Annotated in this window: 104 protein-coding genes and 3 tRNA genes (2 of these 107 cut by a window edge); 51 read left to right on the top strand and 56 right to left on the bottom strand. The window is 73.0% G+C overall.

The window, feature by feature from the left end; genetic code table 11:
* From AC2TEW_RS10250 to AC2TEW_RS10285, 8 genes are all read right to left on the bottom strand, one after another.
* Positions 1-211 carry the 5' end (the start) of a polysaccharide biosynthesis protein gene (locus tag AC2TEW_RS10250; RefSeq protein ID WP_484623062.1) on the bottom strand. 1292 nt of this gene lie to the left of the window's left edge, so the window shows 211 of its 1503 coding nt (coding positions 1-211); it begins with the start codon at positions 209-211; the stop codon falls past the left edge of the window.
* 99 nt (positions 212-310) lie between these two features.
* Positions 311-1276 carry a LuxR C-terminal-related transcriptional regulator gene (locus AC2TEW_RS10255; protein WP_484623063.1) on the bottom strand — a complete coding sequence of 322 codons (966 nt, stop codon included), beginning with the start codon at positions 1274-1276 and terminating at the stop codon, positions 311-313.
* Between the two features lie 512 nt (positions 1277-1788).
* Positions 1789-2919 carry a galactokinase gene (gene galK / locus AC2TEW_RS10260; protein ID WP_484623064.1) on the bottom strand — a complete coding sequence of 377 codons (1131 nt, stop codon included), beginning with the start codon at positions 2917-2919 and terminating at the stop codon, positions 1789-1791.
* Positions 2916-3875: a UDP-glucose 4-epimerase GalE gene (galE, locus tag AC2TEW_RS10265; protein WP_484623065.1), complete on the bottom strand. Its 960-nt coding sequence runs from the start codon at positions 3873-3875 to the stop codon at positions 2916-2918. Before galE ends, galK begins: the two co-directional genes overlap by 4 nt.
* Positions 3872-4987, bottom strand: a complete 1116-nt coding sequence (gene galT / locus AC2TEW_RS10270; protein ID WP_484623066.1) for a galactose-1-phosphate uridylyltransferase — start codon at positions 4985-4987, stop codon at positions 3872-3874. Before galT ends, galE begins: the two co-directional genes overlap by 4 nt.
* A 155-nt stretch (positions 4988-5142) precedes the next feature.
* The gene (locus AC2TEW_RS10275) at positions 5143-5850 is read right to left on the bottom strand and encodes a LuxR C-terminal-related transcriptional regulator (protein WP_484623067.1); all 708 of its coding nucleotides are present in this window, start codon (positions 5848-5850) and stop codon (positions 5143-5145) included.
* Positions 5851-6067: 217 nt separating this feature from the next.
* Positions 6068-6140 (bottom strand) — tRNA-Thr (locus AC2TEW_RS10280).
* 86 nt (positions 6141-6226) lie between these two features.
* Positions 6227-7561: an MFS transporter gene (locus AC2TEW_RS10285; protein ID WP_484623068.1), complete on the bottom strand. Its 1335-nt coding sequence runs from the start codon at positions 7559-7561 to the stop codon at positions 6227-6229.
* 147 nt (positions 7562-7708) lie between these two features.
* Here AC2TEW_RS10285 and AC2TEW_RS10290 point away from each other — a divergent pair, with 147 nt between their 5' ends.
* Complete coding sequence (locus tag AC2TEW_RS10290; RefSeq protein ID WP_484623069.1) at positions 7709-7906, top strand: hypothetical protein; 198 nt, start codon at positions 7709-7711, stop codon at positions 7904-7906.
* A 63-nt stretch (positions 7907-7969) separates the two neighbouring features.
* On the opposite strand, the gene AC2TEW_RS10295 is transcribed toward AC2TEW_RS10290, so the two are convergent.
* The 10 genes from AC2TEW_RS10295 to rsmI form a co-directional block, all read right to left on the bottom strand.
* On the bottom strand, positions 7970-9763 hold the full coding sequence (locus AC2TEW_RS10295; RefSeq protein WP_484623070.1) for an ABC-F family ATP-binding cassette domain-containing protein: 1794 nt from the start codon (positions 9761-9763) through the stop codon (positions 7970-7972).
* An 83-nt stretch (positions 9764-9846) separates the two neighbouring features.
* The gene (locus AC2TEW_RS10300) at positions 9847-10203 is read right to left on the bottom strand and encodes a hypothetical protein (protein WP_484623071.1); all 357 of its coding nucleotides are present in this window, start codon (positions 10201-10203) and stop codon (positions 9847-9849) included.
* Complete coding sequence (locus AC2TEW_RS10305; RefSeq protein ID WP_484623072.1) at positions 10200-10679, bottom strand: hypothetical protein; 480 nt, start codon at positions 10677-10679, stop codon at positions 10200-10202. The genes AC2TEW_RS10300 and AC2TEW_RS10305 overlap by 4 nt, the downstream gene beginning before the upstream one ends.
* A 36-nt stretch (positions 10680-10715) precedes the next feature.
* Positions 10716-11636 carry a 4-(cytidine 5'-diphospho)-2-C-methyl-D-erythritol kinase gene (locus AC2TEW_RS10310; protein ID WP_484623073.1) on the bottom strand — a complete coding sequence of 307 codons (921 nt, stop codon included), beginning with the start codon at positions 11634-11636 and terminating at the stop codon, positions 10716-10718.
* Entirely contained in the window at positions 11633-12514 is an 882-nt protein-coding gene (gene rsmA / locus AC2TEW_RS10315) for a 16S rRNA (adenine(1518)-N(6)/adenine(1519)-N(6))-dimethyltransferase RsmA (RefSeq protein WP_484623074.1), read from the bottom strand. The genes AC2TEW_RS10310 and rsmA overlap by 4 nt, the downstream gene beginning before the upstream one ends.
* Before the next feature lie 28 nt (positions 12515-12542).
* Positions 12543-13142, bottom strand: coding sequence for a Uma2 family endonuclease (locus AC2TEW_RS10320; protein WP_484623075.1), 600 nt, complete (start codon positions 13140-13142; stop codon positions 12543-12545).
* A gap of 70 nt (positions 13143-13212) precedes the next feature.
* Positions 13213-14091: a TatD family hydrolase gene (locus tag AC2TEW_RS10325; RefSeq protein ID WP_484623076.1), complete on the bottom strand. Its 879-nt coding sequence runs from the start codon at positions 14089-14091 to the stop codon at positions 13213-13215.
* Between the two features lies 1 nt (position 14092).
* The gene (metG, locus tag AC2TEW_RS10330) at positions 14093-15712 is read right to left on the bottom strand and encodes a methionine--tRNA ligase (protein ID WP_484623077.1); all 1620 of its coding nucleotides are present in this window, start codon (positions 15710-15712) and stop codon (positions 14093-14095) included.
* Between the two features lie 79 nt (positions 15713-15791).
* Positions 15792-16229, bottom strand: a complete 438-nt coding sequence (locus tag AC2TEW_RS10335) for a hypothetical protein (protein WP_484623078.1) — start codon at positions 16227-16229, stop codon at positions 15792-15794.
* Positions 16230-16498: 269 nt separating this feature from the next.
* Entirely contained in the window at positions 16499-17344 is an 846-nt protein-coding gene (gene rsmI / locus AC2TEW_RS10340) for a 16S rRNA (cytidine(1402)-2'-O)-methyltransferase (RefSeq protein WP_484623079.1), read from the bottom strand.
* Positions 17345-17451: 107 nt separating this feature from the next.
* On the opposite strand from rsmI, the gene AC2TEW_RS10345 reads away from it, so the two are divergent.
* Complete coding sequence (locus AC2TEW_RS10345; RefSeq protein WP_484623080.1) at positions 17452-19263, top strand: dolichyl-phosphate-mannose--protein mannosyltransferase; 1812 nt, start codon at positions 17452-17454, stop codon at positions 19261-19263.
* Positions 19264-19390: 127 nt separating this feature from the next.
* Positions 19391-21082: a penicillin-binding transpeptidase domain-containing protein gene (locus tag AC2TEW_RS10350; protein WP_484623081.1), complete on the top strand. Its 1692-nt coding sequence runs from the start codon at positions 19391-19393 to the stop codon at positions 21080-21082.
* 66 nt (positions 21083-21148) lie between these two features.
* On the opposite strand, the gene AC2TEW_RS10355 is transcribed toward AC2TEW_RS10350, so the two are convergent.
* The 5 genes from AC2TEW_RS10355 to AC2TEW_RS10375 all read right to left on the bottom strand — a co-directional run bounded on the left by AC2TEW_RS10355 (position 21149) and on the right by AC2TEW_RS10375 (position 27802).
* Positions 21149-22474: a glycosyltransferase 87 family protein gene (locus tag AC2TEW_RS10355; RefSeq protein WP_484623082.1), complete on the bottom strand. Its 1326-nt coding sequence runs from the start codon at positions 22472-22474 to the stop codon at positions 21149-21151.
* A gap of 113 nt (positions 22475-22587) precedes the next feature.
* Positions 22588-24075 carry an APC family permease gene (locus tag AC2TEW_RS10360; protein ID WP_484623083.1) on the bottom strand — a complete coding sequence of 496 codons (1488 nt, stop codon included), beginning with the start codon at positions 24073-24075 and terminating at the stop codon, positions 22588-22590.
* A gap of 202 nt (positions 24076-24277) precedes the next feature.
* Positions 24278-25810, bottom strand: coding sequence for a penicillin-binding transpeptidase domain-containing protein (locus AC2TEW_RS10365; protein WP_484623084.1), 1533 nt, complete (start codon positions 25808-25810; stop codon positions 24278-24280).
* A complete protein-coding gene (locus tag AC2TEW_RS10370) occupies positions 25810-27162 on the bottom strand; it encodes an FtsW/RodA/SpoVE family cell cycle protein (protein ID WP_484623085.1) in 1353 nt (450 codons plus the stop codon). The genes AC2TEW_RS10365 and AC2TEW_RS10370 overlap by 1 nt, the downstream gene beginning before the upstream one ends.
* A 139-nt stretch (positions 27163-27301) precedes the next feature.
* Positions 27302-27802: a DUF1269 domain-containing protein gene (locus AC2TEW_RS10375; protein WP_484623086.1), complete on the bottom strand. Its 501-nt coding sequence runs from the start codon at positions 27800-27802 to the stop codon at positions 27302-27304.
* A 256-nt stretch (positions 27803-28058) separates the two neighbouring features.
* Here AC2TEW_RS10375 and AC2TEW_RS10380 point away from each other — a divergent pair, with 256 nt between their 5' ends.
* The gene (locus tag AC2TEW_RS10380) at positions 28059-29414 is read left to right on the top strand and encodes a VWA domain-containing protein (RefSeq protein ID WP_484623087.1); all 1356 of its coding nucleotides are present in this window, start codon (positions 28059-28061) and stop codon (positions 29412-29414) included.
* A 2-nt stretch (positions 29415-29416) separates the two neighbouring features.
* Entirely contained in the window at positions 29417-30358 is a 942-nt protein-coding gene (locus AC2TEW_RS10385; RefSeq protein WP_484623088.1) for a peptidase, read from the top strand.
* Positions 30359-30468: 110 nt separating this feature from the next.
* Here AC2TEW_RS10385 and AC2TEW_RS10390 read toward each other — a convergent pair whose 3' ends face one another.
* Positions 30469-30921 (bottom strand): MarR family winged helix-turn-helix transcriptional regulator, encoded by a 453-nt coding sequence (locus AC2TEW_RS10390; protein ID WP_484623089.1) that lies wholly within the window; start codon positions 30919-30921, stop codon positions 30469-30471.
* A 144-nt stretch (positions 30922-31065) separates the two neighbouring features.
* Here AC2TEW_RS10390 and AC2TEW_RS10395 point away from each other — a divergent pair, with 144 nt between their 5' ends.
* Positions 31066-32265, top strand: a complete 1200-nt coding sequence (locus AC2TEW_RS10395; RefSeq protein ID WP_484623090.1) for an MFS transporter — start codon at positions 31066-31068, stop codon at positions 32263-32265.
* A gap of 95 nt (positions 32266-32360) precedes the next feature.
* On the opposite strand, the gene AC2TEW_RS10400 is transcribed toward AC2TEW_RS10395, so the two are convergent.
* Both AC2TEW_RS10400 and AC2TEW_RS10405 read right to left on the bottom strand, forming a co-directional pair.
* Positions 32361-34631 (bottom strand): family 2 encapsulin nanocompartment cargo protein terpene cyclase, encoded by a 2271-nt coding sequence (locus AC2TEW_RS10400; RefSeq protein WP_484623091.1) that lies wholly within the window; start codon positions 34629-34631, stop codon positions 32361-32363.
* Positions 34632-34850: 219 nt separating this feature from the next.
* Complete coding sequence (locus AC2TEW_RS10405) at positions 34851-35543, bottom strand: RraA family protein (RefSeq protein WP_484623092.1); 693 nt, start codon at positions 35541-35543, stop codon at positions 34851-34853.
* 288 nt (positions 35544-35831) lie between these two features.
* Here AC2TEW_RS10405 and AC2TEW_RS10410 point away from each other — a divergent pair, with 288 nt between their 5' ends.
* Both AC2TEW_RS10410 and AC2TEW_RS10415 read left to right on the top strand, forming a co-directional pair.
* Positions 35832-37865 carry a hypothetical protein gene (locus AC2TEW_RS10410; protein ID WP_484623093.1) on the top strand — a complete coding sequence of 678 codons (2034 nt, stop codon included), beginning with the start codon at positions 35832-35834 and terminating at the stop codon, positions 37863-37865.
* Between the two features lie 164 nt (positions 37866-38029).
* Entirely contained in the window at positions 38030-39109 is a 1080-nt protein-coding gene (locus tag AC2TEW_RS10415; RefSeq protein WP_484623094.1) for a hypothetical protein, read from the top strand.
* 117 nt (positions 39110-39226) lie between these two features.
* Here the strand turns inward: AC2TEW_RS10415 and AC2TEW_RS10420 are convergent, their stop codons facing one another.
* The 4 genes from AC2TEW_RS10420 to AC2TEW_RS10435 form a co-directional block, all read right to left on the bottom strand.
* On the bottom strand, positions 39227-40654 hold the full coding sequence (locus tag AC2TEW_RS10420) for a transglycosylase family protein (protein ID WP_484623095.1): 1428 nt from the start codon (positions 40652-40654) through the stop codon (positions 39227-39229).
* A 103-nt stretch (positions 40655-40757) separates the two neighbouring features.
* The gene (locus tag AC2TEW_RS10425; RefSeq protein WP_484623096.1) at positions 40758-42377 is read right to left on the bottom strand and encodes an NlpC/P60 family protein; all 1620 of its coding nucleotides are present in this window, start codon (positions 42375-42377) and stop codon (positions 40758-40760) included.
* A gap of 102 nt (positions 42378-42479) precedes the next feature.
* Entirely contained in the window at positions 42480-42791 is a 312-nt protein-coding gene (locus AC2TEW_RS10430; RefSeq protein ID WP_484623097.1) for a hypothetical protein, read from the bottom strand.
* A gap of 6 nt (positions 42792-42797) precedes the next feature.
* Positions 42798-42929 (bottom strand): hypothetical protein, encoded by a 132-nt coding sequence (locus tag AC2TEW_RS10435; RefSeq protein WP_484623098.1) that lies wholly within the window; start codon positions 42927-42929, stop codon positions 42798-42800.
* A gap of 357 nt (positions 42930-43286) precedes the next feature.
* Here AC2TEW_RS10435 and AC2TEW_RS10440 point away from each other — a divergent pair, with 357 nt between their 5' ends.
* Complete coding sequence (locus AC2TEW_RS10440) at positions 43287-44258, top strand: LuxR C-terminal-related transcriptional regulator (protein WP_484623099.1); 972 nt, start codon at positions 43287-43289, stop codon at positions 44256-44258.
* A 676-nt stretch (positions 44259-44934) separates the two neighbouring features.
* Here AC2TEW_RS10440 and AC2TEW_RS10445 read toward each other — a convergent pair.
* The 8 genes from AC2TEW_RS10445 to AC2TEW_RS10480 form a co-directional block, all read right to left on the bottom strand.
* Positions 44935-45008 (bottom strand) — tRNA-Ala (locus AC2TEW_RS10445).
* A gap of 101 nt (positions 45009-45109) precedes the next feature.
* The gene (gene sepX / locus AC2TEW_RS10450) at positions 45110-46354 is read right to left on the bottom strand and encodes a divisome protein SepX/GlpR (RefSeq protein WP_484623100.1); all 1245 of its coding nucleotides are present in this window, start codon (positions 46352-46354) and stop codon (positions 45110-45112) included.
* A gap of 150 nt (positions 46355-46504) precedes the next feature.
* Positions 46505-47131, bottom strand: coding sequence for a GNAT family N-acetyltransferase (locus AC2TEW_RS10455; RefSeq protein ID WP_484623300.1), 627 nt, complete (start codon positions 47129-47131; stop codon positions 46505-46507).
* A complete protein-coding gene (locus AC2TEW_RS10460; protein WP_484623101.1) occupies positions 47128-47643 on the bottom strand; it encodes a MogA/MoaB family molybdenum cofactor biosynthesis protein in 516 nt (171 codons plus the stop codon). Before AC2TEW_RS10460 ends, AC2TEW_RS10455 begins: the two co-directional genes overlap by 4 nt.
* Positions 47640-48077, bottom strand: a complete 438-nt coding sequence (moaC, locus tag AC2TEW_RS10465; protein ID WP_484623301.1) for a cyclic pyranopterin monophosphate synthase MoaC — start codon at positions 48075-48077, stop codon at positions 47640-47642. The genes AC2TEW_RS10460 and moaC overlap by 4 nt, the downstream gene beginning before the upstream one ends.
* 123 nt (positions 48078-48200) lie before the next feature.
* A complete protein-coding gene (glp, locus tag AC2TEW_RS10470; protein WP_484623102.1) occupies positions 48201-49514 on the bottom strand; it encodes a molybdotransferase-like divisome protein Glp in 1314 nt (437 codons plus the stop codon).
* Between the two features lie 39 nt (positions 49515-49553).
* Positions 49554-50474, bottom strand: coding sequence for a UTP--glucose-1-phosphate uridylyltransferase GalU (gene galU, locus AC2TEW_RS10475; protein WP_484623103.1), 921 nt, complete (start codon positions 50472-50474; stop codon positions 49554-49556).
* A 53-nt stretch (positions 50475-50527) separates the two neighbouring features.
* Positions 50528-51583 carry a GGDEF domain-containing protein gene (locus tag AC2TEW_RS10480; RefSeq protein WP_484623104.1) on the bottom strand — a complete coding sequence of 352 codons (1056 nt, stop codon included), beginning with the start codon at positions 51581-51583 and terminating at the stop codon, positions 50528-50530.
* Positions 51584-51643: 60 nt separating this feature from the next.
* Between AC2TEW_RS10480 and AC2TEW_RS10485 the strand changes: the two genes are divergently transcribed.
* Positions 51644-52276 (top strand): 5-formyltetrahydrofolate cyclo-ligase, encoded by a 633-nt coding sequence (locus AC2TEW_RS10485; protein ID WP_484623105.1) that lies wholly within the window; start codon positions 51644-51646, stop codon positions 52274-52276.
* A gap of 96 nt (positions 52277-52372) precedes the next feature.
* Here the strand turns inward: AC2TEW_RS10485 and AC2TEW_RS10490 are convergent, their stop codons facing one another.
* Positions 52373-55105 (bottom strand): penicillin acylase family protein, encoded by a 2733-nt coding sequence (locus AC2TEW_RS10490; RefSeq protein WP_484623106.1) that lies wholly within the window; start codon positions 55103-55105, stop codon positions 52373-52375.
* 213 nt (positions 55106-55318) lie between these two features.
* Between AC2TEW_RS10490 and AC2TEW_RS10495 the strand changes: the two genes are divergently transcribed.
* The 5 genes from AC2TEW_RS10495 to mscL all read left to right on the top strand — a co-directional run bounded on the left by AC2TEW_RS10495 (position 55319) and on the right by mscL (position 60243).
* Positions 55319-56815 (top strand): potassium/proton antiporter, encoded by a 1497-nt coding sequence (locus AC2TEW_RS10495; protein ID WP_484623107.1) that lies wholly within the window; start codon positions 55319-55321, stop codon positions 56813-56815.
* Between the two features lie 482 nt (positions 56816-57297).
* Positions 57298-58599, top strand: coding sequence for an MFS transporter (locus AC2TEW_RS10500; protein WP_484623108.1), 1302 nt, complete (start codon positions 57298-57300; stop codon positions 58597-58599).
* A 126-nt stretch (positions 58600-58725) separates the two neighbouring features.
* Positions 58726-59052 (top strand): FmdB family zinc ribbon protein, encoded by a 327-nt coding sequence (locus AC2TEW_RS10505; RefSeq protein WP_484623109.1) that lies wholly within the window; start codon positions 58726-58728, stop codon positions 59050-59052.
* A gap of 388 nt (positions 59053-59440) precedes the next feature.
* On the top strand, positions 59441-59758 hold the full coding sequence (locus AC2TEW_RS10510; protein WP_484623110.1) for a hypothetical protein: 318 nt from the start codon (positions 59441-59443) through the stop codon (positions 59756-59758).
* Between the two features lie 68 nt (positions 59759-59826).
* Complete coding sequence (mscL, locus tag AC2TEW_RS10515; protein ID WP_484623111.1) at positions 59827-60243, top strand: large conductance mechanosensitive channel protein MscL; 417 nt, start codon at positions 59827-59829, stop codon at positions 60241-60243.
* A 130-nt stretch (positions 60244-60373) separates the two neighbouring features.
* Here the strand turns inward: mscL and AC2TEW_RS10520 are convergent, their stop codons facing one another.
* Together AC2TEW_RS10520 and AC2TEW_RS10525 are read right to left on the bottom strand one after the other, a co-directional pair.
* On the bottom strand, positions 60374-60598 hold the full coding sequence (locus AC2TEW_RS10520) for a hypothetical protein (RefSeq protein WP_484623112.1): 225 nt from the start codon (positions 60596-60598) through the stop codon (positions 60374-60376).
* Between the two features lie 185 nt (positions 60599-60783).
* Positions 60784-61755, bottom strand: a complete 972-nt coding sequence (locus AC2TEW_RS10525; RefSeq protein ID WP_484623113.1) for a sigma-70 family RNA polymerase sigma factor — start codon at positions 61753-61755, stop codon at positions 60784-60786.
* A gap of 391 nt (positions 61756-62146) precedes the next feature.
* On the opposite strand from AC2TEW_RS10525, the gene AC2TEW_RS10530 reads away from it, so the two are divergent.
* The gene (locus tag AC2TEW_RS10530) at positions 62147-62947 is read left to right on the top strand and encodes a phosphatase PAP2 family protein (protein ID WP_484623114.1); all 801 of its coding nucleotides are present in this window, start codon (positions 62147-62149) and stop codon (positions 62945-62947) included.
* 394 nt (positions 62948-63341) lie between these two features.
* Positions 63342-65255, top strand: coding sequence for a murein biosynthesis integral membrane protein MurJ (gene murJ, locus AC2TEW_RS10535; protein WP_484623115.1), 1914 nt, complete (start codon positions 63342-63344; stop codon positions 65253-65255).
* 118 nt (positions 65256-65373) lie between these two features.
* On the opposite strand, the gene AC2TEW_RS10540 is transcribed toward murJ, so the two are convergent.
* Entirely contained in the window at positions 65374-66057 is a 684-nt protein-coding gene (locus tag AC2TEW_RS10540; RefSeq protein WP_484623116.1) for an HAD family hydrolase, read from the bottom strand.
* A gap of 191 nt (positions 66058-66248) precedes the next feature.
* Here AC2TEW_RS10540 and AC2TEW_RS10545 point away from each other — a divergent pair, with 191 nt between their 5' ends.
* The 4 genes from AC2TEW_RS10545 (at position 66249) to AC2TEW_RS10560 (ending at position 70096) form a co-directional block, all read left to right on the top strand.
* A complete protein-coding gene (locus AC2TEW_RS10545; protein WP_484623117.1) occupies positions 66249-66620 on the top strand; it encodes a DUF1801 domain-containing protein in 372 nt (123 codons plus the stop codon).
* A gap of 513 nt (positions 66621-67133) precedes the next feature.
* A complete protein-coding gene (locus AC2TEW_RS10550) occupies positions 67134-68048 on the top strand; it encodes a hypothetical protein (protein WP_484623118.1) in 915 nt (304 codons plus the stop codon).
* A 26-nt stretch (positions 68049-68074) separates the two neighbouring features.
* The gene (locus AC2TEW_RS10555; protein WP_484623119.1) at positions 68075-68605 is read left to right on the top strand and encodes a hypothetical protein; all 531 of its coding nucleotides are present in this window, start codon (positions 68075-68077) and stop codon (positions 68603-68605) included.
* Positions 68606-69124: 519 nt separating this feature from the next.
* Positions 69125-70096: a nuclease-related domain-containing protein gene (locus AC2TEW_RS10560; RefSeq protein WP_484623120.1), complete on the top strand. Its 972-nt coding sequence runs from the start codon at positions 69125-69127 to the stop codon at positions 70094-70096.
* Position 70097: 1 nt separating this feature from the next.
* Here the strand turns inward: AC2TEW_RS10560 and AC2TEW_RS10565 are convergent, their stop codons facing one another.
* Positions 70098-70577 (bottom strand): NUDIX hydrolase, encoded by a 480-nt coding sequence (locus tag AC2TEW_RS10565; RefSeq protein ID WP_359886805.1) that lies wholly within the window; start codon positions 70575-70577, stop codon positions 70098-70100.
* A 17-nt stretch (positions 70578-70594) separates the two neighbouring features.
* On the opposite strand from AC2TEW_RS10565, the gene AC2TEW_RS10570 reads away from it, so the two are divergent.
* The 15 genes from AC2TEW_RS10570 to AC2TEW_RS10640 all read left to right on the top strand — a co-directional run bounded on the left by AC2TEW_RS10570 (position 70595) and on the right by AC2TEW_RS10640 (position 79826).
* Positions 70595-71374 carry a GntR family transcriptional regulator gene (locus AC2TEW_RS10570; protein WP_484623121.1) on the top strand — a complete coding sequence of 260 codons (780 nt, stop codon included), beginning with the start codon at positions 70595-70597 and terminating at the stop codon, positions 71372-71374.
* A gap of 136 nt (positions 71375-71510) precedes the next feature.
* Entirely contained in the window at positions 71511-71858 is a 348-nt protein-coding gene (locus AC2TEW_RS10575; protein WP_484623122.1) for an SCO3933 family regulatory protein, read from the top strand.
* Positions 71859-71878: 20 nt separating this feature from the next.
* A complete protein-coding gene (locus AC2TEW_RS10580) occupies positions 71879-73249 on the top strand; it encodes an FtsK/SpoIIIE domain-containing protein (RefSeq protein ID WP_484623302.1) in 1371 nt (456 codons plus the stop codon).
* Between the two features lie 83 nt (positions 73250-73332).
* A complete protein-coding gene (locus AC2TEW_RS10585) occupies positions 73333-73572 on the top strand; it encodes a hypothetical protein (RefSeq protein ID WP_484623123.1) in 240 nt (79 codons plus the stop codon).
* Positions 73573-73575: 3 nt separating this feature from the next.
* A complete protein-coding gene (locus tag AC2TEW_RS10590) occupies positions 73576-74256 on the top strand; it encodes a DUF2637 domain-containing protein (RefSeq protein ID WP_484623124.1) in 681 nt (226 codons plus the stop codon).
* A 14-nt stretch (positions 74257-74270) separates the two neighbouring features.
* A complete protein-coding gene (locus AC2TEW_RS10595) occupies positions 74271-74462 on the top strand; it encodes a mobile element transfer protein (protein WP_484623125.1) in 192 nt (63 codons plus the stop codon).
* 13 nt (positions 74463-74475) lie between these two features.
* Positions 74476-74679: a hypothetical protein gene (locus tag AC2TEW_RS10600; protein ID WP_359886752.1), complete on the top strand. Its 204-nt coding sequence runs from the start codon at positions 74476-74478 to the stop codon at positions 74677-74679.
* Entirely contained in the window at positions 74676-75212 is a 537-nt protein-coding gene (locus tag AC2TEW_RS10605; protein WP_484623126.1) for a DUF6197 family protein, read from the top strand. Before AC2TEW_RS10600 ends, AC2TEW_RS10605 begins: the two co-directional genes overlap by 4 nt.
* Positions 75213-75289: 77 nt before the next feature.
* On the top strand, positions 75290-75829 hold the full coding sequence (locus tag AC2TEW_RS10610; protein WP_484623127.1) for a GGDEF domain-containing protein: 540 nt from the start codon (positions 75290-75292) through the stop codon (positions 75827-75829).
* A 95-nt stretch (positions 75830-75924) separates the two neighbouring features.
* The gene (locus AC2TEW_RS10615) at positions 75925-76110 is read left to right on the top strand and encodes a hypothetical protein (protein WP_484623128.1); all 186 of its coding nucleotides are present in this window, start codon (positions 75925-75927) and stop codon (positions 76108-76110) included.
* 1 nt (position 76111) lies between these two features.
* A complete protein-coding gene (locus AC2TEW_RS10620) occupies positions 76112-76282 on the top strand; it encodes a hypothetical protein (protein WP_359886743.1) in 171 nt (56 codons plus the stop codon).
* A gap of 58 nt (positions 76283-76340) precedes the next feature.
* The gene (locus AC2TEW_RS10625) at positions 76341-77033 is read left to right on the top strand and encodes a DNA cytosine methyltransferase (RefSeq protein WP_484623129.1); all 693 of its coding nucleotides are present in this window, start codon (positions 76341-76343) and stop codon (positions 77031-77033) included.
* Positions 77030-78457, top strand: a complete 1428-nt coding sequence (repSA, locus tag AC2TEW_RS10630) for a replication initiator protein RepSA (RefSeq protein WP_484623130.1) — start codon at positions 77030-77032, stop codon at positions 78455-78457. The genes AC2TEW_RS10625 and repSA overlap by 4 nt, the downstream gene beginning before the upstream one ends.
* On the top strand, positions 78442-78660 hold the full coding sequence (locus tag AC2TEW_RS10635) for an excisionase family DNA-binding protein (RefSeq protein ID WP_484623131.1): 219 nt from the start codon (positions 78442-78444) through the stop codon (positions 78658-78660). Before repSA ends, AC2TEW_RS10635 begins: the two co-directional genes overlap by 16 nt.
* A complete protein-coding gene (locus AC2TEW_RS10640; RefSeq protein WP_484623132.1) occupies positions 78660-79826 on the top strand; it encodes a tyrosine-type recombinase/integrase in 1167 nt (388 codons plus the stop codon). The genes AC2TEW_RS10635 and AC2TEW_RS10640 overlap by 1 nt, the downstream gene beginning before the upstream one ends.
* 95 nt (positions 79827-79921) lie before the next feature.
* Here the strand turns inward: AC2TEW_RS10640 and AC2TEW_RS10645 are convergent.
* Positions 79922-79994, bottom strand: a tRNA-Arg gene (locus tag AC2TEW_RS10645).
* 507 nt (positions 79995-80501) lie between these two features.
* On the opposite strand from AC2TEW_RS10645, the gene AC2TEW_RS10650 reads away from it, so the two are divergent.
* The gene (locus AC2TEW_RS10650; RefSeq protein ID WP_484623133.1) at positions 80502-81266 is read left to right on the top strand and encodes a polyprenol monophosphomannose synthase; all 765 of its coding nucleotides are present in this window, start codon (positions 80502-80504) and stop codon (positions 81264-81266) included.
* A gap of 656 nt (positions 81267-81922) precedes the next feature.
* On the top strand, positions 81923-82852 hold the full coding sequence (locus tag AC2TEW_RS10655; protein WP_484623134.1) for a YhjD/YihY/BrkB family envelope integrity protein: 930 nt from the start codon (positions 81923-81925) through the stop codon (positions 82850-82852).
* Here AC2TEW_RS10655 and AC2TEW_RS10660 read toward each other — a convergent pair.
* Positions 82791-85028 (bottom strand): D-alanyl-D-alanine carboxypeptidase, encoded by a 2238-nt coding sequence (locus AC2TEW_RS10660; RefSeq protein ID WP_484623135.1) that lies wholly within the window; start codon positions 85026-85028, stop codon positions 82791-82793. The genes AC2TEW_RS10655 and AC2TEW_RS10660 overlap by 62 nt on opposite strands.
* Positions 85029-85348: 320 nt before the next feature.
* Here AC2TEW_RS10660 and AC2TEW_RS10665 point away from each other — a divergent pair, with 320 nt between their 5' ends.
* The 3 genes from AC2TEW_RS10665 to AC2TEW_RS10675 all read left to right on the top strand — a co-directional run bounded on the left by AC2TEW_RS10665 (position 85349) and on the right by AC2TEW_RS10675 (position 87716).
* The gene (locus tag AC2TEW_RS10665) at positions 85349-86056 is read left to right on the top strand and encodes a GOLPH3/VPS74 family protein (protein WP_033821261.1); all 708 of its coding nucleotides are present in this window, start codon (positions 85349-85351) and stop codon (positions 86054-86056) included.
* Positions 86057-86649: 593 nt separating this feature from the next.
* Positions 86650-87510 carry a helix-turn-helix domain-containing protein gene (locus AC2TEW_RS10670; protein WP_484623136.1) on the top strand — a complete coding sequence of 287 codons (861 nt, stop codon included), beginning with the start codon at positions 86650-86652 and terminating at the stop codon, positions 87508-87510.
* The gene (locus AC2TEW_RS10675) at positions 87507-87716 is read left to right on the top strand and encodes a DUF397 domain-containing protein (protein WP_033821260.1); all 210 of its coding nucleotides are present in this window, start codon (positions 87507-87509) and stop codon (positions 87714-87716) included. Before AC2TEW_RS10670 ends, AC2TEW_RS10675 begins: the two co-directional genes overlap by 4 nt.
* A gap of 166 nt (positions 87717-87882) precedes the next feature.
* On the opposite strand, the gene AC2TEW_RS10680 is transcribed toward AC2TEW_RS10675, so the two are convergent.
* Entirely contained in the window at positions 87883-88980 is a 1098-nt protein-coding gene (locus AC2TEW_RS10680) for an ADP-ribosylglycohydrolase family protein (protein WP_484623137.1), read from the bottom strand.
* A 199-nt stretch (positions 88981-89179) separates the two neighbouring features.
* Here AC2TEW_RS10680 and AC2TEW_RS10685 point away from each other — a divergent pair, with 199 nt between their 5' ends.
* Together AC2TEW_RS10685 and AC2TEW_RS10690 are read left to right on the top strand one after the other, a co-directional pair.
* Positions 89180-90280 carry a tyrosine-protein phosphatase gene (locus AC2TEW_RS10685; RefSeq protein ID WP_484623138.1) on the top strand — a complete coding sequence of 367 codons (1101 nt, stop codon included), beginning with the start codon at positions 89180-89182 and terminating at the stop codon, positions 90278-90280.
* A gap of 220 nt (positions 90281-90500) precedes the next feature.
* Positions 90501-91376, top strand: coding sequence for a hypothetical protein (locus AC2TEW_RS10690; protein WP_484623139.1), 876 nt, complete (start codon positions 90501-90503; stop codon positions 91374-91376).
* A 115-nt stretch (positions 91377-91491) separates the two neighbouring features.
* Here AC2TEW_RS10690 and AC2TEW_RS10695 read toward each other — a convergent pair whose 3' ends face one another.
* Entirely contained in the window at positions 91492-94086 is a 2595-nt protein-coding gene (locus tag AC2TEW_RS10695) for a bifunctional FO biosynthesis protein CofGH (RefSeq protein WP_484623140.1), read from the bottom strand.
* Positions 94087-94257: 171 nt separating this feature from the next.
* Here AC2TEW_RS10695 and AC2TEW_RS10700 point away from each other — a divergent pair, with 171 nt between their 5' ends.
* Genes AC2TEW_RS10700 through AC2TEW_RS10710 form a run of 3 tightly spaced genes read left to right on the top strand, consistent with a single transcriptional unit; the run spans position 94258 to position 97375 of the window.
* On the top strand, positions 94258-95454 hold the full coding sequence (locus AC2TEW_RS10700; RefSeq protein ID WP_484623141.1) for a LolA family protein: 1197 nt from the start codon (positions 94258-94260) through the stop codon (positions 95452-95454).
* A 12-nt stretch (positions 95455-95466) separates the two neighbouring features.
* A complete protein-coding gene (locus tag AC2TEW_RS10705; protein WP_484623142.1) occupies positions 95467-96459 on the top strand; it encodes an ABC transporter ATP-binding protein in 993 nt (330 codons plus the stop codon).
* Positions 96446-97375 carry an ABC transporter permease gene (locus AC2TEW_RS10710; protein WP_484623143.1) on the top strand — a complete coding sequence of 310 codons (930 nt, stop codon included), beginning with the start codon at positions 96446-96448 and terminating at the stop codon, positions 97373-97375. Before AC2TEW_RS10705 ends, AC2TEW_RS10710 begins: the two co-directional genes overlap by 14 nt.
* A gap of 38 nt (positions 97376-97413) precedes the next feature.
* Here the strand turns inward: AC2TEW_RS10710 and AC2TEW_RS10715 are convergent, their stop codons facing one another.
* Complete coding sequence (locus AC2TEW_RS10715) at positions 97414-97797, bottom strand: hypothetical protein (RefSeq protein ID WP_484623144.1); 384 nt, start codon at positions 97795-97797, stop codon at positions 97414-97416.
* Between the two features lie 305 nt (positions 97798-98102).
* Here AC2TEW_RS10715 and AC2TEW_RS10720 point away from each other — a divergent pair, with 305 nt between their 5' ends.
* A complete protein-coding gene (locus AC2TEW_RS10720; protein ID WP_484623145.1) occupies positions 98103-99389 on the top strand; it encodes an ABC transporter substrate-binding protein in 1287 nt (428 codons plus the stop codon).
* A gap of 48 nt (positions 99390-99437) precedes the next feature.
* On the opposite strand, the gene rarD is transcribed toward AC2TEW_RS10720, so the two are convergent.
* Positions 99438-100433, bottom strand: a complete 996-nt coding sequence (gene rarD / locus AC2TEW_RS10725; protein WP_484623146.1) for an EamA family transporter RarD — start codon at positions 100431-100433, stop codon at positions 99438-99440.
* A gap of 129 nt (positions 100434-100562) precedes the next feature.
* Positions 100563-101417 (bottom strand): SDR family oxidoreductase, encoded by an 855-nt coding sequence (locus tag AC2TEW_RS10730; RefSeq protein WP_484623147.1) that lies wholly within the window; start codon positions 101415-101417, stop codon positions 100563-100565.
* A 106-nt stretch (positions 101418-101523) separates the two neighbouring features.
* Here AC2TEW_RS10730 and AC2TEW_RS10735 point away from each other — a divergent pair, with 106 nt between their 5' ends.
* Positions 101524-101916 (top strand): winged helix-turn-helix transcriptional regulator, encoded by a 393-nt coding sequence (locus AC2TEW_RS10735; RefSeq protein WP_484623148.1) that lies wholly within the window; start codon positions 101524-101526, stop codon positions 101914-101916.
* A 20-nt stretch (positions 101917-101936) separates the two neighbouring features.
* On the opposite strand, the gene AC2TEW_RS10740 is transcribed toward AC2TEW_RS10735, so the two are convergent.
* On the bottom strand, positions 101937-104051 hold the full coding sequence (locus AC2TEW_RS10740) for a tetratricopeptide repeat protein (RefSeq protein WP_484623149.1): 2115 nt from the start codon (positions 104049-104051) through the stop codon (positions 101937-101939).
* A 271-nt stretch (positions 104052-104322) separates the two neighbouring features.
* On the opposite strand from AC2TEW_RS10740, the gene AC2TEW_RS10745 reads away from it, so the two are divergent.
* The 3 genes from AC2TEW_RS10745 (at position 104323) to AC2TEW_RS10755 (ending at position 106534) form a co-directional block, all read left to right on the top strand.
* A complete protein-coding gene (locus AC2TEW_RS10745) occupies positions 104323-105417 on the top strand; it encodes a radical SAM protein (protein WP_484623150.1) in 1095 nt (364 codons plus the stop codon).
* A complete protein-coding gene (locus AC2TEW_RS10750; protein ID WP_484623151.1) occupies positions 105405-105593 on the top strand; it encodes a hypothetical protein in 189 nt (62 codons plus the stop codon). Before AC2TEW_RS10745 ends, AC2TEW_RS10750 begins: the two co-directional genes overlap by 13 nt.
* 149 nt (positions 105594-105742) lie before the next feature.
* Positions 105743-106534 carry a GNAT family N-acetyltransferase gene (locus AC2TEW_RS10755; protein WP_484623152.1) on the top strand — a complete coding sequence of 264 codons (792 nt, stop codon included), beginning with the start codon at positions 105743-105745 and terminating at the stop codon, positions 106532-106534.
* A 30-nt stretch (positions 106535-106564) separates the two neighbouring features.
* On the opposite strand, the gene AC2TEW_RS10760 is transcribed toward AC2TEW_RS10755, so the two are convergent.
* The 5 genes from AC2TEW_RS10760 to AC2TEW_RS10780 form a co-directional block, all read right to left on the bottom strand.
* On the bottom strand, positions 106565-108139 hold the full coding sequence (locus AC2TEW_RS10760; RefSeq protein ID WP_484623153.1) for an MFS transporter: 1575 nt from the start codon (positions 108137-108139) through the stop codon (positions 106565-106567).
* Between the two features lie 227 nt (positions 108140-108366).
* Complete coding sequence (locus AC2TEW_RS10765; protein WP_484623154.1) at positions 108367-109413, bottom strand: 2-oxoacid:ferredoxin oxidoreductase subunit beta; 1047 nt, start codon at positions 109411-109413, stop codon at positions 108367-108369.
* A complete protein-coding gene (locus AC2TEW_RS10770; protein ID WP_484623155.1) occupies positions 109410-111362 on the bottom strand; it encodes a 2-oxoacid:acceptor oxidoreductase subunit alpha in 1953 nt (650 codons plus the stop codon). Before AC2TEW_RS10770 ends, AC2TEW_RS10765 begins: the two co-directional genes overlap by 4 nt.
* 264 nt (positions 111363-111626) lie before the next feature.
* Positions 111627-112289 (bottom strand): LuxR C-terminal-related transcriptional regulator, encoded by a 663-nt coding sequence (locus AC2TEW_RS10775; protein WP_484623156.1) that lies wholly within the window; start codon positions 112287-112289, stop codon positions 111627-111629.
* A gap of 144 nt (positions 112290-112433) precedes the next feature.
* A protein-coding gene (locus tag AC2TEW_RS10780) for a polyprenyl synthetase family protein (RefSeq protein ID WP_484623157.1) crosses the window boundary here: on the bottom strand, positions 112434-112527 show its 3' portion. 920 nt of this gene lie beyond the right edge of the window; 94 of the gene's 1014 nt are visible here — the last part of the coding sequence; its start codon lies beyond the right edge, outside the window — the gene reads right to left on this strand; the stop codon is at positions 112434-112436.

Below are 112527 nucleotides of genomic sequence, written 5' to 3' on the forward strand. Positions count from 1 at the left end.
GCTCGGTCAGCTCGGCGAGGGTGCCGAGCACCGGCACCCCGTCGATCTCGGAGCCCGCCTTGGCCGGGTCGTCGTCCAGGACGCCGACCGGGGTCAGCCCGAACTCCGGGGTCCGGTCCAGGTCGCGGACCAGCGCGGAGCCGGCCGCACCGGCACCGATCACCAGGGTCCGCAGACCTGTCGAGCTGTCGACTTGCCGAGGAACATGCACGGTGAATGGATCCAGGCGTGCGGCATTGCTGTGCGGCGACATCTGTCCTCCGGTTTCCCTGACCTGACGGAGTCGGTATCTGGGCGTGGCGGGGGCTGGTCAGCCGGCGCCGGGGCCTGTGGTCGAGGCGACGGTGTGAGCGGGTGCGGACGGCAGCGGCGGCTCGGCCGGCGAGATCCCCGCCCGCCGGGCCACCGCGACGGCCGCGAGGGTGGAGTGCACCCCCAACTTGCCGAGCACGTTCTGCATGTGGGTACGGACGGTGTGCGGGGAGAGGTACAGCCGCTCGGCGACCGCCTGCCGGCCGAGGCCGGCCACCATGCAGCGCAGCACCTCCTCCTCCCGCGGGGTGAGCGCCGCGACCAGCCGCTCGCTCTCCGAGCGGTCGCGCCGGGCCGAGGTCAACTCCCGTACCACGCCGGTGAGCAGCGCGGGCGGCAGGTGCGTCTCGTCCCGCAGGACGCCGCGCACCACGGTCATCAGGGTGCCGAGCGAACTCTCCTTCGCCACCCAGCCGCTGGCGCCCGCGTGCAGCGCGCGGACGGCCCGGTGCGGGTCGTCCGCGGCGGCCAGCACCACGGCGCGCAGCTCCGGGTGGCTGCGGCAGACCCGTGCCACCAGCGCGATCCCGTCGCCGCCGCCCCGGGCCGGGGCGGCCGGGGTCGGCTCGCGGTGGAACTGCGGCACCGGGCGGACCGCCGCGGCCGTACCGGGGTGTCCGGCGGCCTGCGCGGGGCCGCCCGCCGGGTGCGGGCGGGCGGTCGGCAGAAGACTGGGTCGCCGCGGCACCGGCACCGCGTAGGCGGGCCGGCGGAGCTCGGACGGCCCGTCCTCGGAAGGGTTCTGACGCTGCACCGGGGTGTGCGGGACGGGACCGAGGTCGGCGTCGATCAGCACCACGTCGTACGCGCGGTGCTCGGTGACGGCTCGTTCGAGTGCCCGCTCGGCCGCCGCGGCGGTGCCGGCCGCGCCGACGTCCACGTCCGGCTCGCCGGCGAGCGCCGCGGCCAGCGCCTCGGCGAAGATCCGGTGGCTGTCCACCACCAGGACGCGTATACGCCCCATCGTCCTTCCCCCCTGCTCCGGCTCCGGCCCCCACCGGTACCGGGACTCAGCGTACGGGGGACGGGGACGGGCGGGTGGGGGTTTGGTGAAGTTTCGCCGTGCTCTGGGGATTTGGTCCGCGCAAGTGGCGGACGGGACTCCGCACCCGGGGGCGCGGCGGGACAGGCCCGGCCGGGGCCGTTCGGACCCGAGCGGCGCGCCGCCGGGCGGAGCGGATTCCCGGCACCGCCGCCGGGGTCGCACCCTTCGCGCGCCCGGGCGGCAGCGGGCGGGGGCCGCCGGACCGGGCGCGGGCGGCCCGCCCGTCGGGCGGCGGGGCGTTCGCCGCCGCGCCGGGTGCTCGGTGCGGGGCCGGTGCCCCCCGGGGGGGCCCTCCCGCGCGTGTGCCGGGCCGCCGCCGGGCGAGGTGCCCGGGCACCCGGCCCGACCTCGCGCACCAGGCCGGTGCGCACCGGCCGGCCGCGGCCCGGGAGGCCGGGGCCGCCCGGGCGCTCCCGGGCGTGCCCGCGGGCTCAGGAGAGGCGGCGGGCGCCGGCCGAGGGGACCGCCGGGAAGATCCGCGGCGTGGTGTGACCGGCCTCGGCGAAGGCGTCCAGCACGGCGGTCGCGACCTGCTCCAGCTCGGCCGCGGCGACCAGCGCCAGCACCGAGCCGCCGAACCCGCCGCCGGTCATCCGGGCTCCGAGCGCGCCCACGGCCACGGCGGCGGCCACCGCCAGGTCGGTCTCCGGGCAGGAGACCCGGTAGTCGTCGCGCAGCGAGGCGTGCCCGGCGGTCAGGACCGGGCCGAGGCCGGCCAGGTCGCCCGCGTCCAGCAGGGCGACGGCCTGCCCGACCCGGGCGTTCTCGGTCACCACGTGCCGTACCAGCGGCCGCAGTTCGGCGGGCAGCTGGACCAGCGCGCCGTCCAGCGCGGCCGGCGGCAGGTCGCGCAGCGCGGGCAGGTCCAGCAGCGCGGCGGCCCGCTCGCAGCCGGCCCGCAGTCCGGCGTAGGCGCCGTCGCCCAGGTCGTGCTTGACCCGGGTGTCGACCACCAGCAGCCGCAGCCCCGCCCCGGCCAGGTCGAGCGGCACCTGGCGCTGCGCGAGGTCCCGGGTGTCCAGGAACAGCGCGCCGCCCTCCGCGCAGCACATCGACGCCATCTGGTCCATCACCCCGCAGGGCACCCCGACGAAGTCGTTCTCGGCCCGCTGGGCGGTCAGCGCCAGCTGCGCCGGGGTCAGCCCGAGTCCGTACAGCTCGTTGCAGGCCGCGGCGATCACGCACTCCAGCGCGGCCGAGGAGGACAGCCCGGCCCCGGTGGGGACGTCGCTGTCGATGTGCACGTCCAGTCCGCCGACCGGGTGCCCGGCCTCCCTCAGCGCCCACACCACGCCCGCCGGGTAGCGGGCCCAGCCGGTGACGGCGGCCGGGTCGAGCCCGGCCGTCTTCAGCTCGGTGACCAGGCCGTCGCCCTGGGCGCTGTACAGCCGCAGCAGACCGTCGTCGCGGCGCCGGACCGCGGCCACCGCGGAGTGCGGCAGGGCGACCGGGAGCACGAACCCGTCGTTGTAGTCGGTGTGCTCGCCGATCAGGTTGACCCGGCCCGGCGCCGCCCAGACCCCTTCCGGGGCGGCGCCGAAGACGGACTGGAAGTCGGTCATACGCGGTTCTCCAGGGTGAAGTTCCAGGCGTCGCGGACGATGTCGTCCAGCTCCGGGCGGCGGGGGGTCCAGCCGAGCGCCTGGTGCGCGCGGGCGGCGGAGGCGACCAGCACGGCCGGGTCGCCGGGGCGGCGGCCCGCGACCTGGACCGGGATGTCCCGGCCGGTGACGCGCTTCACCGACTCGATCACCTCGCGGACCGAGAAGCCCGCGCCGTTGCCGAGGTTGCAGATCAGGTGCTCGCCGGCCTTGGCCGCGTCCAGCGCCAGCAGGTGCGCGTCGGCCAGGTCGGCGACGTGGATGTAGTCGCGGATGCAGGTGCCGTCGGGGGTCGGGTAGTCCTCGCCGTAGACCGCGATGTGCGGGCGCTGCCCGAGCGCGGCCTGGAAGACCAGCGGGATCAGGTGCGACTCCGGCTCGTGCCGCTCGCCGTACGCCCCGTACGCCCCGGCCACGTTGAAGTAGCGCAGCGACACGGCGGCCAGGCCGTGCGCCGCGCACTCGCTGGTGATCAGGTGGTCGACGGCCAGCTTGGTGGCGCCGTAGGTGTTGGTCGGCGCGGTGCGGGCGGTCTCGGCGATCGGCACCGACTCCGGCTCGCCGTAGACGGCCGCGGTGGAGGAGAACACCAGCTTGCGCACGCCCGCCTTGCGCATCGCGGCCACCAGCTCCAGCGAGCCGGCCACGTTGTTGCGCCAGTACTTCTCCGGGTCCGCGACGGACTCGCCGACCTGCGAGGAGGCGGCGAAGTGCAGGACCGCGTCGAAGCTGTGGTCGAGCACGTCGGCCGCGTCCTGGATCCGGCCGCGGACGAACTCGGCGCCCGCGGGCACCCCGTCGAGGAAACCGGTGGAGAGGTCGTCGAGCACCGTCACCTGGTGTCCGGCCTCCAGCAGGTGCGCGGCCACGACCCCGCCCACATAACCGGCTCCACCCGTGACCAGGTACTTACTCATGATGCGACCTCCCGCAGGCGCTGCGCCGCCGCCTCGGGCGACACATCGTTGACGAACGCGTCCATGCCGGACTCGACGCCGGCGAGGAACTTGAGCTTGCCCACCGTACGCCGGATCGTGAACAGCTCCAGGTGCAGTGCGAGCTCCTCACCGCGGAGCCCGGGCGCCTGGTGCCATGCCGCGATGTACGGCGTCGGTGCAGCGCGCCCATTCTCCCCTGCCGCCGGGCCGGGTTCGGTGAACAGCCGGTCGAACCTGCGCAGCAGTTCCAGGTACACGCCGGGGAACTCGGCCCGTTCGGCCTCGTCGAGCGCGGTCAGGTCGGGCACCCGGCGGTTCGGGTACAGGTGCACCTCGTACGGCCAGCGGGCGGCGAACGGGACGAACGCCGTCCAGTGCCGGGCCGCCAGGACCACCCGGACGGGGTCGGCGCGTTCGGCCGCCAGCAGGTCCTCGAAGAGGTTGCCGCCGGTGGCGGCGCGGTGCCGCGCGGCGGCGGCGATCATGCGCTCGGTGCGGGGGGTGGTGAACGGGAAGCCGTAGATCTGGCCGTGCGGGTGAGCCAGCGTCACCCCGATCTCGGCGCCGCGGTTCTCGAAGCAGTAGACCTGCCGGACGCCGGGGGTGCGGGACAGCTCGGCGGTCCGGTCGGTCCACACGTCCAGCACCAGGCGGGCCTTGGCGGGCGACAGGTCGGCGAACGAGGCGTCGTGGTCGGCGGTGAAGCAGACCACCTCGCAGCGGCCCTCGCCGGGGCCGCCGGCGAACAGCGGCCCGGCGCGCTCGGGCACGTGGGCCGCGCTGTCCGCGGCCAGTGCGGGGAAGCGGTTCTCGAAGACCACCACGTCGTAGTCGGAGCCGGGGATCTCACCGGGGCGGCCCGGCCGGGACGGGCACAGCGGGCACCGGTCGGCGGGCGGGTGGTAGGTGCGGGCCTGCCGGTGGGCGGCGACGGTGACCCAGTCGCCGGTGGCCGGGTCGCGCCGGATCTCGGACAGGCTGGCCGGGGCCTCGAGCGGACGCTGGTCCACGGCGCCGCGCAGGGCGTCCGGATCCTCGTCGTAGTAGATGAGTTCGCGGCCGTCCGCGAGTTTGGTCGTGGTCTTCTTCACGGCCTCCGCCTTCCAGGAAAGCTAGCCCGAACATTTTCAAACACAAACACTCACCGGTCAACAGTTTGTCTCATGGCGGGGCATGCCGAAGGAGCGGGAACGAGCCGGACCACCACGGCCGTCGCCACCGCCCTCACACACTTCCCCCGGTGCGGCTACCCGCCGCGCAGACGCTCCAGCAGCCCCGACCGGGCCGCGACCGCGGCCGCCTCCAGCCGGGTCCGCGCGCCGAGCTTCATCAGCACCCGCTGCACATGGGTGCGCGCCGTACTGGACGCGATCCCCATCCCGGCCGCAATGGCGGCGGTGTCCTGCCCCTCGGCGATCCGCGCCAGCACCTGGGTCTCCCGGCGGGTCAGCTGCCGCAGCAGCCGCAGCGCCTCGTCGTCCGGCTCCGCGGCCGGCCACAGCAGCTGCTCGAACGCCCCCCGCAGCACCTCGACGGCGACCGCCGCCTCCCCGGCCCGCACCCGGGCGATGGCCCGCTCCACGACCTCGATCCGCTCGTCCCCGCGGACGTAGCCGGCCGCCCCGGCCGCGAACGCGGCCGCCACCCGGGCCGGTTCGCCGACCGGGCCGAGCACCACCACGCAGATCTCCGGACGCTCCCGCCGCAGCCGCCGCAGCGGCTCGAAGGCGTCCCGCCGCGGCCCGGGCTCCGCGGCCCCGCCCGCTGGACCCGCCGCACTCCCCGCGGTCAGCCCCAGCAGGCACACCTCGGGCCGGCACCCGGCGACCAGCTCACCGACCGAGGACGCCGGGGCGCCGACCGCCAGCACCCGGTGGCCGCGCTGGTGCAGCGCCGTCGCCAACGCCTCGGCGAGCAGCCGGTGGTCGTCCGCCACCACGAGCCGAACGCCCATGGGCGCCCTCCCAGTCCCCGTCCACCGGCGCGCGACCGGCCCACGTCTCCCGTACCCGTACCGCGGATCGCAGAGCAGGCCACCGTTGACGCACCATCACAGCGCATCCGCCACCCGCACCGCTAGGGCGCGTCAGGGCCGCGTACCGCGGGACCACCCGAACCGGGGAACGCCGAAGGCCCCCGCCTTGCGGCGAGGGCCTTGGTACTCCTTGCGGAGCCCCCATGCGGAATCGAACCGCAGACCTTCTCCTTACCATGGAGACGCTCTACCGACTGAGCTATAGGGGCCGGTGCAACGAGGAAGACATTACAGGGTCCGCGGCCCAAACGTGAAATCGGTTCCGCCCCCGCCGCCCGCCACCCGGCCCGCCCGCTCAGCCCCGCGCCGGCGGTGCCGCCACCGGCCCCCCGAGCAGCCCGTGCCCCCGGGTCTCCGGCAGCACGGACAGGCACACCAGCGACACCGCGCCGAGCCCGGCGAGGTACCGGCCGACCGGCTCCGCGCTGCCGTACACCGCGGTCAGCCGGGTCGCCACCAGCGGCGCCGTGGCACCGCCCAGCACCCCGCCCAGGTTGTACGTCAGCGCGGCGCCGGTGTACCTGATCCGGGTCGGGAACAGCTCCGGCAGGTACGCCGCGAGCGGGCCCAGCAGCGCACCGAGCACCGCCATCGACCCGACCAGGGCCAGCGCCACCGGCCCCGTCCGGCCGGTCTCCAGCAGCGGGAACAGTGCCGGCGACCAGAGCGAGCCGAGCACCGTCGCCACCACGAGCATCCGCCGCCGGCCGTACCGGTCCCCGGCGCACGCCGTCCACCACGCCGTGGCGGCCATCACCACCGCGCCCGCCATCAGCAGCGCCAGCACCAGGGTCCGGGCCAGCCCCAGGGCGCCGGTGGCGTACGCCAGCGCGTAGGTGGTGGTCAGGTAGAAGAGCCCGTAGCCGAGCATGATCGCCCCCGCCCCGAGCAGCACCACCCGGCCGTGCCCCCGCACCACCTCCACCGCCGGCACCCGGGAACGGCCGTGCTGCGCACGGAAGACCGGGGTCTCGCCGATCCGCAGCCGGACGAACAGCCCGACCACCACCAGCAGCACCGAGGCCAGGAACGGCAGCCGCCAGCCCCACGCCAGGAACGCCGGCTCGGGCAGCCACCAGGCGAGCACCAGGAACGCCCCGGTGGCCAGGAAGAAGCCGATGCACGGCCCCAGTTGCAGGAAGCCGCCGTACCGCCCCCGGCGGCCGGCCGGCGCGTACTCGGCCAGCAGCAGCGCCGCACCGCCCCACTCGCCGCCCAGCCCGACGCCCTGGCACAGCCTCAGCACGGTGAGCAGCACCGGCGCCCAGATCCCCCAACTCCGGTACCCGGGCAGCAGACCGACCGCCGCCGTCGACAGGCCCATCAGCAGCAGCGAGGCCACCAGTGTGGCCTTGCGGCCCGCGCGGTCGCCGAAGTGGCCGAACAGCACCGCACCGAGCGGGCGGGCCAGGAACGCGGCGGCGTACACCGAGAAGGCGGCCAGCAGCGCCCCGGCCGGTCCGAGCCCGGGGAAGAACACCCGGCCGAAGACCAGCGCGGCGGCGCTGCCGTAGATGAAGAAGTCGTAGAACTCGATCGCGGTGCCCGTCAGCGCGGCCGCGGCCACCCGGCGCAGCCCGCCGGACCCGGCCGCCGGGAGGGGCCCGGGCGCGGTGTCGATGGTCGTCATGACACTCACCCTGGTCGGCCGCTGACCTGCGCGGACAGCGGCCACCGGGGTGATTCGGGAGCGTACGGTCCGCCGCCCGCCGGGGGTGGTGCGCACCACCCCGGACGGCGGTATGGTGTGCGCTCCCGGAGCAGAAGGGGAGCGGACATGGGCGAGCTGTTCGACGACAACGGCGTGGTCCACCGCCTGATCGCGGTCACCGGCCTCGGGGTGAGCCTGCTGCTGCTCGACCTCGGCCTGACCCAGTACCGTCAGGGCGGCTCGATGGCCTGGGCGGTGATAGCCGGCGTCCTGGTCCTGGCCACCGGCTACGAGACGGTCCGCCGCTTCCGCCGCGACCGCTGACGGCGGCCGGGGGGCACCGGCCGGGACCAGGACGACCGCCGGGCCAGGGCGCCGGACGGGGCGTCAGACCTCCTCGGCCAGCTCCAGCCAGGCCAGTTCCAGCTCCTCCTTCTCCTCCTTGACCTTGCGCAGCTGGGCGTCCAGCTCCGCGACCTTGGAGAAGTCGGCGGCGTGCTCGGCGAGCTGGGAGTGCAGCTTGGACTCCTGCTGGTCCAGCTTGGCGATCTGCCGCTCCAGCTTCTGCATCTCCTTCTTCTGCGCCCGGGTGTCACCGGCGGGCTTCGCCGCGGCGGCCGGGGCGAGCGTGGGCGCCGCCTGCTCGGCCATCCGGGCCCGCCGCTCCAGGTACTCGTCGACGCCGTTCGGCAGCATCCGCAGCTTCTTGTCGCCGAGCAGCGCGTGCACGGTGTCGGTGGTGCGCTCGATGAAGAACCGGTCGTGGCTGATCACCACCATCGAACCGGGCCAGCCGTCGAGCAGGTCCTCCAGCTGGTTGAGGGTCTCGATGTCGAGGTCGTTGGTGGGCTCGTCGAGGAACAGCACGTTCGGCTCGTCCATCAGCAGCCGCAGCAGCTGGAGCCGGCGGCGCTCACCGCCGGACAGGTCGCCGACCGGCGTCCACTGCTTGTCCTTGCCGAAGCCGAACTGCTCGCACAGCTGACCGGCACTCATCTCCCGGCCCTTGCCCAGGTCCACCCGGCCGCGGACCTGCTCGACGGCCTGCAGCACCCGGGTCGCCGGGTCCAGTTCGGCGATCTCCTGCGAGAGGTACGCCAGCCGGACGGTCTTGCCGACCTTGATCACACCGGACGCGGGCTGCACGTCGCCGTCGGTGGCGTACGCCGCCTGCATCGCCCGCAGCAGCGAGGTCTTGCCGGCGCCGTTCACGCCGAGCAGGCCGATCCGGTCACCGGGGCCGAGGTTGAAGGTGAGGTTCTCCAGCAGCAGCTTCGGGCCCGCCTTGACGGTGACGTCCTCCAGCTCGAAGACGGTGCGGCCCAGACGCGCGTTGGCGAACTTCATCAGCTCGCTCTTGTCGCGCGGCTCCGGGACGTCCGCGATCAGCGCGTTGGCCGCCTCGATCCGGTACCGCGGCTTGGAGGTACGGGCGGGGGCGCCGCGGCGCAGCCAGGCCAGCTCCTTGCGGGCCAGGTTCTGCCGCTTCTGCTCCTCGGTGGCCTCGATCCGCGAGCGCTCGGCCCGGGCGAAGACGTAGTCGGAGTAGCCGCCCTCGTACTCGTGCACCTCGCCGCGCTGGACGTCCCACATCCGGGTGCAGACCTGGTCCAGGAACCACCGGTCGTGGGTCACGCAGACCAGCGCCGAGCGGCGGCCCTGCAGGTGCCGGGCGAGCCAGGCGATGCCCTCGACGTCGAGGTGGTTGGTGGGCTCGTCCAGCACCACCAGGTCGTGCTCGCCGAGCAGCAGCTTGGCCAGCGCGATCCGGCGGCGCTCGCCACCGGACAGCGGGGCGATCACGGTGTCCAGGCCCAGTTCGAAGCCGGGCAGGTCCAGGCCGCCGAACAGCCCCTGGATGATGTCGCGGATCCGGGCGTCGCCGAGCCACTCGTGGTCGGCGCGGCCGGCGATCACCTCCTGGCGGATGGTGGCCTTCGGGTCCAGCGAGTCGTGCTGGGTGAGCACCGCCATCTGCAGCCCGCCGGAGTGCGTGATCCGCCCGCCGTCCGGCTCCTCCAGCTTGGCCAGCATCCGGATCAGCGTGGTCTTGCCGTCGCCGTTGCGCCCGACGACACCGATCCGGTCTCCCTCGCTGACGCCCAGGCTGACCCCGTCCAGCAGGGCGCGGGTGCCGTAGACCTTGGTGACGGACTCGATGGTGGCGAGGTTGACGGCCACTGCTGCTGCGCTCCTGGGATCGACTGCACGCGGGGAGTGCCCCGACCTCCCCAGCCTAGTGGGCGGGCGGGGCGGCCCCGGTTTCAGCGGTCGGTCGCCCTGGGGTGGGCCGTACCCGCGTACGTGATCCAACAGGTCAGGCGCTCCTGATCGGCCAGGTACCAGCCCCTGCCCGCGCCGGTCACCTCGATCTGCCACTGCTCGCAGGTCACGCCCCGGTACTGGGCGTGTGCGAGTCCTCCCTTGAGCCGGTGGTGCCGGGGCACCTCGGTCGCCGGCCTGGCGTCCGTCCGCATCGCCAGCCAGGCCCGGTAGGTGTTCTCGGCGGCCTGCTGCGCCAGGCTGTCCCAGCCCTTCGCCGCCGTGGCGTCCGCGAACCGGACCTCCCACTCTCCGCCCGGGGCAGGGGGCGCGGCCCTATCGCCCCGCCCGGCGCTCACCCGAAGGTCCTCGGGTCCGGCACCGGGCCGTGATCGCCGTCGAGCGGCCGGGTGAGTGCGGCCAGCAGATCGGGGTCGGAGTGGACCTCGGCCGTGTGCTGCCAGGCCGTCAGCAGCTGGGCGACGGCAGCGGTGTTGTCCAGGGACTCCGCGGCCCGCATGGTCTCCACCAGTTCGAGCGCGAAGGCGTGCAGGTCGGGCTCGGGCAGGAACCGGACCCAGGGGAACGCCTCCGGAAGGAGGTCGAGCAGGAGCTCGGTGCTGCCCGGTTCCCGTCGCGCGAGGGCCGCCAGCATGCGGCTGGCGGCCGAGACCACCCGTCGGTCCTGCGCTGCCCGGGCCTCGGTGGTGAGGACCAGGTCCTCACCGTCCCGGCGGTGCAGGACCAGCCGGGGTGCGGCATCCAGCCTGGCCAGGGTCTGCTTGTTCTTGTTGACCAGCTCGGAGAAGTTGACGTGCACTGCCTCGGCACTCATGTCTTTCAAAGTAGTTCGAAAGACGTGGTGCGGCAATCACTCGGCCGAGTGAACTGCCGCTCCCGGGACCGGGCCGTACGTGGCGTGGGCGGCGCGGCAGGTGCCGGAGGCCAGCAGGGCCCGGGCGACGGCCTCGGCCGCCTCGGCGTCCTTGGCCAGGAAGGCGCAGGTCGGGCCGGAGCCGGAGACCAGGGCGGCCAGGGCGCCGGCCTCGGTGCCGGCCCGCAGGGTGTCGGCGAGCGAGGGGCGCAGCGAGAGGGCGGCGGCCTGGAGGTCGTTGGCCAGTGCCTCGGCGAGGGCGACCGGGTCGCCGTCGGCGAGGGCGGCGAGCAGCGCGGGGTCGGCGTCCGGGGTGGGGACCTCGGCCTCGGTGGAGCCGGTGCCGGCCTGCTCGCGCAGGCGGTCGCACTCGCGGAAGACGGCCGGGGTGGACAGGCCGCCGTCGGCGACCGCGAACACCCAGTGGAAGGTGCCGCTCACCGGCAGGGGTTCCAGCAGCTCGCCCCGGCCGCGGCCCAGCGCGACCCCGCCGACCAGCGCGAACGGCACGTCGGAGCCGAGCTCGGCGGCCAGCTCCAGCAGGGTCTCCAGCGGGGTGTCCAGCCCCCACAGCGCGTCGCAGGCGACCAGCGCGGCGGCCCCGTCCGCGCTGCCGCCGGCCATCCCGCCGGCCACCGGGATGGCCTTGTCGATGTGCAGCCGGACGTTCGGCTCGATGCCGTGGCGGGCGGCCAGCAGCCGGGCGGCGCGGGCGGCCAGGTTGGTGTCGTCGAGCGGGACGAGGTCGGCGTCCGGGCCCGCGCAGGTCAGCGTGGTGCCCTCGCCCGGGGCGGCGGTGACCTGGTCGCCGAGGGCGACCGCGAAGAAGACGTTGGCCAGGTCGTGGAAGCCGTCGGCGCGCAGGCCGCCGACGCCCAGCTGGACGTTGACCTTGGCGGGGACCCTGACCGTGATCACTGTGCGTCCGCCTTCGGCTTGTGCTCGGCGATGGCGGCGAACTGTTCGACCGTCAGCATCTCGCCGCGCAGCTTGTGGTCGATGCCGGCCCCGGCGAGCGCCTGCTCGGCCGCGGCCGGGGAGCCGGCCCAGCCGGCCAGTGCGGCGCGCAGCGTCTTACGGCGCTGGGCGAAGGCCGCGTCGACCACCGCGAAGACCTCCTGGCGGGAGGCGGTGGTGGCGGGCGGCTCGCGGCGCACCAGCGAGACCAGGCCGGAGTCGACGTTCGGGGCGGGCCAGAAGACGTTGCGGCCGATGGCGCCGGCGCGCTTGACGTCCGCGTACCAGTTGGCCTTGACCGAGGGCACCCCGTAGACCTTGTTGCCGGGCTTGGCGGCGAGCCGGTCGGCGACCTCGCTCTGCACCATCACCAGGGTGCGCTCGATGCTGGGGAAGGTGGCCAGCATGTGCAGCAGCACCGGGACGGCGACGTTGTACGGCAGGTTGGCGACCAGCGCGGTGGGCGCCGGGCCGGGCAGCTCGGTGACCTCCATGGCGTCGCTGAGGACCAGGTCGAAGTCCTTGGCGCGGGCCGGCATCCGGGCCCCGATGGTGGTCGGCAGGTGCTGGGCCAGCAGCGGGTCGATCTCCACCGCCGTGACGTGCGACGCGACCTCCAGCAGCGCCAGGGTGAGCGAGCCGAGCCCGGGCCCGACCTCCACCACCGCGTCCTCGGCGGTGACCCCGCCGGCCCGCACGATGCGGCGGACGGTGTTGCCGTCGATGACGAAGTTCTGCCCGCGCTGCTTGGTCGGCTTCACGCCCAGCGTGGCGGCCAGCTCCCGGATGTCGGAGGCGCCCAGGAGGTGGCTGTCAGGGGTGGGGTCGGTGGTGCTCACCCGCCAAGGATACGGGCGGGGCGGGTGCTCACAGTTCGACGACCTGCTTCAGGTCGATCTCGACCGGGTACGGCAGCTCGGTGCGGAGCACGCCCTCGTGCTGGGCGACGGGGAGGTAGACCCCCTTCTCCTCGTCGCGGTGGAACTCGTGGACGACCGGGAGGTTGGCGTCGCCCCGCTCCACCCGCCAGTAGCAGGGGATGCCCGCTTCGGCGTAGATCCCGGGCTTGCGGAACCGGTCGTCGCTGCGCGAGCCGACCGAGACGACCTCGACGGTGAGCACGATGGACTCGATCGGCAGGCATTCGAGCTCGAAGGGGTCGAGGCCGCTCTTGTCGAACACCGCGAGGTCCGGCTTCACCGGGTTGTACTCGTCCACCAGGACGCAGCGCTCGGCAAGCACCTCGTACGGCGCGACCATGGCGGCGAGCAAGGCCCGTTCCAGCCTGGCCCGCACGAGGTCGTGCCAGAAGTTCGCCTGTCCCCGGACCACGATGACTCCGTCCACCAGATCCCATTCGAACGGCAGGTCGAGGTCCTTGACCTGCTCGTACGTCCAGCCCTGGGACGGCGGATGCATCCAGTCGATCGGCTCGGCGGTCATCGCCACCTCCCTCACTGCACTCATGCTAACCAGCCTGGCAGTGCCGCAGGAGTGCCGAATCGATCCTGCGGATGGGGACTTTCGTTCGGTCGGCTCAGTAGCCGAAGGCCCGGGCCGTGTTCGCCGCGATCGCGGTGGCGAGCTCGTCCTCGTGCAGCGACAGCGTGTCGGCCATCGAGCGCAGGGTGACCGGGATCAGGTACGGCGCGTTGGGGCGGCCCCGGTAGGGGTGCGGGGTCAGGTACGGGGCGTCGGTCTCCACCAGGATCCGGTCGAGCGGGGTGGCGGCGAGGGCGTCCCGCAGTTCCTGGTTGGCCTTGAAGGTGACCGGGCCGGCGAAGGAGAGGTACCAGCCGTGCTCGGCGCAGACCTTGGTCATCGCGGCGTCGCCGGAGTAGCAGTGGAAGACGGTGCGCTCCGGCGCGCCCTCGGCCAGCAGCAGGTCGATGACGTCCTGGTGGGCGTCCCGGTCGTGGATCACCAGGGCCTTGCCGTGCCGCTTGGCGATCTCGATGTGCCGGCGGAAGGACTCCTTCTGGATGTCCACCCCCTCCGGCCCGGTGCGGAAGTAGTCGAGGCCGGTCTCGCCGACCGCCTTGACCTGCGGCAGGGCCGCCAGCCGGTCGATCTCGGCGAGCGCCTCCTGGAGGGCGTCGTCACCACCGGCGCCGCGGTGCTGCCGGGACCAGCCGTCGCCGTCGCCGAGCACCAGCCGGGGAGCCTCGTTGGGGTGCAGCGCCACGGCGGCGTGCACCTGCTCGAACTCCCCGGCCAGGTCCGCGGCCCAGCGCGAACCGGCCACGTCGCAGCCGACCTGGACGACCGCGGTCACCCCGACCGAGGCGGCCTTGGCCAGCCCCTCGGCCGGGGTGCCGGACTGCATGTCCAGGTGGGTGTGCGAGTCGGCCACCGCCACCGCCAGCGGGGCGGGCAGGGGCGGCGGGGTGGTCCGGTCCGCGTCCTTCTTCGGCATGTCAGGCAGCAGGCTTCTCTTCGAGGCGGGGGAAGAGGATGTCGCCCTTGGTGACCTGCGACCCGGCGGGCAGCCGGCCCCAGTCGGCGACGGTGCCGATGGTCTGCGCGGCCAGCTCGCCGAGCGAGGCCTCGGCGCCCAGCGACTCCCAGAGCTTGGCGGAGCTCTCCGGCATCACCGGGTTGAGCAGGACGGCGGTGGCCCGCAGTGCCTCGGCCGCCGTGTAGAGGATGGTGGCCAGCCGGGCCTGCCCCTCCTCGGAGGTGTCCTTGGCGACCTTCCACGGCTCCTGCTCGGTGAGGTAGCCGTTGACCAGCTTCACGAACTCGAAGACCGCGGCGATGCCGCCGGCGAAGTCCAGCTCCTCGCCGATCTTCCGGTCGGCGGTCGCCACCGCGGCGGCGAGGCCCTCGACCACGGCCTGCTCCGCGGCGCCCGCGGCGGTCGCGGCCGGCAGCACCCCGTCGAAGTACTTGCCGACCATGGCCGCCACCCGGGAGGCCAGGTTGCCGTAGTCGTTGGCCAGTTCGGAGGTGTACCGGGCGGTGAAGTCCTCCCAGGAGAACGAGCCGTCGGTGCCGAACGGGATGGCCCGCAGGAAGTAGTACCGGTAGGCGTCCACGCCGAAGTGCGAGGTGAGGTCCTGCGGCGCGATGCCGGTCAGGTTGGACTTGCTCATCTTCTCGCCGCCGACCATCAGCCAGCCGTTGGCCACCACCCGCTTGGGCAGCGGCAGGCCGGCCGCCATCAGCATGGCGGGCCAGATCACCGCGTGGAAGCGCAGGATGTCCTTGCCGACCAGGTGCACCGAGGCGGGCCACAGCTCGGCGAAGCGCTCGGGGTCGGAGCCGTAGCCGGCCGCGGTGATGTAGTTCTGCAGCGCGTCCACCCACACGTACAGCACGTGCTTCTCGTCCCAGGGCAGCGGGACGCCCCAGTTGAAGGTGGAGCGGGAGATCGAGAGGTCCTTGAGGTCCTGCTCGACGAAGCGCAGCACCTCGTTGCGGGCGGAGGCGGGCTGGATGAAGTCCGGGTTGGCGGCGTAGAACTCCAGCAGCTTCGGCCCGTAGGCGGAGAGCCGGAAGAAGTAGTTCTCCTCCTCCAGCCACTCGACCGGCTTCTTGTGGATCGGGCAGAGCTTCTCGTCCTCGGTCGCACCGGGCAGCAGCTCACCGGGGAGCTTGTACTCCTCGCAGCCGACGCAGTACGGGCCGGAGTAGCCGCCCTTGTAGATCTCGCCCTTGTCGTGCAGGTCCTGGACGAACTCCTGCACCCGCGCGGTGTGCCGCTCCTGGGTGGTCCGGATGAAGTCGTCGTTGGCGATGTTGAGGTGCTGCCAGAGCGGCTTCCAGGCCTCTTCCACCAGCTTGTCGCACCACTCCTGCGGGGAGACGCCGTTGGCCTCCGCGGTGCGCAGGATCTTCTGACCGTGCTCGTCGGTGCCGGTCAGGTACCAGGTCCGCTCGCCGCGCTGGCGGTGCCAGCGGGTCAGCACGTCGCCCGCCACCGTGGTGTACGCGTGGCCCAGGTGCGGGCGGTCGTTCACGTAGTAGATCGGGGTCGTGACGTAGTACGCCGAGCGCGGGGCGTCGGTGGTGGTGTCGTCTGCAGTGGCCGCCATGGTCAGAAATCTTAGCCGCGCGAAGGAACCACCCTCGACCGGTTATCCGGGGGGCTGCTCCCGCGCGCGGCCGTCGTGGTCAGGACCCCTGGTCGGTGTGCCGGGCCGCGCGCCGGAACCAGCGCCGCCGGGGCTCGGTGTGCGGCAGCAGGGCGGGCGCCGGGGTGGCCGGCCCGGCGTGCGAGGGGTAGCCCGGCGCGGTGTGCTCCTGGTGCTCGGCGCTGGCCACCCGGCCCTCGCGCATGATCCGCACGGTGTGTCCGCCGCAGCCCGGGCAGCTCGGCTGGCGCAGCGGGGACGGCACCCGCACGCCGTTGGCGTGGTACTCGAAGACGATGTGGCCGTCCTGGGCCACGTGGTGCTCGATGTCGTAGGCCTGCTCCCAGCCGTAGCCGCAGCTCAGGCAGGCGAAGGAGTAGGCCTCCCGGACGGTCTCGACCGGGGTGCGGGTCCGGGTGGTCAGTCCGGGGCCGCTCGGTGCGTTCCCACTCAGAGGGCTACCGATCGTGTCGCTCATAGCCGTCTCCCAGTGCCCGCCGGGCGGGGCGCCCGGCTCGGGTCTTTCCATCCCAGGAAATGCCCGGACGGCCCCGCCCGCTACCCGGCTTGTCAACTCTTGGGCCCGAATTGGCGAGCGTTGTACCAACTCGCGGCCAAAGCTTCGCGAGCCGGACGTTTGCGGGGTGCTTCCCTCCAAGGTACGCGTCGCCGTGCCCGCGGGCACCCGCGCCGAGCTGCGGTTTTCCGCCCGGCGCAGCGCGGGCGCAGCGCCGGTGCAGCGCGCGCTCAGGCGCTGTTCTTGGCAGCGACCACGGCGTCGAAGACCTCGCGCTTGGGCAGTCCGAGTTCGACGGCGACGGCCGCGATGGCCTCCTTGCGGCGTTCCCCGGCCTCTTCCCGGACGGCGACCCGGCGGGCCAGCTCTTCGGGCCCGAACTGATCCGGGGCGGCCGGCGGGGCGCCCGCCACCACGACGGTGATCTCCCCGCGGACACCGTCGGCGGCCCAGGCGGCCAGCTCGGCCAGCGGCCCGCGCTTGACCTCCTCGTAGGTCTTGGTGAGTTCGCGGCAGACGGCGGCCGGGCGTTCGGCGCCGAAGGCCTCGGCCATCGCGGCGAGGGTCTCGGCGATCCGGTGCGGGGCCTCGAAGAACACCATGGTGCGGGGCTCGGCGGCGACCTCGGCCAGCTGCCGGGAGCGGTCGCCCGCCTTGCGCGGCAGGAAGCCCTCGAAGGTGAAGCGGTCGACCGGCAGGCCGGACAGCGCGAGCGCGGTGAGCACCGCGGACGGGCCGGGCACGGCGGTGACCTTGATGTCCGCGGTGACCGCCGCGTCGACCAGCCGGTAGCCGGGGTCGGAGACCGAGGGCATGCCCGCGTCGGTGACCAGCAGCACCCGGGCGCCGCCGAGCAGCGCCTCGACCAGTTCGGGGGTGCGGGCCACCTCGTTGCCCTCGAAGTAGGAGACCACCCGCCCGGCCGGGGTCACCCCGAGCGCCTGGGTGAGGCGGCGCAGCCGCCGGGTGTCCTCGGCCGCGATCACGTCCGCCGAGGCGAGCTCGGTGAGCAGCCGGGGCGGCGCGTCCGCGACGTCGCCGATGGGGGTGCCCGCAAGTACCAGTACTCCTGTCACCCGGCCATCCTCGCAGGCGCGGGGGCCGGTGCGGACCTGTGGCCGATTCGGGGAGCAATCGGGCAGCTGCGGAGGTAGGGGTACCGCTCTCACCCCGCGCCCCTACGATGTGGCGCGTGAGCGGCGACATCGCACCCCCGACGCCCGTGGGCGTGGACCACCCCGAGCAGGCCGGCGTGGCCGTGCTCGACGCGGCCGGGGTCCCGGCCGCGCGCACGGCGCCCTCGGGCTGGGCCGGGCGGCTGGCCGGTTTCGGCTACCGGGCGCCCCGGCGCCCGGATCCGGCGGAGTTCCTGGTGCCGCCGATGCCGGACGGCCCGGGCGTGACGCCGCGGCGGGTGCCGCCCTCCCCCTTGCTGCTGCGGCTCGGTCTGCAGCTGCCGGATCCGCTGTGGTCCTGGCTGTGCCGCTGGTCGGGCTGGCTGGGCCCGCTGCTGGTGGCGGCGTTCGGCGGGGTGCTGCGGTTCGCCGGCCTGGGCAACCCGAACGCGCTGATCTTCGACGAGACGTACTACGCAAAGGACGCCTACTCGCTCTGGCACGGCGGCTACGAGACCAGCTGGGCGGACGACGCCAACTCCCAGATCATGGCGCCGCACCAGACCGTCCCGTACCGGGCGGACCCGGCGTACATCGTCCACCCGCCGGTCGGTAAGTGGATCATCGGGATCGGCGAGCAGCTGTTCGGCATGCATCCGTTCGGGTGGCGGTTCATGACCGCGGTGCTCGGGACGCTGTCGATCCTGATGCTGGCCAGGATCGCCCGCCGGCTGTTCCGCTCGACCCTGCTGGGCTGCGTGGCCGGGCTGCTGCTGTCGGTGGACGGGCTGCACTTCGTGCTGAGCCGCTCGGCGCTGCTGGACCTGGTGGTGATGTTCTGGGGTCTGGCCGCGTTCGGCTTCCTGCTGCTGGACCGGGACCGGACCAGGGGGCTGGTGGCCCGGCGGCTGGCCGAGCGCCCGGGCGGTGACTGGCTGTTCACCGGCTGGCGCCCGTACCGGCTGGCCGCGGCGGTCAGCCTCGGCCTGATGACCGCGACCAAGTGGAGCGGTCTGTACGTGCTGGTCGCGTTCTGCCTGCTGAGCGTCGCGTGGGACATGGGCACCCGGAAGGTGGCCGGCAGCCGCTACTGGGCCGTGTGGGGGCTGTGGGACGCGTTGGTGGCCGGCCCGCTGATGCTGGTGATCACCGTCGGGGTCTACCTGGCGTCGTGGACCGGCTGGTTCCTGAGCAGCACCGAGCCCGGCAAGGGCGGCTACGGCCGGGACTGGGCGGCCACCCAGCCGCACGTCCTGCCGGACCACCTGCTCGGCGTGCCGATGCCGCAGTTCGAGGCGCTGCGCAGCCTGTGGCACTACCACCAGACCATGTACGACTTCCACGTCGGCCTGGTCAGCCCGCACACCTACCAGTCGAACCCGTGGAGCTGGCTGGTGGTCGGCCGGCCGGTGTCCTTCTTCTACGAGTCGCCGAAGTTCGGCGAGTCCGGCTGCACCGCCAACGAGTGCGCCCGCGAGGTGCTGGGCATCGGCACGCCGATCCTGTGGTGGGCGGGTGTGGTGGCGCTGGCGTACTGCCTGTACCGGTGGCTGCTGCGGCGGGACTGGCGGGCCGGGGCGGTGCTGTGCGGGCTGGCCGCGAGCTACCTGCCGTGGATGTTCTTCCAGCAGCGGACGATCTTCCTGTTCTACGCGGTCGCCTTCGTGCCGTTCGTGGTGCTCGCGGTGACCATGATGATCGGTGCGATGATCGGCCCGGCCGGCGCCTCGCCGGACCGCCGGCTGGTCGGCGGCGCGGCGGCGGGTCTGCTGGTGCTCGCGGTGATGTGGAACTTCCTGTACTTCCACCCGCTGTACACCGGGCAGACGATCCCGATGGACGACTGGCGCGGCCGGATGTGGTTCACCAGCTGGATCTGACCCGGCCGGGGCCCGATCGTCTGTACCAGCTGTGTCACAGGTGACGTGTGTTGTCCGGGTGGACGCGAGGTGTGTGCATAGGGTGTCAGGGCCGTCCATCGGCCTGATCACACGGGGGACACACACCATGAACAAGGGCGCCAAGATCGGCATCAGCGCGGTCGCCACGGCCATGCTGGCGGTGGCCGGCTACGGGGCGTACAACATCGCCACGGCGGTCGGCGGCGGCAACAAGGCGGGCCCCCGCACGGTGGTCGCCGAGGCGCCCGGCGCGGACGCGGCGGCGGCCGGTGCCAAGGCCTTCCTCGAGGCGTGGGCCAAGGGCGACCTGGAGACGGCGGCGGCGCTGACCGACGCCCCCGGGGATGCGGTCACCACCCTGGGGGCCTTCCAGCAGAAGGTGGCGCCGACCGCGATCACGCTCACCCCCGGCGGCCCGGCCGCGGCCGCCCCGGCCGCCTCCCCGGCGGCCTCCTCGGCGCCGTCCGCCCCGGCGGGTACGGCGTCGGCCGCCCCGGTGCCGGACCACCAGGTGCCGCTCTCGTTCAAGGCCAAGGTCGAGTTCGCCCAGACCGGCACCGCCTGGAGCTACGACGGCGTGCTCGGCATGGTGAAGATGAGCGACGGCAAGGCGGCCGTGCACTGGATCCCGGGCGTGATCCACCCGAAGCTGGGCCCGGGCGAGTCGATCGCGGTCAAGCCGGTCACCGCGCCGACCACCTCGGTGGTCGACCGCCACAACAAGGCGCTGAACTTCCCCTCGATCACGGCGCAGCTGGGCCAGATCAAGGCGCCGGCGCCGGACGGCTCGGCCACCGCCGGCAGTGCCGTGGTGATCAGCGACGACACCGGCAAGGCGAAGCCGGAGACGGTGTTCACCATCGTCGAGCCCAAGCCCGCCCCGCCGCTGAAGCTCACCATCGACGCCGACCTGCAGAAGGCCGCCGAGGCGGCCGTCCAGGAGGCCTCCAAGGGCGGCACGCTGAAGTCCTCGATCGTGGCGGTCGAGCCGAGCACCGGGAACATCCTGGCGTTCGCCAACGCCCCGACCACCGGCCAGAACCGGGCCTTCGGCGCCTCCATCGCCCCCGGTTCCACCATGAAGATCATCACTTCGGCGGCCCTGATGGAGGCCGGGGTCACCCCGGACACCCCGGTGGCCTGCCCGGACGGCACCAACGTCGGCGGCCAGGACTTCAAGAACGACTTCCCCGACGCGCACCTGGACTACAAGTTCCGCCAGGACTTCGCCCAGTCGTGCAACACCGCCTTCATCAACGAGGGCAAGGCGCGGCTGAAGAACGACACGCTGCCCGCGATGGCCAAGGACGTGTTCGGGCTCGGCCTGGTGTGGCAGACCGGCCTGTCCAACTTCGACACCGCCGTCCCCGCCCCCAAGGGTGCCAACGAGATGGTGGCCGAGTTCATCGGCCAGGGCCGGATCCAGACCAACTCGCTGGCCATGGCCTCGGTCTCGGCCACCGTGCAGAGCGGAACGTTCCGCCAGCCGGTCCTGATCGCGGGCCTGCCGCAGACCCCGGCCAAGCGCCAGCTGTCCGCGGACGTGCTGACCGGCCTGCGGACGGTGATGAACGAGACCGTGCGCACCGGCACCGCGGCCAAGCTGATGTCCGGCATGGCGTCCGGCTCCGGCGCCAAGACCGGCACGGCGGAGGTCGGCAACCAGGCCGCCGCCAACAGCTGGTTCACCGCCTTCCGGGGCAACCTGGCCGTCGCCGCCGAGGTCGAGGCCGGCGGGCACGGCGCCGACGCGGCCGGTCCGGCCGCCGTGAAGCTGCTGCAGATCGGCAACGGCTGAGCCCGGCGGCCGAGCCGTCCGCCCGCCGTCACGCCCGGCCGTCAAACCCAGCCGTCACACCCGCCGTCACACCCCGGCCAGCACCGCCGGGGTGTGACGCCGTCCCCGTCCGCCGCGCCAGCCCCAGCTGTGGGTGGCCAGCCGCGGCCAGATCACCAGGACGGTCGGCAGCGCGAGATACCCGAAGCGGCCCGCCGGGGCGAGCATGAAGGCGACCGCCAGCCCGGCGGCCAGCAGGTCGCAGGCGGCGACCGCGGAGGTCGGCGGGTAGGCCAGCAGCCACAGCGCGACGGCCAGGCCCGCCAGGCAGAGCAGGGTGAGCGAGATGGTGTGCCCGGTCGGGCCGAGCCCGGCCAGGACCTTGCCGGGCAGCGGGCTGCCGGCCGGGGTGTGCACGGCGGTCAGCCCGAGCGGGAAGCGGACCACCTGTTCGCGCAGCTCGCGGCCGGCGCTCAGCGCGGTCGGCAGGATCACCGCGACGGTGACCGAGAGCGCCACCGCGGCGGCGCGGGCGGCGGGCCGGCGGCCGTACAGCCGCCACAGCAGCAGCACCGCGACCGGCAGGGCGGGCCAGGCCGTCCACTTGAGGGTGCAGGCCAGCGCCAGGACCAGCCCGGCGGAGACCGGGCGGCCGCGGGCGGCGAGCGCCATCGCCAGGCAGCAGACGCCGATCAGCGGCAGGTCGACCCCGCCGACGGCGAGGGCCAGCGCGATCAGCGGGGAGGCGGTCAGCGCGGCGAGCGGGAGCAGCGGGGCCCGGTCGGGGGTGGCCGGGCGCAGCAGCCGCCAGCAGGCCAGCAGGCAGACCAGCAGGGTGGCGGCGAACCAGATCCGGGCGTCGCCGAGCACCAGGGTGACCGGGTTGCCGGAGCCGAGGGCCGCCCGGGGCATCCCGAACAGGGCCATCGCCGGCAGGTACGGGTTGTAGTCGGTGACCTGGACCGGGTCGGCCAGGTACGGGCTGCCGGTGTGCAGCAGCAGGTGGGCGGAGCGTTCGACCACCATCACCTCGGACTGGTGCCGGCCCTGGACCGCGAGCAGGATCAGCGGGGCCAGCACCGCGCCGGCCAGCGCCACCAGGGCGGCGGCCCGGGGGCCCAGGCGCGGCGGCAGGGTGAGGCACAGGACGGCGGCCAGCGCGTAGGTCGGGGCGGCGACGGTGCCCCAGAAGACCTGGTTGGAGAGGTCGGAGACGAGCGGGAACGCCTCGGCCCAGCCGGCCGCGACCAGGCAGCCGAAGGCCTGGACGCCCCGGTGGCCGGCCCACCGGCCCGGGTCGCGGTCGCGTGGGGCGCGCTGCCGGGGGACCTTCCCGTCGCCGCCTGAGCCGCGGCTCCCGCGCACGGCGCAGTCGGCCTGCCCGGCGGGGGACTGCGGACGTGTGCTCACCATGGCAGGAAGATTAGGCGGTTGCGTGTGCGCTGTCCCCGCACTCGGCGCGCTTGTTCTGTGGAGCTTCGGCCCGGGTGGGGGCCGCCGGCCTTCGCCGGCGGCCCCGGACCGGCTCAGCGGTCCGCTGCCCGGTCCGTCCCGGAACGGGTTAGGGCGAGCTTCGAGTGCTTGACGCTGTACCCGAAGTACACGACGGCGGCGACCGCCAGCGCCACGCCGAAGGCGGCGAAGGTGGTGCCGTGCAGGCCCTTGATCAGGTAGATGCAGAAGCCCAGGCTGGCCAGCGGCACGACCGGGAAGAGCGGCACCTTGAAGCCGCGCGGCAGGTCGGGCTGGGTGCGGCGGAGCACCATCACGCCGACGGACACCACCGAGAAGGCGACCAGGGTGCCCAGGCTGGTGAGGTCGGTCAGCACGTCCAGCGGGACGAAGGCGGCCAGCAGGGCCACCGCGACGCCGACCACCAGGGTGTTCCACACCGGGGTGCCGGTCCGCGGGGAGACCTGGGCGAAGCGCGGGGGCAGCATGCCGTCGCGGCCCATCGAGTACAGGATCCGGGTCTGGCCGTAGATCACCACCAGGGTGATGCTGAAGATCGACACGATCGCACCGAGCGCGAACAGGGTGGCCGGCCAGCTCTGCCCGGTGACGTCCTGGAGGATCTGCGCGAGCCCGGCCTGCTGGCCCTCGAAGTCCTGCCAGGGCTGCGCGCCGACCGCGGTGACCGCGACCGCGACGTACAGGAGGGTGACCACCACCAGGGCGATGATGATCGCCAGCGGGAGGGTGCGGCGCGGGTTCCTGACCTCCTCACCGGCGGTGGACACGGCGTCCAGGCCGATGAAGGAGAAGAAGATGCTGGAGGCGGCCGCACTGATGCCGCTCCACCCGTGCGGGGCGAAGTTGCTGAGGTTGTCGGCCTGGAAGCCGGTCAGGCCGATCGCCACGAAGAGCACCAGGATCGCGATCTTGATCCCCACCATGACGGTGTTGACCTTGACCGACTCGCTCACCCCGCGGATCAGCAGCGTGACCACCATCGCGACCAGGATCACCGCGGGCAGGTTGAAGTACCCGCCGCCGCCCGGCGGGTCGGCCAGCGCGGCCGGGATCCGGAAGCCGAACACCAGGTCGAAGAACTTGTTCAGGTACTCGCCCCAGCTGACCGCGATGGCCGACGCCGACACGCCGTACTCCAGCAGCAGGCAGACGCCGACGCCGAAGGCGACCAGCTCGCCCATGGTGGCGTAGGCGTAGGAGTACGAGGAGCCGGAGACCGGGATCGCGGACGCCATCTCGGCGTAGCACAGCGCGGTCAGCCCGGCCGTGACCGCGGCGAGCAGGAAGGACACCACGACGGCCGGTCCGGCCTGCGGCACCGCGTCGCTGAGCACGAAGAAGATGCCGGTGCCGACGGTCGCGCCGATGCCGATCGCGGAGAGCTGCCAGAGTCCGATCGAGCGCCGCAGGTGGATGCCGGAGCGGCCGCCGCCCTCGGGGGCGCCGGCGGCCGGGGCCTCGCGCCCCTCGCTCTCGGCGATCAGGGTGGCGACGGGCTTGCGTCTGAGGACTTGCCGGCTGAGGGCGGTGTTGCTGGCCAAAGCACGGATCTTTCCGGTCGGGGGGAGGGTGGATCGCGCGGCCGGTCACCCGGCGGCCTGGGGGTGCCACAGACGGGACCAACCGAACAAAGATGGGACAGTACCCCGCGAAAGCACCAGTGGTGCAATCGGCACCCGGCAGGGTCCGGCTTGTACGGATCGTCGCATGTCGACGGACATTTACGGACACATCGCCGCGAAGTCAGCCCTCGTCCAGGACCGCCTGCATGACGGACCGGGCGATCGGGGCGGCCAGCCTGCCGCCCGTCACATCGGTGGCGTCGCTGTCGGCGACCACCACCGCCACCGCGACCGGCGGCGGGTCCGCCGACCCCGCCGGGCGGGCCCAGGAGATGAACCAGGCGTAGGGCACGCCGGAGTTGCCGACCCCGTGCTGGGCGGTGCCGGTCTTGCCGCCGACGGTGGCGCCGGGGATCCGGGCGGCCCGCCCGGTGCCCTGCTCGACCACGTCCGTCATCAGCCCCTGCACCTGCCCGGCCACCGCCGCGCCCATCGCCTCCTTGTAGAGCTCGGGCCGCATGATCTGGACGGCGGTCCCGTCGGACTTCGTCAGCCTGTCCACAAGCTGTGGATACATCACCCGGCCGCCGTTGGCGACGCCCGCCGCGACCATCGCCATCACCAGCGGGGTGGCCGCGGTGTCGAACTGGCCGATCGAGGAGAGCGCCAGCTGCGAGGGCTCCATCTCGGTGTCGAAGTTGCTGCGCGCGGCCCGTACCGGGACGTCCAGCGACGCGTCGTTGAAGCCGAAGTTCTCGGCCATCGACACCATCCCCTGCTGGCCCACCTGCACCCCGAGGTAGCCCAGCACGCTGTTGCAGGACAGCACCATCGCGGTGTCCAGCGGCAGACCGGGCCGGTCGCACGCCGCGGTGTCGTTGACCAGGGTGGTGGTGGTCCCGGGCAGCACGTACGGCGAGGGCGCCCCGGTGGGCGCGGCCGGGTCGCTCACCACGCCGTCCTGGAGCGCGGCGGCGGCGGTGACCACCTTGAAGGTCGAGCCGGGCGGGTAGATCTGACGCAGCGCCCGGTTGAGCATCGGCTGGTCCGGGTCGGCCTGCAGCCGGTCCCAGGCCTGCCGGTCGGCGGCGCCGGAGCCCGCGAAGCTGCCCGGGTCGTACGAGGGGGTGCTGGCCAGCGCGAGGATCCGGCCGGTGGCCGGCTCGATCGCGACGACCGCGCCCTGCTGACGGCCGAGCCCCTTGACCGCGGCGTCCTGCGCCGCCCGGTCGATGGTGGTGACCACGTCCCCGCCGGGGTTCTGCCGGCGGCTGACCGCGTCCCACAGCGCCCACCCGGCGAGGCGGCTGTCGGTGCCGGAGAGCAGGTCGTCGTAGACGCCCTCGAGCTGGGTGTTGCCGTAGGTCTGGGAGGAGAAGCCGGTGACCGCGGCGTAGCGCGGGCCGTCGGTGTAGGTGCGCTCGTAGTCGAACCGCCCGCCGGTCGGGGTGGAGCCGGTCACCGGCTGCCCGGCCACCAGGATGTTGCCGCGCGGCTGGTCGTAGCGCTGCACGGTGAGCCGCTGGTTGGCCGGGTTGTGGTCCAGCTCGTCCTTGCGGAACACCTGGACCCGGGTGGCCTGTGCGATCAGCGCGACGATCAGCAGCACGCAGAAGGTCCCGGCCCGCCGGCCGGTGGTGGAGATGCCCGGCAGTCCCTGCGGGCCGCCGCCCGGGGCGCCGGGTTCGCCCCGGGACCGGCCGCGGCGGCGCATCAGGCCGCCCCGGCGGGCGGCGGCCGGCGGGCCAGGTCGCTCATCCGCACCAGCAGCGCCACGATCACCCAGTTGGTGACCACCGAGGAGCCGCCCTGCGCGATGAACGGCAGCGTCATCCCGGTCAGCGGGATCAGCGCCAGCACCCCGCCCGCCACCACGAACACCTGCAGCCCGACGATGGCGGCCAGACCGATCGCCAGCAGCCGGCCGAACGGGTCCCGCAGCGCGATGCCGGTGCTGAAGCCCCGGGAGATCAGCAGCGCGTACAGCAGGAAGACCGCCGTCAGGCCGGCCAGGCCGAGTTCCTCGCCGATGGTGGCGAGGATGAAGTCCGACTTGGCCGCGAAGCCGATCAGGATCGACCGGCCGACCCCGAGTCCGGTGCCCAGCAGCCCGCCCCAGGCGAAGGCGAACAGCGACTGGGCGATCTGGTTGGGCCCCTGGCCGGCGGCGATCGAGCCGAGCGGGTCCAGCCAGTCGGTGACCCGGCTGTGCACGTGCGGCGAGAGCCAGCCGACCCCCGCCGCCCCGACCGCGGCCAGGAACAGGCCGATCGCGATCCAGCCGCTGCGGGCGGTGGCCACGTACAGCATCACCACGAACAGGCCGAAGAAGAGCAGCGAGGTGCCCAGGTCCGTCTCCAGCACCAGGACGGCCACGAAGGCCGCCCAGATCAGCAGCACCGGGCCGATCACCCGCCCGCGCGGCAGCTGGAACCACAGCACCGTGCGGCCGGTCAGGGCGAGCGCGTCCCGGTGCACGGCCAGGTAGGCGGCGAAGAACACCGCCAGCAGGATCTTGGCGAACTCGCCCGGCTGGAAGGAGAGCGGGCCGATGGTGATCCAGATCCGCGAGCCGTACACCGGCGGGAAGAAGATCGGCAGGACCAGCAGTACCAGGGCCGCCAGCGCGCCCACGTAGGCGTAGCGCTGCAGGATCCGGTGGTCGCGCAGCAGCAGGACGACCGCGATGAACAGCGCCACCCCGAGGGCGGACCACAGCAGCTGGGTCGGTGCGGCCGCGCTGCCCGGGGTGGCCCGGTCCAGCCGGTAGATGACGACCAGTCCGATCCCGTTCAGCAGGATCCCGATCGGCAGCAGCAGCGGGTCCGCGTACCGGGCCTTCCAGCGCACCACCGCGTGGGCGAGCAGCGCCAGGACGCCGAGCGCGGTGCCGTACCCGGCGGCGTCGGAGGGCACCCGGCCGTCCAGGTTGGCGCCCACCTCGGCGTAGCCGAAGACCGGGATCAGCACGGCCGCGACGAGCAGGGCGAGTTCGGTGTTGCGCCGGGTGCGGACCGGCCGTCCGGCGGGGGCGCCGGCCCGGGCGGTCGCCGAGGGTGTGGCCACGGGCCGTCCTGTCCTGCCTCTGATCCTGCTTCCGGTCCTGCTTCCGGTCCCTGCTGGTGGGCTGCTCCGGGGATGCGGACCAGGGGCGGACCGGGTCGCGACCCGGTCCGCCCCTGGTCCGGCCGGCGGGCCGGCCGGCTCAGACCGCGGTGCCCTGCGCGGCCTTGACGGCCTCGCGCAGGTGCTCCTCCTCCTCGGTGGTCAGCGAGGTCTGGATGATCTTGCCGCCGAACGGCGCCAGCGCCGGGACCACCTTGTCCGCGGTCGCCTTGCGGACCAGCATGAAGACGGCGGCGCTGCCCGGCTGGAGGTGCTGGCCGACCTGGCGCATGAAGGTGTCGTCCACCCCGACGTCGGCGGACGCCCCGACCGCGGCGCCGGTGGCCCCGCCGAGCGCCGCGCCCAGGAACGGCATGAAGAACAGCAGCCCGATCACCCCGCCCCACAGTGCGCCGGTGGCGGCGCCCGCGCCGGTGGTGGAGACCATCTGGTGCAGCTTGATCTTCCCGTCCTCGCGGCGCTCCACGACCACGATGTCCTCCAGCTCGATCAGCTTCTGCTTCTGCAGGCCGACCGTCTCGTCCCGGACCTTCTGGGCGGTGGCGAGGTCCGGGTAGGCGATGGCGAAGAGGTTGCTCACGGGCGGGGTCCTTCCGGCGGGTGCGGGGGCCGGGCCTTCGGTCGGGCGCCGGTCCGGCTCTTCGAGCACCCTAACGAGGATTAGCCATATTTATAGGGCTTCCTGTCGGTGTGTCCGATATTGCCGGACCACCGCATCCGCCCGCCGTGCCGTCCGGCTCCCCCCTCGGCGGCGCCCGATCCCCTCCCCGGCAAGGGAAGTTCGCGGATCCGGTGCACATTGGGTGTTCGCAGTTGATGATCCATAGGATCGGGCCGTGACGACCACCAGTTCCCGACGGCCGGCCCGGCCGGCAGGCCTGCTGGCCGCACTGGCGATAACCGCCGGTGCGGTGCTCAGCGGCCTCCCGGCCCACGCCGACGAACCCAGCGGCGGCGCACCCGCCGCCACCCGCGAGGCCCCCAAGGTCGACCTCGTCCTCGACGTCAGCGGCTCCATGCGGGCCGAGGACATCCAGGGCAAGAGCCGGATCTCGGTCGCCCAGAAGTCGCTGAGCGACGTCATCGACGCGCTCCCGCCGGAGGCCGACTTCGGCATCCGCACCCTGGGTGCCACCTACCCCGGCAACGACAAGACCGAGGGCTGCAAGGACACCAAGCAGCTCTTCCCGGTCGGCAAGACCGACAAGGTCGAGGCCAAGACCGCGGTGGCCACCCTGCGGCCCACCGGCTGGACCCCGATCGGCCTGGCCCTGCGCGGCGCCGCCCAGGACCTCGGCGACGGCCCGACCACCCGCCGGGTGGTGCTGATCACCGACGGCGAGGACTCCTGCGCCCCGCCGGACCCCTGCGACGTGGCCCGCGAGCTCGCCGCCCGGGGCATCCCGCTGGTGGTCGACACCCTGGGCCTCGCGCACGACGACAAGACCCGCCAGCAGCTGCTCTGCATCGCCAACGCGACCGGCGGCACCTACACCGACGTGCGCACCCAGGAGCAGCTGACCCAGAAGGTCAAGCAGCTGGTCGGCCGCGCCGCCGACACCCACAACGTGACGCCCGCCAAGGCCGCCGGCACCGACAAGTGCGAGACCGCGCCGGTGCTCACCCCCGGCGTCTACACCGACCGGGAGAAGTTCTCCGAGCACCGGGTCTACCGGGTGCCGGTCAAGCCCGGCCAGGAGCTGCGCGCCTCGGTCAGCGTCACCCCGGACCGGGCGGTCGCCCGGGACTACGGGGTGCTGCTGCAGGCCACCGACACCGCGGGCCAGGAACTGGTCCGCGGCAGCGACGCGGGCAGCGGCCGCACCGACGTCGCCTCGACCGGCGTGCGCTGGTCTGCCCCCGACGCGCCGGACGCCTCCGACAGCCCGTCCGCCCCCTCCGGCACGTCCTCGGCGGCGGCCTCGGCGACCGGCCGGCCCTCGGCCGACGGCACGGTCTGCCTGATCGTCAGCAACTCCTTCGCCGCGCAGCCCGGCGTGCAGGCCGACCCCGGCCTGCCGCTGGAGCTCACGGTGGACGTGGCGGCCGCCTCGCCCGCCCCCGACGGTCCGGCCATGGGCCTGGGCCGCGGCTGGATCCTGCTGCTCACCCTGACCCTGGCCGGTCTGCTCACCGGACTGGTCTTCGGCTGGGTGGCACGCTGGCGAATCGCCGTCTGGCGGGAGAACTGACGATGCGTACCACGATGCGTACCCCGCTGAAGGCCCTGCGGACCGGGCTGCTCGCGCTCGGCCTGACCGCGCTCGCGGCTCCGGTGGCCTCGGCCGCCTCACCCTCCGCCGCGCCGTCCCCGTCCCCGTCCGGGTCGGCCTCGGCCTCGGCCGGCCCGGTGACCACCGCGGGGACCACCTTCCTGACCGCCGCCACCCTGGCGCCCGGCCAGGACGCCACCGTGGCGGCCTCCACCGGTGACTACCTGTACTGGGCGTTCGCCGCGTCCGAGGGCCAGACCGACACCGTGCAGGTCACCGTCACACTGCCGCCCTCGGCGGACCGGACCGGCCCGCAGACCTGGTCGGTGGAGCTGTTCGACGGCCTGCGCCGCCGGCAGTCCTGCACGGCCGGCCCGCAGAACGCCACCGCCCAGCAGAGCGCCGCCTCGGTGAGCCTGAGCTGCACGCTCCGGCAGATCCGGTCCTGGGCCGAGCCGTGGTCGGGCGACCCGCTGCCGGGGACGTACTACGTCCGGCTGTCGGTCGGCGACGTGCCGCAGCCCGACCTGGGCCTGGCCGCCCAGGTGCAGGTGCACATCACCGCCAAGGGCGGGGCGGACGACGCCCAGCCGGAGGGCGGTTCGCTGAAGGCGCCGCTGGTGCCGCCGGTCAACGCCGGTTCCACCGCCGCCCCCGGCGCCGCGGCGACCGGCAGCGCCGCACCGAACGCGACGGCCTCCCGGGCGGCCGCCCCGGCGGAGCCCGAGTCGCACTGGTACTCGGACGTGTTCTCCGGCTGGAACACCCGCTGGTTCTGGACCATCGCCGGCGGGGCGCTCGCCGCGCTGGCCGGTGTCGCGGGCTACACGCTGACCCGCCACCCGCGCGGGCGCCGCCCGGCCGGGCCGGTCCCCGCCCAGCGCCAGCCGCACGCCCCGCAGCCGGACCCGTACCGCAGCTGACGGGAGCCGCCCGTACGACACCGAAGGCCCGGCCGGAGTCCGCTCCGGCCGGGCCTTCGGCGTTGCCGGGGCCGTTCTCCTCGCCCGTTCGCCGCGCCCGGGCCGCCCGCTCAGCCGCCGGCGGGGACGGTGGCCCGGACGGCCGCGACCAGCGGGGCGAACTCGGCGCGCTGCCCGGCGGCGTCCAGCGCTTCGCGCAGGGCGGTGTCGTTGACCGGGCGGGCCAGTTCCAGCAGGGCCAGGCCGGCCGGGGTGACATCGGTGTAGATGCCCCGGCGGTCGGTGGCGCACAGGTAGCGGGTGAGCAGGCCGCGCTCCTCCAGCCGGCTCACCAGCCGGGTGGTCGCGCTCTGGCTGAGCACCACGGCCTCCGAGAGCTCGTGCATCCGGAAGTGGCCGCCCTCGCCGTCGTGCTGCGCGCTGAGCACGTCGAGCACGGAGAACTCGCGGACGCTCAGCTCGTGCGCGGCCTGCAGGGCCCGTTCGACGTGCGTCTCGATCCGGCCGTGCAGCGCGGACAGCGCGCACCAGCCCTGGGCGAGCGCGGGTTCGGGTCGGCTCATCGGGACTCCCTCCGGGTCGTACCGCCAGGGTAGTCGACGCGCGCAACATCCGGCGTGGGCAATATCAAGCGTTTGCAAGTATCGGCGTGTGCAATTACTGTCGGAGCCTGTAACCCCCGTTCGCAACCACCGAGAGGCCTCCCCATGCCACTCGCCCTGCTCGCGCTCACCATCGGCGCCTTCGGCATCGGCACCACCGAATTCGTGATCATGGGACTGCTGCCGGACGTCGCCGCGTCCTACGGCGTCCCGATCCCCACCGCAGGCCTGCTCACCACCGGCTACGCGCTCGGTGTGGTGGTAGGCGCGCCGGTCCTCGCCGTGCTCGGCACCCGGATCAGCCGCAAGCGCATGCTGATGGCCCTGATGGGCCTGTTCATCGTCGGGAACCTGGTCTCCGCGGCCGCCCCCACCTTCGGCGTGATGCTCACCGGCCGGGTGATCGCCTCGCTGGCCCACGGCGCCTTCTTCGGGATCGGCTCGATCGTCGCCGCCCGCCTGGTCGCCCCGCAGAAGCAGGCCGGCGCCATCGCCATGATGTTCACCGGCCTGACCGTCGCCAACGTGGTCGGCGTCCCGCTCGGCACCCTGATCGGCCAGCAGCTCGGCTGGCGGATCACCTTCGTCCTGGTCGCCGCGCTCGGCGTGCTCGGCCTGCTCGGGGTCGCCGCCCTGATCCCCCAGGACGAACGCCCCCGCCGCGGCGAGGCCCGGATCCGCCGGGAGCTGGCGGCCTTCCGCAACGTCCAGGTGGTGCTCGCGATGGCGATGACCGTGCTCGGCTTCGGCGGCGTGTTCGCGGCGATCACCTACATCAGCCCGATGATGACCGAGGCCGCGGGCTACGCGGACGGCTCGGTGACCTGGCTGCTGGTGCTGTTCGGGCTGGGCATGGTCGCGGGCAACCTGGTCGGCGGCCGCTACGCCGACCGTCGGCTGATGCCGATGCTCTTCGTCGCCCTCGGCTCGCTCGCCGTGATCCTCGCCCTGTTCGCGTTCACCGCGCACAGCAAGCCGCTGGCCGCCCTCACCATCCCGCTGATCGGCGCCTTCGGCTTCGCCACCGTCCCGCCGCTGCAGAAGCGCGTCCTGGACCAGACCGCCGACGCCCCCACCCTCGCCTCCGCCGTCAACATCGGCGCCTTCAACCTCGGCAACGCGCTCGCCGCCTGGCTCGGCGGCCTGGCCCTCACCGCGGGACTCGGGGCGACCGCCCCCAACTGGGTCGGCGCCCTGCTGGCCGCCTCCGCCCTGGTCCTGGCCGTCGTCTCGGTCACCCTGGAGCGCCGCTCCCGCGACCGCTCCCCCGCGGCCACCCGCCCCGAGCCCGCACCGGTCGGCTGACCCACCCCGGTCGACCCACCCGGCCGGCCGGACCGGCCCCGGCCGCCGGGCCGCCACCCGTCCAGGGGGAACGGGCGGCGGTCCGGCGGCGCGGATCAGCCGCCCGCGTCGAGGAGTTCGAGGATCCGGGCCGCCGAGGTACCGAGCCCGCTCGGCCGGCCGAACCCGGCCCCGGCGCCGGATACCTCCGCCGCCGGCTGCGGCAGCCCGCCGCCGAAGTGCCGAACCAGGTCGGCCTCACCGTAACGACGGCAGTCCCGGTGCCATTTCAGGATCCCGGCGAGCCAGTCCTGCAACTCCGCCACATAGCCGTCGAGAACGTCCCGCGCCTCCGGTCCCAGGCCGAACCCCTCGTACAGCAGGGGCAGTTCGACCTCGGCGACGTGCTGGAACTGCCGCATCCGCGAGGTCATCAGATCGTGCACCACCGCCAGCGCGGCCGGCTGGTCGCAGTCGAAGAAGTTCTGCACCACCAGCACACCGTTGTGGATCTCGCCCTCGTACTCGATCTCCTTCTGGTACGAGAACACGTCGTTCACCAGGCAGGCGTAGTCGGCGGCCGCGTTCTCCAGCGAGCGCAGCGGGCCGCTCCGGTAGACCTCCGGCGGGACATCCTGGCCGTGCCCGAGCCGGCACAGGCTCATGGTCAGGTCCGAGCCGAAGGTCGCCCGCCGCATCTCCAGGTAGTCGACCGGGTCGGGGATACGGTTCTGCGCCTGGTTGGCCAGCTCCCAGAGCCAGCTGTCGGTCATGGACTCGACCGTCGTACGGAACCTGCGCCGCGCCTCCACCGTCATCGGCCCGGCGGTGCGCCGCCAGAGGTCGGCGAGCGCGCGCTCCAACGGCGTCGCCGGCACCGGCACGGCCTCGGTGTCCACCGGCATGAAGGCGGCCAGCCGCTCGGTGCAGGCCTTCGCGCCGGCCAGGTCGCGGGAGCGGCCGAACACCACCGGGTAGTAGTCGTCGGCGTAGGTCCCCCAGGTCAGCCAGGCCGAGCTCAGGTCCAGCTGCTCGGGCGAGGCGTCGGGGTGGATGCCGGCCGCGCAGAGCGGGAAGTCGTAGTCGACCAGCTTCTCCTCGCTCCAGATGTGCGAACCCGGGTCCCCCGGCTGCACGTCCAGCAGACCCGTCTCCCGCGCCCACCCGACCACGTTCCCGCGGGCGGCGTCCAGGTGCGGGCTCAGCCTGACCTCGAACGGCATGAAGAACTCCGGCAGCCGCGACGGCCCGACCGCCCGGTACGGCAGATGGCTGTGGCTGCGCCGCCGGCTGCCCGCGTCCAGCAGCCCGGCCGCCCGGCCCAGGTCGGCGGCCGAGGTGCCGATCCCGCCGATCCGGTACGGCTCCCAGTGGGTGGCCGCCGCGGCGCCGTCCGCACTGCCGTTCATGTACCGGCTGGACCGCAGGTGCCACTCGTGGCCGCCGGCCTGCCAGTCCTGCAGGCCCTTGACGTACGCCATCACCCGGGCCGTGCCCAGCAGGTCCAGGCCGGTCTCGGCGAAGAGCGGCGGCAGTTCGGTGAAGACGGTGTTCTCGAACTGCTGGAGCCGCGAGGTGAGCAGTTCGTTGACGGCGTCCGCGGCCTGCTGGGTGGTGCAGTCGAGGAAGGTCTCCAGGACCAGGACGCCGTTGCTGAGCTCGCCCTCGTCCAGGATCTCCCGCTCGTACGAGAACAGGTCGTTGCGCAGGTGCACGCCGTCCGAGAAGGCGTCCCTGAGCACCCGCAGCGGACGCGAGCCGGCCACCGAGGCGGGCACCTCGGCCTGCGCCGCGTACTCGATCAGACCGGCCGACCAGGGCGCGCCGCCGACCTTGCGGCGCATCTCGATGTACTCCACCGGGTTGGCGATCCGGTGGATGTCGATGTTGGCGAGCTCCCAGTCCGACTCGTCGAGCAGGTTGCGGGTGCTCTCCGCGAAGCGCTGCCGCCACTCCGCCGACATGCTCGGCACGGTCCGCGCCCACAGGTCGGCCAGCCCCGCCTCGACCGGGTTGGTCGGCTCCGGGAAGCCGTCCGCCAGGTCCATCGGCATGAACGCCGGCAGCCGGTCCAGGTACGCCTTGCCGCCCTTGCGGTCCCGGGTCCGCTTGAAGAACTCCAGGAAGTGGTCGTCGAAGAAGAAGACCCAGACGTACCAGTCCGTCACCAGCGAGAGCGCCGGGCCGTCGCAGTCGGGATGGGTGTACGCGCAGAGCAGGGCGTAGTCGTGCGAGTCGAGGTCGTGCTCGTCCCAGACGCCCGACCCCTCCAGCATCCCCATCTCACGGGCCCACCTCTTGGTGTGCTCGCGGGCCTCCTCCAGACGGGGATTGAGCCGGGCCGGATACGGCAGGTAGAAATCCGGCAGTTCAAACGGCTGCGACACGTGCGTCGGCCCTTCGTCGACGATGGCGGCACCATGACATCAACGAGGGCGGACAGCGCCGGGCCCGGAATTCCGGCACCGTCGCACAGGCCGGTCCCCCGATGATCCGTCACGAGGCTAGGCGCCCGGCGCGGCCGACCCCGGCGAGCGCCCCCAATCTCGCCCGATCGGGTGAAACTCCTTGCCAACCAAGGGATCCCGGTGCGTCGGTGGCGGGTTCTACTCCTCGATCGCCCCGCCGATCCGGCGCAGGTGCTGCCGGAAGCTGTACGAGGGGTCGGCGGCCCGGCGGGCCAGGAAGTCGTCGAAGGCGGTCTGCTGCCGCAGCGTCCGGCCGTCCCGGATGGCGCGGGCCTGCTCGCGCTCGGTCTCCCGGATCCGCCGCGCCGTGGCGAGCACCTCCGGCACCCGGTCGGCCGCGACGAACAGCACACCGTCCTCGTCCCCGAACACCAGGTCCTCGGAGCTGACCAGGTGCGGGCCGAACCGGGCGGTCAGCAGCGCCTCGGGCTCCCGCTCCGCCAGCCGCACCGGGCCCGGCGGGTGGCTGCCGTAGCTGAACACCGGCAGGCCGATCTCCACCAGCTCGGGCGTGTCCCGGTGCAGTCCCCACACCACCAGGCCGGCCACGCCCGCTGCCTCCGCCTCCAGTACGGCGAGGTCACCGACGCAGGCCTCGTCCGTACGGCCGCCGTTGTCGATCACCAGCACATCGCCCGGCCGGGCCGTCCCGTACGCCTCCAGGAACACGTCCACGCTGCCGTAGTGCCGCGCCGGCAGCACCCGCCCGGCGACCCGCTGCCCGGCCACCACCGCCCCGATCCCGGCCGGCGCCACCCGCAACGGCACCCCGGCCCGGACACACGCATCCGCCACCAGCGGCGTCGACAACTCGGCGAAGTCCTCCAGCACGGCACACTCCCCTGACTCTCCCGGACCTGAGCGGACCCGGACCCGACCCTCCCCCGGCCCGGGCGCCGGGCGGGCGTGCCGCGATCGTACGACCCACGGGCGCCTCCGGGTTGCCGGGCAGGCGGGCCCGTGTCGTGATGGCTTACGGAACGGTGCGGGCCCCTCGGGCTCGCACCGAAGGCCTGGGGCGAGCCCGAGGGGCCCGATCACCAGGCATAGGGACCCCGTTCGCTCGGACCCGCACGGACGTCCCGGGCACCCGCGACGACAGCCGACCGGAGGTCAGGGATGGCGGAGCAGACCGCTTCGGCCACGGGCGCACGTCGCGCCGCAGCGAAGGTCGCCCTCGCGCTCGGCCTGGTGCTGTTCGCACAGGCCCTGCTCGCGCTGTGCCTCGTCAGCGCCCAGCAGCTGCTCGTACCGCGGAACATGCCCTTCGGTGTGACCGGGCCGCCCTCCCCCGTGGTCGCCGAGGTCGCGTCGAGGACGGGACTGGCCCTGACCGCCTACCCGAGCCCGTCGGCGGTGACGGACGCGGCCGACCGGGGCGAGCTGTACGGCGCGTACCTCAGCGGCGATGCGGCCGACACGTTGATCGTCGTTCCGTCGAAGAGCTTCTTCGCCCAGACCGAGCTGGAGCCGGCGTTCGTGGCGGCGGCGCACAAGCTGGGCCGGCCGGTGACCGTGCAGACGGTCAGACCGCTCGCCCCCACCGACCCGGTCGGCGCCGTGACCTCGCTCCTGCTGCTGCCGCTGCTGATCGGCGGGTACCTGGCCGCCGTCCTGGTCTACAAAGCCGCCCACGGCACCGCCGCCGCGCCGTGGCGCGCGCTCATCCTGGCCGGGTACGCGCTGGTCGGCGCCGTGCTGACCGACCTGATCGCCGGCCTGGGGATCGGCGCGTACTCCAGCAGCCACTTCTGGCCGCTGCTGCCCTGCTTCTGGCTCGTCACCTCGGCGGTGGCCCTGGCGGCCGCGGCGCTGCAGGCCCTGGTGGGCCGGATGGGCACCCTGCTCGTGGCGGTGCTCTTCATCGTCATCGGCGGCCCGCCCGCGGGCGGGCTGGGCACCTACCTGCTGCCGGTCTACTGGCGCAACATCGGGGTGCTCTTCCCACCCCAGAGCGCGGTCACCCTGATCAACCACGTGCTCTACTTCGGCGGGAGCGACATCAGCACCCCGCTCGTCGTCCTGTTCCTCTACGCCTTCGCCGGAACGGCCGTCATCGCCTGGTACGGCCGCATCCGCCCGGCCAGGGCGGCGGCCCGGACAGCCGGCGCAGCAGCGCCCGCGTCCCCGGCGGCGAGCCCGTCCAACGGCCGGCGCGGCCTGACCGGAATCCTCGTGGCCCTGGGCATCTGCGCCGTCATGCAGTGCCTGTTCGCCACCACCTACATGAGCGCCTCGCACGCCCCCAAGGCCACCGACCTGCCGTTCGGCGCCGTCGGCAGCTCGCCCGTGCTGGCCGCGGCCGAGCAGCACATCTCCCTGAAGGTCACCCCGTACCCGGACGAAGCCGCCGTCAGGACCGCGATCGACGAAGCCCGGCTGTTCGGCGCGCTGATCTCCTCGGGCGGCTCGAACACCCTGATCGTGGTGCCGTCCATGAGCGACCTGGCGCCGCTCGACCTCGCCGCCAGGTTCGAGGACGCCGCCAAGGCCACCGGCCAGACCCTGCAGGTGCAGCAGTACGCCCCGACGCCGCTGGTGCCCAAGGACCCGTTCGGCCTGGTCCAAGCACTCATGCTGGTCCCGCTGCTCATCGGCGGATACATGAGCTCGACCCTGCTCATGGCCGCGACCGGGCGGGCGGCCGGCCGCTGGCGCGCCGCCCAGCTGGCCGGATTCGCCGTCGTGAGCGGACTCGTCATCGATGTGATCGTCTGCTACTGGCTGCGGGGGTTCCCCAGCAGCAGGTTCTGGATCACCTGGCCCATCTGCACGCTGATCGTCGCCGTGGTGGCGTTCGTCGCCGCGATCCTGCAGAAGCTGCTCGGGCCGGTGGGCACCCTGGTGACGGTCGTCGTGATGATCCTCTTCGGCAACCCGTCCTCCGGCGGCGCGACCGGCGTGCCCTACCTGCCCGCCTTCTGGCGCGACCTCGGCCCCTACCTGCCACCCCGCAACGGCTACCTCCTGCTGCACCACACGATCTACTTCGACGGCCACGGAACCGGCCGGGCGCTGACCACCCTGCTCATCTACCTGGGCGTCGCAGCGGCCGTCCTGATCGTGCTCGACCTGCGCCGCCCGGAGGCCGCGGTACCGGTCGACGCCACCGAGGCGGCGGCCGTGGCCGTCCCGATCGGAGCCACGCCGTGACGTCCCCGCCCGCAGCGGATCCGGCGTCAGCTCCTCGAGCCGCGCCCGGGTACCGCCGGAGGCGGCCCGTCGACGCGATGGTCGTTTCCCGTCCCGGCGACGCACCGGCTCTGCCCGCCGTCGGATCTTGACGGCGTCGGACGGCGGCCTGAGATCGTTGCCGCATGTTCACCACACCTGCCCGGCCGGTCGACATCCTCGCTGTCCTGCCCGAGCTCGCGGTCCACGCGAAGAGTGCGACCCGCCTGCACCCGCGGCGCGGGGTACCGGCGCCGGCTGCGAGTTCCGTGGCCGGGCCGATGCTGTGGCCTACGGGTGAGCCGTGGCCGACCTGCCGACTGCCCCACATGGTGCAGGTCGAGCGGGAGGCCACCGCGGAGGAACTGGAGAGGTTCCGGCACTCCGACGAGGTCGGCGACCAGCGGTTCGCACAGCTGATCTCCCAGTTCCCCGATCAGGTTGCCGACCCGGACTCGCCCCTGAGCAGGATGCTGGCCAAGCGGCAGGAATTCCTGCGCGAGGCCGGGGCCCGGCCCCCTCGTGGGGCGACCCTGAAGACCTGGGCACCGGCCACTCCCGCCGAACCGGTCGTCATGCTTCCCGTCGTTCAGCTGCACGCTGCCGACATCTCCGAGGTCCGGTTCCCGGCCGGGACGGACCTGCTCCAGATCCTGTGGTGCCCGTATCAGCATCCTGATGTCCCAGGGATGCACGAGCACTACCGCGGGCCGGCCCCGAAGGTCATCTGGCGGGCCGCCGGGCCGCTCGCGGACACGGTCTTCCCGGCCCGCGGCGCCCCGGCGGACAGCGGCTACGTCCTGGAGCCGTGCGTTCTGCATCCCGAGCGCATCACCGAGTACCCCGACCTCGAGGATCTCCCCGACCCGTTGCAGTCGCGTGTGCACGCCTGGCAGGAGAGCCTCGGCGAGGAGCCGGGCCACGACTATCGCAACGATCTTGCCGTGGCACCCGGGCTCAAGACCGGTGGATGGCCGTACTGGCCGCACTGTCCCAGGCCGGTCCGGTGCAGCTGCGGCTCGGAGATGAGCCTGCTCCTGACGATGCCCCACGGGGAACGCGGCGCACCGAGCTGGACCCCGTCGGAGGAGCGATTCCGGGCCTCCGAGCGCGGCTACGACGCGGAGTTCCACGATCCGACGGGCTTCAGCGGTGCCCGCGACGAACTGCTCTTCTTCGTCTGCAGGCAGGACCCTCGCCACGATGTGTGGATCTCCATCGAGTAGTCACCTGCCGGACCTTGTCGGGGCAGACGCGAAATGCCCGCGGCCTGCCGATCCGCGCGCCGGAGCCGCCCGTTCCGGGGGAAGCGGGCGGCTGCGGCGGGAGAGCGGTCGGCAGGGTCAGCCGGTCACGGTGGGGAGCTTGGTGGTGAGGGCGGTGGGAACGAGGACCACGTCGGCCGCGTTGTAGGACCCCGCGGCGGCGGCCTTCTTGCTGCCACCGCCGACGACCTGCCAGACCGTCGCGCTGTCGGGGGACTTCAGCAGGGTGCCGTCGCTCGGCGCGGCCTTGGCGGCAGCGCCGTTCAGCCAGGTGCCGGGAACACCCATCAGGGACTGCTTGTCATAGCCGAAGCCGGTGAAGTCCGCGTTGGTGAGCGGCACGGCCATGCCGCCGGCGGTCACATAGACGGTCGCGTTGGCACCCGAGACGTCCTTGACCACGGTGCCGTTCTGGATCTGCTTGGCGACCGCCCCGCTCAGCCAGGCCTCGGGCACGCCCATCAGCGACTGCTTGTCATAGCCGTTGGCGGTCCACTCGGTGCCGGAGATCGGCAGCGCCGTGCCGTTGATCATCACGTAGATCGACGGGTCGGTGCCCTTCTGGCCCTGCACCACGGTGCCCGCCGGCAGGGTGCCCTGCTTCGCCGCGGCCAGCCACGCACCGGGGACACCCATGTCCGACCGAAGGTTGTAACCGTCCGCGTTCCACTCCGAACCCGCGATCGGCAGCGCCACACCGGCCACCATCACGAAGCGGTCCGAACCGCCCGCCTCGTCGTGCACCACCGTGCCCGCGGCGGGCGAGGACTGCCTCGCCGAGGCCAGCCACGACGACGGAACCCCCATGTCCGACCGAAGGTTGTAACCGTCCGCGTTCCACTCCGAACCCGCGATCGGCAGCGCCGCACCGGCCACCATCACATACCGCGCCGCACCACCGGCCTGGTCGTGCACCACCGTCCCCGACGGCAGGGTGGCCGCCAGCGCGTTGAAGGCCGCGTCATCGACCGTCACGACCTTGGACAGGTCGTAGCCGTCCGGCGCCACGTCCGAACCGTTGACGTACAGGCCGGCGCCGTTGATCAGCACCTTCACCGACGGGCCGTTCGGCGACTTGACCAGCGAACCGGCGGGCAGCGAGGACGGCGCCGGGTAGGTCGGCGAGCTCGGGTACGGGTTGCTGTGGTCGCCGACCAGCGGGCCGCCGCAGCTGGGCCAGGCGCCGGCGCCCTGGGGACCGTTCAGCACCTTCTCGGCGATCAAAATCTGCTGCTGCTTGGTCGCCTGGTTGGCGTACGAGGCGTAGGCGTTGCCGCCGTACGCGTTCCAGGTGTGCGAGTCGAACTGCAGGCCGCCGTAGTAGGTGACGCCGCCGGTCGTGTGCACGATGTCCCATCGGCCGCTGCTCTCGCACTGGGCGACCTTGTCCCAGTTGGAGACCGAGGCTGCGGACGCCTGTCCGCCGAGCACCAGCGGGGCGGCGAGGGCGAGCAGGGCGGCGCCGGTGAGGGCGAGGACGGACTTCCGGTGGATGTTCGCGGTCATGGTGGGTTCCCCCCGTGGGTGTCGGTCGGCGGTGCGTCGGTTCGGTCGGCGATGGCCGGGCAGCCCGGGCGGTGGTCCCGGGCTGCCCTGGCTGGAGGCGCGGTTACTGGACGGTGGGGAGCTTGGTGGTGAGGGCGGTGGGGACGAGGACCACGTCGGCCGCGTTGTAGGAGCCCGCGGCGGCGGCCTTCTTGCTGCCGCCGTTGACGACCTGCCAGACCGTGCTGCTGTCGGGGGACTTCAGCAGGGTGCCGTCGCTCGGCGCGGCCTTGGCGGCAGCGCCGTTCAGCCAGGTGCCGGGAACACCCATCAGGGACTGCTTGTCGTAGCCGAAGCCGGTGAAGTCCGCGTTGGTGAGCGGCACGGCCATGCCGCCGGCGGTCACATAGACGGTCGCGTTGGCACCGGAGATGTCCTTGACCACGGTGCCGTTCTGGATCTGCTTGGCGACCGCCCCGCTCAGCCAGGCCTCGGGCACGCCCATCAGCGACTGCTTGTCGTAGCCGTTGGCGGTCCACTCGGTGCCGGAGATCGGCAGCGCCGTGCCGTTGATCATCACGTAGATCGACGGGTCGGTGCCCTTCTGGCCCTGCACCACGGTGCCCGCCGGCAGGGTGCCCTGCTTCGCCGCGGCGAGCCACGCACCGGGGACGCCCATGTCCGCCCGCAGGTTGTAGCCGTCCGCGTTCCACTCCGAACCCGCGATCGGCAGCGCCACACCGCTGACGACCACGTAGCGGTCCGCACCGCCCGCCTCGTCGTGCACCACCGTGCCCGCGGCGGGCGAGGTCTGCCGGGCCGAGGCCAGCCACGAGGACGGAACCCCCATGTCCGACCGGAGGTTGTAGCCGTCCGCGTTCCACTCCGAACCCGCGATCGGCAGCGCCGCACCGGCGACCATCACGAAGCGGTCCGCGCCGCCGCCCTGGTCGTGCACGACGGTGCCGGACGGCACCGAACTCGGCAGGGCCCAGAACTTCGCGTCGTCGACGGTGACGACCTTCGAGAGGTCGTAGCCGTCCGGCGCCACGTCCGAGGCGTTGACGTACAGGCCGGCGCCGCCGATCATCACCTTCACCGCAGCGCTGCTCGGCGACTTGACCAGCGTGCCGGCCGGCAGGGACTGCGGGTCCGGGAGGCCCTGCGAGTCGTTGATGATGTTGTTGTAGCGCAGGCCGAAGTAGCCGCTCGCCGGGTGGCCACCGATGTTGCCGCTGTTGGTGTACGCGGTCGACTTGACCATGTCGGCTTTGGTGCTCGCCTCGGCGGTGTACGCAAAGAGGTGGTTCGCCTTGTCGATCCAGTGGTCGAACAGGACGATGTGGCCCGAGCCCATGATGGAGCCGTCGTGGGGATCGTTGTCGAGCGCGTCACCGGGCTGGAGGTCGTCCAGTGACACCCGGGTCGTCAGCGACCGCACGTCGATGGAGTCGGTGTTCTCGCTGCCGCTCAGGTGCCAGGCCATCGAGACGAAGCCGGAGCAGTCGGTGCGGTAGTACTTGCCGCCGACGTCGGTGGCGGAGGCGCTCTGGTTGTAGGGGACGTCGCGGTTGTACCAGTCGTTGGCCCGGGCGATCACCTCGCTGCGGGTGATCTGTCCGCCCACCGACGAAGCGGCGTGGGCGGTGCCGGTGGTGAGGGCGGTGCCGGCGACCGCGGCGGAGGCGGCGATGGCGGTGGCGAGGGTGGTGCGGGTGATCTTGGAGATCTTGGAGGAGGGCATGGCAAGGCTTCCTTCTGGAGGAGTGGATGAGGTGCGCCTCGGGCATGGCGAGGCAGCGAAGACCGTGGGGTGGCGCAGCGCCCCGTCAGGGGCGGCGCGGGTTCAGCGAGTGGCGCAGGTGGCGCCCGGCGGCGGGGCCGGGGGCAGGTAGCGCCGGTGGAGCAGCGGCGAGGCCTGGTGGCTGCGGGTGATCAAGTCGTGGGCCCGTCGGGCGGCCGGCCGGGCGCCCGGATCGGGGACGGTGAGCAGGTAGATCAGGAGGTCGGTGCGGTCGCCCTCGTTGCGGGCGGTGACGTGCTGGAGTCCGTCGGCGGGCCGTGCGTGGGCCCACAGGGCGCCGAGGACTTCCTCAGCCTCACCGGCTGCCGCCTCCGCCGGGGACCTGCGGCGCAGGGTGGCGTAGACGATGTCCACGGGAGGTCAGTCGCCCCAGGTGAAGGACGCGGCGACCGGGGTGGTGGCCGTGGCGGCGGAGGCGGCGGGGGCGGCGGCGAGGGCGGCGACGGTGACGGCGAGGACCGCGGCGGCCTGGGCGATGCGGGTGCGGAACATGAGAGTGACCTTTTCTGACGAGGGGTTGACTGCTTCCGGTCACACGTCCCGCGGTAGACACCGGACCGGCGTTCCGCCCGGTTTCCCTGGCGGCGATGACCAGCTTTCCTCGCCGCTGACCTGGGCGGAAGGACTTGCCGGTGTCCCCAACCCGACAGTCCGCTTCCGGACATAGGGGCATGCACATGTCATGAAAGTGCCTTCACCCAGGCCCCTCATCGAACGAATTTCCGGCACATTTGTCCCCCGCCGCACAGAAAAGCCCTTTTGATCATCGTTGAAGAAGGGTTTCCGACCTGCGAGGATTCGCACGCCATCGATCATGGTGGCGCGACTGTCGAGTCCTGGGGGGACGCGATGCTGGAGGCACTCGGGTTGTCGGCCGAGGCTGCCGCCGTCTACCGGGCGATGCTCGACCACCCGCTGCACGGTGTGGACGGACTCGCGGACCGGAGCGGCCTGACGCCCGTCCAGGTGCACGGATGCCTGGACGAACTCGGCGCGCTGATGCTCGTCAGGGCTTCCGCGGAACACCCGGGACAGCTGCGGGCGGTGGACCCCGAGATCGGGCTGGCCGACATGCTCGCCCGCCACGAAGCCGAACTCGCCGCCCGCCAGGCCCAGTTGGCCGCCTCGCGGGCCGCCGTCACCCGGATGGTCGCCGACCGCGCCGAGCACCGCTCCTCGCACGGGGAACGCCTGCTCGGGATGGACGCCATCCACAGCCGCCTGGAGCGGATGGCCCGCCAGACCAGTACCGAGGTCCTCTGCACCCAGCCCCGCGCCCAGCGCGCCGAGGACCTGGACGCCGGCCGGCCCGCCGACGGCGAGGCGCTCGCCCGCGGTGTCACCATGCGGACGCTCTACCAGGACGCCACCCGCCGCCAGCCGCACGTCACCGCGTACGCGCACTGGCTGCTCAGCCGGGGCGGCGAGGTCCGGACCGCGCCCGCGGTTCCCCAGCGGGTGATCATCGTCGACCGGGCCCAGGCGCTGGTCCCGATCGACCCCGCCGACAGCCGCAAGGGCGCGCTCCACGTCACCGAGCCCGGCATCATCGGCGCCCTGCTCGACCTCTTCGAGCAGGCGTGGAGCACCGCCGTCCCGCTCGGCGCGGCCCAGCCGGACGACCCGGTGACCGGGCTCACCCCGACCGAGCGCGAGCTCCTGCGCCTGCTCGGAAACGGCCTCACCGACGACGCCGTCGGTCAGCGCCTCGGCATCTCCTCACGCACCGTCGGCCGCCACATGGCGTCGATCATGGAGCGGCTGGACGCCAGCAGCCGTTTCGAGGCCGGGATCAAGGCCGCCCACAAGGGCTGGCTCTGACCGCCCGCCCGCCCGCCGACGGTCGGACCCGGGCGTAACGCGCGCCGAAGCGGCGTCGTGGGCGCCCTTGCCGCGGGGCCGGCGGGAGCGGCCCGCACCGGAGTGTTCGGCGGCGCGGACCCGGGCGATCGGTCCGGCCGCGCCGGCCCGGACTCGGCGAGGACGTGGATCGCATCGGACGGGCCCGCCGAGGCCGAAGCGGTCGGGGAACGGGCGACCCCGCGGCTCGGCACGGGCCACCCCGAGCCGTTCGCCGAGCCGCACGAAGAGTGACCGTCGAGTGTGAGCGTCAGCGGCGGGCCCGGTGGCGGTGGGCGCCCGGGCGAGGCCTTCCCTCGGCCCGGTGGCGGCTCCATGACCGCGGGGCGGGGACGAGTCCGCCCCTCCCCCTTCGACGGCCAGGAGGCCCGGTGTCGGCCTCGGTCAGGACCACGACGGACTCACGCCCATCCAGCCCCCGCCAACGGATCTCCCCCACCGCCCGGCTGACGAGCCGTCCGCCCGCGCCCCGAAGAGTCCGACCACAGGAGTCCGACCCCGAATGCACCCGCCAGGGCCCGCCGGGCTCGGCCACCGCCTCGAACAGGCCCCCACAACGCAGAGATCCCGCCCGATCGCAAGGATCGGACGGGATCTCGTCAACCATTCACGAGCCAACTCGCGAACAGTTGTTGGGTGGAGCTGAGGGGATTCGAACCCCTGACCCCCTCGATGCGAACGAGGTGCGCTACCGGACTGCGCCACAGCCCCAACGAGAAGAAACTCTATCACCTCCGCGGGGCCACTCATGACCGCCCCGGGAGACGGACCGCCCCGCCGCGGTGGCGGTGGCCTGCGGCGGGGCGGTCGGGTCACTCGTTGGCCGCGCGCAGGCGCGGCCGGCAGTCGGCCTCGGCCGGGGGCGGGACGTGCTCGGCGTACTGGTCGAAGAGCGGGGTGTTGGCGCGGGGCGGGGCGCCGGCCGTGCGGCCGGAGTCCCAGGTGCCGGGTGCGTTCAGGTCGAGGCTGCGAGTGACCCGGGGGGCGACCGGCGCGGTGACGTAGGTGGGCAGCGGGACGGGGACCGGCTCCCAGGAGTCGGGGCCGGCTGCACCGCGCTCCCGCATGCCGTCCACCCACTCCTCGTGCTCGGTCGCCTCCGCGACGGCGGTGGTCGCGGCCTGCGGCCGGGCGCCGCGGCCCCGCCGATCGCCGTCGTCCTCGCCCTCGGGCTCGCCCGCGCGGCCTGCGTCATGTCCGCCGGGTTCGGCGGCCAGCCGCAGGTGGACGCGGTCCGGGTCGGTGGCGTGCGCCGCGTCGTGCGGTGCGGCGGCGCGGTCCCGGTCGGCCGCGGCGCGTTCCCGCTCGCGGGCCCGCAGGCGTTCGGCGGCCTGGGCGGCGCGCACCCGGTCGAACTTGACCTCGTACCGCTGGCGCTCCAGCCGGCGCAGGTGGCCGATGTAGAGGGTGAGCAGGAGGGCCGGGATCATCGGCAGCCAGATGAACGCCACGCCCGCGACCGCGGCCGCGACGGCGCCCAGTGCGAAGGCGAGGAAGAGCGCGGTGACCATCCGCCGCCGCCGGGCCAGCAGCCTGGCCCGCCGCTCGACGGAGGCCGCACCCTGCGGATGACCGGACGCGTGCGAGCCGTGACCGTGCCCGCCCTGGCCGTGCGGCGTCCCGTCGTGGCGCGTCTGCACCGCGACGGGATCGGCCTCGGACGCAGGCCCGGACGCGGACTCGGACCCGGACTCACGCGACGGCTCGGCCGCCGGCTCGTACGGGCGCGCCGGGTCGGGCCGCCGCGCGAGGTCCGGGGCCGCGTCGAAACCGGCTCCGGCGTCGGCGTCGGACCCCTCGTCGGGGCCGAGGCCGGAACCGGGGTCGAGGTCGGGGGCGACGCCGGCCGTGCCGTCGTCGCTGTCGGTCTGGTCACCCAGGGTCCTGGCCGCTCGCCGCTCCATGGCCGAACGTCCGGCCAGCAGGCGGATCGCGGTGCTGAAGCGTTCCGTCGGACGTGACTCGTTGAGCTCGTCCTGCCTGCGGAGCCACATCGGCACCAGATAGGCAGCCCAGGCCCCTACGATGACCGCGTAGATAAGGCCGCTACTGCTCACGTTTCACACGGTACGGGCGTGGGGGAAGGCCTGGCAGCAATTTGGCGCGGCGTGTCGTGTGATCAAGCTGATTCTCCGACTATTTTGCCGGTATTTGTGACGGCTCGACCCGGACGCGATGCCATATCGATATCTATTTCGAACATACATTCAATTACCGGGCCGGAGGCCACTTCTGACCGAGCGCCAGCGGGTCAGCATGCCCTCCGGAACCTCCTCCGCCGTCAGTGCGTACACGAGGTGGTCGCGCCAGTCGCCGTCGATGTGGAGGTACCGGGGCCGCAGGCCCTCCTCGCGGAACCCGAGCTTCTCGGCGACCCGCCGGCTGGGCCGGTTCTCCGGTCTGATGCAGACCTCGACCCGGTGCAGGCCCATGGTGCGGAAGCAGTGGTCGACGGCGAGCGCCACCGCGGTCGGCATGATGCCGCGGCCGGCCGCGGTCTCGTCCACCCAGTAGCCGACGTTGGCCGAGCACATCGAGCCCCAGGTGATGCCGCCCACGGTGAGCTGGCCGACCAGCTGGTCCCGGTACAGCACCACGAACGGCAGCATCCGCCCGGCGGCCGCCTCGCCGCGCAGGTAGCGCACCATCTGGCGGTAGGTCGGCCGCGACCCGGCGGTGCTGCCCGACGGGGCGGGCGGGACGGTGGCCTCCCAGCGCCGCAGCCAGTCCCGGTTGCGGCGGCTGATCTCCTGCCAGGGGCGCTGGTCGCGGACCCGGATCGGGCGCAGGGTGATGTCCCCCTCGCGCAGTTCGACCGGCCAGCCCGCGTTCAGCTCGTGCTCCCCTCGGACGGCCCGGACCCGGCGGCGTCGGGCCTCGGGTGGTCCCCGCCGGCCAGCTGGTCGACCGCGTGCGGGAGCAGCGGGGCGAGGACGGCGAGGCCGTCCCGGACACCGCCGGCCGAGCCCGGCAGGTTGACGATCAGCGTACGTCCGGCCAGGCCCGCCAGCCCCCGGGAGAGCGCGGAGGTCGGCACCTTCTCGCGGCCGTACGCCCGGATGGCCTCGGGGATGCCGGGGATCTCGCGGTCGATCACCCGGGCGGTCATCTCGGGGGTGAGGTCCATCGGGGAGATGCCGGTGCCGCCGGTGGTCAGGACGACGTCGTACCCGGCCGCGACGGCGGCGCGCAGGGCGGCCTCGACGGGTTCGCCGTCCGGGACCACCTGCGGGCCGTCGGCCTCGAAGCCCATCCGCTGCAGGCCGGCGACCAGCAGCGGGCCGCCCTTGTCCTGGTACACGCCGGCCGAGGCCCGGTTGGAGACGGTGAGCGCGAGGGCCTTCACCGGGCGTCCTCGCGGGTCCAGTCGCCGCTCTTGCCGCCGGTCTTGGTGAGCACCCGGACGTCCTCGATCGCGGCGGCCTTGTCGACGGCCTTGACCATGTCGATGACGGTGAGGCCGGCGACGGCGACGGCGGTCAGCGCCTCCATCTCGACCCCGGTGCGGTCGGCGGTCCGCACGGTGGCGGTGATCTCGACGGCGTCGTCGGCGACGGCGAGGTCGACCTTGACCCCGGAGATGGCGATCGGGTGGCAGAGCGGGATCAGGTCGGGGGTCTTCTTGGCCCCCATGATCCCGGCGATCCGGGCGACCGCGAGGGCGTCGCCCTTGGGGACGCCCTCGCCGCGGAGCAGTTCGACCACGCGGGCCGAGACCCGGACCCGTCCGGCGGCCACCGCAGTGCGCACGGTGGTGGCCTTCTCGGAGACGTCGACCATCCGGGCCGCGCCGGTGTCGTCGACGTGGGTGAGGCGGTCGGCGCTGGGGTTGTCGGTCACGGGGTCACTCCAGGAGCGCGGGTCGAATACCGCGCTACCGTACAACCAAGCCCGGCGCCGGGCTCACCCCGACTGCTCCGTGAGCAGCACGACGTCGACGGTGCTCCCGGCGGGCATCGCGGTGGTGTCCTCGGGGACGGTGATCAGGCAGTTGGCCCGGGCGAGCGCGCCGACCAGGTGCGAGCCCTCGCCGCCGACCGGGGCGACCCGTCCGTCGGCGTACCGTCCGCGCAGGAACTGCCGGCGGCCGGCCGGGGAGCGCAGGTCGGCGGTGCAGACGGCGGTGACCACCGGTCGGTGGACGTCGGGGGCGCCGAGCATGGTGCGGATGACCGGGCGGACGAACAGCTCGAAGGAGATGTAGGCGCTGACCGGGTTGCCGGGCAGGGCGAGCAGCGGCACGCCGGTGCCCTCGCCGATCCGGCCGAAGCCCTGCGGCTTGCCGGGCTGCATCCGCAGCCGGCGGAAGTCCATCCCGCCGTAGCTCTCGAAGACCTCCTTGACCACGTCGTACGCGCCGACGCTGACGCCGCCGCTGGTGACGATCAGGTCGGCCCGGCCGAGCTGGTCCTCGAGCACGGAGCGCAGCACGGCGGCGTCGTCGGGGACGCCGCCGACCCGGTAGGCGATGGCGCCGGCGTCCCGGGCGGCCGCGGTGAGGGTGAAGCTGTTGGAGTCCCAGATCCGGCCGGGGCCGGTGGGCTCGCCGGGCTGGACCAGCTCGCTGCCGGTGGAGAGCACCACCACGCGCGGGCGCGGGCGGACCCGGACGGTGCCGCGGCCGATCGCGGCCAGCAGGCCGAGCTGGGTGGGGCCGAGCACGGTCCCGGCGTCGAGCACCTGGTCGCCGCGGGCGAGGTCGCTGCCGCGGCGGCGGACGTGGTCGCCCTCGCCGACCGGGCGCAGCACCCGGACCTCCTCGTCGGCGGTGGCCGCGCCCATCGCGTCGGCGGCCCGCCCGGTGCCGGTGCCGCCGTCGGTCCACTCGACCGGGGCGACGGCCTCGGCGCCGGGCGGCAGCGGGGCACCGGTCATGATCCGGGCGGCCTGCCCGGGTCCGACCTTGGGCAGCTCGCCGGTGCCGGCGGCGATGTCCCCGACCACGGCGAGCACCGAGGGGTACTCGCCGGTGGCGCGGGCGGTGTCGGCGGTGCGGACGGCGTAGCCGTCCATCGAGCTGTTGTCGAAGGGCGGCAGGTCGACCTCGGACCGGATGTCCTCGGCCAGCCGGCAGCCCTGGGCGTCGAGCAGTTGCAGCTCGATCGACGGCAGCGGGGCGACCCCGGCGAGGACGTCGGCGAGGTGCTCGTCGACGCTCCACAGCCGGGGCGCCGGGCCCGAGGGCTCCTCGCAGCAAGGGTTGTCGGTCCCGGTCATCGCCTCACGCCCACTTCTCCACGGTTCGGCCCGCTAGGTTCAGCTCTGCATCTCGGTGGCGACGAACTCGGTGAGCCAGGACCGGAACTCCGGGCCGAGGTCCTCGCGTTCGCACGCCAGACGGACGATAGCGCGCAGGTAGTCGGCGCGGTCGCCGGTGTCGTAGCGGCGGCCCTTGAAGAGCACGCCGTGCACCGGGCCGCCCTCGGACTCGCCGCGGTCGGCCAGTTCGCGCAGCGCGTCGGTCAGCTGGATCTCGCCGCCGCGGCCGGGGGGCGTGTTGCGCAGCACGTCGAAGACGGCCGGGTCGAGCACGTACCGGCCGATCACCGCGTAGTTGGACGGCGCGTCGGCGGTGTCGGGCTTCTCGACCAGGTCGGTGATCCGGAAGACGTCGTCGCCGAGGCCGTTGGGCTTGACGGCGGCGCAGCCGTAGAGGTGGATCTGGGAGGGGTCGACCTCCATCAGCGCGACCACGGAGCCGCCGAGCTCCTGCTGGACCTCGATCATGCGGGAGAGCAGCGGGTCGCGCGGGTCGATCAGGTCGTCGCCGAGCAGGACCGCGAACGGCTGGCCGGCCACGTGCTGTTCGGCCACCAGCACGGCGTGGCCGAGGCCCTTGGGGTCGCCCTGGCGGACGTAGTGCATGTTGGCGAGCTGGACGGACTCCTGGACGCGGCGCAGGCGGTCGTGGTCGCCCTTGCGGGTGAGCAGCTCCTCCAGCTCGTACGCGCGGTCGAAGTGGTCCTCCAGGGCCCGCTTGTTACGCCCGGTGACCATCAGTATGTCGGAGAGCCCGGCGGCGGACGCCTCTTCGACGACGTACTGGATGGCCGGCTTGTCGACGACCGGCAGCATCTCCTTGGGAGTGGCCTTGGTCGCCGGCAGGAACCGCGTCCCCAGTCCGGCTGCGGGCACGACAGCCTTGGTGACGGGGGGGCGGGCGTTCGTCTGAGTCATGCGGTGACCTTACTAAGGCGTGCTGGCGCCCAACTGAGAGTGATATGAACCGACTATGAAACCGTATCCCGCGCGGCCCCCGTTGCGGTGGCCCGGGATGCTCCGGCGGACGTGAGGGAGACCTCGTCCGCGCAGGTGGCCACACTACCGGGCCCGTCGGGCCGGTCCGGAACGTTCGGGTGAGGGCTGCGGGGCGGTTGTGCGACCGTCGCGTCGACGGTCGGTGTACCGCCGGGTTCGGCGGGCAGTTCCCGTACCCGGGCGGCCCGTTCACCGGCAACCCCTTCGTGGACGATCGCCCCGTTGACGCCGGGCGCGGGAGCGCTCCGCTCGTGGGCGGCGTCCTCACCGGCGGCCACCGCCACCGCGCGGACGGCCGGCGGCGGGTCGTCCGGCCCGGCGCCGCCGCACCAGCGGTCGCCGCCGGCCGCCCGGGCCTCGGCCAGTGCCCGGTCGGCGGCGCGCAGCAGCAGCGCCGCGTGCCCGCCGTCCCGGGGCAGCACCGCGACGCCGACCGCGGCGGTCAGCCCGTTGCCGGTGGAACGGCGCGGGGCGGGGCCGGCCGGCGACCAGTCCAGCAACTGGTGGCGGCGCACGGCCCAGCAGAGCCGCTCGGCGACCTGGGCTGCGCCCTCGGCGCCGGTGTCCGGCAGCAGCACCAGGAACTCCTCGCCGCCGTAGCGGCCGAAGGTGTCCGAGCGGCGGATCTCGATGCTGAGCCGCTGCACCAGGTCCCGCAGGATCGCGTTGCCCCGGCCGCGGCCGTGCTCGGCGACGATCGCGTCGAAGCCGGCGATCTCCAGCATCAGCAGGGCGAGCTGGCGGGGGCGGCCCTCGGTCTGCTCGGCCCGCCGGGAGCGTTCGATCTCCCGGTCGAGGGTGAGCTGCAGGTGGCGGTAGTTCCACACGCCGGTGAGCGGGTCGCAGGCCGCCGTGCGCTGCAGCTCCTCGCACTCCTGTTCAAGTTCGGCGACCCGCTGGAGCAGTTCGGCCTCGCGCGCCGAGGTCCGGGCGACCGTCCGCCGCAGCCGCAGTCCGCACCAGCCGGCGGCGGCCAGCGCGGCGCCGCCGATCGGGGCCAGCGCGTGCACCAGGAGCGGGGTGGACATCGGCGCCCTTCCTCGTGTCAGGCTCTGCACACCGTGCCGGTGCCGAGCTGTGGAGATCCCTTGACTGCCAATCCGTTGTCCAACGACAAGGCCGCGCTGAGGTCACGGCTGCTGGCCGCGCGGCGGGCGCTGAGCAGCGCCGAACGGGTGGCGGCCGCCGAGGCGCTGGCCGGCCACGCCGGGGCGCTGGCACGGGCCGCGGCGGCCGGGGATCTCGGGGCGCCCGAGGGATCCGGGGAGGGCGCGCCGACGGTGGCCGCGTACGTCTCGGTCGGCGCCGAACCGGGCACCGGTCCGCTGCTGGACGCCCTGCTGGCCCGCGGGGTGCGGGTGCTGCTCCCGGTGCTGCTGCCCGACAACGACCTGGACTGGGCCGCCTACCAGGGCCCCGGCCGACTCGCCCCCGCCTCCCGCGGCCTGCTGGAGCCGACCGGCGACCGGCTCGGGCCGGCCGCGGTGTGCGCGGCCCGGCTGGTGCTGCTGCCGGGCCTGGCGGTCGACCGGCGGGGGGTGCGGCTCGGCCGCGGCGGCGGCTCGTACGACCGGGTGCTGGCCCGGCTGGCGGCGGCCGGTGCGCGCCCGTACCTGGCGACCCTGCTCTACGACGCGGAGCTGCTGGCCGAGGTGCCGGCCGAGCCGCACGACCTGCCGGTGGACGCGGCGGTCACGCCGTCCGGGGTGGTCCGGTTCTGAGCCGCCCGGCGGCGCTCCCGCAACGGCGCGCGGGCCGCCCGGGCCGCTCCCCGAGGGGCGGCCGGACGGCCCGCGCAGTGCGGCCGGACCGGCGGCTCAGCCGGCCAGCAGCGTCATGGTGTGCTTGGTGGACTTGTCCACCGCCTCCGGCGAGTAGGACCAGGACAGCAGCTTCCCGTCCGCCCAGAGCTGGGTCTGGTCGTTGTAGTTGTCGTGGAAGGCGTGGCCGGATTCGCCGCCGACGTTGATCCACCGGGAGGCGTCGAAGTCGCTCAGGTCGACCACCATTCGCATCGAGGGGATCCAGTCGACCTGGTACCCGGCCGCCGCGTTCCAGCCGGCCGCGTCGACCGCGGCGGTGCCGCCGGAGAGCTGGTACGGACCCCGGTTGAGCAGCCGGTGGACCAGGCCGGAGGCGATCGACGAGTCGTCGCTGCCGAGGGTCTGCTCCTTGAGGGTCAGCGTGTGCAGCCGGCCCCAGTTCCAGGTCTTTATGTCCTTGCCGAGCTGGGCGGTGAGGTCCTGCCGGGCGTCCTTCATGGCCTCCGCCAGCAGGGACTCCAGCCCGTGCTGCGAGCGGTGGTTGGAGTCGATGTAGTTCCACCACGTGCTGTCGGGCCGGGTGAGCTGCTGGCGGACCACCTCGGTCCAGCGGTCGCCGCCGTCCGGCTGGGCGGAGCCGGCCTTGCGGGTGCCGCACTCGGTGACGGCCTGGGTGGTGTTGCCGACCGCCCCCTCGGGCAGGGTGGCGTCGCGCTTCTGCCGCACCAGCAGGCAGTCGCCCTCGGCCCGCAGACCGGCCGGGAACTTCTGCCCGAAGGCCAGGGTGAGCAGCTGGCGCCAGACGCCGTTGTAGTACGCGGCGGCGGCGGAGTCGGCGTCCTGGTGGAAGTTCCAGGTGCGCAGCAGGTCCTGGGCCTCGCGCACGTACGGGTCGTCGACCTGCACCTTGAGCAGCAGCGGCACCAGGGTCTGGGCCATCACGCTGGTGTTGTCCAGCTGGATGGCCTGCATGTCGTCCGGGGAGATCTTGCCGCCGTTCTTGAGCCGGGACTCGATCTGGTCGGTGATCTCCTTGGCGCGGGTGCCGTACTCCCAGTCCTTGGTGAGCAGGTACTTGTAGCCGGGGTCGACCACGGCCTGGTTGGCGGTGACGAGGTAGCCGGCCGGGGGGTTGTAGCTGTAGGGCAGCGACTTGAAGGGGATCCAGTCCTTCTTCCAGCCGTAGGAGGAGTCCCAGCCGGGCGCCGGGTAGGTGCCGTCGCCCTTGGTGCGCTGCGGGATCGTGCCGGGGGCCTGGTAGCCGATGTTGCCCTTGGTGTCGGCGTAGATCAGGTTCTGCGCGGGGACCGCGAAGTCCTCGGCCGCGGAGCGGAAGTCGTCCCAGCCGGCCGCCCGGTCGAGCTTGAAGACGGCGTCCATGGTCCTGCCGGGGGTCAGCGCGGTCCACTGCAGGGCGACGCCGTAGCCGGCCGCGCGGTCCGGGGCGGCGTTGCCGACCGGCGCGTTCTGGCCGACGTGCTGCTGCTCGGTGCTCTGGTCGGAGATCAGCGGCAGCCCGTCCTGGGTGCTGCGGACGGTGATGGTCCGGTCCTCGCCGCCGGCGACCTTGATGGTCTCCTTGCGGGACTGGAACTTCATCTCCTTGCCGTCGACCAGGTAGGTGTCCGGTCCGGTGACCTTCTCCAGGTACAGGTCGGTGACGTCGGCGCCGAGGTTGGTGAAGCCCCAGGTGATGTCCTTGTTGTGGCCGATGACCACGCCGGGCATGCCGGAGAAGGTGAAGCCCGCCGTGTCGTAGTTGCAGGTCTTGCTCACCGCGCGGCAGTGCAGGCCCATCTGGTACCAGACGGACGGCAGGCCGGGGCCGAGGTGCGGGTCGTTGGCCAGCAGCGGCTTGCCGGTGGTGGTGTGCTTGCCGTCGACCACCCAGGAGTTGGAGCCGATGCCCTGGCCCTGCGGGCCGAGCAGCTGCGGCATCGCGGTGATCTTGTTCGAGACGTCCTGCAGCAGGGCGTCGGTGACGGCCCGGCTCTGCGTGGTGGCACCCGCGGCCGGGGCCGCCGGGCTCTGGCCGTCGGCGGGCTTGTAGCCGCCGTCGGCGGCGACCGTCCCGGTCTTCACGATCGTGCCGTTGCGGGCGTACGGGTACTCCGGGTAGAGCTGGGCGATCTGGTCCGGGTCGAAGTCCTGCGCGAGCAGGGCCCGGTCGATCTCGTCCTGCATGTTGCCGGAGAGGTTCCAGGCCATCGCCTTGAGCCAGGCCACCGAGTCGACCGGGTCCCACTTCTCCGGCTTGTAGTCGCCGTTGACGGCCCCGAGCAGGGTGTACTCCAGCGAGGCGCTCGACCCGCCCGGGTGCTCGTCCAGCCAGGCGTTCACGCCGTCCGCGTAGGCCTGCAGGTTCTTCTTGGTGTCGTCGGAGAGCCTGGTGTCGTACTCCTGCTGCGCGACCTGGCGCCAGCCCATGGTGCGCAGGAAGCCGTCGGTCTCGACCTGCCCGGAACCGAACATTTCGGACAGCCGGCCGGAGGTGATGTGCCGCCGGACGTCCATCTCCCAGAACCGGTCCTGGGCCTGCACGTAGCCCTGGGCCCGGAACAGGTCGGCGTCGGTGTCGGCGTACAGCTGCGGGATGCCGTTGGCGTCGCGCTTGACGTCGACCGGGGCGGACATGCCGGCCACCTTGACGGTGCCCTCGACCACGGGGAACGAGGCCTGGACGGTGCGCACCCCCCAGTAGGCGCCGCCGGCCACGCCGGCCACCAGCAGCACGGCCAGCACGATCACGATCAGGCGAGCGCGCCGGAACTTCTTCGAGCGGGACATCCGGATCCTTGGCTGGAGAGACTTTTTGCGGCCGTGACAGGTCACCACATTAGGGCGACTCAAGTGGCGGGCGAACACGGGGGACGCCCACGGTTGGATCAGGGGGACGATACCTGGGCAGGGCGACTGGCAGCGGACATCAAAGATCAGGTAAAATGTTAGACTGAGTAACGATTCATCAGCTGCCCCCTCACACCACCGAGGTGCTCCTGCGTGACCGTCGACCAGCTGAACCAGTTCCTGCTCGAGTTCTCCGTGATCCTGCTGGTCGCGGTGGTCGCCGTGCGCATCTCCACCCGGTCGGGCCTGCCCAGCCTCCTGATCTACCTCGGCATCGGCGTCGCCCTGGGCCAGAACGGCCTGGGGATCAGCTTCAACAACGCCGAGCTGACCCAGGTCCTCGGCTACGCGGCACTGGTGGTCATCCTCGCCGAGGGCGGCCTCAAGACCAGCTGGAAGGCGATACGGCCGGTGATGCCGGCCGCCACCGTGCTGGCCACCGTCGGCGTCGCGGTCAGCGTCTTCGTCACCGCCGCCGGCGCCCACCTGCTGGTCGGCCTGGACTGGCGCAGCTCGATGCTGCTCGGCGCGATCGTCTCCTCCACCGACGCCGCCGCGGTCTTCTCGGTGCTGCGGATGGTCCCGCTGCCCGAGCGCCTCACCGGCCTGCTGGAGGCCGAGTCCGGCTTCAACGACGCCCCCGTGGTGATCCTGGTGGTGGCCTTCGCCACCGCCGGACCGCTCGACCCCTGGTACATGCTGGTCGGCACGATCATCGCCGAACTGGCCATCGGCGCCGCGGTCGGCTACGCCGTCGGCCGGATCGGCGCGTACGGGGTCAAGCACGTCGCGCTGCCGTCCTCCGGCCTCTACCCGATCGCCGTGCTGGCCCTGGTCGTGCTCGCCTACGCGGGCGGCGCGCTGCTGCACGGCTCCGGCTTCCTCGCCGTCTACATCGCCTCGGTGGTGCTGGGCAACAGCAAACTGCCGCACGGCCCGGCCGTCCGCGGCTTCGCCGACGGACTCGCCTGGATCGGGCAGATCGGCATGTTCGTCGTGCTCGGCCTGCTGGTCACCCCCGAGACCATGCGCTCCGCGATAGTCCCCGCCCTGGTCGTCGGCGCGGTCCTGGTGTTCGTCGCCCGGCCCGCCTCGGTGCTGGCCACCATGACGCCGTTCCGGCTGCCCTGGCGCGAGCAGGCCCTACTCAGCTGGGCCGGCCTGCGCGGCGCGGTGCCCATCGTGCTGGCCACCATCCCGCTGGTGGCGGAGGTGCCGAGGGCCCAGGAGCTGTTCAACGTCGTCTTCATCCTGGTCGTGGTCTTCACCCTGCTCCAGGGGCCGACCCTGCCGCTGGTCGCCAAGCGCCTGCGGATCGGCGAGGGCTCGATCGGCCAGGACCTCGGCATCGAGTCCGCGCCGCTGGAGAAGCTCCACGGCCACCTGCTGTCGGTCTCGCTCGCGGCCGGCTCGCGGATCTCCGGCGTCGAGGTAGGCGAACTGCGGCTGCCCAAGGGCGCCGCCGTGACCCTGGTGGTGCGCGACGGCGCCAGCTTCGTACCGGAGCGGGCCACCGTGCTGCGCGCCGGGGACGAGCTGCTGGTGGTCACCACCGAGGAGGTCAGCGAGGCCGCGGAACGGCGGCTGCGGGCCGTGGACAAGGGCGGCAAACTGGCCGGCTGGCTGCGCGGGCGGCAGGCGGACGGGTAGCCCGGGGGCCGTGATGCGGCGGGCGGCCCAAGGGGCGCGGGGGCCGTGGTGCGGCGGGGGAGCCAAGGGGCGCGGGGGCCGTGGTGCGGCGGGGGACCCAAGGGGCGCGGGGGCCGTGGTGCGGCGGGGGACCCAACGGGCGCGGGGGCCGTACGGGTCGGAACGGCAGGGGTGTGCCGCTGTTCACCTTCCGTTACCAGCTGGGGCTTGCCATGACCCGCTAGGATGAAGGTATATAGGCGTTATCAGCGTTTTCGTTTTCAAGACTGAACCACCCGCAACATCTGCCTGAAGCAGAGTTGGCGCGACCGCTCGGCGGCCGCGGTCCGCAGTTGAACTGAGCTTCTCTGGCCCCCGCTTCCACGATCTGGCCAGCCGGACCCGGTATCTACCCCGGTCGACGCGCGAGAGGACGACTCTCGGCGCCGTCGGGGCTCTTCCCTGCCCTGTTCCGCGCTACCAGGCAGCAGGAAGGACCGACCGTGACGGCCCGCCGAACGGTCGAAAGCCCCGACACCCCCGCCCGGGCGGGCTACGGAGCGCTGCTCCGCACCCCCGGCGCCTGGACGTTCCTGACCCCGGCCTTCGCCGCCCGGCTGCCCTACGCGATGCTCAGCCTGGGCATCGTGCTGCTGGTCTTCCAGACCCACGGCTCGTACGGCACGGCCGGCGCCGTCGCGGCGGTCTCCGCCGTCGCGCAGGCCCTCGTCGGCCCGCAGACCGGCCGGCTGGCCGACCGCTACGGCCAGGCCGCGGTCCTGCTGCCCAGCATCGCCGTGCACGCGGTCTCGGTCGGCGCCCTGATCGCACTGGCCCTCGGGCACGCCCCGGTCTGGACGCTGTTCCTGGCCGCCGCGCCGGCCGGTGCCAGCGTGCCGCAGATCGGCGCGATGGTCCGGGCCCGCTGGGTCGGCCGCCTGTCCGACCGGCCGGCCATGCTCAACACAGCCTTCGCCTTCGAGTCGGTCACCGACGAGTTCACGTTCGTGATCGGCCCGGTCCTGGCCACCGCGATCGCCACCCAGGCGTCCCCCGCCGCCGGCCTGATCGCGGAGGCCGCGCTGACCGTGGCCGGCGGACTCGCCTTCGCCGCCCAGCGGCGCACCGCCCCGGCCCGGCACCCCCGGGTCGAGGGCGTCCAGCGGGTCTCCGCCCTGGCCTCCCCCGGCGTACGGCTGCTGGCCGCCTCGTTCCTGGGCGTCGGCACCGTCTTCGGCGCCATGCAGGTCTCGGTCACGGCCTTCGCCGAGTCGGCCGGACAGGCCGGCGCCAACGGCACCGTCTACGGGATCTTCGCCGGCGGCTCGATGATCGCGGGCGTGCTCTACGGCCTGGTCGGCTGGAAGCGCTCGGCCCGGCAGCGGATGCTGATCTGCTACGCGCTGCTGGTCCTCGGCTGCTCCACGCTGTGGGCGATGCCCAGCCTGACCGCGCTCGCGGTCGCCGGACTGTTCTGCGGCCTCGCCATCGCACCCACGCTGATCACCGGGTACACCCTGGTGGAGACGCTGGTCGCGGACGGCGCCAAGACCGAGGCGTTCACCTGGCTCACCGGCGCCATCGGCCTCGGCCTGGCGATCGGCTCGACCGCGGCCGGCCAGCTGATCGACCTGCACGGGCCGTCGGCCGGCTTCCTGGTCCCGGTCGCCGGGGCCGGACTCGGCCTGGTCGGCCTGGTCACCCTGCGGCAGCTGCTGGTCGCCCCCGGCACCCGGAGCCGGACCGTCGCACGCGGCGGCGGCCTCACCGCGAAGACCGCCAAGATCGCCACGGCGGAGAGCTGATCCGACCGGGATCACACCCGGATCACGCCCGGAGCGCTGGACTCAGTCAACGGAATACCGCATCATTGACCATCGTTAGCACTCATCAGGCCAGAGTGCCAGGGGGAAGTGCAGGAGGAAGAGCAAGTGCCCACGTACCAGTACCAGTGCACCGAGTGCGGGACCGGCCTGGAGGCGGTGCAGAAGTTCACCGACGAGGCCCTGACCACGTGCCCCGAGTGCCAGGGGAAGCTCCGCAAGGTCTTCTCGGCCGTGGGTGTGGTCTTCAAGGGCTCGGGTTTCTACCGGACCGACAGCCGCTCCTCGTCCAGCAGCTCGGTGACGTCCGGGGCCTCCGGCTCCTCGTCCACCAGCGGCTCCTCCACCTCCTCGGCACCGGCCGTCGGCGGCTCGTCCGCCTCGTCGTCGTCGAGCTCGTCCTCGTCGGCGGCGTCCGCGCCGGCCGCGAGCTGAGACTGCGGTAGCGCGGACTGCGGTAGCGCGCCGCGTCCGGATGAGGTGACGCAAGACGTAGGACGGCCCGGTGCCGCCGCGGCGATGCGGCGGCACCGGGCCGTCGCCGTTCGTACGGCGGGGCGGGGAGGGGCCGGGCGCCACGGGGCGCGAGGCGGGGCGCCGGAGCCGGGAGCCACAGCCGGAGCGGGAGCCGGATCCGGTGCCGCCAGGGGCGTCAACGCATCCCTTCGACTCACCCCTGCGGGGGATGGAAGTTATCCACAGGGCGGGGTTGTCCACAGGAATTCGCCCGGGCATTCCCAGGGGTCCGGCGTGGACGCAGGCTGAGTTCCGCAGGCCCGGCCCCGGGCCGGTGCCGATCCAGCCTCGAAGGCGGTGCCCGACCATGACCACGGCAGCCCACCTCACCACCGAGCTCCACACCCACCTCACCCCGCAGTCGGCCCGGCACTCCCCTCCCCCGCCGCCCTCGCCCGAGGTGCCGCCGCGGCAGGAGGTCCCCGACTTCCCGCCGATCCGGCGCGGCGTCGGCGGCCGTCACCGGCTCCGGCAGGCGGTACGGCTCCGGCCGGGCGTCCTGGCCGTCGGACTGCTCGCGGCGGCCACGGCTCTGACCGTCGGGCCACTGCGGCACGGCCCGCCCCCGGGGCCGGCAGCGGCGGGTCCGGCGATCTGCACCCGGGGTGACGCGCCGACGGGGTGACCCGTCCGTCAACCAGGCAGCAGGGCATTCACCCGTAACCGAGCACTCCGGTCGCCGTTCAGCGCAGCATGAAGGGCTTCAAGGAATTCCTGCTCCGCGGCAATGTCGTGGACCTCGCCGTCGCCGTGGTGATCGGCGCCGCATTCACCTCGGTGGTCAACGCCTTCGTGAAGGGCGTCATCAACCCCCTCGTCGGGCTCTTCGGAACGGAGGATCTGGCTTCCTACAGCTCCTGCCTGAAGGGCCCGTGCACGGTCGATGCCGCGGGCAACGTGACCTCGGGCATCTTCATCCTCTGGGGCTCGGTGCTCAGCGCCGCCCTGCAGTTCGTGATCGTCGCCGCAGTCGTCTACTTCGCGCTGATCCTCCCGATGAACCACTTCCTCGCCAAGCGGAAGACCGTCGAGGAGGTCTCGGCCGAGGCCGAGGTCAAGGAGGTCGCCCTGCTCACCGAGATCCGGGACGCCCTGGTCAATCGGCGCTGACCTCCGGCGGCGCCACCGCTGCTCCGGGGGCCCGCCCACGCCAACTCCTTACCGTCCGCGCTCCGAGCCCGTACCGTCCGCGACCGTCGCCCCCCGCACCGCGACGTCGCCGGGCGCCCGACTCCGCCGGTCAGTCCCCGTGGTGGGGCGGCCGCTGGCTCAGGTACCAGTCGAGCCCGCGCCCGCTGCCCTCTCCGCCGCCGGGACGCTCTCCCCAGCCCTGATCCGTGTCGTCGCTGGTCTGCCGCTCCAGCGGGTCCGCGAAGACCAGCTTCGCCCTGGCCGCCGGGGTCTGCGGTTCCTGTCCCCGGCCGCCGTCCCGGGCGCCCGCCCGATCCTTGTCCTGCTCGCCCATCGTCCGCTGCCTCCCGTGATGTCCCTGCGCCTTCAAGCCTAGGCCGTGCCGGCTCGCCCCGGCCGGGTCAGGCAGCGCAGCAGTCGGCCCCGGTACAGCCGTGGCCGTACCGGGGCCCTCAACCCCGCTTCCCTGCCCCCCGCTACCGCTTCGCTGCTCGCCTGCTTCCCTGCCTGCCTTTTCGGTCAGGCGGCTTCGAAGCCCGCGTGGTCCGCGATCTTCTTGAGCTCGGCCAGCGCGTGCTTCTCGATCTGCCGGATCCGCTCGCGGGTCAGCCCGTGCTGCTTGCCCACCTCCGTGAGCGTCCGCTCGCGGCCGTCCTCCATGCCGTACCGGGACCGGATGATCGACGCCGTCCGGTCGTCCAGCCGGTCGATCAGGGTGTCCAGCTCCTCGCGGCGGAGCATCACCATCACGGCGTCCTCCGGCGAGACCGCGCCGGTGTCCTCCACCAGGTCGCCGAACTGGGTCTCACCCTCGTCGTCGACCGACATGTTCAGACTCACCGGGTCACGGGCCCAGTCGAGCACGTCCTTGACCCGCTGCTCGCTGATGTCCAGCTCGACGGCGACCTCGGCCGGCTCCGGCTCGCGCCCGAGCTCCTTGGCCTTCTCGCGCTGGACCCGGCGGATCCGGCCGAGTTCCTCGACCAGGTGGACGGGGAGCCGGATGGTCCGGGACTGGTCGGCGATCGACCGTGTGATCGCCTGCCGGATCCACCACGTCGCGTACGTGGAGAACTTGAACCCCTTCGAGTAGTCGAACTTCTCGACGGCCCGGACGAGCCCCGCGTTGCCCTCCTGGATGAGGTCCAGCAGCGGCAGGCCGCTGCGCGGGTAGCGGCGGGCCACCGCGACCACCAGACGGAGATTGGAACGGATGAAGACGTCCTTGGCGCGCTCGGCGTCCTCGGCTATGAACTCCAGCTCCTCCCGGGTCACGCCCTTGGGGAGCAGGTCTTCCTCCAGCAGGTGCTGGGCGTACACCCCGGCCTCGATCCGGAGCGAGAGCTCGACCTCTTCTGCGGCGTCGAGCAGGGGCGTCCTGGCGATCTCGTCCAGGTACATGCCGACAAGGTCGCGGTCGGCCTCGAAATTGGTCGGGCGGGCCGAGCGAGTCCGGTCGGCCCTGTCGCGAACGACGGCACGGGTGGCCATGCTTGCTCCCTTGCTGGTGTTGCCGGGTCTGCCTGCGACTGCGCCGGTCATGGGCGGATCGGTGCAGCGAGATCCTCTGGAGATCCCACGGGGAAGATCCACGGGCTCAAAGAGGTGCGGGCCTCACCGAGGCTCACACGTAACGATCCAACGCACAGAAATCGGACAACATTCCCAACTCACTCAGATTTTCCCCCGACATGCAGTATGCTGCCCGTTTTTCCCTCGATCCCGCACCCAGGGTGACGAGTTGAACACCTATTGCGATCGATCGGTGCGCCCGGCCGTGGGGCCGGATCCCACCGGCGCCGACGCCAACTGCGGGCAAATGATGCCGAATCGCTACTCACCCGGCGCCGGATCCACCCGCCCGGGAGGGAAAGGGACGGACATGCAGCTGCAGCCGGCCGACCTCCTCCACCAGACACAACGTCGGAACCTCGCCCGTTGTGCCGGGGTGGCCGTCGGAGCTGCCGCGCTGTTCGCCCTCCTGACCGTCCTCACCGCCCCCCACGGGGGTCCGCTCGCCGGATTGGACCGCGCGCCGGTCAATGCGCTGCACTCGTACGCCCGTCGGCACACCGTGTGGACGGCCTCCCTCCGGACCATGGACGTTCTGGGCGGTCCCGTCACCATGCAGATCCTGCTCGGCCTGGCCGCCGTCCGGCTGCTCCGGCTCGGGGCGCGGACCCTGGCCGGATGGGCGGTGGCGCTGGCGCTGGTCGGCTGGGCCGCCGGCCGGACGGCACAGTGGGCGATCGCCCGGCCCCGCCCGCACTTCGGCGACCCGGTCGCGCAGGCCACCGGCCCCGGCTACCCGTCCGCCCAGGCGATGGCTGCGCTGATCACCTGCACCGCCCTGGCCGCGCTGCTGTGGCCCCGGGCGACCCGGGCCGGGCGGGTGGCGGCCGGCTCGGCCGCAGCGCTGGCGGTCGCCACGACCGGTTTCACCGGGGTCGCGCTCGGCACGCACCGGCCGAGCGACGTGCTGGCCGGCTGGCTCGGCGCCGCGGTGGCCCTGGGAGCTGTCACGGCGGCACTGGAACTCCTGCACCCCGGCGGCCTGCTCCGGGACTCCCACCGGGTGGAGTGGCAGACCAGGCCGCGGGTCCGGTCGGCCCGGGCAGCGGCGCCGACCTCCCGCGACGTCACGGACCCGGAGGGGGAGGACCCCTGGGAGGGGGACCCCTGACACCCAGTGAGGAAGATCACACCCTCGAACGAGGGATGCCCACAGGGGGCGAAACGGTGCTTCACCCGACAAACAGGCCGAAGACCCTGCCGTCAATACCCCCTCAAATCGGACCAATCGCCCGCAATCCCGACCACGTGGGGTTCAACTCCGCAGGGTCACCGGGCCCGTGGCGGGTATCGCCACATGCACCCGGCTCCCCAGAGGGTGCCGATGTGAGGCAGACTTCTCCGGCTGGGGTGCATATCAGCGCCCGACACGGGGAGGCCTGGTCCGAGGTGGACCTGGCCGGCCTTGTCCGACAGGTCGACTCCGTACACCGACGTTTCGCCGGACGGGTGTCGCGGAGCCGCATCGCGGCACCACCACCCAGGCACCGAGTGACGGGGGTCTGATGACCATGCACACGACGGACGGGTCCTCCGACCCGAACGCGTACATCGACCCGCCCACCATGGCCCTGCGGATCCCGGCGCAGTACTCCGCGCCCGTGCCGCCGATGCCCGCCGCGCCGCCCGGCGCACCGTCGATCCCGCCACAGACCGCGCCCCCGGCCCAGGCCCCGGCGAAGCCCGCGGCCTCCGCGGGCCGCAACGGTCTGATCATGGCCCTGGGCACCATGGCCTCGCGGGCGCTCGGGTTCGTCCGCAGCGCGATGATCGTCGCCGCCCTCGGCGTGGGTGAGCTCGGCGACTCGTTCAACATCGCGAACTCCCTGCCGAACGTCGTCTACATGATGCTCATGGGCGGTGTGCTGGCATCGGTGTTCGTCCCGGAGCTGGTGCACGCCGCGCAGACCCACAAGGACGGCGGCGTCGCCTACACCGACCGGCTGCTCACGATCTGCGCGGTCGCCCTCGGCGTCCTGACCGTCGCCGCCTGGTTCGCCGCTCCGGTCATCGCCGACGCGTACTCCGGCTACCCGCCCGGCGTGAAGCGCGACCTGACCATCACCTTCGCCCGCTACTGCCTGCCGCAGATCTTCTTCTACGGGGTCTTCACCCTGTTCGGCCAGGTGCTCAACTCCCGCGACCGGTTCGGCGCGATGATGTGGACCCCGGTCCTGAACAACCTGGTCGCCATCGGCGTCTTCGGCCTCTACATGGTGGTCGGCAGCAACGCCCGCGACGTCGGTGCCGTCACCTCGGCCGACACCATGCTGCTCGGGCTCGGCAGCACGCTGGGCATCGTGATCCAGGCCGTCGGCCTGCTGCCGTCCCTGCGCAGTTCGGGCTTCCGCTGGCACCCCCGCTTCGACTGGCGCGGCGCCGGCCTCGGCAAGCCCCTGCGCTCGGCCGGCTGGGCCCTGCTGCTGGTCGTCGTCACCCAGCTGTCGTTCGCGGTGATCAGCCAGCTGACGGCGCGGGCCGGCGACCTCGCCGGGAAGGCCGGACTCCATGTCGGCCTCGGCAACATCGCCTACACCAACGCCTATCAGCTGTTCGTCGTCCCGCAGGGCGTGATCACCATCTCGCTGGTGACCGCGCTGCTCCCCGGCATGACCCGGGCCGCGACCGCCGGGCAGTACAGCCGGGTGGGTTCCGACCTGTCCGGCATGCTGCGCTCGTCCGCCGCGATGATCATCCCGATCACCGTGCTGTTCGTGGTGCTGGCCTCGCAGATCACGGCCATCGCGTACGGCCACGGCAAGGCCGGTCCGGCCGACACCTGGGTGATCGCCCAGGTGCTGATCGCCTTCGCGATCGGCCTGCCCGCCTTCTGCGCCCAGTACGCGCTGGCCCGCGGGTTCTACGCACTGGGCGACGCCCGGACGCCGTTCTGGCTGACGGTGGTGAGCACCGGTACCAACGCCGGCCTGTCCTGCGTGGCGTTCTGGCTGCTCGACCCGCGCTGGATCATCATCGGGATGGCCACCGCGCAGACCATCGCCTGCCTGCTGAGCGTGGCCATCACCGGCTGGGCGCTGGGCCGCCGACTGCGGTCCGCACCGGCAGCGGCCGAGCCCGAGGCCGCGCCGGAGGCGACACTCGTCCTGAACACCCGCCGGGGGAAGGCCACCAGCGGCCTGGAGGGCGGCCGGGTGATCGGTCTGCACCTGGCGATCCTGCTCGCGTGCGTCCCGGGTGCCGTCGCCGCGCACTGGATCGCCGGGTGGTTCGGCGCCGGGCTGTTCGGCAACGTGCTGGGCATGATGGCCGGATCGGCGGCCGTACTGGTCTCGCTCTTCCTCTTCGCCCGGCCGCTCGGCGCGGGCGAGGCCGTGGCCCCGCTCGCCCGCAAGCTGCGGATCCCCTACCCCGCACCCGCACCCGCCGCCTCCGGCACCAGCGGCCGCCACCGCCGCTGACCGGCCCACCGCGACTGCACCACCGCGACTGCCCCTCCGCCACCGGCCCACGGCCGCCCACTGCCGCCCACTGCCGCGCACCGGCGGACGCCGGCGGCAGCCGCGGCCTCGGGTGTCGCTACGAGCCGGCCAACAGGGCCGGGAGCGCCCGCCTGTCCTGGAAGACCACCGTCCCCGGCCCCGCCAGCCGATGGGCGGGCGTGACGCCACCCGCATAGCCGAAGGACCGCATCCCCGCGGCCCGGGCGGCCCGGACGCCGGGCTCACTGTCCTCGACGACCGCGCACCGCTCCGCCGCCACCCCGAACCGCTCGGCGGCGTGCAGGAACAGGTCGGGGGCCGGCTTGCCCCTGGCCACCTCGGTGGCGCTGAAGATCCGGCCGGCGAACCGCTGGTACAGGCCGGTCCGGCCGAGCGTGTGCCGCATCTTCTCGTGGTCGCCGCTGGAGGCCACGCAGTACGGCACCGCGAGTCCGTCCAACGCCTCCGCGATGCCGTCGACCGCCCGCAACTCCGTGTCCACGGCCTCGCGGTGGAGATCACGGAAGCGCGCGTCCCAGGCCAAGGCCGAGGCGGCGCCGAGCCGGGCCCGGATCTTCTCCCCTATCGAGGCGGAGGAACGCCCCACGAACTCCTCGATCACCTCCCCCTCGGTCAGCGGCCAGCCGAACTCCGCGCCCAGTGTGACGTGCACCCGGACCGCGATGGGCTCGCTGTCGACCAGCACACCGTCACAGTCGAAGATCACCAGTTCCACGGGCTTCCAGCCGCCCGTCCCCCGCAACTCCCCAGCCGTTCCCATCGCGTCCCCCTTAGGCAGCACCACTGGTCGGCCCGCAAGCCTGCCAGGCCGCAGCCGACGCCGACGCCGACGCCGTGCCAGGCGGTCCCGCCTCACGGCGTGGAAGGAGGGCGTTCCCTGTCACATCATGCGGATCGACGTACCGGTGAGAACAGCACACCGATCACAGCACCTGCGGAGGACGTCCCACCATGGCCAAGTTCGCCACCCTCGACGAGTACCTCGCCGCCCTGCCGACCGCGCAGCGCGAGATCACCGACGCGCTCCTGCCGCTCATCGAGGCCACCGTGCCCGGCACAGGCGGTCTCTGGCACGGCCACCCGGTCTGGAGCCTGGGCGGCGCCCCCGGAAAGGATCCCGTCTGCTACCTCAAGGCGTACGCCGCTCACGTGACCTTCGGCTTCTGGCGCGGCCAAGAGCTCACCGACGCCTCGGGCCGGCTCGAACCGGGCGCCCAGCGAATGGCCGGCCTCAAGCTCCGCACGCCGTCCGACATCGACCCCGCGCTCTTCGCCGACTGGCTGTCCCAGGCCCGGGCCCTCCACCGGCCCGACGGGAACTGACGGGCCTCACCCCGCCGCACCGCCGGAGCCCGACGGCCCACCAGAACGCCGCTGGCCCCTCGGCCTTGTGGGGCGCGGAGGGGCCAGCGGCCTGGGTACTTCTCTGTGCCCCAGGCAGGATTCGAACCTGCGACACCGGCTTTAGGAGAACGGGCGTCAGGCCTACGGCCTGACCTGCGGCATTGCCACGATGGGCAGTTCGTGCCTTCTTCCTCGCCACGAGCCGCCACTCCCTGCGGTTCCCCGCTCGACATGGCACGACCGTGGCACAGCGAAACCCGTCCTGCCCTCGGCCTACCACCTGCTCCTCTGGATGGCCTGCAAAGCCACAGCGCCATCCCAGGGTCGAGGCGGCCGACCACGGTCAAGCAGAGTCCAAAAGGACAAATTCACGACAAATACCCCCACTTAGTCATGGGCATGCCTCAAGGGAGATGCGCGAATGTCGCTTAGGCTATGCGAACGCTTGCCACACCCCTATAATCTGCCCACGGTTCAGCGAGCGGAGGAAGTATGCCGTCCTATCAATTCTGTCTCTATGAGATCAAGATTCGGCAGCTTCGCAAGAAAGACTCCTATCGGCTCGCCTCAGAGTTCAATCCCCGCAAGCACGACCTGCTCGACGCGATTCAGAAATTCATGAATAACGAAATGCGCGGGACTGGAATCACCATCGACCGCGGCGAGCACTACATTCGACTCATGGATATGGACTCAAATGGTCGCGCACTCTGGCCAACTGTTGAGTCCGGGAGATTCGGAACCGCAGGAAAGGTAATCTCCACGGCGACCGGCCACGATGCATACTCAATCAAAAACGACGACGCACCTGCCTACCCACTGAGGCAATGCATCGTTGTTCCCCGTGCAGGGAACTCCGCAATTTGGGCCACGGAAGTAGTGGGCCACACATCCGCCATGACCGCCCTCTGGAATTCCCTCAGCGATTGGTTTCGCGACGAATACGACGATGAGGGGCTAATTCTCCAAAGACTCCCCTTGCAAAACACTGACGCATGGAACGAATTCATCGACCAGGCGCAGCTTCAAGAGATCAAGTTTGTTGCGCACGTGCAAGACACCGATAACGCCGTAGGGATTCGAATTCAGGAGTTCACCGCCAAGAGCGGTCGCGGGATGCGACTCCCTAAGCACTGGATCGCGAGCGCCTTCGACAAGAAACTCCCGGCAAGTACGGTATTTCATGTGGATGGCATACCCGACCCGTCCGAAGTTCACCTTGAAATTGAAAGAGATGGAAAGTCCCGCACTCTGGTCGTCGGGCGTGATTTCCCACGCTTCATGTATCAAATCGAGACTACAGCCGGCTCTCCACCCAGCGACGATCACTTCCGCCGGGATGTGCTGTCAGAGGTAGGTGCTTCACTGGACCTCATGGGCGTCGGCCGGGGGGACTGGCAGGCGTAGCCGCGGCCTAAAATGGAGGGCACGTAGTGAGCGCCAAGTGGAGCGTGTGGGACGTCGCTCGCGCAAACTTTGACACGTATAGGAACGCCAAGACGGGCAAGGCCATGCCATCGGACTTCCTGGCCTTCCTCGGCGTTCCTCTCGCATTGGCACTGGCCAGTTTCTTTGCGACCAGAACCGGGCATTTCCACCTCAAGAACGTGTCGCAATTCATCGGCGGGGTAGGGATCTTCACGGGCCTCCTGTTCGGCCTCCTCACCAATGTCTTCACATTGAGCCTGAAGGTTGGGCGAGATGAAGGCTTGGAGCCCGAGCATATTGTAATCCGACAGGTCCGCGAGCTATTTGCTAATGTTGGATGGTCCGTGGCCGTTGGCTTGGCCCTGATCGCGACAATCGTTACTGCCGCCGCCACACACCAGCCGTCCGATTCGCTTGAAGCTCCATGGGTCGGCGCACTCACTTTCCTATTCACCCACCTGATAATGGCCGTCCTAATGGCCCTGAAGCGCCTTTGGTTCGCCCATGAAAATATCACCAAACTGCCCCCAAAGTAAGCGACCGGAGCGGTCAGAATTCGATAGTCCAGGCATAGCGCACGGGCGGTGGAGCGGTTTTGGCCGGTGTCCTGTCTGGTCTGGGTCCGAGCATGATCGGGGGGCCGTAAGCTGTTGCGACTCGGTCAGGGCTCTTTGGGCCTGACCGCAATTTGGCCGAGTGGCCCCCCGGTCTTGCTCGGTGCGGGTCCCGGGCCTGGCAGGTGGGTAAAACCGCGGAGGCGCCCGCCCCAGCCCCGGCGGGTTCTGACCTTCTGCCCACTCTGGCGCCTGGCCGCCGGCGCGGCCGGGCCGCCGCCGACCGCCCGGCGAAGACAGGGGCGGCGGCGAGCGGCCAGGGCCGCGCGCTGGCGCGCCGTGCGCGCCTTGATTAAGTAGCGAAACTCGTAACAACCTCCTCCCATCTCCTTCCCTCCCCCTCCCCGCCGGGCGCTGGCGCCGGGCTTGGCTGATCGCGTTCTTGTCAGGGGCTGGGCTCCCGTGCTGATCTCGTGTCAGGGCCAGTGCAGAGGGGGAAGCGTGCAGGAACTGACGGTCAGGCCGTGGCGGGTGCCCGGGAAGGACCGGCTGTACGTCAACCTGGCCGGTGTCCGCGGGAAGAGCGTTGCTTGGCTGGACTGCCTGACCGGGGTTGTCGAGATCACCGACGATGCCTTCGAGACTGCTGCGATGGCGAAGATCAGAGAATGGGTCAGCTCGTGCGGGCGCCCGATCCCGCCGCTGACGATCGCACCGCGCCATGGGGCACCCTCCTCCGTGAAGCGCCTGCCTCTGAAGCCGCCGGCCTCGCCGACCTCCCCTCCGCCGCCGACCAGGCCGCCGACGTCGATTCCGCCGCTGGCACCGCTGTCCGATGCTGACGATCTCGCCCGGAACCTCCCTGGAACCGGCGTCCAGAGCATGATCCGAGCAGAAGAGAGCCGACAGAACTGGTTGGTCAGGGCCGCAGTGAAGCTGACCCGTTCGAACCTCGCCCGCCCGGAGTTGGTGACCGGCCTCCACGGTGAACAGCTTGTCGGCAACGTGCTGAACGGCCTCCGGGGATCCGGCTGGTACGTGCTGCACGGGGTGCCGCTCCCGAGCGGGGCGGACATCGACCATGTGGTCATCGGGCCGCCGGGCGTGTTCACCGTGAACACCAAGCACCACCCCGGCGCCTCCGTGTGGGTGGGCGACAAGCGGGTCACGGTCAACCGGAACAGCTTCCCGTACATCGAGAACGCGGAGTTCGAGGCACGGCGGACGGCCGCTCTGCTGGCCCGGTGGTGCGGCTTCGACGTGCCGGTTCAGCCGGTGGTGGCGGTCGTGGGAGCACGGAAGCTGATCCACAACGGACAGTCGGCGGTGAACGTGCTCGCCGGTGAGCAGATCGCCGCGGAGCTAGCGGCTCGGCCTCCGGTGCTGACGCCCGCCCGCGTCGATGCTGTCTTCACCGTGGCCCGCCGCCGGAGCGTCTGGGCTCAGGTGGGGCGTCGGACCCCGCGCTCCTGAGTCAGCCGGCGGCCTGGTCGCCGATCCACTGCCGGCCGTCGTGGGTGCGGATGCTCGGGGCTGCCTCGTCGCGGAGTGCGTCGAGCATGCGCACGGCGTAGACCTCGCCCATCCGGTCGGATACCTCGGCCGGGGTCAGCCAGTCGACCGCGGTCGACTCGTCGGACAGCTGCTCGGTCCCGCCTTCGGGGTGGCAGCGGAAGACCAGGGCGACGACTCCGCGGGTCACGTTCTTGTACACGCCGGTGAGCCGTTCGACGCTGACCTTGAGCCCGGTCTCCTCGAAGATCTCGCGGCGGACGCCGTCCTCGACGGTCTCGGTCAGTTCGAGAACGCCGCCGGGCGGCTCCCAGGTCCCGTTGTCGGCTCGCCGGATGGCCAGGACCCGTCCATCCTCGCGCACGACAGCGCCGGCCACCGACACGGAGTGGAGCGGCGTTGACTGGGGCTTCGGGGCGCTGTTACTCATGTACAGGAGAATAGGAGCCCTGAAGGACTATGGCGAGTGATGACGTGGCCTCTTCGGCCAAGGCGAAGTATCTGCAGATTGCCGATGATCTCGCCGCACAGATCAAGTCGGGTGCTCTCGCCCCTGGCTCCGCGGTGCCCAGTGAGGCCGAGCTGATGCAGCGGTACTCCGTCGCCTCCGGCACGGTGCGCAAGGCCATCGCCGAGCTGCGGACCTCACAGCTGATCGAGACGCACCACGGCCGCGGGTCCTTCGTCCGCTCCCGTCCCCCGGTGCAGCGCAAGTCCTCGGACCGCTTCCGCCGGGCCCACCGGAACGCCGGCAAGGCCGCGTACCTCGCTGAGGCGGAGGTCTCCGGCGGGACGCCATCCGTCACCGTGCTGTTCGTCGGTCCGACCGAGGCGCCCGCGGAGATCGCCGACCGGCTGAGCGTCCGCGCCGGCACTCAGGTGCTCGCCCGCAAGCGGCGGTACTTCCGGGACGGGGTCCCGACCGAGGAAGCCACCTCCTACCTGCCGTGGGACGTGGTCAAGGACATCCCCGAGATGTTCGCGGAGAACCCGGGCGGTGGCGGGATCTATGCCCGGCTGGAGGAGCGCGGCTACCAGCTCGCCGAGTTCACCGAGACCGTACGGGCCCGCCTGGCGACGAAGCCCGAGACCGCCGCGCTCGCGCTGAGCCCGGGGTCACCTGTGATCCATCTCGTCCGCGACGCGATCACCTCGGAAGGCCGCGTGGTGGAGGTCTGTGACACCGTCATGGCCGCTGACCAGTTCGTTCTCGACTACCGCTTCGCCGCCAAGGACTGACGGACGCTCACCCACTCGACCCGCCGCAAGATTCTTTCTCGCGGCGGGTTGACTCATGTACAGGAGTCGGGCACTCTTCTACTCATCACTCCTGTGCATGAGTGCAGGAGTAAGCCTCATCTAGAGGAGAGCAGCCATGGCTGTGTTCAAGGTCGACACCTCCACCGCCTTCGTCTTCGTGGCCGTTCCGCCGGCGCTCAAGGTGGCGAACCGTCAGACCGGCGAGATCGCCACCGACCGGGAGACCGGCGCCAGGATGATGACCGTCGGTCTGACGATCGCCGATGAGGGCGAGGCCAACCTGTACACCGTCTCCGTCCCGGAGACCGGCATCTCGGAGGGGCTCGGCATCGGTATGCCGGTCGCCGTGACCGGGCTCAAGGCGCGCGACTGGGAGAACGAGTTCAACGGCCAGAAGCGGCACGGGATCTCGTTCCGCGCGGCCGCGGTGACCTCGCTCGTCCCGGCCACGGCCCAGGGCTGACCGCCGTGTCGGGGGGTCTGATGCTGGCCGGGCTCGGCGGCTCGCTCGCTGCCGTCACCGGTGGTGCCGCGTACGCCCGGGCCAAGGCTCCGGCCGTGTTCTGGTCGACGGTCGGTCTGCCCGTGACGGCCCTGCGGTTCTCGACCACGTACGGCAGCACGATGGACGCGTGCGGGCTGACTGTCGCTCCGTCGCGGCTGCGGGTGCTGGTCACCCGGGCCACGACCCGGCGGGAGATCCGCCCGGTGCCGCCGCGGATCCGCCGGGTCCGGCCGACCACGACCGGCCTCCGGGTCCGGCTCCGGCTGGCGCCCGGACAGGAACCGGCCGACGTCGCGGCCTCGGCCGAGCGACTGCGGCACGCCTGGGGCGTCCACGCCGTCCACGTCGCCGAGATCAAGCCCGGCGTCGTCGAGCTGCGGATGACGGGCTTCGACGTCCTGCGGAAGGTCCGGATGCCGCGCCGACCGCCGTCCGCTCACCTGGTGGTGCCCGTGGCCATGCGGGAGGACGGCACGGCGTACACCCGGGACTACCGGGCGGTGCCGCACTGCATGACGCTCGGCGCGACGCTGACCGGCAAGTCGGTGTACCTGCGCAACCTGATCACCGAGCTGGCCCGGCAGGACGTGGCGCTCGTGGGGATCGACTGCAAGAGGGGAGTCGAACAGGCCCCGTTCGCCCCGCGGCTGTCCGCGCTCGCCACCGATCCGGACATGGCCCGGGCGCTGCTGGACGCACTGGTCCGCGAGATGGAGGACCGGTACGACCTGATCCGCCAGTACCAGGGGATCACCCGGGCGGTCCCGGCCGAAGAGATCGCCTCGGACATCTGGGGCCTGCCAGCGAAGCTGCGGCCGGTGCCCGTCGTGGTGATCGTGGACGAGGTCGCGGAGCTGTTCCTGGTGCCCACCCGCAAGGAGGAGGAACGGCGCGACCACATGGTCACGCAGTTGATCCGCCTCGCCCAGCTCGGCCGGGCCGCCGGGATGTTCATGGAGATCTGCGGCCAGCGGTTCGGGGCCGAGCTCGGCCGGGGCGCAACGATGCTCCGTGCCCAGCTCACCGGCCGCGTCGTCCACCGCGTCAACGACAAGCCGACCGCCGAAATGGGCCTCGCCGACATCTCGCCCGAAGCCGTACTCACCGCAACGCAGATCGCCCCCGACATGCCGGGCACCGCCGTGGCCGGTGACACCTCCGGCGGCTGGTCCCGGATCCGGACACCGAACCTGTCCCTCGCCGACGCCGCCGCGATCTGCCAGCAGACGGCGCACCTCGTGCCCGACCTGGCGACGTTGGCCGCCTTCCGCCCGGTGGTACCGGCGGCCGTCATCCCGCCCAAGCCCTCGATGCCGCCCCGGTTCTCCGCGAACCCGGCCACCGAGTAGGAGCCCGCCCTCCGGCCGGCGCGGCCGCCCCGCGCCAAGTCCCTACCCCCGCCATGCCCGAACTGGATCCGAGAGGACCCGAAATGACCGCGTCCATGTCCTTCTCCGCCGACGGTGAGTCCCGGGTGAGCTGCCACGACTACCGCGAGGAGCGCACCCCGATCCTGGCCATCTGGGGCGGCGGTGTGCACCTGACGCTCTCCGCCCGCGAGACGACCTCGCTGCCCGACCACCTCGCCTTCGCCCGATCCCTGGTGCGGGAGACCACCGCCTACCTGGCCGCGCTGGAGCATTTCGCCGCCACCCAGGTGAAGGCCGACTGACCGATGCGCCTGCCCCGCCCGGACGCCGTCCTGATCCAGGCGGCCATCGCCGGAGCCCTGTCCTTCGCCCACCTCCACGACATCGCCGAAGCGGCGGGGCAGCACGGATGGAAGGCGTGGGCCTACCCGGTCTCCGTCGATCTGCTCCTGGTCGCCGCCTGGCGCCGGATGCGGATCCTCCGCGCCGCCGGTCACTCGGCCCGGTCGGCCTGGACGTGGTTCGGCATCGCCCTCGCCGCCTCGCTCGGCGCCAACGTCGCCACCGCCGGACTCCTCGACCTGGTCGACGTCCCGGCCTGGCTGCGGATCCTCGTGGCCGGCTGGCCCGCGCTCGCCTTCTTCGGCGGGACGCTCCTCGCCCACAGCCCTGCCGGCCACGGCGAGTCCGCCGACGAGGAAGCCGACCTCCCGCTCTACGAAGCCACCGCCGAGCCGGTCGACCAGGCCGCCGCCGACCCCGTTCCCGAGCCCGTCGCCGCACCGGAACCGCTGCCCGCCCTGCCGACCGCGGCCGCCCCGGCTCCGCCGGCCGTGGCCGTGCCCGCCGCCCTGATCGACCACGCCCGCAAGGTCGCCGACGACCACCGGGCCCGTACCGGCCGGCCGATCGACACCGACACCCTCCGGGCCCGCCTGGGCGTCCCGCCGCACTTCGCCGACGCCATCGCCGCACAACTCGCCTGACAGGAGTTCATCCCATGCCCCGCCCGATTCGCCCCCGCAACGTCGTCCGCCTCGGCCCCGTCCAGGTCGCCACCTACTACGACGGCCGCGGCCGAGAGATGCACACCGCGGTCTGCACCGCCCCGCGCTGCGGCTTCTCCGCCGAGTACACCGGCCGTGCCGCCGCCGAGATCGCCGCCCGCACCCACCGCTGCACCGTCCGCTGACAGGAGATCGACCGTGACCATCACCCTGCCCCTGGTCCTCGTGCTCGGCATCGTCACCTGGGCCGTCGTCCGCTTCCTCGGCATCCGCCTCTGGGTGGCCGTCGTGATCGGGCTGTTCGGCTTCTACCTCGCCCACTCCTTCCTCGCCCCGGTCATCGACGGGACCACCCGCACCGGCGTCCAGGTCGTCAACGGCACCCAACAGGACCGGCCGTGACCACCGCCGTCCTGGCCTGGGGGCCGCTCGCGCTCACCCCCGAGGGTTCCGCCCTCGTCGCCGAGATCGAGGCGTACCTTGCCACGATCCCCGCCGCGGCCCGGCCCACCGTGCCGTACGTCTGCCCGCTCGGCAGCACCCTCCAGCCCTGGAACGCCGGTCACCCGCTCCCTCGGCCGACGCTCCTCGACCGGCTCGCCAACCGTCCGGCCCGGCCCGTGCCGGTGACCGTCGCCGACCACCTGCGGCTCGCCTCGCGCTACATCTCGGCCTTCGGCTGGACGCAGGGGGCGCTCTGGGACACCGCCGGCCGGGTCTGCCTACTCGGTGCCCAAGCCGCCGTGCTGGCCAACGGCTACGGACTCCCGGAGACCGTCGTCCGGGCCCGGATCCAGGTGATGGAAGTCCTCCACTCCACCGGCCGCCCCGTCACCTCCCCGGACGTCTACAACGACGCCCCGACGACCCGGCAGGCCGACGTGCACCACCTTCTCGACCGGGCGTCCGCCCGCGCACTGTCCCTCGGCATCTGACCGGTCCCGGGGCGGCCGAGCCGCCAAGCATCCCGCCGCCCCGGAGCTCCGCAACCCGCTCCGGAAGGACTCGCACCATGGACCTCGCCCCGCTCCTGGCCGCCGGCGTCCCGATCCTCGGCTGGACCACCCACAGCACCTGGCTCGCCCGCCGCCTGGCCACCGCCCGCCGCGACCCGCTCACCGGACTGCTCACCCGCGACGGCTTCACCGCCCGGGCCGAGCGGCTGATCCGCTCCCACCCCGACCGCGTCACGGTCCTGCTCATCGACCTGGACGACTTCAAGGCCGTCAACGACACCCACGGCCACGCCGCCGGGGACACCGTTCTGTCGGCCACCGCGCGCCGGATCACCGACTGGTGCGGCACTCACGGCCTGGCCGCCCGCCTCGGCGGCGACGAGTTCGCCGCGGTCGTCCTCGACTCGGCCGACCGGCTCCCGGCGCTGTACGCCGCGCTTCACGAACCCGTCCCGCACGGCGTCCTGCTGCTCGACGTCGGCGCGTCCGTCGGCGCCTCGCACCCCGCGGCCCTGCTGTTGACCGAGGCGCTGTCCGCCGCCGACCGCGCCATGTACGCCCAGAAGCCCGACGGCCGCACCTCCCGCCGTCGCTGAAAGACCGATCCCCGGGCCGGCAAAAGCCGCCAAGCATCCCACCGACCCGGGGACCGCAACCCCTCCACGAACCGAAGCCCACGAAGGAGACCTTCATGATGCCCCAGCACGCCCACACCCCGGGCCGTATCTGCCCCGACTGCGACGGCTTCGCCCGCGCCGCCATCGCCACCGGCACCCGCCTGCGCGACGGGTCCCGTGCCACCGTCCTGGTCAACTGCCGGACCTGCCGCGGCCTCGGCCTCGCCCTCCGTCCGCTGGCCACCGCCAAGGCCGTCTGAGATGGCCCTCCTCGACTGGCGCGACTCCCGCCACTGGGACAACAAGCCCGCCCCCTGCGGCGTCTGCGAGCAGCCCACCAACCTCCGCTCGGACCGAGGCAAACCCGCCCACAAGGTCTGCGCCGAGACCTGGACCGAGCAGCACGCCAAGCCCGCGCCCGACCAGTCCTGACCCAACCGCCCCGGGGCCGCCCACGCTCCGGTCCCGGGGCCACCCGGAGGTGATCCCTGTGAACCACCTGCTCCCCGCTCGACCCGCGAACGGCTTGCGCGTCCTCGACCTCTGCTGCTGTGCCGGCGGTGCTGCGGTCGGCTACCACTCCCAGGGCTTCGAGGTCGTGGGAATCGACATCGACCCGCAGCCCAACTACCCGTTCGAGTTCCACCGTGCCGACGCCGTCGCCTACGCCGCGGCGAACGCCCACCTGTTCGACCTGGTCCACGCCTCGCCGCCCTGCCAGACCCACACCGCGCTGACCAAGGGCACCAACAAGGGCCGCACCTATCCAGACCTCGTCGACCCGCTCCGCCAGGTCCTCACCGCCGCCCGAGTCCCCTTCGTCCTGGAGAACGTCCAGGGCTCCCCGCTCCGCCGGGACCTGACGCTGTGCGGGGAGATGTTCGACCTCGGCGTCATCCGGCACCGCTACTTCGAACTTCACGGCTTCACCGCGCCCGCCCCCGTCCACCGTCCGCACCGGGGCCGCGTCGCCGGCATGCGGCACGGTCGCTGGTACGAGGGTCCGTACTTCGCGGTCTACGGCGAGGGCGGCGGCAAAGGAACGGTGCCGCAGTGGCAGGACGCCATGGGCATCCACTGGACCAGCGTCCGCCGGGAGATCGCCGAAGCCATCCCCCCGGCCTACACCGCCCACATCGCCGCTGGCTTCCTCGCCACCATCGGGACGAAGGTGGCCGCTTGACCGCCGCCACGTTCGCCCCGGGAGTGCCCGACCACATCGCCGTGAACGACCTCGGCAGGCTCGCCGCCCGAGGTGACCTGCCCCGGCTCCAGGACCAGATCCTCCGCACCGGCGGCTGCTCGAACCCGATCCATCTCACGGGGTTCCGCAGCCTGATCCACACGCCTACCGGCAACGTCCTGCACCGGTACTCGACCGAGCACGAACCCGGCCACCGGCTCAAGGTCGCCTGCGGCAACCGCCGGGCCTCCCGCTGCACCTCGTGCGCCCGCACCTACTCGGCCGACACCTTCCACCTGATCCGCGCCGGCCTCGCCGGGGACGAGACCAAGGGGATCCCCACCACCGTCCGCGAACACCCGCGGGTGTTCGCCACCCTCACCGCGCCCTCGTTCGGCCCGGTCCACAACCGCCCGGACACCGGCCGCTGCCGCTGCGGCACCGACCACCCCGACGGCTCACCGATCATCGGCACGCCCCTCGACCCGGACACGTACGACTACGCGCACGCCGTGCTGTGGAACAACCACGCACCCGACCTGTGGCGCCGCTTCACGATCTACCTCTTCCGGGTGATGGCCAAGATGGCCGGGCTCTACCAGTGGGAGTTCAAGGAACAGGCGAAGATCTCGTTCGGCAAGGTCGCGGAGTACCAGCGCCGGGGCGCCGTCCACTTCCACGCCGTGATCCGCATCGACGGCCCGGCCGGTCCCGACTCGCCTCCGCCGTCCTGGGCCTCGGTCGCTCTGCTGGACGACGCGATCCGCGCGGCAGCCCGTCGGGCCGGTGTCCCGATCCCGGCCGTCGGCCACCTTCCCGCCCGGGTCCTCGACTGGGGCAAGCAGGTGGACGTCCGGCCCATCGGCGCCTTCGGCTCCGGCGAGATCTCCGAACAGGCCGTCGCCTCCTACGTCGCCAAGTACGCCACCAAGAGCGCGGAGACGACCGAGACCGTCGACCGCCGGGTCCTGGAGCGCCAGGAGCTGGACCGGCATGACCTCCCCGGCCACACCCGCCGCCTGATCGAAACCTGCTGGGACCTCGATCCGCTCTACCCGGATCGGCTGCTCGCCCACTGGTCCCACATGCTCGGCTTCCGCGGCCACTTCTCCAGCAAGTCCCCGACGTACTCGACCACCCTCGGCGCGCTCCGCCAGGTCCGGGCCGACTTCCGCGCCGATGAGGCCCGCCGCGGTCTGCGCGAACGCCTCCTGGAAGCCGGCTTCCCCGACCTGGACGAGCTTCCGGACACCGACACCCTCGTCCTCGCCCACTGGGCCTTTGCCGGTGCCGGGAACTCCCCGGGCGAATCCCTGCTCGCCGCGACCATCGCCCGCGAACTGCACGAACGCCGCACCACCGACCGACAGGAACTGCTCGCCCAGCTCGCCGAACAGGAGAACCCCGCATGGACCGACTGTTGACCGTCCAGGAATCCGCCAGGCTGCTCGGCACCTGGGAGACCAGCAAGGAGCGCTTCCCTCGGCGACTCATCGAGGAGCGTCGCATCGCCTTCGTGAAGGTCGGACGCCACGTCCGTATCAGGGAGAGCGTCCTGGCCGCCTTCATCGAGTCGAACACCGTGCAGCCGATCACCCGGCCGCGTCGGCTGCGGGCGGCGGCCTGATGGCGAACGGCAAGAGCACCCGCCGGCGCTTCGGCTCGGTCCGCCGGCTCGCCTCCGGCCGCTGGCAGGTCCGGTACCGCGATCCGCTCACGGGACAGCTCCGCCCGGCCGAGGAGACCTACGCGACCAAGACGGACGCCGAAGTGGCCCTCACGGTGATCGAGGCGTCCATCGTCACCAACAAGTGGACCGACCCGGACGCGGGCGCCGTGAACTTCGGGGACTTCGCCTCGACCTGGCTCAAGGATCGGAAACTGGAGGAGAGCACCCGCGAGCGGTACGCGACCATCCTCCGGCTGCACATCGCGCCGAAGCTGGGCAGCCGGACCATCGCCGAGATCACCCCGCCTCGGGTCCGCTCCTGGCGCTCCGCGCTTCTGGACGCCGGGGTGGGTGAGCCGAGCGTGGTCAAGGCGTACCAAATGCTCCGGGCGATCATGAACACTGCGGTGGACGACGGGCTGATCCAGCGCAATCCGTGCCGGATCAAGGGGGCCGACGCCTACGACGTGCCGGAGCGCCCGGTGCTCACCGTGCCCGAGGTCTTCGCCGTCGCGGACGCGATCGGTCCCCGGTGGCGGGCCCTCGTCCTGGTGACCGCCTTCACCACGCTCCGGTTCGGCGAACTGGCCGCGCTCCGCCGGCGGGATGTCGACCTGGGAGCGCGCCTCGTCCGCGTCCGCCGGAATCAGGCCGAGCTGAACAGCGGCAAGCTGCTCGACAAGGCACCGAAGAGCGCCGCGGGATTCCGTCCGGTGGCCTTTCCCGCTGAGATCGTCCCCGCGCTCGGGCACCACCTGGAGCACTTCGCCGAGAAGGGTCCGGACGGGCACGTCTTCGTCGGCCCCCGGGGCGGCAAGCTCCGCCGGAGCAACTTCCGGGACGACTGGGTGTCCGCACGCACCAAGGCCGGAATCACCGAGAACGTGCACTTCCACGATCTTCGGCACACCGGCAACACCCTCGCCTCGCAGAGCGGGGCCAGTACCCGGGAGCTGATGACCAGGATGGGGCACAGCACCACCCGGGCCGCGTTGATCTATCAGCACATGACCAGTGAGCGGGATCGGCTCCTCGCCGACAGGATGGGTGAGGCCGTCCGACAGGCGCTCGGCGAGCAGCCTCCGCCGGGTCCATCTGGCACGGGTGTGGCACAGCAGGGCTGAGCAGCCCGCCGGCCGTACCCATGACAAAGGGCCAGCTTCCGAGGATCATCCTCGTGAGCTGGCCCTTCCGACGTTCTGCGCCGCGAGCGGCGTTGTGCCCCAGGCAGGATTCGAACCTGCGACACCGGCTTTAGGAGAGCCGTGCTCTATCCCCTGAGCTACTGAGGCTGAAGAAGGCCGCCAACCAGGTTGGGCGACCGACCATGACAGACTAGCGGATGCCGCCTCCGAAGATCTCCCCCGTTGGGACTGCGGTCGGGGAGCGTCCGCGGGCGGGGCGTGGTGGCCGTATCCCGGTGGTCCCGGTGGTCCCGCTGGGGCCACAAGCCGTCGGGAGGGTGGGCGTCGCCTATCATCGGGCTCCGGGGTCGCCCGCGTCGAGATGCGTCGGCCGCCCGGACGGACGGCCCGCGAGGTCCGGCCGCCGGCAGGTGCACAACAGTGCCTGCGGGGTACACGGAAACGAGGCCGGGTGTCGCTCGTTACCATCGGCACGGGTGATACGCCGCTGCAGACCCCCACGGTGGACCGAACCAGGGCACTCCGGGCAGTATTCACCCGACCGAGGTCCGACGTGTTCGCGGACTGACAGTGTGGCTGCGGGTAGGCAGCCGCCGGTAGCCGACGTGCAGGCCAGACAGGCCGACGCGCCACAGCACAGTGAAAGGCACAGACGTGACTGCCGCCCAGGAGAGCACCTTCGCCGATCTCGGCAAGGTGCTGGTGATCATCCCGACCTACAACGAGGCCGAGAACGTCGAGCGGATCGTCTCCCGGGTCCGCGAGGCCGTCCCCGAGGTCCACGTGCTGGTGGCGGACGACAACAGCCCGGACGGCACCGGCGAGCTCGCCGACAAGATGGCGGCCGAGGACGGCAACGTCCACGTGATGCACCGCAAGGGCAAGGAGGGCCTCGGCGCCGCCTACCTCGCGGGCTTCGGCTGGGGCATCGACCACGGGTACGACGTCCTGGTCGAGATGGACGCCGACGGTTCGCACCAGCCCGAGGAGCTGCACCGGCTGCTGACCGCGCTGCGCGGCGCCGACCTGGTGCTCGGCTCGCGCTGGGTGCCGGGCGGCGCCGTGGTGAACTGGCCGAAGTCCCGGCTGATGCTCTCACGCGGCGGTTCCCTCTACTCGCGGCTGATGCTGGACGTCCCGATCAAGGACGTCACCGGCGGGTACCGGGCGTTCCGCAAGGAGACCCTGCTCGGTCTCGGCATGGACCAGGTCGCCTCCCAGGGGTACTGCTTCCAGGTGGACCTCGCCTGGCGTGCCGTCAAGAGCGGGTTCAAGGTCGCGGAGGTCCCGATCACCTTCGTCGAGCGGGAGCACGGCGCGTCGAAGATGAGCCGCAACATCGTGGTCGAGGCGCTCTGGCGGGTCACCGCCTGGGGCGTCAAGGCGCGGGTCGAGAAGCTCACGGCCAAGAAGGGCTGACTCCCCCGCACGGACGTGTGCGTGGACATCGACGTGGACCACTGACGGGCCCGGGCCGCCGCAAGGCGCCCGGGCCCGCAGCTTTGCGCGCGTACACGCCCGGGGAGCGGGTCGGGAGTAGACCGGGAGTAAGGGAGTCAGGAATCGGGAGGGTGGGGGTAGGGAGTCGGACGTCAGGGGGGGTAGGAGGTAGCGGGCCCGGGTGCGGTGGTGCTGGGCGCGGGCGACCATGAGGCATCGACCTTCTCCGGGAGGTGCCCGTGACAGACCCGCCGAGCGGCGGTCGCGGCGGCCCCGGCGACCGTGGCGCCCCCGCTGAGCCCGGCGCCACCGGGAAGCCCGCCGGGCCCCCGGAGACCATCGGCTCTGCGGAACCCACTGAGCGCGCAGACCCCACCGACTCCGCAGAACCCACCAACCCCCACGAGCCCACCGGCCCCGCAGAGCCCACCGGCCCCGCAGAACCCACCGGCCCCGCAGAACCCACCGGCCTGGCAGAGCCCACCGGTCCCGATGCGACCGGCTCCCCGTCCCCGGAGGCCGGGTCGGGGCGCTGGGCGCGGACCAGGGGCCGCGCTGCCCGGCTCTCCGACCACGCGAAGACGGCGCCCGAGCGGATCCCGCTGGTCGGCCGGACAGCGGCGCAGCTCATCCGGGTGAACCTGCTGGACAACGCGACCCGCCTGGCCGCCCAGGCCTTCCTCAGCGCGCTGCCCGCACTGTTCGTGGTGGCCGTGTTCGCGCCGGCCACGGTCCGCAACGGCGTGACCAACTCGCTCCGCGACCACCTCGGGCTGCAGGGCCCCGCGCAGCAGCAGGTGCAGCAGTTGCTGTCGGCCAGCCACGACGACGTGACACAGAGCTTCGGCGTCTTCGGTGCGCTGGTCACCCTGCTGTCCGCCACCGCGCTCAGCAGGGCCCTCCAGCGGGTCTGCGAGCGCTGCTGGGAGATGCCCCGGGCCAGGGCCCGGCTGGCGGTCTGGCGTTGGCTGGTCTGGCTGGCCGTCTGGCTGGTGTTCCTGGTGTTCGAGGTGCCGATCCGGAGGGGCTTCGGGCTCGGCCCCGTGCTGGGCCTGCCGCTGGCCTTCCTGGCCGGTTCGGCGCTGTGGTGGTGGACGCAGCACCTGCTGCTGCTCAGCCGAGTCCGCTGGTACCCCCTGCTGCCCGGTGCACTGCTGTGCGGGGTGACCCAGGGGCTGGTCGGGATCGCCGCACAGGTGTACCTGCCGGGGGCGATGAGTCGCAGTGTGCAGAAGTTCGGCCCGTACGGGGTGGTGTTCACCGCGCTGTCCTGGCTGATCGTGCTGTTCGCGGCGTTGACGCTGGCCATGGTGCTGGGCCGGGTGGTCGCGGAGGAGCCGGTGATCGCCGGGTGGCTGGGCACCGCCACCGAGCCGGGCAGTTGGGGCGGCGTTCCCGCGGTGCCCGACGTTCCCGCGAACGGGAGCACGGACGGCGGCGGGAGCACGGGCGCCGGGGGCGCCGGGCCCGGGGTTCAGGGGTGCGGTGTCGAGCCTCCGCCGGTCAGAGCAGCCGGAACAGGCGGGACGCGATCGACGGCGGGGCGAGGTCGGACTGGAGGGTGACGGGCACCTCGACCCGGCCGTCGCCCTCGCCCGCCGAGACGGTACCGACCTGGGTGCCGGCCTTGGCGGTGTGGCCGAGCTTGGTGGCGTCCAGGGTGACCTTGGCGGTGATGCCCGACCAGCCGGCCACGGTCAGGTCCTTGGCGGCGACCACCGGGACCTTGCCGCCGAGGCCGTCGTCGACGTGGCCGACGACGTCGCCCTGCTTGGCGAGGGTCTGGCCGGCCAGGCCGTTCTGCGCGGCGGTGATGATCTTCATGCTGATCGGCTGGGCGGCCTTGACCAGGCTGGGCTCCTCCTTGGTGGCGGGCTGGCCGAGGGTGACGCCCAGGATCATCCGCTTGACGCCGCCGACGTCCTTGACGGCCGCCCACATCAGGCAGGAGCCCGCCGGGGTGGAGGAACCGGTCTTCACGCCGATGACCCCGTTCTTCGGCGAGAGGATCTCGTTGGTGTTGAAGACCCGCTGGCCGTTGAACTTGGTGTCGGGCTCCGCGACGATCTGCCGGAAGATGTCGATCTTCATGACCTGCTCGGCGAGCTTCAGCTGGTCCTTCGCGGTGCTCTTGGTGTCGTTGTTGTAGCCGGCCGGGTCCGCGTAGGTGGTGTTGGCCATGCCGAGCTGGGCGGCCTGGTCGTTCATCTTCTTGACGAAGGCCTCCTCCGAACCCGAGTCCCAGCGCGCCAGCAGCCGGGCCACGTTGTTGGCCGAGGGCAGCATCAGCATCTCCAGCGCCTCGTACTGGTTGAGCTGCTGGCCCTCGGTCAGGGTCACCTTGGACTGGTCGGCGTCGTTGGACTCCTGGGCCGCCTGCTTGTCGACGGTGATGACCGGCCCGGTCTCCCCCTTCTTCAGGGGGTGCGCCTGGAGGATGAGGAAGGCGTTCATCACCTTGGTGACGCTGGCGATCGGCGCCGGGGTGTCCGGGCCGGAGCTGCCGAGGCTGCCCACGCCGACCACCTCGGCCGCGGCCTGGCCCTTGGCGGGCCAGGGGACGTTCAGCTGGTCGCCGGTGAAGGTGAAGCTGTTCGCGAGGCCCAGCTTGGCCTTGGGGTCCGGCAGCGGCCGCAGCAGCTGGCCGATCACCAGGGCGCCGAGCACCACGGCGGCGAAGACCGTCCAGATGGTGGCCCGCTTGACCGCCCGCTGGAACGGGGTGACCGGGCGGCGGCTGAGGGCGGCCAGCACCTCCATCGCCTCGACGGTGTTCTCCGGACCGGGCGCCGGCTGCGGGGCCGGTCGGGGCGCGGGCCCGGAAGGGAACGACGGCGGGGCCGTCGGCGGCGGGGACACCGGCGGGGCACCCGCGGCCGCGGCGGCCGGGACCGGGGTGCGGACGGACGCGGCCGCCGGGGCCGCCGGAGCGGTCGCGCGCGAGCCGGCCGGGTCGGGCACCGGGAACGGCTTCGGGCCGGGACCCGGGAGCGGGTCGGGCGAGGGGGTCGGCTCGGGTGACGGGGTCGGCTCCGGCGAGGGGGTGGGCTCGGACTCCGGAGAGGGGCCCGGCTCCGGGGCGGGCTCGGGCAGCGGGCTGGGCGGGGGTTCCGGAACGGACCCGCCGACCGGCTTGTCCGCCGCCGGGGCGACCCCCTTCAGCGCGGACCCCGCACCCTCCCGGCTGTCCCGCATGGCGAGACGCGGGTCAGCACCCGCCGGGCGGACGCTCGCGCTGGCCGCGGCGGCAGCGGCGGCGGCCGGCCCCGGCCCCGCCTGCCCGTCCCGCGACTCGGCCACGGATCCGTCGCGGCCCGCCCGGCCCGCACCGCCCCCGGGCGCCTCGGACGCCTCGGGCACCGGCCGTGCGGACCGGTCCGACCCGTCCCGGTCCCCGGCCGGTTCCTGCTGGTCCGGGCGGTCCTCCGGGTCCCGCCCGGCCGGGCTCGCGCCGGCCCGGGACCCGTCCCGGTCCTGCGGCCGGCTGTCGTTCCTGGCTGCCGTCCCGGCCTTGGCCCTGGCGTCGACCTCGGCCTCGGCCGCGGCCACGACCTCCTTCGGAACCCGCAGGGCCGTGGTGGCGTTGTCCACCGGCAGGCGCAGCGCGGTGGTGCGGGAGTCCAGATCCTGGACACGCAGCTGCACCGTGGAGCTGCTCGACCCGGTACCCGACCCGGCCTGCTCGGGCTCGGCCGGCCCGCTCTCGCCGTCGTTGCGCACTCCGTCGGGGGACTCGCCCACGTGACCCACTCCTCCTTGTCCGCCCGGCCCTGCCCGGGCCGACCGTCGAGTTACCGCCGAGTTCTTTTTTCGCGCAGGTTCTCGTCCTGCTCCGCTAGCAGTACAGTCTCCGACACCGGAGACCCCGGGGGCGCGCGCACCCCGCCCGACCGGCGGTTATTGCGCCCGCCCGGGCTGCTCCCCGGTTCAGACGCTGCGCCCTTCGGCGGCGGTTCCCCGGCTCACGGGGCCTTGTGCGGCAAGGTCACGATTCGGAGGCGTACTCGACAAGCCTGTGTGAGAGGCGTCACTCTGTCATTCATCCACGCGGGGAGGCTTGGATGGGCAGGAGCCGCAGAACAATTCCCGAGGAGCTGTTGCTGCTCGCACTGGACCCGGCCACGGGTACCACGGCGCAGCCGCAGACCCTCGACCTCGGACTTGCCGGGGCACAGCTGGTGGAGCTGTCCCTGGCCGGACGGATAGTCCCGGACGGAGATCGGATCGCCGTGGTGATGGCCCGGCCGACCGGTGATCCCACCCTGGACCACGCACTGGAACTGCTGCGCCGACGTGGCAGTCCGGTCCGTGCCGCGCACTGGATCGGTGGGCCCCGGCTGGGGCTGCGCCAGACGTACCTCGCGCACCTCGAACGGTGCGGGATGGTGACGGCGGTGCCGGGCCAGATGTGCGGGGTGCTGCCGACGACGCGCTATCAGGCGTCCGACGACTGCACCAATGGCGCGATCAAGCAGCGGCTCGACACCGCGATCCGGACCGGCGTGCCGCCGGACCCCCGGACGGCGGCGCTGGCCGCGCTGGCCCACGCGGTCGGGCTGGGGAAGCACCTCTACCCCGGTAACGAGGGCAGGTCCTCGCGGTCACGGCTGCGCGACCTGATCCGCTACGACCCGCTGGGCGGGATGGTCGCGCACGCCGTCATGGACGTGCAGAACGGCCTGCCGGTCCAGCAGAACCGCGCGCCGGCGAGCCCGCCCGGCCGACCCGCACCGGGGCGTGGTGTGGCAGCACGGGTGGGCGCGCGATGACCGGCGCGCGCTGCTAGGGCGTGTCCGGCGGCTAGGCACTTCTCGGGGCGGTCCCGCCCGGCGCACCAGACGCCGGCCGGGCCGCCCCGCAGCCGTTCCAGGCCGGGACGGGACGGGACGGGACCGCGAGGGGACGGGACGGCGGGGTCCGGCCCACCCGCCGAGCGCGCGCCGCGCGCCGCCCACCGCGGACCGCCCACCGCGCAGGCACCAGCACCGGCACCGGCACCGGCGCCGCACGCCCCACCGTCCGTGCGAGGGCATACAGTCGGATCCGGCGGGCCGGACCGGGCCGCCGTCCGACGTGCCGTCAGGTTCTCGGCCCGACCCGCCGTCAGAGGCGGTGCACGGCCAGGTGGTGGCGTAGCCGTGCGACGCGAACGCCTCTACCGCCAAGGGTGGTCGGAGCGCAAGTCCCATGATCCGGAATGAACGGTTTTCCGATGATCTGTTCTACTGCGCTCAGGTGATTCCCCGGCACGGACCGGAGACGAGATGGCATGCTGCTCCACATCAGGGGGTTGGTACCAATTTCCACACTCTTCCGAGGCGCCGCGCCGTCCGCCGCGCCAGAGGACCGGCCGGAGGTCGATGTGTCCACCAGCGTCAATCCCACAGTCCGGCGCCGGAGACTCGGTGCCGAGCTGCGGCGCCTGCGTGAACTGCGGCAGATGACCGCCGAAGAGGTGGCCGGCCGCCTGATGGTCTCCCAGTCGAAGATCAGCCGGCTGGAGAACGGGCGTCGCAGCATCAGCCAGCGGGACGTGCGCGACCTGTGCGACGTCTACGAGGTGACGGACGAACGGATCCGGGCCGGTCTGATGGAGATGGCCCGGGAGTCCCGGCAGCGCGGCTGGTGGCACGACTTCGGGGACATCCCGTACAGCGTGTACATCGGGCTGGAGGCGGAGGCCTCGTCGATCCGGGCCTACGAATCCTCCTTCATCCCGGGCCTGTTGCAGACCAGGGAGTACGCCGAGGCGGTGGTGGCGGGCACCCAGCCCGACACCGATCCGGGCGCGATCAAGCGGCGGGTGGACGTCCGGCTGAAGCGGCAGGACCGGATCTACGGCGAGGACCAGCTCGGGAGCCTGTGGGTGGTCATAGACGAGGCAGTGCTCCGCCGGGCGGTGGGCAGCCCGGCGGTGATGGCCGATCAGCTGGACCAGCTGCTGACGCTGAGCCAGCGGGCCAACATCAACCTGCAGGTGATCCCCTTCGACTACGGGGCACACCCCGGTATGACCGGGACATTCTCCCTGATGGAGTTCCCCGAGTCCGCGGATTCGACAGTTGTCTACTTCGAAGGGGTGACGAGCGATCTCTACCTGGAGAAGGACGCCGACGTCCGCCGCTATACCAATCTCTATGACCACCTGCGGGCCGCAGCACTCAGCGTCGCGGAGAGCCGGTCATTGATCCACAACTACGTAGAGAGGTTCAGAGCCCCATGAGCACCAAGTCCACGAGCAACCTGACCTGGCGCAAGAGCAGCCACAGCGGCGGCAACGGCGCATGCGTGGAGATCGCGGTCCCCAGCTCCGTCTCGATCGCCGTACGTGACTCCAAGGACCCCGAGGGCCCGCAGCTGCACTTCTCCAACGAGGGCTGGGCGGCGTTCGCCGCCGCGGCCGCGGCCGGCGCCTTCGGCGAGGTCTGACCGGTCCGTCGCACACCCGGTGCCCGCCGCCGTCCCGCGGCGGGCACCGCTGCGTACGGGCAGCGATGCGTACCGGGCGCCGCTGCATACGGGCCACCGCTGCGTGCCGGGGGCGACCGTGCACCGGGGGCCATCGTGCACCGGGGGCGGAGGGCGCGGCCGGGGGTCAGCCCGTCGGGTAGCGGGTCAGCCAGCCCTCGGTGCCGTGCAGTTCCGGGCCGTGCATGAGTTCCAGGACGAAGTCGTCGGCCAGTTCCAGGATGGCGCCGCGGCCCTCCAGTTCGACCACCAGCTCGGACGGCAGTGCCGTCTCCCCGTGCAGCACCCCGAGCAGGTTGCCGCAGACCGAACCGGTGGAGTCGCTGTCCCCGGAGTGGTTGACGGCCAGCAGCAGACCGGACTTCACGTCCTCGGCGACCAGCGCGCAGTACAGCCCGATGGACAGCGCCTCCTCGGCCACCCAGCCCTCCCCGAGCGCCTCCACCCGCTTCTGCGAGGGCGCGCCGGCCCGGACGGCGTCCAGGGCGGCCCGGAGCGCGGCGGTGGTCTCCTCGTGCCGGGGCCGCTCGGAGAGCAGCGCGAGGGCGAGGTGCACCCCTTCCTCCAGGGTGCCGCCGCGGGCCACCGTGTGGACGATCACCGCGAAGGCGCCGGCCGAGAGGTAGCCGGTGGGGTGGCCGTGGGTCAGCACCGAGCACTCGACGGCGAGCTGGAAGACCAGGCCGGGTTCCCAGGCGGTGAGCAGGCCGAACGGCGCGGCCCGCATCACGGTGCCGCACCCCTTGGAGTGCGGGTTGCGGGGCTGCTCGACGGTGCCGAGCCGGTCGGCGTCCGGGCCGGAGAGACCGGAGAGGCAGGACTGGCCGGGGGCGCGCTGCGCGTACAGCCACTCCTCGCGGCCGAGCCAGCCGAGGTCGGGGCGGCGCTCGTCCGGGCCCCAGTCGCGCTGGGTGGCGGCCCAGCGCAGGTAGGCGCGGTGGACGTCGGTGGGCGGGTGCCAGTTGCCGCCGTCGCGGCTGATGTGCGCCCGGATCAGGCCGTCCAGGGTGTAGAGCGTCATCTGGGTGTCGTCGGTGATCGCGCCGCGCCGTCCGTACGCCGGGACGTAGCCGGTGACGCCCTTCGGGCCGTGGGCGGCGACGATCTTCTCCAGCGACTCGAACTCGATCCCGGCGCCGAGTGCGTCACCGATCGCCCCGCCCAGCAGGCAGCCCCGTACCCGGCTGCGGAAGTCCTGCTGCTGCGCGCGTGACCACAGGGGCATCACAGAGGGGCCTTTCGTCCGGCGGGCGCCCGCGTTCGTTCGAGCGCCACCGCACTGTATTCGAAGAGGTTGTCGGGTTCACCTCCCGACCTCGGACGTCCGCCTCCCGGCCCCGGACGCCAGATCTTCAACATTTTGTTGATGTCGGGACATCCGCAGGCCACCGGGGTCCGACCCGGCCTGCCTAAGGTCCCGGCCCATGACCACCATCCCCCGCCGCCCGGCCGTCGCAGCGGCCCTCACCGCCGCCCTGACCGCCGGTGCCGCCACCCTCACCACCCCGGCCGCGGCCGCGCCGCTGTCCGCGCAGGCGCAGCACACCCGGATCCCGTTCACCGCCGCCACCGCCGCCCAGCAGGCCGACGGCAGCTTCACCCTCACCTGGACCGCCCCCGGCGTCCGCAGGGTCACCGTGTACGCCGGCACCGACCGCGACCGCATCGCGCACCGGGTGCCGGTGGCCCGCGGCAACGGCTCGGCCACCGTCACCGTCAAGGGCCTGGCCGCCGCCGACCGCTGGTACTTCGACCTGGTGCCGGACCGCGGCGAGGCGCTGACCGTCGCCGACCGCTCGCTGCACCTGGCCTCGGCGCCCAACTTCCGCGACGAGGGCGGCTACCGCACCGCCGACGGGCACTGGGTGAAGCTGGGCGTGGTCTACCGCTCGGACGACCTCAGCCGGCTGACCGACGCCGACCTGGCCGAGCTCCGCCGCCTCGGCATCCGGACCGTGTTCGACCTGCGCACCCCCGCCGAGCGGACCGCGGCGCCGGACAGGCTCCCCGCCGGTGCCACGGTGGTCGCCGCCAACGTCCTCGGCGCGGCCGACACCGGTGCCTTCAACGTGACCAGCCCGCAGGCCGCCGTCCAGGCCATGGTGGACGCGGAGCGGACCATGGTCTCCGCCGACAGCGCGAAGGCCGCCTACCGTTCGGTGCTGGACGCGGTCGGCGACGGCCGGGGTGCGGTGCTCTTCCACTGCACGGCGGGCAAGGACCGCACCGGCTGGGCCGGGGCCACCCTGCTGACCGCGCTCGGCGTGCCGCGCGGCACCGTCGAGGCCGACTACCTGGCCAGCAACACCTACCGGGCCGAGGCCAACGCCGCCGTCCTGGCCAAGCTGCCGCCGGCCTACCAGGCCGTCTACAAGCCGCTGCTGGACGTCCGCCCCGAGTACCTGAACGCCGGTTTCGACCAGGTCGCCGCCGACTTCGGCTCCTTCGACGCCTACCTGGACAAGGGGCTGCACCAGGACCGGCGCGACCTGCGCGACCTGCGCCGGGACCTGCTGGTCGGCTGAGCCCCCGGCGTCCGTGACGGCCCGGTCCCGCGCCACCCGCGGGGCCGGGCCGCCGCTTCGTGCACGACGTGCGTTGCGGGCGCCCGGCCGGTGGGCAGGAACCGCCCAGGGGCGGGATCCGGCCAGGTCCGGTGACAGGGGGTCGGCGATGGGACGGGACGGCGAGGACGGGCGGGGCGGGCGGGCCCCGCGGGGCCGCCGGTGGTGGCCGGTGGGGCGGGTGGCCAACCGGATCGGTGGCGGGATCTTCCACGGGCCGGTGATCCAGGCGGGCGTCCTGGTGCAGCTGGCGCTGTTCCAGCGGCTCCCCCGGCCGGTCGCCCGGCTGCTGGCGCTCGGGGTGGTGGCCGGATCGGTGGCGCTGTGCGCCGCGCCCGCGGCCGACCGGACGGCGGGTGCCCCCGGATCCCCCGGCGGCCCGGTGGCGTCGGCGTCCGCGTCCGCCTCGCCGTCGGCCGGTCCCGGCGGCGGCCCGGTGGCCGCCTCCTCCGGTCCCCCGTCGGCCGGACCGGCTCCCACCGGCGGCGGGACGCCGTCACCGGCCCCGAGCCCGCACCCGAGCTCCACCGGGCCGGTCTGCTGCCCGCCCGTTCCGACGGCGCAGGCGACACCGAAGCCCGGTGCGGCGCCGTCCCCGAGCCCGGTCGCCGCGGCGACCACGCCGCCCGCGTCCGCCGGGCCCGGCCCCGACGACTGGACCGGCGGCTACTCCTGGGTGCTCGCCGCCGACCACGCCATCGACCTCGACGACCCGTCACCGGGCCACGGCGACACCACCGCGTGGACGCCCTACACGCTCTTCGGCTGGTACGGAAAGGGCATGGACGGCCACGAGCAGGTCGGTTTCAAGGACGGCACGGCTGCTTTCCTCGCCGCCGGCCAGCCCGCCACCCACGCGGCCTGCCGGGCCGCCCGGCCGGTGTTCGCGCCGGCCGGCGGGTTCGCACCGGCCGGCTTCGACCCGGGCACCCGGATCTGCGTGTTCACCGGCCACGCCGACGCCCTGCTGTCCGTCTCGGCCAACACCGCCGTCCCCGGGCAGCAGCACACCGGCGAACTCGGCATCGACGTCCGCTACGGGCCGCCGTCCGGCTGAGCGCCGGCCCCCGGCGGGCCGCCACCCGGCCGGGGACCGTGGGGCGGCCGGCCCGGGCGGTCCCCGGGCGGTCGGCCCTCCGGCGGTCGGCCCCCTGGTAGTCGGTCCCCGGCGGTCAGTCCAGGACCGGCAGCAGCTCCGGCAGGTGTCCGTCGGAGGCGAGCGCGGCGGCGCGGCGTTCGGCGGGCACCTCGCCGTAGGTGGTGGTGCGCTGGCGGTGCGGGCGGCCGGCCGCCTCCGCGATCGACTGCAGCTCCCGGACCGACTTGTAGCTGCCGTACCGGGAGCCGGCCATCCGGGAGATGGTCTCCTCCATCAGGGTGCCGCCGAGGTCGTTGGCGCCGGAGCGGAGCATCTCGGCGGCGCCCTCGGCCCCCAGCTTCACCCAGCTGGTCTGGATGTTGGGGATGTACGGGTGCAGCAGCAGCCGGGCCATCGCCACCACGGCCCGGTTGTCGCGCGCGGTCGGGCCCGGCCGGGCGATGCCGGCCAGGTACACCGGGGCGTTGGTGTGGATGAACGGCAGCGTGACGAACTCGGTGAAGCCGCCGGTGCGTTGCTGGATCTCCGCCAGCAGCCGCAGGTGGCCGAGCCAGTGCGCCGGGGTGTCGACGTGGCCGTACATCATGGTCGAGGACGAGCGCAGGCCCAGCTCGTGGGCGGTGGAGACCACCTCCACCCAGGTGGCGGCCGGGAGTTTGCCCTTGGTGAGCACCCAGCGGACCTCGTCGTCCAGGATCTCGGCGGCCGTGCCGGGGATGCTGTCGAGGCCGGCCTCCTTGGCCTGCTGGAGCCAGTCGCGGATCGACAGGCCGGTCCTGGTCGCGCCGTTGACCACCTCCATCGGGGAGAAGGCGTGCACGTGGATGCCCGGCACCCGGGCCTTCACGGCGCGGGCGATGTCGAAGTAGGCCGTGCCGGGCAGGTCCGGGTGGATGCCGCCCTGCATGCAGACCTCGGTGGCGCCGACCTCCCAGGCCTGCTCGGCCCGGTCGGCGACCTGCGCCAGCGAGAGGGTGTACGCGTCGGCGTCGGTGCGGCGCTGGGCGAAGGCGCAGAACCGGCAGCCGGTGTAGCAGACGTTGGTGAAGTTGATGTTCCGGGTGACGCAGTAGGTGACCTCCTCGCCGACCGCGGAGCGGCGCACCTCGTCGGCGATCCGGCAGAGCGCGTCCAGGGCCGGGCCGTCGGCGTGGAACAGGGCGAGCGCCTGCTCGTCGGTCAGCCGGGTGGGGTCGTCGGCGGCGACGGACAGCGCCTCGCGCAGGTCGCCCGCCAGCCGCTCGGGGGCGCTCGCGGCGACCTGTTCGCGCAGCGCCTCCCAGTCGCCGTAGACGTCCTCGAAGTCCGCCCGGCGGTCCCCCGTCCGCCCATCGGTGTCGATGGTGCGGTGCAGGTCGGTGCGCCCGTACGAGGCGGGCAGGTCCTCCGGCTCCTGCCAGGGCAGCCCGGCGGGCACCGCGTCGGGCCGGGCCAGCCCGGTCTCCGGGTCGGCCAGCGCCCGGACGTGCGGCACGATCCGCGGGTCCAGCCAGGGCTCGCCGCGCAGCAGGTACTCGGGGTACACGGTGAGCCGTTCGCGCAGCTCGAAGCCCTCCGCGGCGGTGCGGGCGGCCAGTTCCTCGATGTGCGGCCAGGGGCGTTCCGGGTTGACGTGGTCGGGGGTCAGCGGGGAGACGCCGCCCCAGTCGTCGATGCCGGCGCCGATGATCAGCGGGTACTCCTCGTCGACCAGGTTCGGCGGCGCCTGGATCCGGGCGGCGGGTCCGAGCACCAGCCGGGTCACCGCGATGGCGGCGGCCAGCTCGGACAGTTCGGCGTCCGGCATGGCGCGCATCGCGGTGTCCGGCTTGGCCCGGAAGTTCTGCACGATCACTTCCTGGACGCCGTGGTACTGCCGGGAGATCCGCCGGATCGCGAACAGCGCGTCGGCCCGCTCCTCGTACGTCTCGCCGATGCCGATCAGCACCCCGGTGGTGAAGGGGACGGCGCTGCGGCCCGCGTCCTCCAGCACCCGCAGCCGCACGGCCGGCTCCTTGTCCGGCGAGCCGTGGTGCGGGCCGCCGGGCTCGGACCACAGCCGGGTCGCGGTGGTCTCCAGCATCATGCCCATGGACGGGGCGACCGGCTTGAGCCGCTGGAAGTCGGTCCAGCTCAGCACCCCGGGGTTGAGGTGGGGCAGCAGACCGGTCTCCTCCAGCACCCGCACCGCCATCGCCCGCACGTAGGCGAGGGTGTCGTCGTACCCGTGCGCGTCCAGCCACTCGCGGGCCTCGGGCCAGCGGTCCTCCGGGCGGTCGCCGAGTGTGAACAGCGCCTCCTTGCAGCCCAGGGATGCACCCTGACGGGCGATCTCCAGTACCTCGTCCGGGGAGAGGAACATGCCGTGCCCGGCCCGCTTCAGCTTCCCCGGCACGGTGACGAAGGTGCAGTAGTGGCAGCGGTCCCGGCACAGCCGGGTGAGCGGGACGAACACCTTCTTGGAGTACGTGATCACCCCGGGCCGCCCGGCCTCGGCGAGCCCGGCGTCCCGGACCCGGGCCGCCCCGGCGCACAGGTCCCGCAGGTCCTCGCCCCGGGCCTGGAGCAGCACCGCGGCCTCGCCCGGGTCCAGCGCGACGCCGTCCCGGGCCCGGCGCAGCGCCCGGCGCATCGAGTTGGCGGTGGGGGCGGGCCGGGGTTCGGGCCGAGGGGCGTCCGTTGCGTCCATGGGGTGACGATACGCGAGCCGTCGGACCTCAGGATGATCCGACCCTGACCCGGACTCAGGGTCGGGTGCGTCGCCAGGTGTACGCCGATCTGGGCCTGTGGAGCGATGCCCGGGGCGGGTCGCAGGACCTCTAATGGGTAGGGCAACAGCAGCTACCGAGGGTGGGAGAACATGGTGGATCAGGACACGCCGTACCGCACGCGGCGCCGCACGGTGGGACGGGTACTGGTGCCCGTGGCCGTCGGGGCCGTGGTCGCGGCCGGTGCCGGGCTGGTGCCCGCGCTGGCCAGCGACTCCGCGCCGAACCTGCCGGCGGTCAGCGCCGAGCAGCTGGTGGCGAAGGTGCTGGGCGGTGGGACCGACGCGTTCAGCGGCACGGTGCAGGTCAAGGCCGATCTCGGGGTGCCGTCCCAGCTGCTGGGCGCGGCCGGCGGCGGCGGCCCGTCGCCGCAGGCGAAGGCGCTCGAACTGCTCGGCGGCGAGCACACCCTGCAGGTGGCCGCGGACGGGCCGGACCGGCAGCGGCTCGGCCTGGTCGGCGGGCTGGGCGGCTACGAGGTGGTGCACAACGGCGACCAGCTCTGGGCCTGGGACAGCAAGGCCAACGAGGCGTACCACGCGGTGCTGCCGAAGGGCGCCGGGCCCGGCCGGGCGGCGAAGGCCCCGCTCGGGGTGGGCGCGCTGACGCCGCAGGAGCTGGCGAAGCAGGTCCTGGCGGCTGGTGCGGGCACCACCTCGGTGACGGTGGACGGCACCGTCGAGGTCGCCGGGCGCGCCGCGTACAAGCTGAGCGTGAAGCCCACCCAGGCCGGCTCGACCGTCCGCGAGGTGCGGATCGCGGTCGACGCGGAGCACGGGGTGCCGCTCGGGGTGCTGGTGCAGGTCGCCGGTGGCGGCAGCCCGGCGCTGGACGCGCACTTCAGTTCGGTGTCGTTCGCCACCCCGGCCGCGAAGACCTTCGAGTTCACCGCGCCGAAGGGCGCCAAGGTGACGGAGGGCCGGGACGCCGCGGCGGCGGGTGCGCCGGCGGACGCCGCGGCGGCGGCCGAGGCCGCGCGCGGGAAGGCCGAGTCCGCCCGGCCGGGCGGCGAGCCCGGGCTCGACGTGGTCGGCGAGGGCTGGACGGCGGTGCTCTCCACCCGGCTGCCGGAGGGCGGGCCGTCGGCCGGGGCCGGCCAGGACGCCCGGGGCCACGGCAGGGGCGGGCCGGAGAACCCGCTCGGGCTGGTGAAGTCGCTGGGCAAGCCGGTCGGCGGCGGTTCGCTGATCAGCACCCGGCTGCTGAACGTGCTGGTCACCGATGACGGCCGGGTCTTCGCGGGCGCGGTGACGCTGCCGGTGCTGCAGAGCGCGGCCGGGGTGAAGTAGGTGGCCTCTCCGGTGACGGAGCGGTCGCAGGGCCGGGTCGCCGAGGGCGGCCCGGCCCCGTCCGCCGCCGACGACGTGATCCGCACCCGCGGACTGACCAAGCGGTTCGGCGGCGGCCAGCTCGCCGTCGACGGGCTGGACCTGACGGTCCCCCGGGGAAGTGTCTTCGGCTTCCTGGGGCCCAACGGTTCCGGCAAGACCACCACCATCCGGATGCTGATGGGCCTGATCGCGCCCACCGCCGGGGTGGCGACGGTGCTCGGCGGGCAGATGCCGCAGTCGGCCGGCCGGGTGCTGCCCAGGGTCGGTGCGCTGATCGAGGGCCCGGCGCTGTACGGCTTCCTCTCCGGCCGGGACAACCTGGCGCGGTTCGACGCGGCCGACCCGACCGCCGACCCGGCCACCCGCGGGCGCCGGGTCGGCGAGGCGCTGGAGCGGGTCGGGCTGACGGCGGCGGCCGGCAAGAAGGCCAAGGCGTACTCGCTCGGTATGAAGCAGCGCCTGGGGCTGGCGTCGGCCCTGCTGGTGCCGCGTGAGCTGCTGGTGCTGGACGAGCCCACCAACGGGCTGGACCCGCAGGGCATGCGGGAGATCCGGGCGCTGGTGCGGGAGGTCGCGGCGGAGGGCACCACGGTGTTCCTCTCCTCCCACCTGCTGGACGAGATCGAGCAGGTCTGCTCGCACGCGGCGGTGATGTCGCGGGGCCGGCTGCTGGTCCAGGGCACGGTGGCGGAGCTGGCCGCCCGGGCGCAGGGCCGGCTGGTGGTCCGTACCCCGGACGTGGAGCAGACGGCGAAGGTGCTGGCCGCGCACCGGGTGGCGGAGGTCCGGGCCGGGGACGGCCGGGTGGAGGGCACCGCCGAGTTCGGCGAGCAGGTGCTGGCGGAGCTGTGCGCCGCGCTGGTGGGGGCCGGGGTGCGGGTGCACGGGTTCGGGGTGGAGCGCGGCACGCTGGAGGACGCCTTCGTGGCGCTGACCGGGGAGGGATTCGATGTCGCGGGCTGAGGTGGCGCCGGAGCGGACGGCGCGGGAGCAGGTGGCGCCGGAGCGGACGGCGCCGGACGGGGTGGTGGCCCGGTCCGGGGTGCGGCCGCAGACGGCGGCGGGTTTCCTGGCGCTGTTCCGCAGCGAGGTGGGCCTGACCTTCCGGCGGGCCCGGACCCTCGCCCTGCTGTCCATCCTGGCGGCGCTGCCGGTGCTGATCGGCGTGGTGGTGCGGGTCGAGACCGGCGGTGGGAGCGGTGGCGGGGGTCCGGCGTTCGTCGCCCAGGTGACCCAGAACGGGCTGTTCCTGGTCTTCACGGCGCTGTCGCTGACGCTGCCGGTGTTCCTGCCGATGTCGGTCGGGGTGGTGGCGGGCGACGCGGTCGCGGGTGAGGCGAGCGCCGGGACGCTGCGCTACCTGCTGGTCGCGCCCGCCGGGCGGACCAGGCTGCTGGCCGCCAAGTTCACGGCGGCGCTGGTGTACTGCGCGGTGGCGACCGCGGTGGTGGCGCTGTCGGCGCTGGCGACCGGCGCCGCGCTGTTCCCGGTGGGCGACGTCACCCTGCTGTCCGGGGACGCGATCGGGCCGGGTGCCGCGCTGCTGCGGGCGCTGCTGGTGGCCGTGGTGGTGGCGGCCTCGCTGGCCGGGCTGGTCGCGATCGGCCTGTTCGTCTCCACCCTGACGGGCAGTGGGATCGCCGCGATGGCGACCACCGTGGTGCTGGTGATCACGGTGCAGATCCTGGACAGCTTCCCGCAGTTGCACGCGGTGCAGCCGTACCTGTTCACGCACGGCTGGCTGAGCTTCGGCGATCTCCTGCGCACCCCGATGTACTGGGACAACGTGCTGGACAACCTCGGCCTGCAGGCGGTGTACGTGGCCGTGTTCGGCTCGGCGGCGTGGGCGCGGTTCGCCTCCCGGGACATCACGGCGTAGCGCGCCGGCGCCCCGGGCGGGCCGCGGCGGCGGGCCGGTCAGGTGTGCGGCGGCAGCCGGGAGGTCGCTGCGGCGCAGGCCAGCAGCGCCAGTTGGGCGGGGGCGACCAGGAACAGCGGCGACCAGTCCGGGCAGACCAGCCGGACCCCTGCGGTCAGGCCGTGCAGCCGGGCCCGGTAGGAGCCCTTGAGGTCGACCCGGTCCAGCCGGTAGGGCGGTGCCAGGGTGATCGCCGGACAGCCCGGGCGCTGCCACTGGATGGTCGTCGGTCCGCCGGGCGGGCCCTGGGTGAGCACCAGCTCCCCGGTCTCCGCGCTGGCGGGATCGCGCCGTACGGCGGGGACCCGGACCGGGTCCGCGACGGTTCCCGGGCGGACGGCCCGGGGCGAGGGGCGGCTGATCCGCCGGGTGAGGTCGACCATCGCAAGCCCTCCTGCGGGCCCCAGGGCACGGTGCCGAGCTGGATGCCCGGCGACAGCCGCGGGTGAACCACCCGCGGCACCCCGGACGTTAGCAGCAGAGTGCTCCGCTTGAGGAGATCCGGAAACGAGATGTTCACCCGGCCCGGCCCCGGGCGCGGCGGGGCCCGTCCGGCCGTGCGGCTTGACGGCCCGTGGCCCGGCCGGGTGGGATGGGGCGTCGTCACCGAGCGTGCAGCAGCCGTTCGCCCGGCGTACCGACCGACCTGCGGCCACCGACGTCCGCACGACCGGGGGAGCCCGTCAGCATGCCGATCACCCGTAGGGGGCTCCTGCTCGGCGTGCCCGCCGTAGCGGCGCTCACCGCGCTGGCCGGGTACGGCAGGGCGGGCGCCGCGCGGGCCTCCGCGCCGGGCCCGAGCGGGCAGTTGGAGCTGTACTCCTGGTGGACCGAGGGCGCCGACCAGAACGGGCTGCTCGCGCTGCTCGCCGACTTCAAGGGCCGGGCCCCGCTGCTGGCCTGCTACAACGGGGCGCGCAGCAGCCGGGCGGCGGCCGGTCCGCAGGCCGAGCTGGAGCGCCGGCTGGCGGCCGGCGATCCGCCGGACAGCTTCCAGTGCCACGCCGGCGCCGAGCTGGCCGGCCGGGCCGCGGCCGGACGGCTCGCCCCGCTGGACCAGCTCTACCGGCAGCAGGGCTGGGCGGGGCGCTTCCAGGCGGAACTGCTGCCGCGGCTGCGGGGCGAGGACGGCGGCTACTACGGCGTCCCGGTCGGCATCCACCGCACCAACATGCTCTGGTCGAACCCCGCGGTGCTCTCCCGGGCCGGGGCCGACCCGGCGCCGCGGACCGTCGCGGAACTGCTCGACAGCGCGCGCCGGGTGGCCCGGAGCGGGCCGGTCCCGCTCGCGGTCGGCGGTTCCTGGAGCTGCAAGCACCTGTGGGAGACGGTGCTGCTGGCGGGGGTCGGGCCGCAGGGCTGGGAGGCGCTGTGGCGCGGTACCGGCTGGGACTCGGCGCAGGTCGCGGCGGCGCTGCGGGACCTGCGCGACCTGCTGGCGCTGAGCAATGCGGCCGACCGTTCGATGACCGGCTGGGAGGACGCCACCGCGCTGGTCGCCTCGGGGCAGGCCGGGTACCAGGTGATGGGCGACTGGGCGGAGGCGTACCTGCGCGGGACGCTGGCGCTGCGGCCGCGGGTCGGCTACGACTGGGCGGCGGCGCCGGGGACCGACGGGGTGTTCCAGTACACGAGCGACACCTTCACGCTGGCGGCGGGCGCGCGGCACCGGGAGGCCGGGCTGGCCTGGCTCGCCGAGTGCGGCAGCCTCGACGGCCAGCTGGCGTTCAACGGGGCCAAGGGCGCGATCCCGGCCCGGACCGACCTGCCGCCGCAGGCCCTGGCGCTGTTCGGGCCGTACGCGCGGTGGTCGCTGGACCAGTGGCGCGACGGTGCGGCCGTCGGCTCGCTGACCCACGGGGTGGTGGCCTCCGCGGCGTGGGGCGCGCGGATCGATGCGGCGCTGACCGTCTTCCTGGGGGACCGGGACGTGCCGCGGTTCCAGGACGCGCTGGCCCGGGCGGCCGAGGGCTGATCCGGTGCCGGGCCGGGAGTGATCCGGTGCCCTGTTCGGCGGCCGGGGTCAGGAGGCGGCGGGCGTCCCGGCCGGGGTGTCGGTGGGCGCGGGTGCGGCGGCGGCGGGCGCGGGGGCGCCGGCCGCGGTGCGTTCCCGGGCGAGGGTGGCCCGGTCGGCGCGTACCCGGCGCAGCGCGTCCACGGTGAGCACCGCCAGCGCGGCCCAGACCAGGGCGAAGCCGGCCCAGCGGGCGGGCGGCATCGACTCGTGGAAGACCGCGACGCCGATCAGGAACTGGAACACCGGCGCCAGGTACTGCAGCAGCCCGAGCGTGGTCAGCGGCACCCGGACGGCGGCGGCGCCGAAGAACATCAGCGGGACCGCGGTGATCACACCGCTGACCATCAGCAGCCCGGAGTGGCCCCAGCCGTACTCGCCCGGCACCACCCGGCCGAAGGTGCCCTCGCCGCGGGCCGCGAGGTAGACCAGGAAGGCGAGCGCGAACGGGAACATCGCGGCGCTCTCCAGCGCGAGGCTCTCCGGCCCGCCGAGGGCGACCCGCTTCTTCAGCAGCCCGTAGGTGGCGAAGGACAGCGCCAGGGTCAGTGCGATCCAGGGCAGCCGGCCGTAGCCGGCGGTGAGCACCACGACCGCCGCCGCGCCGATGCCGACGGCCGCCCACTGGGCGGGCCGCAGCCGCTCGCGCAGCACCAGGACGCCGAAGGCGATGGTGACCAGCGGGTTGATGAAGTAGCCGAGGCTGGTCTCCACCACGTGGCCGGAGTTGACGCCCCAGATGTAGACGCCCCAGTTGACGGTGATGAAGGCGGCGGCGAGGGCGGACAGGGCGAGCCGCCGGGGCTGGGCGAGCAGCGGCCGGATCCACGCCCAGCGGCGCTGGACCAGCATCATCAGGGCGACCGCCACGAACGACCAGACCATCCGGTTGGCCAGGATGTCGACCGCGCCGGCGGGCTCCAGCAGCGGCCAGAACAGCGGGAACACGCCCCAGATGCCGTAGGCGGCGAATCCGTACCAGAGTCCTCGGCGTCCGTCTGCCATCTGGGCCTGCCCTCCCGCGCGCACCGGTGTCGGACCGACGGTAGCGGGCGGGAGGGCAGGATGTCATCCCCGTTCTCACTCTTTGGTCATGACATCCCTGGTGGTGCGGCGTGGTGCGGCCGTCCCGGCTCAGGCGCCCAGGGCGGCCTTCACCGTCTCGGCGAGCGGGACGGTCGGGCGGCCGATCAGACGCGCCAGATCGCCGTTGGCCCGGGCCAGGTCGCCGCGGCCGATCGCCTGGTCGACGTCGACGAAGACCGCCGCGTAGCCCTCCGGCAGACCGGCGCCGACCAGCACCTCCTGGTGCTCGGCGGGCGCGACGTCGCGGTAGGCCACCGGGCGGCCGGAGTGCTCGGCCAGCGCGGCCGCGTACTCGGACAGGCTCCACGCGACGTCACCGCTCAGCTCGTACGCGGTGTTCTCGTGGCCCTCGCCGGTGAGCACGGCGACCGCCGCGGCGGCGTAGTCGGCGCGGGGGGCGCTGGCCACCCGGCCGTCGCCGCTGCTGCCGACCACCACGCCGCGCGCCACCGCGTCGGCGGCCTGCGCGGTGTAGTTCTCGGTGTACCAGCCGTTGCGCAGGAAGACGAAGGGCAGTCCGGACTCACGGATCGCGGCCTCGGTCTCCTTGTGCTCGTCGGCCAGCGAGAAGCTCGCCTCGTCACCGCCCAGCACCCCGGTGTACACCAGCAGACCGACCCGGGCGGCCTTGGCGGCCTCGATCACGGCGCGGTGCTGCGGGGTGCGCCGGCCGATCTCGTTGCCGGAGATCAGCAGCACCCGGTCGCCCTCGCCGAACGCGCCGGCCAGCGTCTCGGGACGGTCGTAGTCCACCACCCGGACCTCCACCCCGCGGGCGGCGAGGTCGGCGGCCTTCTCCGCCGAACGGACGGCGACGGCGACCCGGGCGGCGGGGACCTCGGCCAGCAGTCCCTCGACGACCAGGCGGCCCAGCTGGCCGGTGGCACCGGTGACGACGATCATGTTGCGCTCCTCGGAGGGTTGTTCTCGTGTTCCGCTCTGCTTCGCCACTCACTTTATGGAGGGCACTAACCTTCCGAAAGTACGCACTTCAAAGTAGGGTACTGACATGGAGGTAATGGAAGAACGCTCACTGCTGGAGCGGCTGCCGGACGTCTACGACCGGATGTGCCCCTCCCGCGGAGTCCTGGAGCACGTCACCAGCCGCTGGGGCGTGCTGGTGCTGGTCGCCCTGCTGGAGCGGGGGTACCGGTTCAGCGAGCTGCGCCGCCGGGTCGCGGGGGTGAGCGAGAAGATGCTCGCCCAGACCCTGCAGAACCTCGAACGCGACGGCTTCGTCCTGCGGGTCGCCCACCCCGTCATCCCGCCCCGCGTCGACTACAGCCTCACCCCGCTCGGCGCCGAGGTGGCCGAACAGGTCTCCGGCCTGGCCCACTGGGTCGAGGCCCGGATGTGCGCGGTCACCGAGGCCCGCGAGGCGTACGACACCAGCCGGTCCTGACCGGCCGGCGCCCGCGGGCCCTACCGGTGACCGGGGTGCAGGCGGGCGAGTTCGGCGCGCGCCGCCTCCGCGGCGGGGTGGCCCAGCTCCTCGAGCACCGCCAGCGCCCGGATCCGGAACCCGAGGGCGTCCGCGACGCGTCCGAGGCTCTCGTGCGCCCGGGCCAGGACACCCAGCGCGGAGACCTCCCCCAGCCGGTTGCCCGCCTCGGCGTGCAGGGCGAACGCCCGCTGCGCCGCCACCACGGCCTCCTCGAACTCGCCACGGACCTGGTGGACTTCGGCCAGCTTGTCGGCCACCAGCCCCTGTCCGAAGGCATGGTCGAGCGACACGAAGGCCTCGAACGCCTCGTTCAGCACCGCCACGGCCTCCTCGAGGCGGTCGAGCCTGCGGTGGGCCAGGCCCAGGTTCTCCAGGACGTGTGCGGCGAGCCAGGGATCACCGTCCCGGCGAGCCGCGGCCAGCGCCTCGGTGAGGGAGTCCACCGCCTCGCCGAACCGCCCGAGGTGGATGAGCGCGCCACCCAGGTTGTTCAGCGAACCCGCCTCCAGGTACCCCAGCCGGCGGGACATGGCCGCCGCCTGCAGACAGCACCGGTAGTACTCCTCGTACTGCTCCCGGTAGCAGTAGCTGGCCCCCAGGTTGCTGAGCACCACGGTCTCGGCCCGGTCGTCTCCGAGCCCGCGGGCGGCTTCGAGAGCCCGGAGGTTGGCTGCCGTCCATTCCGCGGTCGGCCGCCGGAGCTGGAAGAACGAGCGCAGCGCGATCGGCAGTTGCCAGGTGATGTCCCTGGCCCCCTCCTCGTCGGCCTGGGCGAGGGCGGCCAGCAGGTTCTCGAACTCGGCCTCGCACCAGGTCACGGCAGCACCGCGGGAGTCGAAGGCCACCGTGGCCGGCGGGTCCGGCCGGTCCGTGGGCGCGACGACGAACGGTGCGGGGCCCCGGCGGAGGTTCAGGACCCTCCCGGCCTCCTCCGCATGGAACAGGTACCAGCCGAGCAACCGCCGCACGGCCGCGGCCCGTTCACAGTCGGTGTCCACCTCCAGACCGCGTTCGCGGGCGTAGTCGCGCAGCAGGTCGTGGAAGCGGAACCTGTTCAGCGACGGCATCTCCAGGAGGTGGGAGCCGACGAGCACGAGCAGAGCCCGCAGCAACGCCGACGGCGGCATGCCCGTCAGCGCGGCGGCCGCCTTCAGGCTGATGTCCGGCCCGCAGTGGAGGCCGAGCAGGCGGAACACGCGTGCGGTCGACGGCGAGAGGCCGCGGTACGACCAGGAGAACACCTCCCGGACCGCCGTGCTGTCGTCCTCGTCGTAGGTGACGAGCGCGTCCAGCCCCCGGTGGTCGGCGAGGTCCTCGGCGAGCGTCGCCAGTGAGTCGTGCGGCCGGGCCGCCGCCACCTCGGCGGCGATCCGCAGCGCCAGCGGCAGGTGGACGCACCGCCTGGCCAGGAGGGCGGCCGCCGCCGGCTCGGCGTCGACCCGCCGCACCCCCACGACCGACCGGAGCAGTTCCACCGACTCCTCGGGCGACAGCAGGTCCAGCACGATGCGGCGGACACCCTCCCGCGCCACCAGGCCGGAGAGCTGGCTGCGGCTGGTGACGAGGACCAGGCAGGTGTCGGACGACGGCAGGAGCGGCCGGACCTGTTCCGCGTTGCGGGCGTTGTCCAGCACGACCAGCATCCGACGGTCGCTCAGCAGGGTCCTGAACATCCCGCTGCGTCCGTCGGTGTCCTGCGGGACGCTGCCCGGCGCCACCCCCAGCGCGAGCAGGAAGCCGCCGAGCGCCTGCTGTGCCGACAGCACCGGTCCGGGGCCGTAGCCCTGCAGGTTCACGTAGAGCCGGCCGTCGGGGAAGTGGTCGCGCACGGTGTGTGCCCAGTGCAGGGCGAGCGCCGTCTTGCCGACACCCGCGGTGCCGGCGACCGCGGACACGATCGCCGTGGACCTGGTCGTGCCCCCGGGGGTCGACAGCAGCGCGTCGAGCTTGGCGATGTCCGCCTCCCGGCCGGTGAAGCAGGACGGCCTCGGCGGCAGCTGCTGCGGGCGCGGCCATGCCGCGTCGGCGGCGTGGAAATGAATTCCACCGGCGACGGTCCCGGCCTGGACAACGCTTTTCGCAGAGCCGGACATGTCGTTTCTGGTGGCGCCGGCCGAATTCCCGATGCCGTGATCTTCCACAGTTCCGCCCCGTTCGCCACCCCGGCCCCGAGGCCGCCCCGTCCTGGGACGGTACCGCCGGGATCCAAGGCCGTCCAGGGCGCAGCCCGGCCGGACGATCGAATTCCGAATTCCGGCGGACCGCACAGCATTGACAGCACATCGAATGCGCCTCGAACATTGTTCCGGGCCCGCCACGGGCACCTCGACGATCACCCGTATTCGCCGGAGGCGGTACCGACCGATGTCGGGAAACGTATTCGATCTACCTCCCACCACGCTGGTGATGCAGCCCGGGACCTTCTGCAACCTGGACTGCCGGTACTGCTACCTGCCGGACCGTGCGACCGTGCGCCACCTGGACCCGGAGGTCAATCGGGTGGTGGCCGAGGAGGCGGGGCGATGGGCCGCCGCAGGGCATCGGGTCGAGGTCCTGTGGCACCTCGGGGAGCCTCTCGCGGTCGGGGTGGCGCGGATGGAGCGGCTGTGGTCCCCGTGGCCGCAGGGGACCGTCCACTGCGTCCAGACCAACGGCACACTGATCGACGACCGCTGGTGCGACCTGTTCTCGGCGCACGGGGTCCGCGTCAGCGTGAGTTCGGACGGGGATGCAGGGATGAACTCCGACCGCGTCACCCGCTCGGGCCGTCCGGCGGAGCGGCGGATCGAGGCGGGGCTCGCGGTTCTGACCAGGCGCCGAGTGCCGTTCGACCTGCTCTCCGTGGTCCGCACTCCCACCCCGGAGTCGGCGCGGGCCGTCTACGCGCACGCCCGGTCCGTCGGCGCCCGCGCCCTCGGAGTCCTGCCCGAGGAGCGCAAGGGCGTCCACCGCGGCGGCCCCCCGGCCGACCGGGGGAGCTGGGCGGAGTTCTTCGCCGAGCTGTACCGCGAGTGGCACACCGACCGGAGCGTCCGGCTGCGGGAGCTCGAATCCGTGGCGAACTGCTGGGACGCGGTCATGGCCGGAGTGACCGCCGAACAGGTGAGGCGCGTACCGGTCGAGGCCATCCCGACCATCGCCCACGACGGCGACGTCACCGTCATGTCGCCCGACCTCGCCGGCCACGTGCATCCCGTCCACGGACCGTTCACCGTCGGCAACGTCCTGCGGGAGGGGCTCACCGACATCCTCGGCCGCGCCCCCGGGGTCCCGTGGGTGCGCGAAGCGCTCACCGGGGTCGCGCGGTGCCGCGCGACCTGCCGCTACGCCGCCGTCTGCGGCGGCAACTGGCCCGCGAACAAGTACTTCGAGTCGGGCCACCTGGACCACACCGAGACGGCGTACTGCCGCAACCTCCATCAGGCCAAGTTGGAAGGAGCACTACTGTGCCGGACCTGAACACGGTCATCGCCCCGCACGAGGGGCTGGTCAAGGACGTCCGGGAGCACGCGGAACACCTGGAGCGGCTGCTCGGCACGCCGAGGACGCCGTCGACCACCCCCGCGGGCGACGGGGGTATCACCTTCCTGAGGTTCAACTCCATGAGCCAGCTCTGGGACCGCACGGCGGCCTAGGCTCCCGAGCCGGGGCCTCGGCGGACGTCCGGGTCGTCCCCGGCACGTGCGAGGCCGCCGCGCGCGCCGTGCGTCCGTTCCGGACGACAACCGACGGGAACCGGTCCATGCGTGCACGCCCGTCCCGAGAAGTCCCAGCCGCCCGGGAGATGATCACGGATCAGGCGGGCCGCCCGGCCGCCGACTTCGTCCGGGGCGCCACCCGGGCGGGCCTGCCCTGGGCGGACGACGTCCGGCCGCGCACCACGGTACGGCGGGCGGCGCAGGCCATCCTGCTCGGCCTGCCCGGCTGGGTGGTGTCGACCCCGGTGGGGCCGCTCGGCGACCTGCTGGCCGAACGGGCCCCGACCCTGCGCCGGTCCCGGCTCTACGGCTGGGACTTCGAGCGGCGGCAACCGGAACCCCGCTGGCTCCACCCCCGGCTGCCGGACGGCGTACGGCCGGCGCAGCTGGACGGCGTCCGCGCGGCCGACCTCGCGGACGTCCGGGAGCGCGCCTATCCCCCTGGGCACCCGGACCGCGCACCCGGGCAGCTCGAACGCCTGACCGGGCTGCTGGACGGCACCCTCTACGGCCCGGTGCTCGGCTGCAGCACGGTCGCCCGCTCGGCAGGATCGGTGGTCGCGGCCGTGCTCGCCACCGCCGGCACCGGTCTGCCGGGCCGGCCGGAACCGGGGTTCGTCGACGTCTTCCGCGAACCGGGGGAAGCGTTCCGCGGCCTCGGCTCCCTGCTCCTGCGGTACGCCTTGGCCCGGGCCGCGGTCGACGGGCCGCCGCGGGCGCTGGTGCTCTCCGTCACCGACGGCAACCCGGCCCGCCGGGTCTACGAGCAGATCGGCTTCAGCCACCTGGACAGCATCCGGACCGTCCTGCTGCCGGGCCGGACGACGGCGGCCCACCCGGCTCAGGGCCGCACGGCCTCGGCCGACAGCAGGCGCTGAGCCGGGCCCCCGCCCCAGGCCCGCCCGCCGTCAGGCCCCCGAGGGGGCCTTCGGGCGGCGCCAGATCAGGGGGAGGGCCAGCGCGGCGGCCACGGCCAGCAGGCCGGCCAGGGCGATCGCCCGGCCGGCGCCGGTGGCCTCCACGGCGCGGAAGGCCGCGTTGATCGCGTCGGCCGTGGACTGGTCCACCGAGGAGAGGATCTGGTCGGCCAGCTTGGAGTCGGTCACCGCGTTGCTGAGTTCCTGCACCTGGGAATCGCTCAGCCCGGCGGCCGTCGCCCGGTCGGCCGCCTGGTCGGTCTCCACCGCCTGCTGGACCGCGACCGTGATCGCGACCCCGAACGCGCCGCCGAGCATGCTGGTCACCTTGAACATCCCGGAGGCCGTCCCCGCCAGCTCCTCCGGCGGCCCGGCCACCGCGGTGTCGGACAGCGGGATCGACATCAGGCCGAGCCCGGCCCCCAGCACCAGCAGCCCCACCACCAGCACCGCGTACGAGTAGTCCCGGCCGATGATCGAGACGATCAGCGTCCCGACCCCCAGCAGCAGCACCCCGAGCACCACCGGCAGCCGGGCACCCCGCCGGGCGGAGACCCGCCCGCCCAGCGGGTTGAACAGCAGGATGGTCGCGGTGGACGGCAGCAGCAGCAGGCCCGCCGCCACCGCGCCGTAGCCGCGGACCTGCTGCAGGTACAGGGTGAGCAGGAAGCTGACGCCGGCGAAGACGATGTTCATCACGGAGTTGGCCACCAGCGCGCCGCAGAACGGCCGGGACGAGAACAGCCTCAGGTCCACCAGCGGATCCCGGACCCGCTTCTCCAGCAGCACGAACAGCGCCGCCAGCACCACCGAGCCGGCCAGCAGCGCGATGATCAGCGGGTCGGAGAAGCCCTTCTCCTGACCGGCCGTACAGCCGTACAGCAGGCAGAACGCCGCCAGCGCACTGGTGAGCAGGCCGAGCAGGTCGATGTGCCGGGAGGCGTTCGGGTCGGTGGACTCGACCGCCGAACGGCGGACCAGCCAGAGGCCGACCAGGGCCAGCGGGGCGTTGATCCAGAAGGTCGAGCGCCAGCCGAGGGTGCCGGTCAGCACACCGCCGACGGCCGGCCCGGCCGCCTGGCCGACCCAGGCGACCGCCATCCAGGCGCCGAACGCCCGCGGCTGCTCCTCGGGCGGGAACATCGGCGGGATCAGCGCCAGCGTGGCGGGCAGGATCAGCGCCGCGCCGACACCCATCGCCGCCCGGCCGACGATCATGCCGGTGACCCCCGGTGCGAACGCCGCGGCCAGCGAGACCGCCCCCATCACCACCAGGCCGATCTCCAGCATCCGCTTGCGCCCGAACACGTCACCGAGCCGCCCGGCGGCCAGCACCAGCGCACCGGTGGAGAGGCTGAAGGCGTTGTTGGCCCACTGCAGGTCGGGCAGCGAGACGTTCAGCTCCCGGGAGATCGTCGGCACGGCCACCCCGAAGTCGGCGAACGACAGCCACACCATGCCCGCCGCGACGCACATCCCGGCCAGCGCCCGCCAGCGGTGCTCCGAGTACCCCGCGGCGCGGCCCAAGGAGGTGCCCGCACGCAGCGGACCGGTCGACTCGGCCATGGACCGGCTCCCCAAACTCAGGCCGGCGGCTCGCCGGAGCGGACCACACCACTATCGGAGCGCTCACGCCGGCCGGCCGCGCGACACCTCGGCGCGGGCCCGCGCCTCCGTCGGATGGCCCTGCCCGCGGCACCGCCCGGGCCCGGTGGCAGGGGCCCCGACGCGGGCGCCCGGCCGGGGAGAGCCCCGGCCGGGCGCCTGCTGCCTGTACGGCCCGGGCCGGGTGGTCAGGCGACCGTCCAGGTGTCGGTGCCGTGCAGCAGGGCGGTGAGGTCGCCGGCGCCCTGCTCGGCGGTGGCGCGGGTCAGCTGCTCGGTCATCAGGGTGTCGTAGACCGGGCGGCGGACGTCGCGCAGGACGCCGATCGGGGTGTGGTGCAGGGTGTCGGCGTCGGCGAGCCGGGTCAGCGCGAAGGCGGTGGCGGGGCTCGGCCGGTGGGCGTCGTGCACCAGCAGCTGTGCCTCGTTGGCCTCGGTGACGTGGTCCACGTACAGGTCGCCGTCCGGGCCGCGGAAGACCCCGCGGTCGGCGCCGAACCGGACCGGGCGGCCCTGTTCCAGCCGGACCAGTGCCTCGTCCCGGGTGGCCGGCTCCTTGAGGACCTCGAAGGCACCGTCGTTGAAGATGTTGCAGTTCTGGTAGATCTCCACCAGGGCCGTGCCCTCGTGCTCGGCCGCGGCCCGCAGCACCGACTGCAGGTGCTGGCGGTCGGAGTCGATGGTGCGGGCGACGAAGGTGGCCTCGGCGCCGACCGCCAGCGACAGCGGGTTGAACGGGGCGTCGAGCGAGCCCATCGGCGTGGACTTGGTGATCTTCCCCAGCTCGCTGGTCGGCGAGTACTGGCCCTTGGTGAGCCCGTAGATCCGGTTGTTGAAGAGCAGGATCTTCAGGTTGACGTTGCGCCGCAGGGCGTGGATCAGGTGGTTGCCGCCGATGGAGAGGGCGTCGCCGTCTCCGGTGACCACCCACACCGACAGGTCCGGGCGGGAGGCGGCCAGGCCGGTGGCGATCGCCGGGGCGCGGCCGTGGATGGAGTGCATCCCGTAGGTGTTCATGTAGTACGGGAAGCGGGAGGAGCAGCCGATGCCGGAGACGAAGACGGTGTTCTCCCGGCGGATGCCGAGTTCCGGCATGAAGGCCTGGACGGCGGCGAGGATCGCGTAGTCGCCGCAGCCCGGGCACCAGCGGACCTCCTGGTCGGTCTTGAAGTCCTTGGCGCTCTGGGGGGTTTCGGCCTTGGGGACCAGGTGCAGGGAGCGGAAGGCTTCGGTCACTGCCCGTCTCCTTCGAGTGTGCCGATCGCGGCGGACAGCACGTCGGCGAGTTGGGCGGCCTTGAACGGCAGTCCGCGGACCTGGTTGTAGGACTGGGCGTCGACCAGGTACTTGGCCCGCAGCAGCAGGGCGAGCTGGCCGAGGTTCATCTCCGGCACGATGACCCGCTCGTAGGAGGCGAGCACGGTGGCGAGGTTGGCCGGGAACGGGTTGAGGTTGCGCAGGTGGGCCTGGGCGATGCGGTGGCCGTCGGCGCGCAGGCGGCGCACCGCGGCGGTGATCGGCCCGTAGGTGGAGCCCCAGCCGAGGACCAGGAGGCGGGCGTCGCCGGTGAGGTCGTCGACCTGGAGGTCGGGCACGGCGATGTTGTCGATCTTTGCCTGCCGGGTGCGGACCATGAAGTCGTGGTTGGCCGGGTCGTAGGAGATGTTGCCGGTGCCGTCCTGCTTCTCGATCCCGCCGATGCGGTGCTCGAGACCGGCGGTGCCGGGTACCGCCCAGGGGCGGGCCAGGGTCCGCGGGTCGCGCTTGTAGGGCCAGAAGGCGCCGTCCTCGCGGTTCGGCCCGGTGGCGAAGTCGGGCTCGATGGTGGGGAGTTCGTCCGCCTGGGGGATCCGCCAGGGCTCGGATCCGTTGGCCAGGTAGCCGTCCGAGAGCAGCATCACCGGGGTGCGGTAGGTGATGGCGATCCGGGCCGCCTCCAGGGCGGCGTCGAAGCACTCGGCGGGGGTGGCGGGGGCGACGATCGGCACCGGCGCCTCGCCGTTGCGGCCGAACATCGCCTGCAGCAGGTCGGCCTGCTCGGTCTTGGTCGGAAGGCCGGTGGAGGGGCCGCCGCGCTGGATGTCGACCACCAGCAGGGGCAGTTCGAGCGAGACCGCGAGGCCGATCGTCTCCGACTTCAGGGCGACGCCGGGCCCGGAGGTGGTGGTGACGCCGAGCGCCCCGCCGAACGCCGCCCCGAGCGCGGCGCCGATCCCGGCGATCTCGTCCTCGGCCTGGAAGGTGCGCACCCCGAAGTTCTTGTGCCGGCTCAGCTCGTGCAGGATGTCCGAGGCCGGGGTGATCGGGTACGAGCCGAGGAACAGCGGCAGTCCCGAGCTGCGGGAGGCGGCGATCAGGCCGTAGGACAGCGCGAGGTTCCCGGAGATGTTGCGGTAGGTGCCGGCCGGCAGCCTGGCGGGCGGGATCTCGTAGGAGACGGCGAAGTCCTCGGTGGTCTCGCCGAAGTTCCAACCGGCCCGGAAGGCCGTGATGTTGGCCTCGGCGATGGCGGGTTTCTTGGCGAACTTGCGGCGCAGGAAGGTTTCGGTGCCGTGGGTGGGGCGGTGGTACATCCAGGACAGCAGGCCGAGGGCGAACATGTTCTTCGCCCGCTCGGCGTCCTTGCGGGCCAGGCCGCTGTCCTTGAGCGCCTCCAGGGTGAGCGTGGTCAGCGGCACCCGGTGCAGGCGGTAGGCGTCCAGCGAGCCGTCGTCCAGCGGGTCGGCGGCATAGCCGACCTTCGCCAGGGCCCGCTTGGTGAACTCGTCGGTGTCGACAATGATCTCCGCGCCGCGCGGCAGATCGGCAAGGTTGGCTTTCAGGGCAGCCGGGTTCATCGCGACCAGTACGTTCGGTGCGTCGCCCGGGGTCAGAATGTCATGATCGGCAAAGTGCAACTGGAAACTGGAGACACCGGGAAGGGTCCCGGCGGGGGCCCGGATCTCGGCCGGGAAGTTGGGCAGCGTCGACAGATCGTTGCCGAACGCCGCCGTCTCCGAGGTGAAACGGTCACCGGTGAGCTGCATACCGTCGCCGGAGTCGCCCGCAAAACGGATGATCACACGATCCAGGCGCCGGATGGGCTTGCCGGGTCTTCCACTCGTACCGGACCGGGCGGCGGACTCGGGTCCGCCCTCCCCGTCCGAGCCGTCCACTGCTGCTGACTGATCGACCTGACTGGTCACTGCCGCGGACCTCCTCGTGGCGCCAGCCGCGGGCGTGAGCCGTGTGCCCCGTCCGCCTGGTGCACCAGTCGCATCCTAAGCGGGCCGGGCCCGGCTGGAGGGGAACTCGGAGTCTTGGACCACCCCGTCTCGCCCGGATGCCGCGTACGCCGTTCGTACGCTGTTCGTACAAGAGTCGGCGGGGGGCGGCGAACCGCAGGTCAGGTGCGGGTCAAGGCCCGGTCGAGGACGGGTGGGGGCAGTTCGGGGGCGGACCGGCCGGGTTCAGGAATTCAGATAGGTCAGCACGGCCAGGACCCGGCGGTGGTCGGCGGGGCTCTGCGCCAGGCCCAGCTTGAGGAAGATGTTGGAGACGTGCTTCTCCACCGCGCCGTCCGAGACCACCAGCTGCCGGGCGATCGCGGTGTTGGTCCGCCCCTCCGCCATCAGGCCCATCACCTCCCGCTCACGCGGGGTCAGACCGGCCAGCACGTCGCCCTTGCGGCTGCGGCTGAGCAGCTGCTGCACCACCTCCGGGTCCAGCGCCGTGCCGCCCTCGGCGACCCGCACCACCGCGTCCACGAACTCCCGGACCTCGGCCACCCGGTCCTTCAGCAGGTACCCGATCCCGCGGGTGGAGCCCGCCAGCAGCTCCGCCGCGTAACGCTCCTCCACGTACTGCGACAGCACCAGCACCCCGACCGCCGGGTACAGGCCGCGGAGCGTCACGCAGGCGCGGACGCCCTCGTCGGTGTGGGTCGGGGGCATCCGGACGTCCGCCACCACGACGTCCGGCAGCTCGCCGGCGGCGGCCAGGTCGTGGACCGTCTTCAGCAGCGCCTCGCCGTCACCGACCCCCGCCACCACCTGCAGACCGCGGTCGGTGAGCAGCCGGGTCAGGCCCTCCCGCAGGAGTACGGAGTCCTCGGCGATGACGACGCGCAGCATGGGAGTGCCCTTCCGGAGCTACAGAGGCTTGCTACTGAGGCTTGATCGGCCGGCCCCAGTCTCCCCCATCCGGCGGTACCACGGCCCCGGAAGTCAGGGACAGCCGCCTGCGGCACGGGACAGCCGCCCCTGGCGCGGCCGTCCTCACATGGTGCGGATGGCGACCGTGTCGCAGAGCTCCTGGAGCGCCGCCTTGGCCGGGCAGTCGGGGAGCGGGTCGAGCAGGGCCCGGGCCTCC

Source organism: Kitasatospora sp. NEAU-CNBT7 (assembly GCF_057220535.1).

Bases quoted from the DNA above. Each gene is read 5' to 3' on its own strand.
- AC2TEW_RS10255 (WP_484623063.1), bottom strand. From the start codon at position 1,276: ATGGGGCGTATACGCGTCCTGGTGGTGGACAGCCACCGGATCTTCGCC.
- galK (WP_484623064.1), bottom strand. From the start codon at position 2,919: ATGACCGACTTCCAGTCCGTCTTCGGCGCCGCCCCGGAAGGGGTCTGG.
- galE (WP_484623065.1), bottom strand. From the start codon at position 3,875: ATGAGTAAGTACCTGGTCACGGGTGGAGCCGGTTATGTGGGCGGGGTC.
- AC2TEW_RS10275 (WP_484623067.1), bottom strand. From the start codon at position 5,850: ATGGGCGTTCGGCTCGTGGTGGCGGACGACCACCGGCTGCTCGCCGAG.
- AC2TEW_RS10285 (WP_484623068.1), bottom strand. From the start codon at position 7,561: ATGACGACCATCGACACCGCGCCCGGGCCCCTCCCGGCGGCCGGGTCC.
- AC2TEW_RS10290 (WP_484623069.1), top strand. From the start codon at position 7,709: ATGGGCGAGCTGTTCGACGACAACGGCGTGGTCCACCGCCTGATCGCG.
- AC2TEW_RS10305 (WP_484623072.1), bottom strand. From the start codon at position 10,679: ATGAGTGCCGAGGCAGTGCACGTCAACTTCTCCGAGCTGGTCAACAAG.
- AC2TEW_RS10320 (WP_484623075.1), bottom strand. From the start codon at position 13,142: ATGAGTGCAGTGAGGGAGGTGGCGATGACCGCCGAGCCGATCGACTGG.
- AC2TEW_RS10325 (WP_484623076.1), bottom strand. From the start codon at position 14,091: ATGCCGAAGAAGGACGCGGACCGGACCACCCCGCCGCCCCTGCCCGCC.
- metG (WP_484623077.1), bottom strand. From the start codon at position 15,712: ATGGCGGCCACTGCAGACGACACCACCACCGACGCCCCGCGCTCGGCG.
- AC2TEW_RS10335 (WP_484623078.1), bottom strand. From the start codon at position 16,229: ATGAGCGACACGATCGGTAGCCCTCTGAGTGGGAACGCACCGAGCGGC.
- AC2TEW_RS10345 (WP_484623080.1), top strand. From the start codon at position 17,452: ATGTGGCGCGTGAGCGGCGACATCGCACCCCCGACGCCCGTGGGCGTG.
- AC2TEW_RS10350 (WP_484623081.1), top strand. From the start codon at position 19,391: ATGAACAAGGGCGCCAAGATCGGCATCAGCGCGGTCGCCACGGCCATG.
- AC2TEW_RS10355 (WP_484623082.1), bottom strand. From the start codon at position 22,474: ATGGTGAGCACACGTCCGCAGTCCCCCGCCGGGCAGGCCGACTGCGCC.
- AC2TEW_RS10365 (WP_484623084.1), bottom strand. From the start codon at position 25,810: ATGCGCCGCCGCGGCCGGTCCCGGGGCGAACCCGGCGCCCCGGGCGGC.
- AC2TEW_RS10385 (WP_484623088.1), top strand. From the start codon at position 29,417: ATGCGTACCACGATGCGTACCCCGCTGAAGGCCCTGCGGACCGGGCTG.
- AC2TEW_RS10390 (WP_484623089.1), bottom strand. From the start codon at position 30,921: ATGAGCCGACCCGAACCCGCGCTCGCCCAGGGCTGGTGCGCGCTGTCC.
- AC2TEW_RS10395 (WP_484623090.1), top strand. From the start codon at position 31,066: ATGCCACTCGCCCTGCTCGCGCTCACCATCGGCGCCTTCGGCATCGGC.
- AC2TEW_RS10410 (WP_484623093.1), top strand. From the start codon at position 35,832: ATGGCGGAGCAGACCGCTTCGGCCACGGGCGCACGTCGCGCCGCAGCG.
- AC2TEW_RS10415 (WP_484623094.1), top strand. From the start codon at position 38,030: ATGTTCACCACACCTGCCCGGCCGGTCGACATCCTCGCTGTCCTGCCC.
- AC2TEW_RS10420 (WP_484623095.1), bottom strand. From the start codon at position 40,654: ATGACCGCGAACATCCACCGGAAGTCCGTCCTCGCCCTCACCGGCGCC.
- AC2TEW_RS10425 (WP_484623096.1), bottom strand. From the start codon at position 42,377: ATGCCCTCCTCCAAGATCTCCAAGATCACCCGCACCACCCTCGCCACC.
- AC2TEW_RS10435 (WP_484623098.1), bottom strand. From the start codon at position 42,929: ATGTTCCGCACCCGCATCGCCCAGGCCGCCGCGGTCCTCGCCGTCACC.
- AC2TEW_RS10440 (WP_484623099.1), top strand. From the start codon at position 43,287: ATGCTGGAGGCACTCGGGTTGTCGGCCGAGGCTGCCGCCGTCTACCGG.
- moaC (WP_484623301.1), bottom strand. From the start codon at position 48,077: ATGGTCGACGTCTCCGAGAAGGCCACCACCGTGCGCACTGCGGTGGCC.
- glp (WP_484623102.1), bottom strand. From the start codon at position 49,514: ATGACCGGGACCGACAACCCTTGCTGCGAGGAGCCCTCGGGCCCGGCG.
- galU (WP_484623103.1), bottom strand. From the start codon at position 50,474: ATGACTCAGACGAACGCCCGCCCCCCCGTCACCAAGGCTGTCGTGCCC.
- AC2TEW_RS10480 (WP_484623104.1), bottom strand. From the start codon at position 51,583: ATGTCCACCCCGCTCCTGGTGCACGCGCTGGCCCCGATCGGCGGCGCC.
- AC2TEW_RS10490 (WP_484623106.1), bottom strand. From the start codon at position 55,105: ATGTCCCGCTCGAAGAAGTTCCGGCGCGCTCGCCTGATCGTGATCGTG.
- AC2TEW_RS10510 (WP_484623110.1), top strand. From the start codon at position 59,441: ATGACCACGGCAGCCCACCTCACCACCGAGCTCCACACCCACCTCACC.
- mscL (WP_484623111.1), top strand. From the start codon at position 59,827: ATGAAGGGCTTCAAGGAATTCCTGCTCCGCGGCAATGTCGTGGACCTC.
- AC2TEW_RS10520 (WP_484623112.1), bottom strand. From the start codon at position 60,598: ATGGGCGAGCAGGACAAGGATCGGGCGGGCGCCCGGGACGGCGGCCGG.
- AC2TEW_RS10525 (WP_484623113.1), bottom strand. From the start codon at position 61,755: ATGGCCACCCGTGCCGTCGTTCGCGACAGGGCCGACCGGACTCGCTCG.
- AC2TEW_RS10530 (WP_484623114.1), top strand. From the start codon at position 62,147: ATGCAGCTGCAGCCGGCCGACCTCCTCCACCAGACACAACGTCGGAAC.
- murJ (WP_484623115.1), top strand. From the start codon at position 63,342: ATGACCATGCACACGACGGACGGGTCCTCCGACCCGAACGCGTACATC.
- AC2TEW_RS10540 (WP_484623116.1), bottom strand. From the start codon at position 66,057: ATGGGAACGGCTGGGGAGTTGCGGGGGACGGGCGGCTGGAAGCCCGTG.
- AC2TEW_RS10545 (WP_484623117.1), top strand. From the start codon at position 66,249: ATGGCCAAGTTCGCCACCCTCGACGAGTACCTCGCCGCCCTGCCGACC.
- AC2TEW_RS10550 (WP_484623118.1), top strand. From the start codon at position 67,134: ATGCCGTCCTATCAATTCTGTCTCTATGAGATCAAGATTCGGCAGCTT.
- AC2TEW_RS10570 (WP_484623121.1), top strand. From the start codon at position 70,595: ATGGCGAGTGATGACGTGGCCTCTTCGGCCAAGGCGAAGTATCTGCAG.
- AC2TEW_RS10575 (WP_484623122.1), top strand. From the start codon at position 71,511: ATGGCTGTGTTCAAGGTCGACACCTCCACCGCCTTCGTCTTCGTGGCC.
- AC2TEW_RS10580 (WP_484623302.1), top strand. From the start codon at position 71,879: ATGCTGGCCGGGCTCGGCGGCTCGCTCGCTGCCGTCACCGGTGGTGCC.
- AC2TEW_RS10585 (WP_484623123.1), top strand. From the start codon at position 73,333: ATGACCGCGTCCATGTCCTTCTCCGCCGACGGTGAGTCCCGGGTGAGC.
- AC2TEW_RS10590 (WP_484623124.1), top strand. From the start codon at position 73,576: ATGCGCCTGCCCCGCCCGGACGCCGTCCTGATCCAGGCGGCCATCGCC.
- AC2TEW_RS10595 (WP_484623125.1), top strand. From the start codon at position 74,271: ATGCCCCGCCCGATTCGCCCCCGCAACGTCGTCCGCCTCGGCCCCGTC.
- AC2TEW_RS10610 (WP_484623127.1), top strand. From the start codon at position 75,290: ATGGACCTCGCCCCGCTCCTGGCCGCCGGCGTCCCGATCCTCGGCTGG.
- AC2TEW_RS10615 (WP_484623128.1), top strand. From the start codon at position 75,925: ATGATGCCCCAGCACGCCCACACCCCGGGCCGTATCTGCCCCGACTGC.
- AC2TEW_RS10620 (WP_359886743.1), top strand. From the start codon at position 76,112: ATGGCCCTCCTCGACTGGCGCGACTCCCGCCACTGGGACAACAAGCCC.
- AC2TEW_RS10635 (WP_484623131.1), top strand. From the start codon at position 78,442: ATGGACCGACTGTTGACCGTCCAGGAATCCGCCAGGCTGCTCGGCACC.
- AC2TEW_RS10640 (WP_484623132.1), top strand. From the start codon at position 78,660: ATGGCGAACGGCAAGAGCACCCGCCGGCGCTTCGGCTCGGTCCGCCGG.
- AC2TEW_RS10665 (WP_033821261.1), top strand. From the start codon at position 85,349: ATGGGCAGGAGCCGCAGAACAATTCCCGAGGAGCTGTTGCTGCTCGCA.
- AC2TEW_RS10675 (WP_033821260.1), top strand. From the start codon at position 87,507: ATGAGCACCAAGTCCACGAGCAACCTGACCTGGCGCAAGAGCAGCCAC.
- AC2TEW_RS10680 (WP_484623137.1), bottom strand. From the start codon at position 88,980: ATGCCCCTGTGGTCACGCGCGCAGCAGCAGGACTTCCGCAGCCGGGTA.
- AC2TEW_RS10685 (WP_484623138.1), top strand. From the start codon at position 89,180: ATGACCACCATCCCCCGCCGCCCGGCCGTCGCAGCGGCCCTCACCGCC.
- AC2TEW_RS10695 (WP_484623140.1), bottom strand. From the start codon at position 94,086: ATGGACGCAACGGACGCCCCTCGGCCCGAACCCCGGCCCGCCCCCACC.
- AC2TEW_RS10700 (WP_484623141.1), top strand. From the start codon at position 94,258: ATGGTGGATCAGGACACGCCGTACCGCACGCGGCGCCGCACGGTGGGA.
- AC2TEW_RS10710 (WP_484623143.1), top strand. From the start codon at position 96,446: ATGTCGCGGGCTGAGGTGGCGCCGGAGCGGACGGCGCGGGAGCAGGTG.
- AC2TEW_RS10715 (WP_484623144.1), bottom strand. From the start codon at position 97,797: ATGGTCGACCTCACCCGGCGGATCAGCCGCCCCTCGCCCCGGGCCGTC.
- AC2TEW_RS10720 (WP_484623145.1), top strand. From the start codon at position 98,103: ATGCCGATCACCCGTAGGGGGCTCCTGCTCGGCGTGCCCGCCGTAGCG.
- rarD (WP_484623146.1), bottom strand. From the start codon at position 100,433: ATGGCAGACGGACGCCGAGGACTCTGGTACGGATTCGCCGCCTACGGC.
- AC2TEW_RS10730 (WP_484623147.1), bottom strand. From the start codon at position 101,417: ATGATCGTCGTCACCGGTGCCACCGGCCAGCTGGGCCGCCTGGTCGTC.
- AC2TEW_RS10735 (WP_484623148.1), top strand. From the start codon at position 101,524: ATGGAGGTAATGGAAGAACGCTCACTGCTGGAGCGGCTGCCGGACGTC.
- AC2TEW_RS10740 (WP_484623149.1), bottom strand. From the start codon at position 104,051: ATGTCCGGCTCTGCGAAAAGCGTTGTCCAGGCCGGGACCGTCGCCGGT.
- AC2TEW_RS10745 (WP_484623150.1), top strand. From the start codon at position 104,323: ATGTCGGGAAACGTATTCGATCTACCTCCCACCACGCTGGTGATGCAG.
- AC2TEW_RS10755 (WP_484623152.1), top strand. From the start codon at position 105,743: ATGATCACGGATCAGGCGGGCCGCCCGGCCGCCGACTTCGTCCGGGGC.
- AC2TEW_RS10760 (WP_484623153.1), bottom strand. From the start codon at position 108,139: ATGGCCGAGTCGACCGGTCCGCTGCGTGCGGGCACCTCCTTGGGCCGC.
- AC2TEW_RS10775 (WP_484623156.1), bottom strand. From the start codon at position 112,289: ATGCTGCGCGTCGTCATCGCCGAGGACTCCGTACTCCTGCGGGAGGGC.